We start from the raw sequence: 115343 nt of genomic DNA, 5'->3' as shown, positions 1-115343 counted from the left end.
GCCACGCGAGATCAAGCGACTGGCCGGGCATCGGGGTTTTTTCCGGGACCCAATAGGCGGCCACGTTGTCATGGGTTTCGTCAGGCGTCGCAAACTGCAACAGCTCGACACGGCCGGCGCCCCAGTCGCCCAGCGGGGTCACCCAGGCGCTGGGCCGCAGCTCGTAGCGGGCTTCGGTGTCCTCGTAGTTGCTGAAGGCGCGGTCACGCTGCATCAAGCCAAAACCCTTGAGGTTTTTCATGCTGAAAGAGGTCACCAGCGGGGACGTCGGGTTCTGCAGCGGGCGCCACAGCCACTCGCCTTCGCCGGTGGCGACCATCAGGCCGTCCGAGTCGTGCACTTCAGGCCGGAAGTCGCCCGCGCGGGGCTGATTTTCACCGAAGAAAAACATGCTGGTCAGCGGCGCCACACCCAAGGTGGCCACGCGCGGACCAGCGCCTGCGCGCATGAAGATGCGGGCGTGCACTTCGGTGACCGTTTCTTCCCCTGGGCGGATGTCAAAGCGGTAGGCGCCCGTCATGCGCGCCGAATCCAGCAGGGCATACACCGTGACCTGCTTTGCACCGGGCGCTGGTTTTTCCAGCCAGAAATCGGTGAAGCGCGGAAACTCTTCCTGCTTTGCGCCGGTGGGGTCCACCGCCAGGCCGCGGGCCGACAGGCCATAACGCTGGCCGGCACCCAGGGCGCGGAAGTAGCTGGCGCCCAGAAAGGCAATCAGCTCATCCTTGTAGGCGGGCGAATTGAGCGAGGTGTGGATGCGAAATCCGGCATGGCCGATATCACCCCAGCGCGCCGGGTCCAGCTGGTTCTTGCCGTAGGTGAAGTCGTCGGCGCTGTAGCGCAGGAGCTTGTTGCCCTGGGCAGACAACTCGTGAATGTGAACCGCGTCGGTCTGCCGGCCGACATGGAAAAACTTCGCTTCGTAGGGCAACTGGTCAGCCCGCCACAAGGCCTTGTCGTCCTTGAAACGGATGTCACGCAGGCCGTCGTAGTCCAGGGCCGCCAGTTCGGCGGGAACAGCGGCACGTGGTTGCTGGTAGGGGGTTTGCGCACGTTGTTGCGCCAAGGCACCCACATCGTCCAGAGTCCAGGCATGGGCACTGGTGAGCGCCACACACAGGCCCAGCAGGGCAAAAAAGCGTGCTGGCCGCAGGTGCAGGAAAGGCGCGGTGAAGCGGGGCAAAACAGCGTGCATGGATTGACTAGGGCAAACCCTGTGCCAACCTGAAAAAGCTGTTTTAAATCAAAGGCTTGAATGGATTCCACGTGTGGATCGTGGAATCAGGCCGTGAAAGAGGCTGCTTGAACCCTGTTTTTGTCGCCTCCGGACGACAACTATCAGCCGCGTGAGGAGTTTAGTGTTTGGAATCAGGGACTTGGCCCTGTCGCTCTTCGGCGACAGGGTCAGCGGGGGAACTCACCGGGTCGGTTTTGAAGTGGCCCGGCGTGAGGCTGTGTTTTTGCAGCAGGCGGTAAAACTCGGTGCGGTTGCGGTCTGCCAGCCGCGCGGCGTCGGCCACGTTGCCGTCGGTCAGTTTGAGCAGGCCGGCCAGGTACTCGCGCTCGAAGCGCTGGCGTGCTTCGGCCAGGGTGAGCACCTGCACACTGGGCGAGCGCAGCGCGCGCTGAATCAGGGTCAGGGGGATCAAAGGTGTGCTGGCCAGCGCACACACCTGTTCGACCACGTTGTAGAGCTGGCGCACATTGCCTGGCCAGGCGGCGGTGTTCAGGGCCTTGATGGCTTCCGGTGCAAAGCCGCTCAGGCGTTTGCCGTATTTTCCGGCCAGCTTGACGAGAAAGTGATTGGCCAGCAGCGCAATGTCTTCGCGCCGTTCGGACAGGGGGGGCAGGGTCAGCGTGACCACATTGAGCCGGTAATACAGGTCGGTGCGGAACTGGCCTTCGGCCATGGCCGCATCGAGGTCCCGGTGGGTTGCCGAGAGGATGCGCACATCGACCGGGATGGACTGGCTGGACCCGAGCGGGCGGACGGTGCGCTCCTGCAGCACCCGCAGCAGCTTGACCTGCAGGGCCAGCGGCATGTCACCGATTTCATCGAGCAGCAGGGTGCCGCCTTCTGCGGCCTGGAACAGTCCTTTGTGGTTGGCCGAGGCGTCGGTGAAGGCGCCCTTGACGTGGCCAAAAAGCTCGGACTCGAGCAGGGCTTCGGGAATGGCGCCGCAATTCACCGCGATGAAGGGGCGGGCAGCCCGCGGGCTGGCCTGGTGAATCGCCTGGGCCAGCAGTTCCTTGCCGGTGCCGCTTTCGCCGCGCAACATCACGCTGGCGTCCGACTGGGCCACCATGCGCGCCTCCGCCAGGGTTTCCGCCATGCGGCTGGAGCGGCTGATGAAACCGCTTTGCCAGGCCGGCGACTCGCCGGCCGGTGCGGAGGGCACCGGGGCGCTCAGTGCCAGGGCCTGCGCGATCTTGCCCTCCAGGCCCTTGCCGTCAAATGGCTTCGTCAGGTAGGTGAACACGCCGCGTTCGGTGGCTTCCACCGCGTCGGGAATGGTGCCGTGGGCTGTCAGCAGGATCACCGGCAGCGAAGGGTGCTGGCTGCGGATCTCGTCAAACAGCGCCAGACCGTCTTTGCCGGGCAGGCGTACGTCGCTGAGTACCAGCTGCGGGCGTTCGATCTCGAGTTGGGTCAGGGCGGCTTCGGCCGAACCCACCGCGCTGACGCGGTAACCGGCCGCTGTCAGCCGCATGGTCAGCAGGCGCAACATGTCGGCGTCGTCGTCGACGACCAGCAGGTGAGACTTGGGGGCGGTCATGGTCCCGGTGGCCGGGTGCGGCCGCGTGGCGACGATGCCGGGGCCGCCGGGGGGCGGCTGCTCAGGCTGCGTTCGATTTCCTTGAGCGCGTCGAGCTTGTCCTGCGTCTGTTCGAGGCGGCGCTGCAGGTCACGCAGCTGCTGGTTCTGCCGGTCAAGCTGGTCTTCGACCCGCCGCTGTTCGGCAAAACGCGCGGCCAGCAGGCGCGCCAGGCCGTGCAGCGGCCGGGCTTCCTCGCTGTTGTTGGCCAGGGCGCGCTGCAGCAGTTCCTGGGCGCGCACCAGATCGTGGAGCTGCCGGGTCTGGCTCAGCGCGAGGGCCAGGCGCAGCTGGTCGCCCGTTGATGCGGCGTTGCCCAGCCGGGCGATTTCCTGTGCGAGTTCGGGGCCGGGCAGGCTGCGCAGCCGGTCGGCGTAGGCCAGCAGGGGCGTGACGAGGTCTGCCTCGAAAAACACGGCGTTTCCCGGTGCTGGTGGCGTTGCAGGGGGGGCCGCCGTCGTGGGCGCCGTGTCCGGCCTGGCCGGAGCTGGGGCAGGCACGGTGCAGCCGGCAGCCAGGCTGAGGGCCAGCGCCCAGGGCAGGGGGCGGCGGAAAACGGGGCCGAAGGCCTCAAGACGTGAAAGCATGGGGAAGTTCTATCCTGAAATGTGCACCCGGGCCGTCCGGCAGCAACTGCACCCGGCCCCCATGGGCAGCAATGTACTCGTGGACGATGGACAGGCCAATGCCGCTGCCACGTACCACTTGCGGCGGTTGTCGCTCGCCGCGGTAAAAGGGTTCAAAAATGCGTGCGTGGTCGTCGTAGGCGATCCCCGGACCTTCGTCGTCCATGTCGATGTGCACGACCTCGGCGAACGGGCTCAGCCGGATGCGTATCCTGCCCCCGACCGGAGAAAAGCGGATGGCGTTGGACAGCAGGTTGGCGATGGCGGTTCCCAGCTTGTCGCGGTCCACCTCGGCCTGCAGCGCCGGACCCTCGACCTGGACCTGCAGATCGCGCGCGCGCCACTGCAGGCGCTGGCCTTCCACCTGTTCTTCAATCAGCTGCAGCAGGTCGGTTTTTTCCCGGCGCAGCTGGCGGGCCTCAAACGCCGCGGCGTTGAAGCGCAGCAGGTCCTCGATCTGGCCTTGCAGCAGGCCGGTGTTGTGGCGCAGGATTTTGGCCACTTCCCGCTGGTTGGCGCTGAGTTCTCCGGCCACGCCGTCCTCCAGCAACGACACGCCCTCGCGCAGCGAAGCCAGCGGGGTTTTGAGTTCGTGCGAGACGTGACGCAAAAACCGCGACTTGTCGGCGTCCAGCTCCACCAGCCGCAGCCGCAGCCATTCCAGCCTTTGCCCGACCAGCTGCAAGTCGGCCGGACCGTCGATGCGGATGGCCTCGTCCAGGCGATTCTCGCCGAGGCCGATGATGGCTTTTTCCAGGCGGTTGAGTGGCCGTGTGAGCCAGATGCCGAACGCCAGCGCCATCAGGACCGCCAGCCCGATCGCGCCCAGCACCTGCTGTGTCAATTGCCGGCGGCGGTCTTCCAGCGTGTCGAGCAGGCTGCGGTTTTGCCTGGCAATGGTCTGCCGGACCTGCTGCGCAATCGCCGCATTGATGCGGTCCAGCTCGCGGAATTCCTGCGCGACCTGCCGGTCCCTGTCGAGCGCGGTATCGGGCGAGCCGGACAGCAGCGCGGTGACAGCGTGCAAGTGGTTCTTCCAGTCGCTGACCAGGGCAGCGGGCACATTCTGCAGGCCCAGCCGCGCCAGCACGGTTCTGGCATCGGCCGCGGCTTCGTCGAAGCGCTCGCGAAGCACACGGTCGGACAACACCAGCGACTGGCGCGCCGTGCGTTCCATTGTCACGCTGCGCTCGTTCAGGGACTGGGCGGCCGCACTGAGGTCGAGCGCGCGCACCGCGCCGTCGCGGCTTTGCATCGTGAGTTGCTCCAGCGTGAACACGGCGCGCAGCGAGGCGGCGGCCAGCAGGCCGGCAATCAGCAAGAAGGCGGCCACCAGCAGCTGGCGGAAGGAAACGCGCTCAAGCATGGGGAGGCCTTGCCGGCGGGGGCACTGCGTATGACTTCAAGCGCTCAGCGCGGGTTCTTCGTTGTGCAGCACTTCGCCGCGCAGGGAGCGTTGCGAGGCTTCGGTGATGGTCACGTCCACCATCTGGCCGATCAGGCGGGGCTGGCCCCTGAAGTTGACGACGCGGTTGCACTCGGTGCGGCCCATCAGCTCGGTGGGGTCTTTGCGCGAAGCCCCTTCGACCAGGATGCGCTGCGTCGTGCCCTGGCGGCTGGCGCTGATGGCGCGCACGCTGTCGTCGATCGCCGCTTGCAGGCGCTGCAACCGCGCGAGTTTGACCGCGTGCGGCGTCTCGTCGGGCAGGTTGGCCGCCGGCGTGCCGGGCCGCGGGCTGAAGATGAAACTGAACGAGGTGTCGTAGCCGATGTCATCGATCAGTTTCATCATCTTGCTGAAGTCGTCGTCGGTTTCGCCGGGAAAACCGACGATGAAGTCGCTGCTCATGGCCAGGTCGGGGCGGATCGCGCGCAGTTTGCGGATGGTGGATTTGTATTCCATCGCCGTGTAGCCGCGTTTCATCGCCATCAGGATGCGGTCGGAACCGTGTTGCACCGGCAGGTGCAGGTGATTGACCAGCTTGGGCAGCTTGCCATAGGCATCGATCAGGCGCTGCGTGAATTCGTTGGGGTGGCTGGTGACATAGCGGATGCGCTCGATGCCGGGAATGTCGGAGACGTATTCGAGCAGGGTCGCGAAATCGGCGATGTCGGCGGTGCCGCCCATCGGTCCGCGGTAGGCGTTGACGTTCTGTCCCAACAGCGTCACCTCTCGCACGCCCTGGTCGGCCAGCCCCGCCACTTCCACCAGCACGTCCTCGAACGGGCGCGAGACTTCCTCGCCGCGCGTGTAGGGCACGACGCAGTAGCTGCAGTATTTGGAACAGCCTTCCATGATGCTGACAAAGGCGCTGGGACCTTCCACGCGGGCCGGCGGCAGGTGGTCGAATTTTTCAATCTCGGGAAAGCTGATGTCCACTTGCGATTTGCCCAGGCTGACTCGCCGGGCCAGCAGATCGGGCAGGCGGTGCAGGGTCTGCGGCCCGAACACCACATCGACATAGGGCGCGCGTTCGATGATGGCGTCACCCTCCTGGCTGGCCACGCAGCCGCCGACACCGATCAGCACGCCCTTCTTCTTCAGGTGCTTGACGCGCCCGAGGTCGCTGAACACCTTTTCCTGCGCTTTCTCGCGCACCGAGCAGGTGTTGAACAGGATCAGGTCGGCCTCGTCCACATTGCTGGTGGGCTCGTATCCCTGGGCGGCGTGCAGCACGTCGGACATCTTGTCCGAGTCGTACTCGTTCATCTGGCAGCCGAAGGTTTTGATGAAGACTTTTTTGCTCATGAATTTGCTATCGAATTGGGAGCTACTGGCGCACGCCAGTAAAGGGCTGGAGGCCTGTTTTGTTCAAAACGGCGGGCGGGAAGGCGCGGGACCGGCTATTTGTAGCGGGGCAGCTGGTTATAGGGGGTCTTGCCGTCGTCCTGCGGTGCGGCTTCGCCCTCGAAGCTGAAGATGAAATTGCGCGTGGACAGGCCGGCGCGTTTTTCCTTGGCTTCCTCGGTGGTCAGCACCCAGACCTCGTACACCAGACCGGCACTGTCGCGGGTGTAGTTGACCAGCAACTCCTGGCCCAGCAGGGTGCCCGACAACACAAAGTTGTTGTTGGCGTTGCGTATGCGGGCACCGGGAGACAGGCGGTCGGCCTTGCCATTGAGGCTGATGTCGGGCGGTGCCCGGACCACCAGCAGGCCGCGCAGGGCAGCCTTGGGGAAATTGCGGACGCTGGGGACTTCGTCGGTCTGGGCCAGCGCCGCCGTGGCGAACAGGCTTGCCAGCGTCATCAGGACGGCGATCACAGCGGCGGGCAGGGCCAGGGACAGGGACAGGAAGTGCAGGCAGCGTTTCATGGTTTATGTCCAGAGGCTGTGAAGTAACAAAGCCCCAGAAGTTCAGACCTCTGGGGCTCCGCGAAACCGTGGTGGTGATAGGTGGACTTGAACCACCGACATCAGCATTATGAATGCTGCGCTCTAACCAACTGAGCTATATCACCGCGCGACCGATATTATAGCGGCTCTTTCACAGGCCCAATGAAAGCGCCGGTCGTCCCATTGCGCTATCGATTTTTAAAGGCGGCCTTGCGCTTGCCCACAAAAGCGTCCATGCCTTCCTTCTGGTCCTCGGTGGCAAAGGTCGCGTGGAACAGGCGCCGTTCGAACATGATGCCGTCCGCCAAGGTGCCTTCGTAGGCGCGGTTCACGGCCTCCTTGGCGGCCATCACGGCGATCTGTCCGTAGTCGCAGATCTGCAGCGCGGCGCCCAGGGCTTCCTCCATGAGCTTGTCCAGCGGTACCACACGGCTAACGAGCCCGCTGCGTTCGGCTTCCACGGCATCCATCATGCGACCTGTCAGGACCAGGTCCATGGCCTTGGCCTTGCCGACGGCGCGCGGCAGGCGCTGCGTGCCGCCCGAGCCGGGGATGATGCCCAGCTTGATCTCGGGCTGGCCGAAGCGGGCGTTGTCGGCGGCAATGATGAAGTCGCACATCATGGCCAGCTCGCAGCCGCCGCCGAGCGCAAAGCCGCTGACGGCGGCGATCACCGGCTTGCGGATGCTGCGGATCTGCTCCCAGTTGCGCGTGATGTAGTCGCCCTTGTAGACGTCGGAAAAGCTGTAGCTTGCCATCGCGCCGATGTCGGCGCCGGCCGCAAAGGCTTTTTCGCTGCCGGTCAGGATCATGCAGCCGATGTTGTCGTCCGCGTCGAAGGCCTTGAGCGCGGCGCCCAGCTCGTCCATCAGCTGGTCGTTGAGTGCATTGAGCTGTTTGGGCCGGTTCAGGGTGACGATGGCGACGCGGCCTTCGGTGCGGGTCTGGATCAATTCGTAAGTCATGGCGGGTTCCTTGTGAGGCTGAATCATGCCACGATCCTTTGGCCTGGCCGGTGCGCCACACGGTGGAAAAGCAAGGGAAAACATTAACCGACCTGACGGTCGGTTAATGCTAGATTCGAAGCAGGAGATGCTTATGACCGATGTCCCTTCCGAACCTGCCGTGCTGCTGTCCACACGGGGCGCCGTGGCGCTCGTGACGCTGAACCGGCCGCAGGCCCTGAACAGCTTTACCCGCCAGATGCACCAGCAGCTCTGGACCGCGCTGGACGCCGTGGAGGCCGATCCGTCGCTGCGTGCCCTCGTGATCACTGGCGCCGGCCGAGGTTTCTGTGCGGGTGCCGATCTGGCCGAGTTCGACTTCGAACCCGGCCCCAACCTCGTCGAACGTGCGGACCCCGGGCCCATCATCGACCAGGCCTTCAACCCGACGGTGCGGCGCCTGCAGAAGCTGCGCGTGCCGACGATTGCCGCGGTGAACGGCGTGGCCGCCGGCGCGGGCGCCTCGCTGGCCATGACCTGCGACCTGGCAATTGCCGCGCAGGGTGCCAGCTTCATCCAGGCCTTCAGCAAGATCGGCCTGGTGCCTGATGCCGGCGGCTCCTGGTTTCTGGTCAAGCGCCTGGGCCTGGCGCGGGCGCTGGGGCTGGCCATGCTGGGCGACAAGCTCAGCGCGAAGGACGCGAAAGAGTGGGGAATGATCTGGGACGTGGCGGCCGAGGGCGAAGACTGCCTGGACAAGGCCATGGCGCTGGCCGCACGCCTGGCCGTCATGCCGACCCGCGCCCTGGTGGAGACGCGGCGTCTGCTCAGCGAAGGCGCCAGCCGGGGCCTGGATGCCCAGCTGGACCAGGAGCGCGACACCCAGTCGGCGCTGGGCCGCACCCACGATTACATCGAAGGCGTGATGGCCTTCCTTGAGAAGCGCCCAGCAGCGTTCAGGGGCAACTAGATGGATGCCCAGCAACTGGCCCAGGCTGTGGGCGAATCCATGTTTGCCGCCGACCGTGCCTCACGCGACTTCATGCAGATGGAACTGGTGTCCTGCGCACCCGGCCGTGCGGTGATGCGCATGGCTGTGCGTGAGCCCATGCTCAACGGCCACAAGATCTGCCATGGCGGACTGATTTTCACGCTGGCCGACTCGACCTTTGCCTTTGCCTGCAACAGCTACAACAAGGTCGCGGTGGCGGCGGGCTGCAGCATCGAGTTTCTCAAGCCCGGCCAGCTCGGTGACGTGCTGACCTGTGAAGGGGTGGAGCAGACGCTGCAGGGCCGGCACGGCATTTATGACATGAAGGTCAGCAACCAGCGCGGTGAGATCATTGCGATGTTCCGCGGGAAAAGTGCGCAGATTGCAGGTGCTGTCATCCCGGTGGCCGGTGTGGAGGCCGCATGAAAAATTTTCCGCTCGAACCGATTGAAAAGGCCAGTCTCGACGAACTGCGCGCCCTGCAGCTCAAGCGCCTGCAGTCCACGTTGCAGCATGCGTACCGGCATTCGCCGGTCTACAAGGCCAAGTTCGTTGCCGCTGGTGTGCATCCGGACGATTGCAAGTCGCTGGCTGACCTGGCGAAGTTTCCCTTCACCACCAAACACGACCTGCGCGCCAGTTATCCCTTCGGCATGTTCGCGGTGCCGCGCGAGCAGTGTGTGCGCATCCATGCCTCCAGCGGCACCACCGGCAAACCGACGGTGGTGGCCTATACAAAAAATGACGTGGACATGTGGGCCGGCTGTGTCGCCCGCAGCATACGCGCGGCAGGGGCCCGTCCGGGCGATCTGGTGCACATCAGCTACGGCTATGGCCTGTTCACGGGCGGGCTGGGCGCGCATTATGGCGCTGAAAAGCTGGGTCTGACCGTCGTTCCCTTCGGCGGCGGGCAGACCGAGCGCCAGGTGCAGCTGATCACCGATTTCAAGCCCGACATCATCATGGTGACGCCCAGCTACATGCTGGCAATTGCCGACGAGTTTGAAAAGCAGGGGCTGTCCCCCACCGACGCCAGCCTGCGTACCGGCATCTTCGGTGCCGAACCCTGGACCAACGACATGCGCCTTGCGATTGAGCAACGCATGGGCATCGATGCGGTGGACATCTATGGCCTGAGCGAGGTCATCGGCCCGGGCGTGGCCAGCGAGTGTGTAGAAACCAAGGACGGCCCGACCATCTGGGAAGACCATTTTTACCCCGAGATCATCGACCCCGTCAGCGGCGAGCTGTTGCCCGACGGCGAGATCGGCGAGCTGGTGTTTACCAGCCTGAGCAAGGAAGCGCTGCCCATCATCCGTTACCGCACACGCGACCTCACGCGCCTGCTGCCGGGCACGGCCCGCAGCATGCGCCGCATGGAAAAAATCACCGGCCGCAGCGACGACATGATGATCGTGCGCGGCGTCAACGTGTTTCCGACGCAGATCGAGGAGCTAATTCTCAAACGCCATGAGCTTGCACCGCATTACCAGTGCATTCTGACCCGTGAAGGCAATATGGACTGCCTGCGCGTGGCGGTGGAGACCCGTCCCGGACTGGCCCCCGACAGCGCGTCTGCGCAGGCCGCCGCCCGTATGCTGCAGCATGAGATCAAGGCCTACATTGGCACCAGTGTGGATATCGAGTTGCGCGCGGAGGGCGGCGTGGAGCGTAGTCTGGGCAAGGCCAAACGGGTGCTGGATCGCCGGCACTGAACTTTGCTGCTTCCCTTTTTCGGGGTAAGCACCCACTCGACGTTGCGCTTTTTTGGTTTTAGACTGGCCCGCCAAAAGGTTTCAGGAGGTTGCCATGCCGGACAAGCAAGTGATCTATCACAAGACGCAGAAGGGGACGGAAGCGATTGCGAACCGGCAATCAGGCCTGCCCCCCCGGTTGCGTTCCCTGTTGATCATGGTTGACGGCAAAAGAACCCATGCCGAACTGGCCACCATGGCGTCGGCGCTGGGTGATCCCGGGCGGCTTTCAGAACTCGAAGCCGAGGGTCTGGTAGCGCCGGCGGGGATCGAAGAAAAAACCATGCCGGCCGCGCTGGAGTCGGCAGGTGTCCCGCAGCAGCCCGCTGCGACGGCATCCGCGCAGCGCGCGGCCAACCTGGCGCAGGCGCAGCGTTTTTCCTCGCATTTGCTGGAGCACCTGCTGGGCCCGTTGGCCGAGCCGCTGTGCATCAAGATCGAGAGCGCGCGCGACCTGGCCGATTTTGTCGCCTTGATCAAGCGAGCCCGTGAGGTTGTTCGCGAGATCAAGGGCAGCGCCGAAGCCGAGCGTTTTGTGGCCCAGATTGAGGCGCAGATGCCTGAAGGCTGAGTCCCGGGCTCAGGTTCCGCTGGCGGACACCAGCCACTTTTTCACCAACGCAGCATCCTTGGCCTGCAGCCGCCAGGTGCTTGTCTCTGGCGGTATCGTCAATTCCAGACGGAGCAGGCGTTTGTCGCGCGCCACCAGCGCCGTGATCTTTTTGCTGGCCCCGGCGTAAAACGGCAACTCATCGAGCTTGCCCAGGCGCCAGCCGGGGTGAGGCAGCTGGGCCGTTTTGCGGCTCTTTCCGGTCACCGGTGTTTCAAGGCCAATCCACTCGTCGCCGGCGGCAAAGCCGGCCCGCTCGGCCGCACCGCCGCGCAGGACCGTCTTGACATGGATACTGCCGCCCGTTTCCTGCACCCGCAGGCCCAGCGCCTGCGCAAGCTGCGCCGGCTCCTCAAGCACGGCAACGCCGTGGCGTTGCAGCAGGTCTTTCAACGGCAGCTCGCTCTTCCCATGCACCCAGCGGGCGATTTCTGCCGCGTAGGAGCGGCCGCCCACACCCTGCAGTGCGGCGGCGACATCCGCTTCGCACATCACACCGCCGCGGCACCGCAGCCACAGGCTGCGCATCACGTCGTCCAGGGTGGCCAGGACCGTGTCCTTGCTTTCAGCACGCAGGCTCAGATCAAGGCACAAGGCGACCAAAGCGCCCTTGGTGTAATAACTGACTGTGGCATTCGGCGTGTTTTCATCCTGGCGGTAGTACTTGACCCAGGCGTCAAAACTGGCCTGGGCCACCGACTGCACCAAGCGTCCCGGGGTCTGCATGACCTGATTGATGGTCTTGTTCAGAAGTCGCAAATAGGCCGCTTCGTCGATCAGGCCCGCGCGGCACAGGATCAGTTCGTCGTAGTAACTGGTGAAGCCTTCAAAAAACCAGAGCAGCTGCGTGTAATTTTCACCGCTGTAGTTGTAACTGCCGAACTCCGCGGGGCGCAGGCGCTTGACGTTCCAAGTGTGGAAATATTCATGACTGATCAGCCCGCGCAGCGTGGTGTATCCCTCGGGAAGCTTGCTGCTGCCCAGGCGCGGCAAGTCCTGGCGTTTGCAGATCAGTGCGGTGGAATTGCGGTGCTCCAGCCCGCCATAGCCGTCGTCCACGGCGTGGAGCATGAACACGTAGTCTTTGTGTGGCGGTTTTTTGTTGCCATGCCACAGGCGGATTTGCGCTTCGCAGATTTTGCGGGTGTCGGCGAGCAGCCGGGCCCCGTCAAAGCTGGCCGTGGCGCCCGCCACCACAAAGCGGTGCGGCACACCGCAGGCCACAAAAGAGCCGCTCCAGAAATTCCCCATTTCCACCGGGCAATCCACCAGTTCGTCGTAGTTGGCGGCCAGGTAGCTGCCAAAACCCTGCTTGTCGACCTTCACCGCGTCCAGTCCGGTGGCCACGGACCAGCCGCTGATGGCCGGAGCGGCCATGACTTCAAGCCGGTGCGGCGCCTGGTCGTGGCCTTCGACCCGCAGGCACAGGGAACTGCCGTTGAAGAAGCCGCGTCCCGCGTCCAGCGAGGCGGTGCGTACCGAGCTGTCGTTGGCATAAACCTCGTAGACCAGCACCAAGGGCCTGTCCGCGTTGCAACGGATCTGCCAACTGCATTTGTCGAGTTGCGCGATCTGGCCGGCAGGCAGCGCCCGGGCGCCTTGCCGCGCCCGCAGGCCCTGCAGGTTCTTCGAGAACTCGCGCACCAGGTAACTTCCGGGAATCCACACCGGCAGCGCCACCCGCTGCAGCGCGGCTGGCTGGGCAATGGTCAGGGTGACACGGAACAGATGGGCGTGGAGGTCAGCGACCTCGACGCGGTAGTCGACGCCGACGGGAGGTATTGCGGAGGGCTTGGCGGAAGGTTTGGGCATAGGTTCAAAGAATACCGCATCGGCCCTGCCTCGGCCGGGGCAAGCCGAGCCTTTCCCGAACTGACGTCCTGCTACAGAAAAAAGAGCGGCTGCCGCCCGCCCGAAAAGGGCGGAAGCCCGGTTTGCCTATGAACTCCGGCCGCGCGTCGCGCTTTTACTGGACCTTCGCGTCGGCCAGGTATTTCTCGACCTGCTGGGCGCTGATGGCGCCGGGTACACGCGAGCCGTCGGCAAAAATCAGCGTCGGTGTTCCGGTGATACGGTGTTTTTTGCCGAACTCGATATTGCGCGCCAGCGCACCAGCGTCGCAGCTGGCGGTGGCCACCGGCTGGTCACGCACCATCAGGTCCTGCCAGGCCTTGGCTTTGTCCTTGGCGCACCAGATGTTTTTGGATTTTTCCGTCGAATCGGCGCTCAGGATGGGATACAGGAACATGTAGATGGTGACGTCACTGACCTTCTGCATGTCACGTTCGAAACGTTTGCAATAGCCGCAGTTCGGGTCTTCGAACACCGCCATCTTGCGCTTGCCGTTGCCGCGCACAATGGTGAAGGCGTCTTTCAGCGGGAGCGCATCAAAAGACACCGCGTTGAGCTTGTCGACGCGTTCTTCCGTCAGGTTGCGCCTGACCTTGGTGTCAATCAGGTTGCCCTGGATCAGGTAGTTGCCTTCGGCATCGGTGTAGAAAATATCGCTGCCGTTGACGCGCACCTCATACAGGCCGGCCATAGGGGTCTTGTTGATTTCGTCGATGTTGGGCAGGTTCGGCAGGCGTTCGGCCAGGTTCTTGCGGATGGCCGCTTCCTGCGCAAACGCGCTCAGGCTCAGGGCCAGCAGTGTGCCGGTCATGATGGTCTTGAACAGTGTCATTGTTTTCCAGTCTGTGTGATGAATTCTGATGCTCTTTACCGCGTGTCCGGTCGTTTCTTGTGCCGCTCCCGCCCAGGGGCTAGTCATCCCGGACGATGATGCGATGAACCCATGGCCTGGCGCGTGACCCATTCTTTCAGGGGTCCACTGCGTGCAAAGCCCTTCATGCCCCAATTGCGCAATGCCTGCCAGCGCGCGTCGTTTTGCGCGAACAGGCTGTGCAGTCCATCCGTCACCGCGCCCATGGCGGCTACATCGGCCTTGCGGGAGCGTTCGTAACGCCGCAACAGCTTTTCGTCGCCCAGACCGCGCCAGTATTCGCGCCCATGGATCACGGTCGCAAGTCCGGCCGCATCGGCCAAGCCGAGGTTCAGGCCCTGCCCCGCCAGCGGATGCACGGCATGGGCAGCGTCCCCGGCCAGCGCCCAGCCCGGACCGACCCAGCGTTCGGCCCGCGACAGCGCCAGTGGCCAGCTCGACAGGCTGCTCGCCAGCTGCAGGCAACCTGCCTCGGCGCCGCAGACGGTTTGCACCGCCGCGGAAAATTCTGCCGGGGTCAACTTCTCCAGCGCGGCTGCGCGTTCCACAGAGACAGACCAGACCAGCGCCACAGAGTTCCCGTCGACGCCGCCAATCGGCAAAAGAGCCAGAATTTCGCCGGTATGGAACCACTGGCGGGCCACACCCCGGTGCACCAAGTCGCTTTGCAGGCGGGCGGCCATGGCTTTTTGCGGGTAGGGCTTGACGATCCATTGCACGCCGAACTCGTTGCGGCTGGTGCTTTTCTGGCCCTCGCAGATCACCGTGAGCGCGGCCTTGACCGGCGTCTCCACAGTTTCGATCTGCGGCTGGTAACGCACGGCTTCGGCCAGCTGTCGCTCCAGCGCCGGTACATCAACGATCCAGGCCAGGGCCGCGTCGCTGGCGCCTTGGGGGGCTGCAAAATCAAGCTGGCCCCCGTCGTCGCCCCAGACGCGCATCTCCAGCACCGGCGTGGCTGCAGGCGCATCGGGCCAGGCCCTCAGCGAGGTCAGCAGTTGCCGCGAGGCGCTGTTCAGGGCGTAGGCCCGCACATCCTGCGGGGCGGCGGCTTCTGCCGGGTTGCCTGCCGGCGCAGGCCGGGCGACCAGCGCCACGTGCAAGCGCTCGCGCGCCAGCAGCAGCGCCAGGGTGCGGCCGACCACACCGTCACCGCGGATACACACATCAAAAGGCTTGGACATGGCTCATTTTAGAAGGCAGGGCAAAATCGTTCCCGTCCAGTGCATCTTGAACTGAATTTTTGAAGGATTTGACACGTGCGTGAATCAACGAGCGAAACATCGGGCCCCGCCTCGGGCGACGTCAGGGCGGTCATCACCGGGCTGTGGGTTTATCCCGTCAAGTCCTGCGCCGGGGTGCAGGTGCAGGAAGCGATATTGACCGAAACAGGGCTCGAATTTGACCGGGCCTGGATGGTGGTTGATGGGGATGGTTCCTTTCTGACGCAGCGCGAACTGCCGCGCATGGCGCTGATCCAGCCCCAGCTCAAGTACCACGACATGGTCCTGCGGGCACCGGGCATGCTGGCGCTGCATATTGCGCTCGACCAGGTGCAGGAACCGGTGCGCGTGCGGATCTGGGACGACGAGGTCAAGGCTTATGACATGGGGCCCATCGCGGCCCAGTGGTTCAGTGATTTCCTTGGCGTGAAGGCGCGGTTGGTACGTTTTGATCCCGAGGAAAAGCGCGCTTCCAGTCGGCAATGGACCGGCGGCGTGGAGGCTCTCAACCAGTTCAGCGACGGCTACCCGGTGCTGGTGCTCAGCGAAGCCTCGCTGGCGGGGCTGAATGACAAACTGCAGGTCGGCGGCCATGGCGCCGCTGGCCTGGCTCGTTTCCGGCCGAATATCGTGATCGGCGATGCGCCGGGCGACAGTGAACTGGCGCCGCATGACGAAGACCGGCTCGACCTGCTGAAAATTGCCACGGAGCAGGGCGTGGTGCAGCTCAAGCCGGTCAAGCCCTGTGCGCGTTGCCCGATTCCCAACATCGACCCGGCCACAGCCTTGAGCAGCCCCGAGGTCGGCGACACCCTGCAGACCTACCGGCAGGACCCGCGCCTCAAGGGGGCGGTGAGTTTTGGCATGAATGCCATCGTGCTGCGGGGCATCGACCACCTGCTCCAGGTGGGTCAAAGCGTCTCGTCCAGCTACCGCTTCGAGTGAGCCACGACAGGTAGCGGTGCCGGCTGGCTGTGGCCTTCGGCCTCATCGAAGCCGGAGTCCACGGCCAGCGGCATGGGCCGGGTCAACTCCGGTTCCAGAAAGCGGATCGGCCGGCGTGTACGCGCCGCCATGCCTGCTAGCATGGCTTCCAGCGCTTTGGAGAGTTCGGGACCTTCCATCACCTTCTCGCTGAGCAGCACGCCCGCAATGTGAAACTGCAGGATGACTTCGGGCTTGAGGCCCTTGAGCGGCATCAGGCCGGCGGCGATCAGCCTCGCGGCCATGGCGGTGACTACCTCGCGTGAGGTAACGCCCTCCATGATGAGGCCAAAACGTGCTTCATCGACCCGGCCCACGGTGTCGACGTCGCGCAGGATGCGGCGCAGCTTGATCACGCTGCGCAGCAGGCTTTGCTCGGCCACGGCGATGCCGTAGTTGCGCTTGACGTAAGCGTAATTCACCAGTTCGATGTACACCACGGCAGCCGGTTCTCTTTGGCGTTTGGCGCGCGCCACCACCTGCCTGAGCCGGTCTTCAAAGAGATGCCTGGCCAGCAGGCCGGTGAGTGCATCCTGGCTGGCCATGGCCTGCTCGCGTGCCTCGACGCCATGCCGTTCCCGCGAACGGATGTTCAGGGCCACCAGCAGCAAGGGCACCTCGATAGCGAGCGACAGCATGAAGGCATATTGCGACAGCCAGGAGGTGGACACCCAGCCGAAAAGCCGGGCCGCTGCCAGTGCGGTGCTCATTGCCAGGGGGGTGAAGGCCGCCAGCACCCACGCGCCCACCACGTCGTGGCGGCGCCACGTTGTATAGGCGGCCGCCAGTCCCAGCACCACGGCCACCAGCAGGTATGCACCGATCAGGTGGACGCCCCATTGCCGGCCCAGCCCGAGGTAGGCAACCGCCAGTACCGGACCGGCCAGCCCGACGGCGAAAACCGCGTGGTCAAACCACCGGTGGCGGCCAGCGATGCCGCACAGCTGGCGGACCACCAGCAAGGCGGCGCTGCCCCCCAGCAGGCCAAGCACGCCCTGGAGGGCATTGTTCCAGGCGGCAAAGTTGCTCCAAAGGAGGTGACCGGCCATGCCACTGGTGGTGGCGACCACCAGGGCCATGATGGTGGCGTAAATGGCATACCAGCCGTAGGCCCAGTCGCGGTAGACCCAGCTTTGCCCGGCGCCCGCCACAATCAGCAGAAGCAGGGTACCGAACACCAGACCGATGACCATGTAGTCGAACTGCAGATAGTGGCTGCGGGACTGGCCGGAGATGGCATTGACCGGGAAATGGGCTGGCGTGACATGCGCGATGCGGACATACACGTCATGCGCCATCCCGTCGTCGAGTGCCAGATGAAATTGCGCATAGCGGCCCGGCTCGGGCCAGCTGGAGACGGCCACGGTGTCGCCTGCTGCCTGGCTGGTCCAGCGCCCCGCCCGGTCCTGCTGAAACACGGTCACCAGATCGAGCATGGGAAAGGGAAACTCCAGCAGCCAGTCCTGGGTGGAGTTGGCTGACCTTTTGAAGCGGAAGTGCTGCCACAGCGCAGCGTCCGGTCCCAGGGTGTAGTGGACATCGGTCCGGGCCGGGTTCATGAAACGCCGGAAGTCGCCGGCAGCCATCTGCTCGATCGTTGCACCGGCATCGGCATCTACCCACACCAGGCTGCTGGCCTGCAGGTCGGCCACGGGGGTTTTGTCGTCCAGCACGACCAGCGGCTGGGCCTGGCTGGAGGTGCCCGACAGGCTGAGGAATGCAGTCAGAAGCACGGCTGCCAGAAAGCCGATTCCCCGGCTGCCTGCGTATCGCATACACTTCTCAGCCTGTTTTTGAAGGTTTTTCATGAGTCTGAAGTGCGGTATTGTAGGCTTGCCCAACGTCGGCAAATCCACCCTTTTTAACGCCCTGACCAAGGCGGGCATTGCAGCGGAGAACTACCCGTTCTGCACCATTGAGCCCAACGTCGGCATTGTGGAGGTGCCTGATCCGCGGCTGGCTGCGCTGGCAGTCATCGTCAAGCCGGAGAAGATCCAGTCCGCCATTGTCGAGTTTGTCGACATCGCCGGCTTGGTGGCGGGTGCCAGCACCGGCGAGGGCCTGGGCAACAAGTTTCTGGCACATATCCGCGAGACCGATGCGATTGTGAACGTCGTGCGCTGCTTCGAGGACGACAACGTGATCCACGTGGCCGGCAAGGTGGACCCGATTTCCGACATCGAGGTGATCCAGACCGAGCTGTGCCTGGCCGACCTGACGGCGGTTGAAAAAGCCCTGCACCGCGTGACCAAAACGGCGCGCTCGGGTGACAAGGAGTCGATCAAACTCGTGGCCATTCTGGAAAAATGCCAGGCGGCGCTCAATGAAGCCAAACCTGTGCGCACGCTGGAGTTCAGCAAGGAAGAGCTGCCGCTGCTCAAGCAGTTTTTCCTGATCACCGCCAAGCCGGCCATGTTCGTCGGTAATGTGGCCGAGGACGGTTTCGAAAACAATCCTTTCCTGGACAAGCTGCGTGCCTACGCAGCCAGCCAGAATGCGCCTGTTGTGGCCATCTGCGCCAAGATGGAGGCCGAGATGGCCGACATGGAGGAAGAGGACAAGAAAATGTTCCTCGCCGAGATCGGTCAGGAAGAGCCCGGGCTGAACCGCCTGATCCGCGCCGCCTACAAGCTGCTGGGCCTGCAGACTTATTTCACGGCCGGTGTGAAGGAGGTGCGCGCCTGGACCATCCATGTCGGCGACACCGGTCCGCAGGCGGCCGGCGTGATCCACACCGATTTCGAGAAGGGCTACATCCGCGCCCAGACGATTGCCTTTGACGACTACATCACCTACCAGGGCGAGCAGGGCGCCAAGGACGCGGGCAAGATGCGCAGCGAAGGCAAGGAATACATCGTCAAGGATGGCGACGTGATGAATTTCCTGTTCAGCAGCTAGGGCCTGTTCACCCTATTTATGCACGATGCGTTGCGAGTCAAAAAGATCATGCGCGAGGCGCAAAATGCAGCCGGGCTGGCGCCCGGCAAGGCTTTGCAACGCTGCGCATGGCCTTTTTGGCCGCAACCCGGAGGGAACGTGGTTAAAACAACGCCACTCGTCGTTGCACTCCTAGCCCAGCCGCCCAGGCTGAGCGTCGTCGCGCGCCTGGATTGGCGCTGTTTTAGCCACGTTCGCACTTGTATAAATAGGGTGAACAGGCCCTCGATGAGTACACCCCTGCCTGGGCTCATTGCGTGTAGCCCATCCTCCCCTTGCAGGGGACACCTCCTGTCGCCCGGCGGAGCCGGTTCGACGGTGGCGCTTGAAAGGACCGAGCAGATCGCATGACCGAACCCGTCCGCCTCGCCAAACACCTGGCCCAGATGCTCAACTGCTCGCGTCGCGAAGCCGAGCAGTACATCGAAGGCGGATGGGTGCGCGTCGATGGCGTGGTTGTGGAAGAGCCGCAGCACCGCGTGCTGGACCAGAAAGTCGAACTCGACCCGGACGCCAGCCTGCTGGCGCTGACGCCAGTGACGCTGCTGCTGAACAAGCCACCGGCTTACGAGGCTGGCCTGGAAGCGGGGAGCAAGCGCCCTGCCAACCCCGCTGCGCAGTTGCTGGTTCCGTCCAACCGCGTGAAAGACGACCGATCGGGCATCCGGCCCCTGAAAAAACATGTCAGCGCGCTGACCCTGGCGACTCCGCTTGCCACCCCGGCCAGCGGCCTGGTGGTTTTCACCCAGGACTGGCGCGTGGCGCGCAAGCTCAGCGAGGACGCTGCGGTCATGGAGCACGAGGTCATTGTGGACGTGACCGGTACCATCGTACCGGGCGGCCTGCAGCGGCTCAACCGGCTCGACCATGGCTTCACCTTCAACGGGGTGTTGTTGCCGCCTGCGAAGGTGAGCTGGCAGAACGAAACCCGTTTGCGTTTTGCACTCAAGGGCGAACGCCCCGGGCAGATAGCCTTCATGTGTGAGAGTGTCGGGCTCACGGTGCAGGCGATGAAACGCATCCGTGTCGGGCGGGTGTCCATGAGCAGCCTCCCCGTGGGACAGTGGCGCTATCTGCAGTCACACGAACGGTTTTAGAGCCGCCGGGTGGTACAGGCGTAAAAATACAAGCAGGAGCCGCGGATCTGGCTTTGCCAGTCCGCAGGCGCAGCCCCCCCCCAGGGGGGGCAGGAGCTACACAAAGTGAGCGACCGTGGGGGCCATGTCCTATCCGCCCCAAAACCGGATGCTGCCCGGAAAGGCCCAGACCAGTGCGCCTGTCATCGTCACGTAACGCGCAAATTTTCCGGCGGCCATGTAGGCCACACAGGGCCAGAACGGAAACTTGAGCCAGCCCGCCACCGCGCAAAGCGGGTCGCCGACCCCGGGCAGCCAGGCCAGCAGACAGGCTTTGGGCCCGAGCTTTTCCAGCCAGCGGATGGCGCGGCTGTGGTGCGAGGAGTGCGAATACTTGTCCACCACCTTGTGGGCGCCATAACCGAACCACCAGTCGAGCGCGCCACCCAGCGTATTGCCCGCCGTGGCCACCAGCACGGTCGGCCAGAACAGGTGCGGGTTGAGCTTGACCAGGCCGAAGACAACGGGTTCGGAGCCGAGCGGCAACAGGGTGGCAGAGATGAACGAGACCACGAACACCGTGCTCAAGCCGTATTCGGGCAGGGCCAGGGCTTCAAGCAGGTGTTGTATCCAGAGTTCCATCTGGAGCGAGTATAGGCAGTACGCCCGCATTCTGGCCCTGGCGCCGGCTTGCACGCCCCTTCCGCAGATTTCAATTGCTGAAATTTTGGGCAGTTACAATCGTGCCTCGTTTTTGCGCACCCACACCTGCCTCCCATTCCCATGAACATCGGCCCCTACGTTTTGGCGAACAACCTGTTTGCCGCGCCGATGGCGGGTGTCACCGACCGGCCGTTCCGGCGTCTGTGCAAGGCCGGGGGGGCGGGTTATGCGGTCAGTGAAATGGTCACCTCGCGGCGTGACCTGTGGGACACCCTGAAGACCTCGCGCCGCGCCAACCACGACGGTGAGGTCGCGCCGATCGCCGTGCAGATTGCCGGCACCGACGCGCAGATGATGGCCGAGGCCGCCGCCTACAACATCGACCGTGGCGCGCAGATCATCGACATCAACATGGGCTGCCCGGCCAAGAAGGTCTGCAACAAGTGGGCCGGCTCGGCCCTGATGCAGGATGAGCCACTGGCTCTGGCCATCGTCGAGGCCGTGGTGGCCGCCTGTGCGCCGCGCGGCGTCCCGGTCACCCTGAAGATGCGCACCGGCTGGGACGAATCGCATAAAAACGCCGTCGCGCTGGCACGTGTTTTTGAAGGCGCGGGTGTGCAGATGCTCACCGTGCATGGCCGCACACGCGAGCAGGGCTACAAGGGGCGCGCCGAGTACGACACGATTGCGGCGGTCAAGGCCGCGGTGGCCGTTCCGGTGGTCGCCAACGGCGACATCGATACCCCTGAAAAAGCCCGCGATGTGCTGGCCTGCACAGGCGCCGATGCGGTGATGGTGGGCCGGGCCGCCCAGGGCCGCCCCTGGATTTTCCGGGAAATTGCGCATTTCCTGGAGACCGGCACACATCTTGCGCCGCCGCTGGTGGCCGAGGTCAAACGCCTGCTGCTCGATCACCTGCTGGACCACTATGCGCTGTATGGCGACTTTAGCGGGGTGCGCTCCGCGCGCAAGCACATCGGCTGGTACGTCAGGACGCTGCCCGGTGGCGAGGCGTTCCGCAGCCGCATGAACCTGCTGGAAGATAGTGAGGCACAGTGGCAGGCGGTGGCGGCCTTTTTTGACGGGCTGGGCAAGTGCATGGACCGCATGCCCGTGGTGGGGAGCGGCATGGCGCAGCCGGCCGTCGGCGACAATGCAGGACAGAAAAAGAAGGAGGGAGAGCTCGCATGAGCAAGAAACACATCGAAGAGTGCGTACGCACCAGCCTGGAAGGTTATTTCAGGGACCTGCGCGGCACCGAACCTGACGGCATGTACGACATGATGGTGCGCGTGGTCGAAAAGCCGTTGCTGGAGGTGGTGATGCAGTATGCCGACCACAACCAGTCACGAGCGGCCGAATGGCTGGGCCTGAACCGCAACACCCTGCGCAAAAAACTTCTTGAACACAAACTGATCAAGTGACCCGGCCGTCGCATCCCTTCCCCCCAAAAGAACCAAAGATACGCATGAACGCCCTGATCTCCGTCTCCGACAAAACCGGCATTGTTGACTTTGCACGCGCGTTGCACGCCCTCGGCATCAAGCTGATCTCCACCGGCGGCACGGCCCGGCTGCTGGCCGAAGAGAAGCTGCCCGTGACCGAAGTCGCCGAACTGACGGGTTTTCCCGAGATGCTCGACGGCCGTGTCAAGACCCTGCACCCCATGGTGCACGGCGGGCTGCTGGCGCGTCGCGATGTGCCGGAACACATGGCCGCGCTGAAAGCCCACGGCATAGACACCATCGACCTGCTGGTCGTCAACCTCTACCCGTTTGAAGCGACCGTCGCCAAGACCGGCTGCACGCTGGAAGACGCGATCGAGAACATCGACATTGGCGGTCCGGCCATGGTGCGTTCGGCCGCCAAGAACTGGAAGGATGTCGGGGTGCTGACCGACGCCTCGCAGTACGACGGCGTGCTGCAGGAGCTCAAGACGGCCGGCAAGCTGGCCGATGCCACCAAATTCGCCTTGTCGGTGGCCGCCTTCAACCGCATCAGCCAGTACGACGGCGCCATCAGCGACTACCTCTCGGGCATCCAGCCCGATGGCTCGCACAGCCTGTTTCCCGCTCAGGCCAACGGCCGCTTCGTCAAGGTGCAGGACCTGCGCTACGGTGAAAACGCGCACCAGCAGGCCGCGCTTTACCGCGACCTGTACCCGGCACCGGGCTCGCTGGTCACGGCCCGGCAGTTGCAGGGCAAGGAGCTGTCGTACAACAACATCGCCGACGCCGATGCCGCCTGGGAATGCGTCAAGAGTTTCAGCGGGCCGGCCTGCGTCATCGTCAAACACGCCAACCCCTGCGGCGTGGCAGTGGGCAAGGACGCGCTGGAGGCCTACAGCAAGGCCTTCAAGACCGACCCGACCTCGGCCTTCGGCGGCATCATCGCGCTGAACTGCACGCTCGATGTAGCGGCGGCGCAGCAGATCTCCAAACAGTTTGTCGAGGTGTTGATGGCGCCGGGCTTCACGCCCGAAGCACTCGAGGTCTTCAAGACAAAGGTCAACGTGCGGATTTTGCAGATCGACCTGCCCCCGGGCGGCAACACGGCGTGGCAACAGGGCCGCAACCTGATGGACATCAAGCGCGTCGGCTCCGGCCTCCTGATGCAGACCGCCGACAACCACGAGCTGGCACTGGCCGACATCAAGGTGGTCAGCAAGCTGCAGCCGACGCCGGCCCAGCTGCAGGACCTGATGTTCTCCTGGAAGGTCGCCAAATACGTGAAGTCCAACGCCATCGTGTTCTGTGCCGATGGCATGACCATGGGTGTGGGCGCCGGGCAGATGAGCCGCCTGGACTCAGCGCGTATTGCCAGCATCAAGGCCGGGCATGCCGGCCTGTCGCTCAAGGGCACGGCGGTCGCGAGCGACGCCTTCTTTCCTTTCCGCGACGGTCTCGACGTGGTCGTCGATGCGGGCGCGAACTGCGTGATCCAGCCGGGCGGCAGCATGCGCGACCAGGAAGTGATCGACGCGGCCGACGAACGTGGCGTGGTGATGGTGCTCAGCGGGGTGCGGCACTTCCGGCATTGATCCCCGGTTTTTAATAAAAAGTGCCTGCAGCCCTTGCGCCACGTGCGCAGTCAGCTATTTAATTGATAGCAAATCAGGCGCCCGTCGGGGCTGAGCTGGCGACAGCGTTTGTGTTGGCCGGTATGCGCGGCCCTCAGCGTGCAGCGAAAAACCTGGCGGCCGCGTCGACGGTTTCGGCGATGTCGGCCGCCGTGTGGGCCGAGCTGACAAAGCCGGCTTCATACAGTGCCGGCGCGTAATACACGCCCTGATCCAGCATTGCATGGAAAAAGCGGTTGAAGGCGGGGCTGTCGGTCGTCATCACCGTGGCGTAGTTCTGCGGCAGTTTGTCCAGCAGGAAAAAGCCGAACATGCCACCTTCGCTGTCGCCGCAAAAAGCCACACCGGATTGGGCGGCTGCCTGGGTGAGGCCACTGACCAGACTGCGGGTGCGCTCGCCGAGGGCTTCATAAAAACCGGGCTTTTGCAGTTCGCGCAGGGTCGCCAGTCCGCAGGCAGTGGCCACCGGGTTGCCCGACAGCGTGCCCGCTTGGTAGACCGAACCCAGGGGCGCCAGCAGCTCCATCACCGCCCGGGTACCGCCAAAAGCTGCCATGGGCATGCCGCCGCCTATCACCTTGCCCAATGCGGTCATGTCAGGTTGAAAGCCGGGAATGCTCTGGGCATACAGGCTTTGGGCGCCGCCGAGAGCGACGCGAAAGCCGGTCATGACTTCGTCGAACACCAGCAGCGCGCCGTATTGGGTGCAGAGTTCCCGGCAGCGTTTCATGAAGGGAACGCTGGCGCGCACAAAGTTCATGTTGCCGGCGATCGGCTCGATCATCAGGCAGGCAATCTCCTTGCCGTGTATTGAAAAAGCTTCTTCGAGCTGGGCAATGTGGTTGTACTCGAGCACCAGCGTGTGCTGCACGACCTCTGGCGGTACGCCTGCGCTGGTCGGGCTGCCAAAAGTGGCCAGACCCGAGCCGGCTTTCACCAGCAACGCGTCGGAGTGACCGTGGTAGCAGCCCTCGAACTTGATGATCTTGCTGCGACCGGTGGCGCCACGCGCCAGCCGGATCACGCTCATCGTGGCTTCCGTTCCGGAGCTCACCAGTCGCAGCATCTCGATGGACGGCACGAGTTTGACGATCTCCTCGGCCAGCTCCACCTCGCGTTCGGTCGGTGCGCCATAGGAAAAGCCCTCGAGCACGGCCTTTTGCACAGCCTCGACGACGGCGGGGTGCCCATGGCCCAGGATCATCGGGCCCCAGGAGCCGATGTAGTCGATGTAGCGCTGGCCGTCGGCGTCCCAGAAATGGGCGCCCTGGGCGCGTTGCACGAATCGCGGGATACCGCCGACGGCCTTGAAGGCGCGTACCGGGGAATTGACACCACCGGGAATCAGTTTTTTGGCGCGCTCGAACAGCGCAGCATTGCGGGAGGTGTCGGGACTAGTGTTTGGTGCCATTGGTGGGGAGGTCAAAGGGAGGCAGGGGGAGCAGGGGGGTGTCCGGACCGCTGTCATCGTCGCCAGCGTCCATGACGTCTTCTTCGGTCTGGGCCCAGAACAGCCGGTCAGGCACGATATGGCCCATGCCGGGGTGAAAACCGGCGTCCAGGCTGTGATCGAGGTAAGTCAGGGCTTCGGCCGTCGCGGCCTGCAGGTTGTGGCCGTTGGCGAGCAGTGCCGTCAGTGCGGCTGTCAGCGTGTCGCCGGCGCCGGCAAACACCGCCTCGAAACGCTCGAATTTCTCGCTGTAGAGAACGGCCTGCGGTGTGGCCAGCACATTGTCAATGAACTGTTCCGGCAGCGGCACGCCGGTCACCAGCGTGTAGGGAACGCCGAACTCGGAGGCGGCCTTGGCGATATCACGTGCCGACGGGCTCTTGTCGCCGGTCCAGTCTGGCAGCAGCCAGCGCCACAGGCTGCTGTGGTTGCCGACGAGCACGGTGGTTTGCGGCAGCATCAGTTCGCGAAACGCGTCGAGATAGCTGTCGATCGCCTCTTCTTCCCACCACGACAGGTTGGGCATGTAGGCAATCAGCGGCACATCGGCATAGTCCGATGCAATTTCCGCGATCGCGCTGATGGTTTCCGGGCTTCCGACAAAACCGACCTTGATGGCGGCAACGGGCATGTCTTCCAGTGCCGTGCGGGCCTGCTCGGTCACTGCCTCCTCATCAAAGGAAACATGATCGAAAATCTCGGCCGTATCACGCACATAGGCGCCGGTGACAACCGCCAGCGCATGCGCCCCGGCGGAAGTGATGGCGCTGATGTCCGCCGTCAGGCCGCCAGCGCCGCTGGGGTCGTTGGCGTTGAAACTCATCACGCAAGCAGGAGAGGTTTCGCTGTCCTCTGTTTCCATTTGCGGGTCGTCCAGAGGAGTGGGGGTGGGGTTTGCCATAGGGCTGGAATTTTGCCTCGTAAGCGAATAAGCAACGCCGCCTCGATACAATTGTTGCATTCTATTCGAAGGCAACTTAAGCTGTGACTCAATCAATGACCTGGATGTGTTTAATTTGTGGGTGGATTTATGACGAATCAACCGGTGCGCCCGAACACGGCATAGCGGCAGGCACGCCCTGGGCCCAGGTACCGATGAACTGGACCTGTCCCGAATGCGGCGCGCGCAAGGAAGACTTCGAAATGGTTCAAATCTGAATGGTCGCGCCAGGTGTCTAAACAAAACGCGCGGGGGGGCGGTGCCGGGCCGGCGACGCGGTACAAGGAGCACAGTCAGTGAGTAATACCAGTTCAGGTCTCAAGGTCCTGGTCATCGACGACAGCAACACGATCCGGCGTAGCGCGGAGATTTTCCTGAAGCAGGGCGGCCATGAGGTGCTGCTGGCGGAGGACGGCTTTGACGCACTCTCCAAAGTCAACGACTACCTGCCTGACTTGATCTTTTGCGACATCCTGATGCCTCGTCTCGACGGCTATCAGACCTGCGCCATCATCAAGCGCAACCCGAAATTTTCCAATGTGCCGATTGTGATGCTGTCTTCCAAGGACGGGGTTTTCGACAAGGCAAGAGGCAGGATGGTCGGCTCGCAAGACTACCTGACCAAACCATTTACCAAAGACCAGTTGCTGCACACCGTTCAGGAACTGGGCAGCGCAAAACAAGGAGTAGCGTAATGACGATTAAAAAAATACTGATTGTGGACGACTCTAAAACGGAGTTGATGTTCATGACCGACCTGCTGGTCAAAAAAGGTTTCGCCGTGAAAACCGCTGAGAACGCGGAAGACGCCTTTCGTCGGCTGGCCGAGGAAAAGCCTGACCTGATCCTGATGGACGTGGTGATGCCCGGGCAAAATGGTTTTCAACTCACGCGCGCCATTACCCGGGACCCCCTGTACGCAGACGTGCCCATCATCATGTGTACCAGCAAAAATCAGGAAACCGACCGCGTCTGGGGCATGCGCCAGGGCGCCAAGGACTACATAACCAAGCCGGTGGATGCTGACGAACTGATGGCCAAAATCAAGGCGCTGGGCTGATCCCGCACCGAACCCTCTAAAGCATGGCCAACCGACAAGCGCTTAGAGAACTGCAAAGCCGTCTCGCCGACAGGCTGAAGGCGGCCAAGACCCAGGGTGTTTCGGCGTCCTGGCTGGCCGTCGAGGCGGGGGGTGAAAAATACCTCTTCCCCCTGAATCAGTCCGGAGAAATCTTTCCCTGGGTCAGTGCGCAGAATGTGCCCTACACGCAAGCCTGGTTTGCCGGTGTGGCCAATCTGCGTGGCGGCCTGTATGGCGTGGTTGATCTGGCGAGTTTTGTGACTGGGAAAATGCCGCCGGCACGCAGTGAGCTGGCACGTACCGAGTCACGGCTGGTGGCCCTCAACAGTGCGCTGGAGATCAATTGCGCCTTGCAGATCGACAAGCTGGCCGGCCTGCGCAACTCGGAAGCGTTCACGGACTTTGCAGAAAGATCGCCCGACGCGCCGGAGTTTTTCGGCCACAGCTATGTGGATTCGAACGGTACGCATTGGCAGGAAATCAACCTGCAGTTGCTGGCGCAGCAAGCCCATTTCTTGACCATCAGCGCCTAGCGCTATCACGTTTTTCCCGGAAGGCTCACCATGTCTGTTGTCGAAAATATTCAGAAGCTGTTCAAAACAAAGTCTGCGCCACCTGAGGACAGCATGGATGGCGTCTCGCTGGACATGTCGGTGGATCCCCTGGCAACAGGGGCGATGGATGCTTCGAGTGGTTCAGCCGCCACGGCGCGCTTGGGCGGCAGTGACGGTCCTGAAAGCCTGTCCGCCGAGGACGTCCCGGAGAATGTTGAAAAGCTGGCCCTGCCGGTACTGGGCCGCAGGTCCATGGGCGAGCACCAGCGGATCCTGGTGATCCTGCTCGCTTTTGCGGTCGTGGTGCTCGGCTCCGTGACTTTTGTCGCACTGAACCAGGCGGACAGGGTCGCGCAGCAGGTGGCCGCCACCGGGCAATCGCTGATGCAGTCGCAGCGGCTCGCGAAGTCTGTGTCCCAGGCGCTGGTGGGCAGTGCCCAGGCATTCCCCGACGTGCGAGAAAGCTCCGACGTGCTGGCCAAAACCGTGCGTGGCTTGAAGTCTGGCGATGAGTCCCTGCGTCTTGAGCCGGTCGCCGCTCCCCTGCAGCCGGATGTCGAGACGGTGACGCCGCTGATGGAGCGCGCCGAGAAGAATGCATCAACCGTGATGGGTCAGCAGGCTATTTTGACGCAGGTGGGAAACGCACTGCGCACCATCAACCGGCAGTCGTCGGATCTGCTTGAAATTGCCGAGACGGTGTCTTCGCTCAAGCTCCAGCAGAACGCGGCGCCCGCAGAAATTTCAGCGGCCGGCCAGCTGGTGATGTTGACCCAGCGTATCGGTAAATCCGCCAACGAATTTCTGACGATGGAGGGCGTGAGCCCCGAAGCCGTGTTCCTGTTGGGTAAGGACCTGAACTCGTTCAAGGAAATTGCACAGGGCTTGCAGGAGGGCAGTCCTGAACTTCGTCTGGCGGGCTCCAAGGACCCGCAGACGCGCGAACGGCTCGAGGCGCTGATGGCGCTGTATGAGCAGACCCGGGTGCAGGCCGGCGCGATTCTCGGCAACTTGCAGGGTCTGGTCTCGGCTCGTGAGGCGCAGGCTTCGATCATTGCCGACAGTGAGCCTTTGCGCCGGGGCCTGGAGGACATTCAGGGCAAGTTGTCGTCGCAGACCGGCCTCGGTGTCGGGGCGTTGGCGACGCTGGCCGCTGCTGCTGCCTTTGCATTGCTCTGCGCGGCTGGCTTGGCCCGTTTGCAGGTGCTGGACAGCCGGCAGCGCCAGGGTGTCGCTGAAAATCAGCGGCTGGAAGCCAAAGGCATGGAGCAGGACGCCAAGCGCGTCAATGACGCCAACCAGGCCGCCATTTTGCGATTGATGAACGAGTTGCAGACGGTGGCTGAAGGTGACCTGACCCAGGAAGCGACCGTGACGGAAGACATTACCGGTGCCATTGCCGACTCGGTCAATTACACGGTGGAAGAGCTGCGCCAGCTGGTAGGCAACGTGCAGAACACGGCGACACGAGTGGCGCAAACCACGGCCCAGGTGGAAAGCACCTCGACCGAGCTGCTGGCAGCCTCCACGGAACAGCTGCGGGAAATTCGCGAAACCGGCCAGTCGGTGCTTGACATGGCTACCCGAATCAACCAGGTGTCCACCCAGGCGCAGGAATCTTCCCAGGTGGCGCGCCAATCGCTGACCGCCGCCGAATCAGGTTTGCAGGCGGTGCAAAACGCCATCGGCGGCATGAACTCCATCCGCGACCAGATCCAGGAAACCTCCAAGCGAATCAAGCGGCTCGGTGAGTCGTCTCAGGAGATTGGCGAGATCACCGAACTGATTTCGGACATTACCGAACAGACCAACGTGCTGGCGCTCAATGCGGCCATTCAGGCCGCCTCCGCGGGTGAAGCCGGTCGCGGATTCTCGGTGGTTGCCGAAGAGGTGCAGCGGCTGGCTGAGCGTTCTGCCGATGCGACCCGCCAGATTTCTGCGCTGGTGAAAGCCATTCAGACCGACACGCAGGATGCGGTGGCCGCCATGGAGCGCTCCACGCAGGGTGTGGTCGAAGGAGCCAAGCTGTCGGACAGCGCCGGTACCGCACTGTCGGAGATTGACCTGGTGTCACGCCGGCTTGCTGACCTGATTGAGCAGATTTCCGACTCTGCATCCCGGGAGGCCGAATCTGCCAACGTGGTGGCCGGCAACATCCAGCACATTTTTGCGGTGACCGAGCAAACCGGAGAAGGTACGCGATCCACCGCGCAGCAGGTGCGTGATTTGTCCCGCATGGCCGAAGAACTCAGGCAGTCCGTCTCGCGATTCAAGATCGCCTGACGTATCGCTGATTTTTCCTGTCCGTGACCTACGATTTCTGAACCGGCCTGCTATCTATGCAATTGAACGCTCCGAATTCATCTCCTGCCGACCTCGACTTGGCCGTGAATGATCTGGGTCCCTTGGCGTGGGTGCTGGACGAACTTCGAAAATCCCTGGATGGTGCTGCAAAGGCCCTGAAGCGGTTTGTGCGAGACGCCGAATTGGCACGTGGCTCCGATCTAGCGGCCCTTGATGCGAGCCAGTTGCGCATCGCGCGCCAGCAGTTGCACCAGGCTGTCGGCGCGCTGGAGATGGTCGGTCTGGGTGCGCCCGCGCTGGTACTGCGCGCGATGGAATCAGCTGTGCAGCGGTTTGTGCAGCGGCCAGAGCAATGCAATCAGGAGGCTGCGGCGAAGGTTGAGCAAGCCAGTTTTGCCTTGACCGAATACCTCGAAGGGGTGCTGGCTGACAAGCCGGTTTCAGCCGTTTCGCTGTTTCCCCAGTACCGTGACGTGCAGGGGCTGGTCGGTGCGGATCGCATCCATCCGGCAGACCTCTGGATGTACGAATGGCGCTGGATGGACCCGGCGCTGGCGGTCACGGTTAACGCGGGCGCTTACGATGATGCGTCGAGGCAGTCGCTGGACCAGCTGGTCCTGAAAATCATGCGTACGGGCGACCCGCAGGCAGCCCAGAACTTCAGGGATATGTGCCTGGGATTTGCCCAGGCCGAGCCCGCGGGCGAACCCAGGGCATTCTGGAAAATCGCAGCGGGCTATTTCGAAGCGCTGGCTCATGGTCTGCTCAAGGTGGATCTCTACGTCAAACGCGCTGCTTCGCGCGTGCTTCTGCAATATGCGTCCTTTGCCAAGGGCGGCACCGATGCGTCGGACAGGCTTGCCCAGGACCTGCTGTTTTTTTGCTCGCAAGCCGTGGCAGCCCGTGCCGCCGATACTCCTGTCCTGTCAGCCATTCGCTCCAGCTATGGACTGACCCGGTTCAAGCCGGTTGACTACGAAGCGGTGCAGTTTGGCCGCTTCGACCCGGCGCTGCTGGCCCAGGCCCGCAAACGGATTGTTTCGGCCAAGGAGACCTGGTCGTCTCTGACGGCGGGGGATGTGAGCAAGTTCAAGACAGTGGCTGACCAGTTCAGTCTGGTGACCGATTCGCTGGTCAAGCTGCATCCGCCCAGTGAGCCCTTGGCCACTGCGCTGACACAGGTGATTGAAGTGACGGTTCGTTCCGGGTTGGCGCCTCCCATCGAGCTGGCTCTTGAGGTGGCCACGGCCGTGCTCTACCTGGAAGCTGCTTTTGATGATCTCGATCCCGCCGACCCGCAACTGGCGATCCGGACCGCCCGACTGGCCCAGCGGCTCGACAGCGCGCGAAGCGGTGGCCAGGCGCAGCCGCTTGAGTCGTGGATGGAAGAGTTGTATCGCCGCGTCAGCGACAAACAAACGATGGGCAGTGTGGTCGGCGAACTGCGCATTTCCCTGAGCGAACTCGAAAAATCGTTGGATGTGTTTTTCCGCAACCCGCAGGAAAAAGCGCCGCTGGCAGCGGTTCCCGGCCAGCTCTCGCAAATGCGTGGTGTGTTGTCCGTGCTGGGGTTGGATCAGGCCTCCCAGGCGGTACTGCGCATGCGCGAGAGCGTGGAGCAGATGCTGGTGACACCGGCGGACGATCAGCTGGCGCGATCTTCCGGAGCCTTCGAGCAATTGGGCAACAATCTGGGGGCATTGAGCTTCCTGATTGACATGCTCAATTACCAGCCGGCGCTCGCGAAAAAGCTTTTTGTGTACGACGACGTCAAGGGTGAGCTCAAACCCCTGATGGGTCGTATTCATACCGCGCAGGACGCAGCCGCGGCGGTAACGGTCAACAGCGAGTTGTCCCAGGAAGTGCTGTCCGTCGTTCAGGATGCCCAGGCTGGCGATTCTGCCGAAAGTCTGAGCGTCAAACTCGATGTTCTGGCAACCCATGCGGCGCTGGCCGACCAGCCGGCCCTTGCCCAGACGGCCCGTGATGCCGCTCTGGCCGTTGCCGCGCAGGGCCCACAGTCCGGGGCGGGTTCTCTCACCAGTCTGGTGGCGGCTACCGCCCCGGCTGCTGCCCCTGAGGCGGCGCCTCGGGGCTCGGCCACCGGCGCTGACGATTTCGAGGAAGACGACCTGCGCGATATCTTTCTGGAGGAGGCGCGCGAAGTCGCTGGCCATGCGCAGTCGGCGCTTGCCGCCCTCGCCACTGAGCCGGGAGATATTGGCGAACTGACGATATTGCGGCGCGCTTTCCACACGCTCAAAGGCAGCTCCCGTATGGTCGGGCTCAACGAGTTTGGCGAAGCTGCCTGGGCCATGGAGCAAATGCTCAATGGCTGGCTGGCCGAGCAAAAGCCTTCCAATGAAGAATTCCGCGCGCTGTGTGTGCAGGCCATGGACGGGTTTGCGGCATGGATCGAGGACATTGCCTCGGGCCGTGAGACGACCTGGACGTCCTCCGCATTTCGAGCCAGTGCAGATGCGATGCGGGAGGAGGGGCGTTTCATTCCGATCCAGCAGCCAGCCGCGCCGCAGGCGCCGGCTGCGGAGAGTGTCGTCTCCCCTGTTGAGCAAGGGCAGGACGCAGCCCCGTTGCCAGTGGTCGAGGGCACGGATCTGGATTTCGACCTGGTGATGGATGCGGAGCCTGGGACGCCTGCTGTCGAGACGCCTGCCGCACCCGGGGTGTCAGCGCTGGCAGATATTCAAGGCATTGACTTTGACAGCCTCGCGGCCTTGTCGGGACCGGTCGGCGCCGAGCCGCCCGCAGCGCCGAATACGCCTTCGGAGATCGTGTTCGATTTGGATTTTGCAGATCCGTCGCCGGCTGAACAGGCCGAGCCGCTGGAATTGTCGGCCAGCGATTTTGACGTGCATTTTCTGGGTCAGCCTGCCGTTGAGGAAAAGTCTGCCCAAGCTCCGGCGGCCTTGCCCCCATTGGAGGCGACGCGGGACGGGCAAGATTTTGACTTTGCCTTCCCGGGGGACAGTGAGATCCAGTCTCCAGCCCTTGCGACGAAAGATGTGTCGACTGCATCTTTCGAGAATCCTTCCGATGAACCGGTATCCGGCGAAACGGCTGCTGACGAGCAGGTCAAGGTGATCGGTTCGTTGCGTATTGGCATTCCGCTTTACAACGTCTATCTCAATGAAGCTGACGAGTGGTCGCGCCGGCTGGTCACCGAAGTCACGGAATGGACGATGGAACGCGACCGCCCCATCGGCGACTCCGCGCTCGCGCTCACCCATTCGCTGGCGGGCAGTTCGGCGACGGTTGGATTCGAAGCCCTGTCTGAAATGGCGCGCGCGCTCGAAAACGCCTTGCAGCAGACGCAAATCCAGCATGGGCAAAGCAGCGGCAGGCACAACAAGTTGTTGATCGACGCTGCCGAAGATATCCGGCGCCTGCTGCATCAGTTTGCAGCTGGCTTTCTCAAGCAGCCCGATCCCGGAATTCTTCAGGCTTTGCGGGAAATCGACTTTAGCGACGACGCCGCTCAAACTTCCATGGATATCTCCATCCCGGAGGCTGCTGAGACCCCCGTTGCATTGCAGGAACCAGTTTCTGCCGCGACCCCTCCGGCAGCCCCGGAAGCGCCTGCCGGCGTTCCGATGAAGGGCACGGTACTCCCGGCGCGGGAACGGCCACTCTCGGTGACCGTCAAGGTTTTGCCCGTTGCACCTGTTGCCACTGCGCCTGTCGCGGTGCCGGCGTCGCCCGCCATGCCAACGACTGCAGTAGCACCTGCTGCGCCTGTGGCAACGGCTGCATCGTTTGCGTCCGCGGCATTCAGTGAAGACATGGATGACGAGATTGACGCGGTCGACGTAATCGATCCGGACCTGTTTCCGATTTTTGAGGAAGAGGGCGCTGAATTGATGCCCCAGCTGGGCGGCGCCCTGCGGCAATGGTCGGCTCGTCCAGACAACCATGGCGCGCGCAACGAAGTGTTGCGGGCCTTGCACACGCTCAAGGGCAGTGCGCGTCTGGCGGGCGCCATGCGACTCGGCGAGATGGCGCACCGGATCGAGTCGGATATCGAGCACATGGGCTCCGATGCTGCTGCCTCGCAGGATTTTGATTCGCTGCTGACAACTTTTGACGCGATGCAGGCCAACTTTGAAGCCCTGCGTCACCCCGGCGACGCGGCCCAGGCGCTGGAACCCTTGCCGCCGCTTTCCCCGGCCGCCGTTGAGGTAACTGGTGCCCCGGCACCGGATGCTGTGGAGACGGATGCCGATTCGCAGGCCGTGCCGGCAGTTACCGCCGCGTCGGGCTCACGCAAAGTCATGATGTCCGTGGCCCAGTCCACCGCACTGCAACCCTTGCGACCGGCGTCGTCGGGGTCGATACGCGTGCGTTCGCAGCTGCTGGACCGCATGGTCAACCAGGCCGGTGAGGTGATGATCACGCGGTCGCGCCTGGAAGCCGAACTGAACCAGTTGCGCGGCTCACTCAACGACCTGAGCGGCAACTTGAACCGTTTGCGTGCGCAGCTGCGTGACGTGGAAATGCACTCTGAAACGCAGATGCAGTCGCGCTTGCAGCAGGCCAAGGAAGCGCAGCTCGGCTTTGACCCGCTGGAATTCGACCGTTTTACGCGCGTGCAGGAACTGACCCGCATGATGGCCGAGTCGGTCAACGACGTGGCGACCGTGCAGCGTACCTTGCAGCGGACGGTGGAAGCGACCGAGGACGATCTGATCGCCCAGGCACGTCAGACGCGTGAACTGCAGCGCGATCTGCTGCGCACCCGCATGGTGGAATTTGAAGGTATTTCCGAGCGGCTTTACCGCGTGGTTCGCCAGGCCTCGAAGGAAACCGGCAAACAGGTCCGTCTGGACCTGCAGGGCGGCACGATCGAGATGGACCGCGGCATGCTCGATCGCATGACACCTGCGTTCGAACACCTGTTGCGCAATTGCGTGGCCCACGGCATCGAAGATATGCAGACCCGCACCAACGCGGGCAAGGACCCCAGTGGCCTCATTACCGTGAGCTTGCAGCAGTCGGGCAATGACGTGTCGGTCGAATTCCGCGATGACGGCGCCGGTCTCAATCTGGAGCGTATCCGCGAGAAGGCCGTGGCTTCTGGCCTGCTGGCTCCGGGGCAGCAGATCGGCGACGACGAAGCGGCCAACATGATTTTCATGCCAGGCTTCAGTACGGCGTCGCACGTGACCGAGCTTTCCGGCCGGGGTATCGGCATGGACGTGGTGCGCTCCGAGGTCAACGCCTTGGGCGGACGCATTGAAACCAGCACTGTCGCCGGCGAGGGGACCAACTTCAAGCTGGTGTTGCCGCTGACCACGGCGGTGACGCAGGTGGTGATGTTGCGCGCCGGTGGTTCTTTGGTCGGCGTGCCCGCGAACGTGGTCGAAACCGTGCGCCGGATTTCGGCGAAGGATTTGCAGCAGGCCTACAACAGCGGCGTGCTCGATGTTGCCGGCGAAGCGGTGCCGTTTTTCTGGTCGGGCGCCTTGCTGCAGGTCTCCCGCATGAGCAGCGAGCCCCAGGGGAAAACCGCTCCGGTGGTCATTTTCCGAAGCGCCGCCCAGCGGCTGGCCCTGCATGTTGACGAGGTGCTGGGCAACCAGGAGGTGGTGGTCAAAAACCTGGGCCCGCAGCTTTCCCGCCTGCCGGGTCTGGCGGGTATGTCGGTACTGGCCTCGGGCGCCGTTGTCCTGATTTACAACCCCGTCGCACTCGCCTCGGTTTACGGGCAGCAGGCGCGCGCCTGGAGTTCCGACAGTGCCGAGCCGCACATGCTCGAGCAATCGGGCGCTGACGAGGGGCGCGGTTTATCCGTCGCTTCGCCCGTGCCGGTGACACCTCAGATTCCGCTGATTCTGGTGGTCGACGATTCGATCACGGTGCGGCGCGTGACCCAGCGCCTGCTGCAGCGCGAGGGTTATCGCGTTTCCATGGCCGCTGACGGCTTGCAGGCGCTGGAACGTCTGCAGGAGGAGCGTCCCACTGTGGTTCTGTCCGACATTGAAATGCCGCGCATGGACGGATTCGACCTGGCGCGCAACATCCGCGGTGATGCCCGCCTGAGCGACTTGCCGATCATCATGATCACCTCGCGCATTGCCGAGAAACATCGCGAACATGCCAAGGAACTGGGCGTTGACCATTACCTCGGCAAACCTTATGCCGAGGACGAATTGCTCAGCCTGATTCGTCACTATTGCAGCGCAGAAGCCGCCGTTTCATAAATAAATGAGCGTCCAGCCCTTGCTGGACAAGCGCCTCAAGCTATGAAAACGGGAGCGGTCATTCGGTGCCTGTTTTCTTGACAGGCGCGTAGCGTTGCAGGGTCCGTGCCCGCGCCGCGTCATGCTGCACGACCGGAAGCGGGTAGTTTTCTCCCAGCCGGACGCCGGCGGCCGCCAGCGCCACGGGCTTGGCCAGCCAGGGGCTGTGCAGGTCGGCACCATTCAGCCCGGCCAGCTGCGGCAGGTACTTGCGGATGAACTTCCCGTCAGCGTCGAATTTTTCGCTCTGGCTCGTCGGGTTGAAGATGCGGAAGTAGGGTTGCGCGTCACAGCCGCTGCTGGCGGCCCATTGCCAGCCGCCGTTGTTGGCCGACAAGTCGAAGTCGTTGAGTTTTTCGGCAAAATACCTTTCGCCCCAGCGCCAGTCCAGCCCCAGGTCTTTCACCAGGAAGCTGGCGGTCACCATGCGCAGACGGTTGTGCATGTACCCGGTCTGGTTGATCTGGGCCATGGCTGCATCGACCAGCGGGTAGCCGGTCCGGCCTTCACACCAGGCCTGAAACAATGCCTCGGCAAGGGGCCCCTGTTCCCAGGCGATGGCATCGTAGGCGGGCTTGAAGGAGCGCTCGGCCACATGCGGGAAATTGCCCAGGATCTGCGCATAAAAATCGCGCCAGATCAGCTCGCTGAGCCAGACTGCGGCACCCGCACTGCCTTCGCTTTGCAGGCGCAGCGCGGTAGCCGCCAGGCGGCGGATGGAGACCGTGCCAAAGCGCAGGTGCACTCCCAGATAACTCGGCCCTTTGATCGCAGGAAAGTCACGCGTTGCGTGGTACTGGTCGATACGCGCCATGAAATCGTCAAACAGGTGCGTGCCGCCGAGGCTGCCTGTGGGAATTTTCAGTTCAGCGAGGTTGGTCGGTGCAAAACCGATGTCACCCAGCGTGGGCACGCCGGTGCGGCTGTCCGCAGGCAGGGCGGCCAGAGCGGCGCCGTAGTTGTGCACCGGGTAGGGCCGGAGGTAGAACTCGTCCACCTTCCTGAGCCAGGCATTCTTGTAGGGCGTGAAAACGCTGTACGGCGTGCCGCCCAGTGTCAGCACCTCCCTGCGTTCGAAAATCACGTGGTCCTTGAAGCTATGAAACGCCCTGCCGTTCCCTGCCAGCGCTCCGCTGACCCGCGCGTCGCGTGCCAGCGACCCGGGCTCGTCGTCGTGGCCGGCAAAAACGGCCTCGGCAGACAGCTTCTGCGCCAGCGCCGGCAGGACCTCGTCCGCTTGACCATGCTGCACGATCAGTCCGGCATGAAGCACGCCATGGTGGCGGCCCAACTCCGCCAACTGCCTGTCCAGATCGACCAAGGACTCGCGTATGAACTCCACGCGGCGGTCGGCACGCGGCAGGGCGTCCAGAATGGCCCGGTCAAGGACGAAAACGCAGAAAACCTGGCGGCAGGCCTTGAGGGCGTGGTACAGCGACGCATTGTCGTCAATACGCAAGTCGCGTCGGAACCACATCAGGCCCGTGGCGTATGTCTTGTTCATGTTCCGGGAGCAGTCATGGGTGTGGCGCGGGTTAGGGGAGGGGCGCAGGGATATGGCGCAACAGGCGGGCGGCTATTTCTTCCAGCACGCAGCAGCAGCGCGTAAAATTGCGACATGGCACTGGATTCTGCACCGATCAACCTGACCCATCACTTCCTGATTGCCATGCCCGGGCTGGACGATGAGGCTTTCGCAAGAAGCGTCGTCTACATGTGCGAGCACAGCGAACGGGGCGCGCTGGGCCTGGTGATCAACAAACCCAGCGACATCAACCTCCAGGGCCTGTTCGACAAGGTGGCCTTGCCCCTGAGGCGCGACGACCTGACCGAGTCCCTCGTGTTCCAGGGCGGGCCGGTGCAGATCGAGCGTGGTTTTGTGCTCCATGAATGCATGCTCGAAGGCAGCGAAACGGTATACGCGTCGACCATGACCATCCCCGGTGGGCTGGAAATGACCACTTCCAAGGATGTGCTGGAAGCCCTTTCCACGGGCGCCGGGCCCCGCAGGGTGTTTGTCTCCCTGGGCTATTCGGCCTGGGGCGAAGGGCAGCTGGAATCCGAAATTTCCGACAACAGCTGGCTCACCGTGGAGGCGGACCTCTCGCTGATTTTCGACACGCCGGTCGAGCAGCGTTACGACAAGGCATTAATGCTGCTGGGCCTGCAGAGCTGGATGTTGTCGCCCGAGGCAGGGCACGCATGAGTGCAGCGGCTCCGCCTGCCATGGCCGCCAACCTGCAAACATTTCTGGCTTTCGATTTTGGCGTCAAACGCACCGGTGTTGCCACCGGCAACCGGCTGACGCGTACGGCGACGCCGCAAGGCAGCATCGCCGCCGAGGGCGACGCCCGTTTCGCGGCGATCGCCCTGAAAATCCGGGAGTGGCAACCCGACGCCCTGGTGGTGGGCATTCCTTTCCATCCCGACGGCGCCAGCCACGACAACACCGCACGCGCCCGGAAATTCGCCCGCCAGTTGCGCGGGCGTTTCGGTCTGCAGGTGTTCGAGGTTGACGAGCGCTACAGCACCACCGAAGCGCTGTCGCAGGGCGCGCCTGACGCGGACGCGGTGTCTGCCTGCATAATCCTCGAGCAGTTTTTAAGGAGTTTTTCATGACCAGCCTGACCCTGGACGCCGAGGCCTTGTACCGCGAAGTCCTGCGCGGCATGCAGCAGCTGCTGGCGACCTATGACCGCCCGCCGCGGCTGGTAGGTGTGGCTTCAGGCGGCGTCTGGCTGGCCGAGCGCCTGCGCACCGATCTGGGGCTGGCTGACGACATCGGTACGCTGTCCTCCGCGATGCACCGTGACGATTTTTCCCAGCGCGGACTGTCGGCCAGCGGTCAGACCGTGCTGCCTTTTGATGTCAACGGCGCCCACCTCATCGTGCTCGACGACGTGCTCTACACCGGGCGCACCATTCGCGCCATTCTCAACGAGTTGTTTGACTACGGCCGGCCGGCCAGCGTCAAGCTGGTGGTGCTGGTGGATCGGGGTGACCGGGAACTGCCGATACAGGCCGACTTTGCGGCTGCGCGGGTGGCCCTGCCTGCGTCGCAGTCGCTGGCCCTGGCGCGCAGTGACGATGGCCAGTTCAGCTTCCAGGTGCAGGGGGCGACAGCATGACCGCCGGCACCGGCGGTAGTTCCGCCTGCATTTCTGCCGTCCTGCGAAAGGTCTGATTGTGTTGTACCGACGAAACCCGCAACTCAACAAGAACGGTGAGCTGATTCACCTCCTGTCCATTGAAGGGCTGCCCAAAGCCACGCTGACCCACATTCTCGATACCGCTGCCAGCTTTGTCAGTGTCAGCGACCGCGAGGTCAAAAAGGTCCCGCTGCTGCGCGGCAAGAGTGTCTTCAACCTCTTCTTCGAGAACTCCACCCGCACCCGCACGACCTTCGAAATCGCGGCAACGCGGCTGTCGGCCGATGTGATCAACCTCGACATTGCGCGCTCGTCGGCCTCCAAGGGCGAGTCGCTGCTCGATACGATCTCCAACCTGAGCGCGATGGCGGCCGACCTGTTTGTGGTGCGCCACAGCGAATCTGGCGCACCTTACCTGATCGCGCAGCACGTGGCGCCGCATGTGCATGTGATCAATGCCGGTGATGGCCGCCATGCGCACCCGACACAGGGGCTGCTGGACATGTACACCATCCGCCACTACAAGAAGGACTTCAGCAACCTCACCGTGGCGATTGTCGGCGACGTGCTGCACTCGCGCGTGGCCCGCTCTGACATCCATGCGCTGACCACGCTGGGTTGTCCGGAGGTGAGGGTGGTAGGCCCGAAAACGCTGGTGCCAGCCGACATGGCGCAAATGGGTGTGCGCGTCTGCCACACCCTGGAAGAGGGCATCAAGGGGGCCGACGTGATCATCATGCTCAGGCTGCAGAATGAACGCATGTCCGGTGCCCTGTTGCCCAGCAGCCATGAATTTTTCAAAAGTTTCGGTCTGACCAACGACAAGCTCAAGCTTGCCAAGCCCGACGCCATCGTCATGCACCCCGGTCCGATCAACCGCGGCGTCGAAATCGACTCCGCCGTGGTTGATGGCGCACAAAGCGTGATCCTGCCCCAGGTCACTTTCGGCATCGCCGTGCGCATGGCGGTGATGAGTATTGTTGCCGGGAACGAAGCATGAAGATCCTCATTAAGAATGGCCGTGTCATTGATCCGGCTTCGGGCCTTGACGAAGTGGGCGACGTGGCGATTGCCGCCGGGCGCATCCTCTCGCTGAAAACCACGGTTGCAGATTTCACGCCGAACCGCACGATTGACGCCACGGGTTGCATCGTGGCGCCGGGCCTGGTGGACCTGTCGGCGCGCCTGCGCGAACCGGGCTACGAGCACGAGGGCATGCTCGAGAGCGAGCTGGCAGCGGCCGTCGCCGGCGGCGTCACCAGCCTGGTCTGCCCGCCCGACACTGATCCGGTGCTTGACGAGCCCGGCCTGGTCGAGATGCTCAAGTTCCGTGCGGAGAAGCTGCACCAGTCGCGTGTGTTTCCGCTGGGCGCGCTCACGCGGGCCCTGCAGGGGGAGGCATTGACTGAAATGGTGGAGCTGACAGAGGCTGGCTGTGTCGGTTTCAGCCAGGCCGAGGTGCCTCTGGCCAACACCCAGGTACTGCTGCGCGCCCTGCAATACGCCGCCAGCTTTGGCTACACCGTCTGGCTGCGTCCGCAGGACAGCTGGCTGGGTGGGGGCGTGGCGGCCAGCGGTGCGCTGGCGACCCGGCTGGGCCTGAGCGGTGTGCCGGTGGCTGCCGAGACCATTGCGTTGCACACGCTGTTCGAGCTGATGCGCGTCACCGGCGCGCGGGTGCACGTCTGCCGCATCAGCAGCGCGGCCGGCGTGGCCTTGCTGGCCAGGGCCAAGGCCGACGGTCTGGCTGTGACGGCGGACGTCAGCATCAACAGCCTGCACCTGACGGACACTGATATTGGCTATTTCGACAGCCGTATGCGCCTGAACCCGCCGCTGCGCCAGCAGCGTGACCGCGATGCGCTGCGTCAGGGGCTGCTCGACGGCACCATCGACGCGCTGGTGTCGGACCACACCCCGGTCGAGGCCGATGCGAAGACCCTGCCTTTTGCCGAGGCCGAGCCGGGCGCCACGGGGCTGGAACTGTTGCTGGGCCTGGCCTGCAAATGGGGCACCGACGGCGGTGGGGGCCTGTCCCGCGCGCTGGCTGTGCTCACCAGTGAGCCGGCTCGCATCCTGGGCGGCGCTCTGGGGACATTTCAGGCCAGCGCCGGGCAGCTGGTCAAGGGCGGCGTGGCCGACATCTGTGTTTTCAACCCGCAGGCTGAATGGACAGTGCAGCCCGACACCTTGCGCAGCCAGGGCAAACACACGCCGTTTTCCGGCTACCAGTTGCCGGCCCGCGTATGCTGGACGCTGGTAGGCGGGCAAGTCGCGTACGAGGTCTGAAAGCCATGCTAGCCGTCTGGCGCCTGTTGCGCGCCCTGGCGCATATAGCGGTCGGCATCTGGACCATCCTGACGCTGTTTCCCCGGCTCGGGCAGCCGGCGAAAGAAGCCCGTGTCCAGGTCTGGGCCATGGCCATGTTGAAGATGGTCGGCATCGAGCTGCTGGTCAGGGGTTCCCCCGTGGCAGAGGGGCCGGCCCTGCTGGTGGCCAACCACCTTTCCTGGCTGGATATCGTGGTGCTGCATGCCTCGCGTTACTGCCGCTTTGTTTCCAAGTCGGATATCAGGCACTGGCCACTGGTCGGCACGCTCGCCGGCGGTGCCGGTACCCTGTACATAGAGCGGGAGTCCAGGCGCGATGCCCACCGCGTGGTGCACCACATGACCCGGCAGCTTCAGCTCGGGGACGTGCTTGCCGTGTTCCCCGAGGGAACGACGGGCGACGGCACCCGCCTCAAGCCCTTTCACGCCAACTTGCTGCAGGCGGCAATTTCGGCGGACGCACCGGTGCAGCCCGTGGCCCTGCGTTTTGTCGATGCCGATACCGGGCAGACCTGTTTTGCGCCGCGTTACATCGACGATGATTCGATTTTCGTGTCGATCTGGGAAACCCTGAACGTGCGGCATCTCCGCGCCGAGGTCACTTTCGGGAACCTCCAGCCCTGCGACGGCCGGGACCGGCGCACCTGGGCGGCCGATCTGCAGCGGGAAGTGGAGCGCATGCTGCGCGAGGGCGCTTAAGGTTCCTGGGCAGCGACGGACGAGTGGTCGTCGCGCTGGAAGGTCACCACGTGGTCGACTTCAGCCCGAATGCCTATCCATTCACCGAGCGCATGGTCGTGGTGTGAGGGCACATGCGCCATCACGGTTTCGCCGCTTTGCAGCTGCAATGTGTAGAGAAACTCCGAACCGCGAAAAGCCTTGCGCAGGATTTTCGCCTTCACCGGGGCCGCATCGTCATGCACGATGTCGTCGGCGCGCAGCAACACGTCGCAGATGCCGTCGGGGTAGGCGCTCGGCAAGGGACACTCCAGCACATCGCTGAGGTCTCCCAGTGCCGTGTGGAGCACCACGTTGTGATCCTGCTGTGTCAACTGGGCGTGGGTGAACACGCCGTGGCCGATGAACTCGGCCACGAAACGTGTCGCGGGCCGGTGGTACAGCTCGTAGGCCTCATCCCACTGGTGCAGCTGGCCCTCGTGCATGACGCCGATACGGTCGCCGATGGCGAAGGCTTCGAGCTGGTCGTGGGTGACAAACAGCGCCGTGGCGCCGGCCAGCTTCAGGATGCCGCGCACCTCATGCGCGAGGCGCTCGCGCAGATCCACATCCAGATTGGAAAAGGGCTCGTCCAGCAACAGCAGGCGCGGCCGGGGGGCCAGTGCGCGCGCCAGGGCCACACGTTGCTGCTGCCCGCCCGACAATTCATGCGGGTAACGTTTCTGGGCCTTGTCCAGACCGACCATCTCCAGCACCTCGCTGACGCGCTGCTGGCGTTCTGCCGGTTTCAGGTGTGTCAACCCAAAGGCCACGTTGTGGCCCACGTCGAGGTGGGGAAACAGGGCATAGTCCTGAAACACCATGCCGATGCGCCGCTCTTCTGCCGGCACATGATGCTTGCCGCTGCTGACGATTTCCTGTGCCAGCGAAATGCTGCCGGCCTGGGCCCGCTCCAGGCCGGCAACGGCCCGCAGCAAGGTGGTTTTTCCGCAGCCGGAGGGCCCGATCAGCACGCCAATTTCCCCGGTGCGCAGTCCCAGCGACACGCCGCCGACGGCTGGGCGGGAGCGGCCTGCGTAATGCACCACCAGATTGGAAAGTTCCAGGAACATGGGTTCAATTGTAGATGCTTACAATTCTCATTTGCACTCGCCTGATGTGTGGCCCCTGTCGGCATCAGATATCCGCCATGAGGCCTGGGCAGATGTTTTTTTCGGGAATCCATGCTGCGTCGTTTTTTTTCCTCCCTGCCCCTGTTTCTGCTGATGGCGGTGCTCACGCTGCCGGTGCTGTCGGTGATGCTGTCGTGGTTTGAACTCGACAGCCAGTCCTTGCCCATCCTGCGGGAGATGCTGCAAACCGTCCTGCCGGAATACGCCTTTACATCCGTGCTGCTGTGCCTTTCTGTCGCCATCGGCGTTGCGCTGATCGGCATGGGCACGGCCTGTGCGGTGACGCTGTTCGAGTTTCCGGGGCGGCGGTTTTTTGCCTGGGCGCTGCTTCTGCCACTGGCCATGCCGGCCTACGTGGTGGCCTACGCCTACACCGACTTCCTGCAATACGCCGGGCCCCTGCAAAGCTGGCTGCGCGCGAGTTTTGGCTGGCAGGGGCGTCTGCTGCCTGAAATTCGCAGCCTGGGCGGTGCGGTGCTGGTCTTTACCGTCACGCTGTATCCCTATGTTTATCTGTTGGCCCGCACCGCCCTGTCCGAGAGGGCTGTGCATCTGATGGAAGCTGCCCGCCTGCTCGGCGCGCCGCTTCAGCGCCGCATTCGGGAGGTGGCCCTGCCGCTGGCCCGTCCTGCCGTGGCAGCCGGTGTGGCGCTGGCGCTGATGGAGACGATGGCGGACTTCGGCGTGTCCAGCTATTTCGGCATCCAGACTTTCACCGCCGGCATCTACAAGGCCTGGCTGGCCATGGACAACCGGCTGGCGGCGGCGCAACTGGCCACGGTTTTGTTGCTGGTGGTGGCTGTGCTGCTGGGCATCGAGCGCCATGCGCAAAAACGCATGCGTTTTGCGGGCAGCCGCGGTGGCCGCGCCGGTGCTGCCGACGCTGCGCCCACCCCCTTGTTCGGCCTGCGGGCCGGTTTGGCGTGGGCCTTGTGCGCGTTGCCCATCACGCTGGGGTTTGTCCTGCCCGTCGTGTTCATGCTGCGGCCCCTGGTGGCCGGCTGGAGCGAGTTGCCGTGGACGCAGTTTGTGCGCTGGTCCCTCAACAGCGTGAGCCTTGCCGGCCTGAGCGCCTTGCTGGCCACCGCTGTGGCGCTGGGTCTGAGCTTCGCGCTGCGCCGCCGGCCACATTGGCTGACACGCGTCGCGGCGCAACTGGCGAGCCTGGGTTACGCCGTGCCGGGTGCGGTGATCGTGGTCGGCCTGCTGCTTCCAGTGGGTTGGCTGCAGGCCGTGGCCCCGCAAACCTCCGCGGGTTACTGGATCACGGGGACGGCGCTGGGCATTGTCTGGGCCTACCTGGTGCGCTTCACCGCCGTCGCGCTGCAATCCGTGCAGAGCGGCTACTCGCGCATACCGGGCAGTTTCGACGACAGTGCGCGCATGCTCGGCACCACAGGTGCTTCCCTCATGGCCAGGGTGCACTGGCCGCTGCTCAAACGGTCCATCGGGGCGGCAGCCCTGCTGGTGTTTGTTGATGTGATGAAAGAGTTGCCGGCCACACTGGTGCTGCGCCCCTTCAACAGCGACACGCTGGCGGTGGTGACCTACCAGCTGGCCCGCGACGAACGTCTGGGCGAGGCAGCGCTGCCGGCCCTGGTCCTGGTGCTGGTCGGTCTGTTTCCGGTACTGCTGCTGGGCCGCTCATTGCGCGCGCGTTAGGCCGCGGGCGACGGGCACGAATCCCTGCCCGGGCTGTCTTGCTTTAAGCACGGTATGGTGCGCTCGGGGTGTAGGCAGGCACCTACGCCCATCGCCCCCGTGTGCCTACCCGACGCTGCCGGCGGCACTTTTACAGTGAATTTCCCTGCCGCATGGCTGTCCAGCCGCGTGGCACCTATCCACTACAAGGAGTCACCATGAATGAGGATCGCATTGAAGGGAACTGGACGCAGTTCAAGGGCAAGGTCAAGGAACAGTGGGGCAAGCTCACCGATGACGACCTCGACATCATTGCCGGCAAGCGCGACCAGTTGCTGGGCCGGATCCAGGAGCGCCACGGCATTGCCAAGGACGAGGCTGAAAAGCAGCTCGATGCCTTTCAGGAACGCAATCCAACCGGGTTTTTTGAGCGCTATTGAGTGCTGGCCGGACGTCGTTCCGGTAGTGCCGTGAAAGACATCCCAATTCATCGAAAAGGAAATCACCCATGAAATCGAAACTGGTCATGCTCACGTTCGCCCTGTCCTGTGCCTTTGCCGGAAACGCCATGGCGCTGAGCAAGGACGAATACAAAGCGCAGAAAGACCGCGTGACGGCTGACTACAAAGCCGGGCGCGACAAATGCAAGACCCTGACGGCGAACGCCAGGGATATTTGCCAGGCGGAAGCGAAGGGCGCGGAGAAAATCGCCAACGCTGAACTGGAAGCCCAGTACAAGCCCAGCCCCCGCCACAATCAGCAAGCGGCAGAGGCCAGGGCCGATGCCGCCTACGCTATCGCCAAGGAAAAATGTGATGACCTCAATGGCAATCCGAAGGATGTCTGCGTGAAAGACGCCAAAGCCGCTCGCACAAAGGCGAAGGCCGATGCCAAGGTGAGCAAGGTCAGCGCCGACGCCAACAAGGACAGGGCCGAGGCCATGGCAGATGCCAAAAAAGACGCAAGCGCTGACAAAAATGATGCCCTGTACAAGGCTGCGAAGGAACGTTGTGATGCCCTCACAGGCAATGCCAAGGATGCCTGCCAGAACGATGCCAAGGCAAAATTCGGCATGAAATAAGCCAGAAGCGCAGGATTTTTTTGACCCCTGACGCCCGGTCTGCCCCGCAGGATCGGGCATCTGCTTTTCGGGATTTATAACAATTTTGCTTCCAGCCCTTGTCTGCCAAGCGCCGGCAGCTATCAATATAGTAGCAATTGGGCGATCTCCAGGGGTGCAGCGGATGTGTGGTGTGGCAGGCAGGTGCCAGCGCAGGAAGTGCTTAAAATCAGCGCATCCAAGGACAAACGCATGCACATCGACAAAGAGCTAGACACCCGCGGGCTGAATTGCCCCCTGCCTATCCTGAAGGCCAAAAAGGCCCTGGCCGAGATGAGCAGCGGTCAGTTGCTCCGGGTGGTATCGACAGACCCCGGCTCAACGCGCGACTTCATGGCGTTTGCCAAGCAGACCGGCAACGAACTGGTTGAGCAGCAAGCCGAAGGCGGCGACTTCACTCACGTGCTCAAACGTCGCTGACGTTCCGTCAATCGCAGTTACCCGCTCACTGCGGCTTTCTGCGTTCCTGACCGGACCAGCCGATCTGCAGGTTTTCCAGGTAGTTTCTGAAATGGGCTCCCACGTCGGGGTGCTGCAGGGCCAGCTCGACGGTGGCCTCCAGAAAGCCTTCCTTGCTGCCGCAGTCATACCGTTTGCCGGCGTACTGAAAAGCGTAGACGCTTTCTTCACCCATCAGGCCTGCAATGCCGTCGGTCAGCTGAATTTCGCCACCGACGCCGGTCGGCTGGCCGCGTATGTGCCGGAACACGGCTGGCGTCAGGATGTAGCGCCCTGCCACCCCCATGCGTGAGGGTGCCTCTTCCGGCGCCGGCTTTTCCACCATCTTGATGACTTTCATCAGGCCATCGACCACTGGCTCTGTGGCGACGATGCCGTAGCGCCGGGTGTGCTCCAGCGGCACCTCCTGTACCGCGAGAATCGATTGCTGCACCTTCTCGAATTGGGCGGCCATCTGCGCCAGCACCGGGGGATCGCCAACCATCAGGTCATCGGCCAGCAGCACCGCAAAAGGTTCGTCTCCGACGAGGTGTTCTGCACACAGCACCGCATGGCCCAGACCCAGCGAGCGCGGCTGGCGCACATAGGAAAAATCCATGTCGCCAGGGTTCATCGCGCGGACAATTTCCAGCAAATGGTGCTTCTTGGCGGCTTCAAGTTCCGTCTCGAGCTCATAGGCGGTATCGAAGTGGTCTTCGATGGCCCGCTTATTGCGTCCGGTCACAAAAATCATGTGGCGTATGCCGGCCGCGTAGGCTTCTTCGACCGCGTACTGGATCAGCGGCTTGTCTACAACCGGGAGCATTTCCTTGGGCTGGGCCTTGGTAGCGGGCAAAAACCGCGTTCCGAGGCCTGCGACGGGGAAAACCGCCTTTTTCAAAGTTGTGACTTTTTTCATTTACTTGGCTTGGGAATGGAACTAGAGTGTTGCGTTACTGACACAAGTCAGAAACATGACGAAAAAAGAATAACAGCAAACAGGACGCCTACGTGGACATCTTACTTCTTGATGCATTGGTTCCCGAGGCCATGGCCTGGCTCGAAACGCGGCATCGCGTGGAATACCGTCCCGAGCTCGCAGAGGACATGGTGGTCCTGCGCAAGGCGGCTTACAAGAGCCGTGGCATCGTGTTTCCGCGCCAAACGGTGGTGACCCGCGAGTTTCTCGATTTCATGCCCAGGCTCAAGGCCGTCGGCCGCCTGCATGTGGGCACCGACAACACCGACCTGGAGGCTTGCAAGGAGCGCGGCATCAAGGTCATTCACGCCAGCAGCGCCAACGTGCGCTCCAATGCCGAGTACCTGCTGAGCAGCCTGCTGCTGCTGTACCGGCGTGGTGTGGTGTCGGCCTTGATGGGGCGGCGCCACCCCAGCACCCAGATGGGTCGCGAGTTGCACGGCAGCACCGTCGGTATCCTCGGACTGGCCCCGACCGCGCACACGCTGGCCGGCATGCTGACGAGTCTTGGCGTGCGCCTGATCGGTTACGACCCGGCGGTGCACCATACCGCGCCGATCTGGGAGCGCCTGCGCATCCAGCCGGTGACCCTGACAGAGCTGGTGAGCCAGGCGGATGCGGTGTCGGTCCAGATGCTTTATGCCGAGCGTTTCCGCAGCTTTGTCAACGAGAAACTGTTGGCCGCCTGCAAGCACGGCCAGTTGTGGGTGGGCATCAGCCGAAGCGCGCTGTTCGACGAAAACGCGCTGGCTGCCGCCTTGTGTGATGGCCGCATCGAAGCCTGCATTCTGGACGGCGCCGAGAGTAATTTCACGGCCGCCGGCTCACCGGTTCTGGGTCTGAAGAACCTGTTTATCACGCCACGCCTGGGGTCCCACACCCGGGAGGCGCGGCTGCGCTCAAGCTGGTATGTGGCGCACCGCATGCATGAAGCGATCACCGCCGGACAACACCGGGGCCTGGATTCCGTGCCCAGCGCCCCGATGGACTTCGGACTGCCCGGCACGGTGTCGTCTTCGCAATGGCCAGAACCGGAGTTCGAGGCCCGTTAGAACGGCCATCGCCTGGCGCGTTGCCGCACCCGTGAGTTCAGCCGAGGCGCACCCGCTGCTCGCGAAGTTTTTCCAGCGTCGCGGTGAAGTCCGCCAGGCGCTTGCGCTCCTGCTCCAGCACGGCCGGCGGTACCTTGGCCACAAAAGCCTCGTTCGCGAGTTTGGTCTGGACCTTGACCAGCTCTCCTTCAAGGCGGGCAATCTCCTTGCCTATGCGTGCCTTCTCGGCGGCGACATCCACCTCCATGTGCAGGCAGACTCTCGCCTCACCCACCACTGCCACCGGTGCAGCCTGCGCCGCCGCAGCCCATTCGGTTTCGCTTTCAAACACCCTGACCTCGCTGAGCTTGGCCAGCGCCTTGATCACAGGCGCGGACTGGCGCATGAAAGCGTGGTCGCCGACTACGAAAAGCGGCAGTCGCGCGGCGGGCGACACCTTCATCTCGCCGCGCAGGTTGCGGCAGGCGTCGACCAGGGTCTTGAGTTTGGTCACATGCGCTTCGGCCTGCGCATCGATCTTGCCGGGCTGGCTTTGCGGGTAGGCGGCCTGGCCGATGTACTCGCCTTTTTTCAGCCCGGCGACCGGTGCGACTTTTTGCCAGAGCTCCTCGGTGATGAAAGGAATCACCGGATGCGCCAGGCGCAGGATGGCCTCGAGTGTACGGATCAGCGTGCGGCGCGTCGCGCGTTGCTCGGCGGGGCTGCCGTTCTGGATCTGAACCTTCGCGATTTCCAGGTACCAGTCGCAGAACTCGTCCCAGACAAACTGGTAAATGCTGCCGGCGACATTGTCGAGGCGGTACTCGGCAAAACCTTTGGCGACATCGGCTTCCACGCGCTGCAGGGTTGACGAGATCCAGCGGTCAGCCTGTGAAAAGCTCATGTAGTTGTGGAACTCGCCCCCGGGCTGGCATTGCTCCTTGGTGTGTTCCGCCAGGCCGCAGTCCTGGCCCTCGCAGTTCATCAGCGTGAAACGTGTGGCGTTCCAGAGCTTGTTGCAGAAGTTGCGGTAGCCCTCGCAGCGCTTGCTGTCGAAGTTGATGCTGCGGCCCAGGCTGGCCAGCGAGGCAAAGGTGAAACGCAGTGCGTCGGCACCGTAGGCCGGAATGCCCGCCGGGAATTCTTTCTCGGTGTTCTTGCGCACAGCCGGTGCGGTTTCGGGCTTGCGCAGGCCTTGTGAACGTTTGTCCAGCAGTGGTGCCAGCTCGATGCCGTCGATCAGGTCCACCGGGTCCAGCACATTGCCCTCGGACTTGCTCATCTTCCTGCCCTGCGCGTCTTTCACCAGGCCGTGGATGTAGACGTGGTGGAAGGGCACCTGGCCGGTGAAATGCGTGGTCATCATGATCATCCGGGCGACCCAGAAGAAGATGATGTCGTAGCCGGTCACCAGCACGCTGGACGGCAAAAAGAGATCCAGCTCCTTGGTCTTTTCAGGCCAGCCCAGCGAGGAGAAGGGCACCAGCGCCGACGAGTACCAGGTGTCCAGCACGTCAGGGTCACGCACCAGGGTTTTGCCCGGTGCCTGGGCCTGCGCAGCAGCTTCGCTTTCGGCCACATACACCTTGCCGTCCTCGTCGTACCAGGCGGGAATCTGGTGGCCCCACCAGAGCTGGCGCGAGATACACCAGTCCTGGATGTTGCCCATCCACTGGTTGTAGGTATTGACCCATTGCTCGGGCACAAATTTCACCGCGCCGCTGTCCACCGCATCAATGGCTTTTTGCGCAATCGACTTGCCGGTCGGGTCCTTGTCGCTGACCTGGGTCATGGCGACGAACCACTGGTCGGTCAGCATGGGCTCGATCACCTGGCCGGTACGGGCGCAACGCGGCACCATGAGTTTGTGTTTTTTCACTTCTACCAGGAAGCCCTGGGCTTCGAGGTCGGCCACCACGGCCTTGCGCGCCACAAAGCGGTCCATGCCGCGAAATTTTTCAGGCGCATTGTCATTGATCGTCGCGTCCAGTGTCAGCACGCCAATGATGGGCAACTGGTGGCGCTGGCCGACCGCGTAGTCGTTGCTATCGTGCGCCGGCGTGACCTTGACGACCCCGGTGCCGAAGGCCTTGTCCACGTAGTCGTCGGCGATGACCGGAATGTCACGGTTGCACAGCGGCAATTTCACGAGCTGGCCGATCAGGTGCCTGTAACGTTCATCGTCCGGGTGCACCATCACCGCCACGTCGCCCAACATCGTTTCCGGCCGGGTGGTGGCCACCGTCAGCGAACCGCTTCCATCGGCCAGCGGGTAGCGGATGTGCCACATGAAACCGTCTTCTTCCTCGCTTTCGACTTCCAGATCCGACACCGCCGACTTCAGGATCGGGTCCCAGTTGACCAGCCGTTTGCCGCGGTAGATCAGGCCCTGCTCATAAAGCTGCACAAAGGTCGAAGTGACGACCTTGGACATCTTCGGGTCCATCGTGAAGTACTCGTGTTTCCAGGCCACCGAGTCGCCCATGCGTCGCATCTGGCGCGTGATGGTGGTGCCAGACTCTTCCTTCCATTCCCACACTTTTTCGGCGAATTTTTCGCGGCCCAGGTCGTGGCGGCTCTTGCCCTCGCCCTGCAGCTTGCGCTCCACAACGATCTGCGTGGCAATGCCTGCATGGTCGGTGCCCGGCACCCACAGCGTGTTGTCGCCCTTCATGCGGTGGTACCGCGTGAGCGAGTCCATGATGGTCTGGTTGAAGGCATGACCCATGTGCAGGGTGCCGGTCACATTGGGCGGCGGCAGCTGGATGGAAAACGAGGGCCTGGCCGTATCCAGCGTCGGTTCGTACATGCCGCTGCCTTCCCAGAGCGGGCCCCACTGGCTTTCGATGGCGGCCGGCTCGAAGGACTTGGCCAGGCTGTCCAGGCCTGGCGTGGGTACGGTCAGCCTCGCATTCGGGGTATCGGCTGCGGGGGCTGCGGGCGTGGGCTTGGCGGAGTCAGTCATGGGGCAATGAAAAACGGCATCGCTCGGATGCCGCCTTGGGTTGGAGGTACTGCCCCGATTTTATTCGACTCGCTGCACCGGCGGGGCCGGGGCCCTCATTGAGCCCGTGCCGCGTCAGGCGGTGTCGGCCGGCCTGGCCGCGGCGATGCAGGCTTGCAGCAGCGGCGTGTCACCCAGCTGGTTGGCCAGGATCAGGATCAGCCGGGCGTTGAGCAGCTCGGACTGCTCGCGGCTCAGGCCCTGGTGGGCGTCGAGCAGGGATTCATAAAACGCATCCGCATCCTGAAAGTTGGGGGTGGTCTTCATGGCGGTTTCGGTTTTCATGGGAGGTTTTTCCGGATTCAGCGCAGGCCGAGGGTTTTTTCGACAGCGGCGACCAGGTGGCCGTCCACCGCCTCGCCGGTGGCGGCCAGGTAGCCGTCGGGCCGCACCAGGGCCCAGGCGTGACCAAACACATGGCAGGCGCCCTGCAAGTGGCCGGTGCCCCGCTGGTTGATGTCGCGCACATGTTCACGCGCCTGTGCGCGCTCGTCCGGGCCCAGCACCTGAACGCTGCGCACCGGGGCGTGTTGGGCAAGTTGCCGCAGGCGCTGCAGGCCGGCGGCCGGGAGTTCGCCGAATACCAGTACCAGCAGGTCGCCGTCGGCCCACTGCAGCAACTCGTTGACCGCTCCTGGCGAACCGTCTGCCCAGCGGAAAGCCACGTTCTGCACCGACTGGCCGCCGGTGTTGTCGCAGATGGATGAGCGCGTGTAGGTGTTGGCCACCGCCATGCGGCCGGTGTTGACCAGCGAGCGCGCGAACGGGTATTGCTTGGCCAGGCTGATGGCGGCGGTGCGAAAGCAGCGCTCCATGCCGTCGGCCGGACGCAGGAAACGCGCGGTGCGGTTGGTCACCTGCACGTTCTGCTGGGCTGCTTCGAGGCGTTCCGCGTTGTAGCTGTCCAGCAGCGTGACGCTGGCACGGCCGCGCAGCACGGCGGCCAGCTTCCAGGCCAGGTTGTCGGCATCGGCCACGCCGGTGTTGCCGCCGCGTGCGCCGAAGGGGCTGACTATTTTTGCGGTGTCGCCCATGAAAAACACGCGTCCCACACGCAGCTTGTCCAGGCAGCGGCTGCGGTAGGCGTAGGGGCCCACCCAGACGATCTCGACCTCGACGTCCTTGCCGAACTGGCGCTGCAGGCGTTCGCGCACCACGTCCTCGCGGCTCACGGCGTCGGGATCGGCGTTGGGCGCCATCTGGTAGTCGATGCGCCAGACGTCATCGGCCATCAGGTGCTGCCAGACCGCGCGGTTGTCGTTGAAGGGTGCCTCGATCCAGGTGTGGCGCTCGACCGGCGGATGTTTCGAAAAACGCACGTCGGCGATGCACCAGCGGTCATCGCCGCGTTTGTTCTGCATGGAGGCGCCCACCCAGTCGTGGAAGGGCGTGTGTGATCCGGAAGCGTCGATCACATGCTCGGCCTCGATCTGGTAGCTGCCGGCAGGTGTTTCCACGGTCAGCGTGGCGACATCGGCGTTCTGCGTGAAGGCGGTGACGCGCGACTTCCAGCGCAGGTCCACATGGCCGAGTTCGTAGATGCGTTCGACCAGGTAGCCCTCGATATAGAACTGCTGGATGTTGATGAAGGGCGGCTGGGTCGAGAGATTGAAGTTGCTCTGCTGGCGCAGGTCGAAGGAATAGACCTCGTCGTCGCCGGCGAAGGTGCGGCCCACGCTCCACTGCACGCCCTTGGCGGCAATACGCTCATAGATGCCGAGGCGGTGGAAGACCTCCAGCGACTTCTGCGTGTAGCAGATGCCGCGCGACGAGGCGCCCTTGACGCCCACGCTGTTGTCTTCATCCAGCAGCACAGCCTCGACCCCGTAACGCGCCAGCGCGCAGGCCAGGCTCAGGCCGGTGATGCCGCCGCCGACGATGACGATGGGATGGCGTCTGAGCTGTTTCGCGCCGAGTTCGGGCGGGGCCACGAAAGGGTATTCAGGCAGGGCGTAGCCCGTGCCCTGGGTGAACTCATAACCGTTGGTGAACGCCGCCCGGGCGTAGGCAGATGGTCTCTCCAGCATGGCGTTTCTCGCTCCCGGCGTTGATTTGTTTTCAGTGTTTTTCGGGCCTGGCCCTCGTCGGTCGGGCGCAAGCAGCTATCAAAATAATAGTAAACGGGGCGCCTCAGGCGGCGGGTTTACCACCGAACTCCGGTCTGTCGTTTTGCTGCGGTTTCAGGGCTTCGGCGGCCTGGCCGGCCGCCTTGTCCTTGCGCCATTGCTGCTTGCGTGCTGTCCATTCGGCCAGGCGGGCGTGGGCGGTCTTGCTTTCCTCCAGCATCTGGAACTCGTCGGCCAGCTGCGCCGTCAGTTCCAGGCGCACGCCGTTGGGGTCGAAGAAGTAAATGCTCTTGAAGATGTGGTGGTCGGTCACGCCCAGCACCTCGACGCCGTCGGCTTCCAGGCGCGCCTTCATGGCTTCCAGGTCGTTCACGGTATCGACGCGAAACGAGATGTGGTTGACCCACAGCGGCGTGTTGGGCGAGGGCAGGGCCGCCTCGTCATTGCCGAGGTCGAAAAAAGCGATGAAGGAGCCGTCCTGCAGGCGGAAGAAGAAGTGCGTGTAGGGGCAGTACTCGCCGGTGCTTGGAACGTAGTCGCTCTGGATGATGTGGTACAGCGGCAGGCCGAGGATGTCCTCGTAAAAATGCCGGGTTTCCTCGGCGTCTTTGGCGCGGTAGGCGTAGTGGTGCAGTTGCTGCACCGCTGCGGGCGCCGGCAGCGGCGTGTTGGCAGGGCGCAGGGTGGGGGCGGTCATCTGGGCGGCCATGGCGATCTCCGGATTGGGTGGGTTCGGGTGTTTGAGTGCCCTGGAGTGAGCAGGGTTCAAATTCACCTATTCATAATGCATTTACTATAACGTAACTACTTTGCCCTGCCAAGTGCAGATCAGCTGGTGGTGGGTGCGATTTATTGAGAATAATTATCAATTGCACTTGATTTATAGCTTTTCTCTTTTTTTCAGATTGATGCCGGCAATTAGACGCAGTGCCTGAATGGGGCTATCGTGTTCTGGCACTTGACGATGGCGTTCAAGGCAAGCCCCTTTTTTTACAACCACGAAGGAGATTTCCATGGCTGCTCTCAAAGGCTCCAGGACGGAAGAAAACCTGAAGGCCGCATTTGCCGGTGAATCACAGGCCAACCGCCGTTACCTGTATTTTGCAAACAAGGCTGACGTTGAAGGCCAGCCTGATGTCGCGGCGCTGTTCCGCTCCACCGCGGAAGGCGAAACCGGCCACGCGCACGGCCACCTCGAATGGCTGGAGCAGTGCGGTGACCCGGCCACCGGCATGCCTTTCGGCGCCACGCGCGAGAACCTCGCCTCTGCCGTCGCAGGCGAGACCCACGAGTACACCGACATGTACCCCGGCATGGCCAAAACCGCACGTGACGAAGGTCACGACGAAGTGGCCGACTGGTTCGAGACGCTGGCCAAGGCCGAGCGTTCGCATGCGAACCGCTACACCAAGGCGCTCGCTGAACTGGTGGATTGATTCACTCTCTCGCTACCCCGCCCGGGCGTAGCGATTTACGAAAGGGTTTTCCGCGAACCCTTTCCTAAATCCCACGACAAGTAGAGACAACACCATGGCTACAGAAGGCAATCTGCAGGCACCCACGCGTCACGCGATCGACTGGAAGAACCCGGACTATTACAACGAGGAGGCGACCTTTCACGAGATGGAGCGCATCTTCGATATCTGCCATGGCTGCCGGCGCTGCGTGAGTCTGTGTGGGGCCTTCCCCACGCTGTTTGACCTGGTTGACGGGAGCAAGACGGGTGAGGTCGATGGGGTGGACAAAAAGGACTACATGAAGGTGGTCGACCAGTGCTACATGTGCGACCTTTGCTACATGACCAAGTGCCCCTATGTGCCGCCGCACCAGTTCAACCTCGACTTTCCGCACACCATGCTGCGCGCCAAGGCGATCAAGTTCAAGAAGGGCGAGGTGGGTCTGGGCGAAAGGTTTCTGTCGTCCACCGACGTGCATGGCCAGTTTGCCGGCATTCCCATCGTGGTCCAGGTCGCCAATGCGGTCAACAGGACCAAGCCGGCCCGCGTGGTGATGGAAAAAGTGCTGGGCGTGGACAAAAACGCCTGGTTGCCCGAACTGGCGACGAAGAAATTCCGCTCCGGCGCACCCGAGTCGCCACCGCATCCGGTCAAAGACGGTGCGAAGACACCCGGCAAGGTGGTGATTTATTCCACCTGCTACATCAACTACAACGAGCCCGGCATCGGCCACGACCTGCTCAAGGTGCTGGACCACAACGAGGTGCCCTATGTGCTGGTCGAGAAGGAAAAATGTTGTGGCATGCCCAAGCTGGAGCTTGGCGACCTCGATTCGGTCAATGAAAGCAAGGAAGCCAACATCCCGGTGCTGGTCAAATACGCGCGGGACGGCTTTGCCATCCTGAGCGCTGTGCCGAGCTGCACGCTGATGTTCAAGCAGGAGATCCCGCTGATGTATCCCGACGACGCTGAGGTGCAACTGGTCAAGGAACACATGTGGGACCCGTTCGAATACCTGATGGCGCGCAAGCGCGACGGCCTGCTCAAGACCGAATTTCCGGTGCCACTCGGCAAGATCAGTTACCAGATTCCCTGCCACGGCCGGGTGCAGAACATCGGCAAGAAAACCGAGGAAATGCTCAAGATGGTGCCGGGCACCAGCGTGCACACCCACGAGCGCTGCTCGGGCCACGCCGGCACCTTCGGCGTGAAAGTGCCTTACCACCAGCAGGCCATGAAAATCGGCAAGCCGCTGTTCAAGGCCATGGCCAGCCACAAGGATGGCGGCCTGCCCGATGTGATCAGCAGCGACTGTCCCCTGGGCGGCCATCACATTGCCCAGGGTTTTGACGTCAACCAGCTTGGCGCGCCTTTGCTAAAACACCCGCTGACCCTGGTCCGCACCGCCTACGGACTGAAGTAGCCACGAAGGAGTCGTTTATGCAAGTCACCGGAAAAATCACCGCCGACAGCCTCATGACCCTGGAGGCCTACAGCAGGTACCGCAAGGACAACAAGGCCGCCATCATGGCGCACCGCCGCCTGCGCAGCGTGCGCCTGGGGGAGCACATCAACGTGCAGTTCGAAAGCGAGACCAGCATCCGTTACCAGATCCAGGAAATGCTGCGCATCGAGAAAATTTTCGAGGAAGAAGGCATCAACCAGGAGATCGAGGCTTATGCGCCCCTGGTGCCCGACGGCAGCAACTGGAAGGCCACCGTGATGCTGGAGTACCCCGACATCAACGAGCGCAAGCGCGAGCTGGCCCGGTTGATCGGCGTGGAAGACCGGCTGTTTGTCGAAGTCGAAGGCCACCCGCGCGTGTACGCGATTGCCGACGAAGACATGGCCAGGGAAAACGACGAGAAAACCTCGGCCGTGCATTTTGTGCGTTTTGAGCTCAGCCCGGCCATGTGCGCGGCGGTCAAGGCCGGCGCCGGCGTGAAGCTGGGCTGCGACCATACCCACTACCCGGCGCATGTGACGATTCCCGCCGAGTCTCTGGCCTCGTTGGCCAGCGACCTGCGCTGAGCCGGGCTTATTCTGCGTCGCGGCGTCCGGCCGCGGCCGGCTGTCGTAAAGTCGGGTCTGGCTTTACTTCACCCCCAGGGACCATGCTGTTTTTACTCTCGCCGGCGAAATCGCTGGATTTCGCCACGCCGCCGCAGGTCGCCACGCACACCGCACCGCTGTTCGTCAAACAGTCTGCCGAGCTGATCAAGGTGCTCAGGGAGAAAACCCCGGCCCAGGTCAGCGAGCTGATGTCGCTGTCGGACACGCTGGCTGGTCTCAATGTGGCGCGTTACCAGGCCTGGTCGCCGAAGGCCAGTGTCAACAATGCCAAGCAGGCGGTGCTGGCCTTCAACGGTGATGTCTACGAGGGCCTGGACGCCAGAAGCCTGAAGGCAGCGGATCTCGACTGGGCACAGGCGCACCTGTGCATCCTGAGCGGTCTGTACGGTGTGTTGCGTCCGCTGGACCTGATGCAGCCCTACCGCCTGGAGATGGGCACGCGGCTGGCCACGGCGCAGGGCAACAATCTCTATCAGTTCTGGGGCGCGCAGATTGCCGACTACCTCAATGCGCGTGCGGCCGCCGACACCTCGCCGGTCATCGTCAACCTGGCCAGTGAAGAGTATTTCAAGGCGGTGGACCGCCGGGCCCTGAAAGCCCGCGTGGTCAGCTGTGTCTTTGAGGAGTTCAAGGGCGGCAAGTACAAGATCATCAGCTTCCATGCCAAACGCGCGCGCGGCCTGATGGTGCGTTACGCGATCGAGAGGAAGCTCGTCACCGTCAAGAAGCTCGAAGGCTTTGACGCCGAAGGTTACCGGTTTGCACCGGCGGTGTCCGGGCCGGACCGGCTGGTGTTCCGCCGCCAGCAGGCCGGCTGAGGCCTGTGTTCCCCATGCGCGACTACCAGGTCCAGCCCCAGCATGTGACGCCCGAGGTGCAGGCCTGGGTGCGTGCCCAGGCCGCCCTGGGTCACACGGTGCCCACCATCCTCAAGGCCCTGCGCACTGCGGGTTGGCTGGCCGACGTGGCCCGCGAAGTACTCGCCGCGACGCTGCAGATGCCGCCCGGTGTGCCGGTGCCGCGGCCTGCCATCGGTGCGGCATTGCGGCTCGATGCCGGCGACCGGCAGGTCGATGTGCTGATGCGGATGCGCCAGCCGCACATCGTGGTGTTCGGCAACCTGCTCAGTGAGGACGAATGTGACGCGCTGATGGCGGCCGCCAGGCCGCGCATGTCGCGTTCGCTGACGGTGGCGGTCAAGACCGGCGGCGAAGAACTGAACGACGACCGCACCAGTCGTGGCATGTTTTTCACGCGCGGCGAGAACGAGCTTGTCAAACGCATCGAGGCGCGTATCGCCCGGCTGCTGGACTGGCCGCTTGAAAACGGCGAAGGCCTGCAGGTGCTGCAGTACCTGCCTGGCGCCGAGTACAAGCCGCATCACGATTATTTCGATCCCGCCGAACCCGGCACGGCGTCCATCCTGGCGCGCGGCGGACAGCGGGTGGGCACGCTGATTCTTTACCTCGGCGAACCCGAAGCAGGCGGCGCCACGGTGTTTCCGGACATCGGGCTGGAAGTGCTGCCGCAGCGCGGCCACGCGGTTTTTTTCAGCTACGACCAGCCGGATGCGTCCACGCTCAGCCTGCATGGCGGCGCGCCGGTCCTGGCCGGAGAAAAGTGGGTGGCCACCAAGTGGCTTCGTGAGCATGAATTTGTTTAACACCCCTGTTGAGGCTCACTTCGTGTAGCCTCCTCTCCCCTTGCAGGGGACGGCCCCTGCGGCCTGGCAAAGCCAGTTCCGCGGCCCCTGCTGGGGGCATCCGTCTACCGCGTTCCGGCAGAGGTGGACATAATCACCAGATGAAAATAAAAGCAAACGGCATAAACATCGAAGTCGAGGATTCGGGTCCCGGTACCGGCGCGCAGCCGCGTCCGGCGGTGCTGCTCATCATGGGCCTGGGCATGCAGCTGGTGGCCTGGCCGCCGGCCATGGTGCAGGCGCTGGTGGACGCCGGCTACCGCGTGATCCGCCTGGACAACCGCGACATCGGGCTGTCGCAGAAATTCGACCACCTGGGCCAGCCCAATCTGGTGTGGGCGAGCATCAAGTACAAGCTGGGCCTCGCGGTGAAGGCACCTTATGCGCTGCACGACATGGCGACCGATGCGCTGGCCGTGCTTGACGCGCTGGGCGTCCAAAAGGCGCATGTGGTGGGTGTCAGCATGGGCGGCATGATTGCGCAGCGGGTGGCGCTGGCGGCGCCGGAGCGTGTGTTGAGCCTGACCAGTGTCATGAGTTCCAGTGGTGCGCGTGGTTTGCCGCAGGCCCACCCACGCGTCATGCGTGTGCTGCTGAGTCGCCCCGCGGGCAAAGATATTTCCTCGGTGACCGACCACTACGTCAGGCTTTTCAAGGCGATTGGCAGCCCGGGCTTTCCGGTGGATGACGCCGAATTGCGAGAGCGCATCACCGTTGCGGCGCAGCGCAGTTTTCATCCGGCAGGTGTCCTGCGCCAGATGGTGGCCATCGTTGCCGACAAGCGCCGCGCCGCCGAACTGGCAGACCTGCGTGTGCCCACCCTGGTGGTGCACGGCAAGGCCGACCCGCTGGTGCCGTTTGCCTGCGGTGAAGACACCGCGCGGCGCATCCACGGCGCCCGCCTGGTCGGCATTGAGGGCATGGGCCACGACCTGCCCAAGGGCGTGGTTGAACGCCTGCTCGAGCCGCTGATTCCCCATCTCAAGGCTGCGGAGGCCGCATCATGAACACCCCCGACCAATCCCAGCTGGGCAAACCCACGCCCTACATCGACCAGTACGACGCTTCGCTGCTGTTTCCCATCCCTCGCGCGGTCAAGCGCGAGGAACTGGGCCTGGGCGAGAACCCGCCCTTTTTTGGCGCCGACATGTGGACCGTGTTCGAGCTGAGCTGGCTGAACCTGCGCGGCAAGCCACAGGTGGCGCTGGCGCACATCACCGTGCCCTGCGAGTCGCCCAACATCGTCGAGAGCAAGTCCTTCAAGCTTTACCTCAACAGTTTCAACAACACGCGCTTTGCGGACGCACGTGAAGTGCGCGAGCGCATCCGCGCCGACCTCAATGCTGCCGTGGGTGCGGGCGTGGGGGTCAAGACCTTGGGGCCGGAGCTGTTCGACCAGGAGCCGGTGCACGAGCTCGATGGCCTGAACCTGGACCGGCTCGACGTCGAATGCCAGCACTACACGCCGGCGCCCGAGCTGCTGTTTGCGGACCACGAAGAACCCCCGGTCAGCGAGACCCTGGTGTCAAACCTGCTCAAGAGCAACTGCCTGGTGACCGGCCAGCCCGACTGGGGCAGCGTGCAGATCAGGTATGAAGGCGCGCCCATTGACCAGGAGGGTCTGCTGCAATACATCGTGAGTTTTCGCAACCACAACGAGTTCCACGAGCAGTGTGTCGAGCGCATCTTCATGGACATCTGGACGCGCTGCCGGCCGCTCAAGCTGTCGGTCTACGCGCGTTACACGCGGCGCGGCGGGCTGGACATCAACCCGTTTCGCACGAGTTACCCGCAGGCGCTGCCGCCGAATATCCGCACGGCGCGGCAGTAGGCTTGGTATCTGTCATTGCGGACCTGATCCGCAATCCATGCCGCGATGGGTCCTGGATCGACGCCGGGATGACGGGCTTCGTCACCTTTGCTATCTAATCAGTAGCTGTCTGCGCTCGCCCCATAAGGGCTAGAGACCGATTTCCTTGAAACTCTGGAGCGGGGACAGGCCTGCGAACTCGCCGGCGCGCTTTTCCTTCATGGCCGTCACTGCTTCGCGCACATGCTGGTTGCTCCAGATCGCGCCCTGCAGCCAGCCCATTTGTTTCAGCGCGTCATCCACCGAGTGGTCACGGGTGTAGTGGATGGCCTGCTTGGTGCCCCAGATGGCGACCGGCGGCTTGCTGGCAATTTCTTTGGCGCACAACAAGGCACCGGCCAGCATGGCGTCGGATGACTCAAATACCTCGTTGACCAGGCCGTAACCCAGCGCTTTGGCGGCACTGAGCCGGCGGCCGGTGTAGGCCAGCTCCTTGACCACGGCCAGCGGCACCAGCTTGGGCAGGCGCTGCAGGGTGCCGACGTCGGCCACCATGCCAATGTTGATTTCCTGGATGCAGAAAAAGGCATCAGCCGTCGCGTAGCGCAGGCAACAGGCCGTCACCATGTCCACGGCGCCACCTATGCAGCCGCCCTGGATCGCGGCGATCACCGGAATGCGCAGGGTTTCGAGTTTGGTGAAGGTGGCCTGCATGTCACCGAGCATGTCGAAGATGGCCGCACGGCCTTCGGGGCTCTGGTCGTCCATCGCAATGGCGCCCGAAAATGTTTCGAGCGCCATGCCGGCGCTGAAATGTTTGCCGGTGCTGGAGATCACCAGCACGCGCGCGTCACCTGCCTTTTGGATCTGGGTGAGCACTTCATCGAGCTCGCGCCAGAAGGTCGGGTGCATGGTGTTCATGACCTCGGGGCGGTTCAGCACCAGGTGGGCGATGTGGTCGGTGATCGACAGGGAAAAGCAGGTCAGTGGGTTCATGCCTGCCAATGTAAATCAGCGCGCCGGTTCCAGCCAGTCACACCTGAGACGGCACCGGTCATGGGCGCGGGCGCGCCAGCGCACGTACAGCTGCGGCGTGGCCATGCCCAACACACAGAATGGATAGGCCAGCGGCACCTCCAGTGCAAAGGCCGGCAGCCACCCGACCCAGCCCATGATCCACAGTGTCAATACTGCGTCCCACACCTGGTATTCCAGTGGGCGCGTGTCCTTGTGCGCCAGATGCCACTGCTTGATGCGCTGCAACTCCAGCAAGGTGAGGGCGGGTTGCTGCGCGGATGTCGTGGGGAGCGCCATAAAGCCTCCTGCAGAGTGCAGAGGCTTCAATGTAAGTTTCAAGCAAGCTTGTGTCAACGGCAGGCCTGCGGCGGCCCGGCGCGGTGGCCAGGCCGTTTCACCCGCGGCTATTTGGCGGCCGCGATGGCTTTGGCCAGGTCGGCGGTTTCCTCGCAGCTGGCGCAGATGGCCTGCAGCCTGGCGAGCTGGGCTTCTGCCTGGGCTTTCTGGCCGGTCTTCAGGTAGGCAATGCCCGAGTATTCCAGCGCGCCGCGGTGTTTCGGATCCAGCGTCAGCGCATTGTTGTAGGCGGCAAAGGCCTCGTCGTATTTGCCCAGCCAGCGGTTCGAATAACCGAGGTAGTTGTAGGCGTCGGCATTCTTCGGGTTTTGCGCGACCACCTTGCTGAAGCTGCTGGCAGCTTCGGCCCATTTCTTGGCGTCCATGGCTTTTTTGCCTGCGGCAAAGTCGTCAAGGCGTGCGTTTTCCACAGGGGTGGCCTGGAAGTCGGCGGCCAGTGCAGCGCCGGCCACGACGAAGCCCAGGATGGGCAGGGCGATGAATTGGCGAAGGGTCAGTGTGTTCATGTCGGGCTCCATTGAAATATCGGTTGTTGACGTGCGCTGTGATTCAGCACCTAGGACAAACGGGGGAAACCGCGAAACGGATGCAAGGCGAATTGAAATTATTTGTCATCGGGCCACAGCAATCTGCAAACGAGGCAACGGTCACAAACGTTCCAGGCTTCGAATCCCTACTTTTCAGTTCACCACAATTTCGCGCAATTGCCGCTGAACACCACCGCGCCACTCGGGGCGGCCGGCGCTGCATCTGTTTCCAGCGTCACCACCAGCTTGCCGACCTTGGACAGCAGTTTCTCGGAGGTGTCGGGAAGCATGGATACCGCCGAGCCGCTGGTCGGCACGGGTCCCAGCGCAAAGGCCGGACCGCTGGCCGGCACCGCCCACAGCACCAGCGTGCCCCCGGCCGGCGGCGTGATCGGTCCGATGACCTTGACCGTCATGGTTCTGCCGTGGCGCAGCGAGCTGACCAGCAGCTTGCCGTTGCCCTGGGCATCCGTTAGGAGGCCCACATAACTTTGCGGCAGTTTTTCGCCGGTGCGCATGGCGATCTGGTCGCTGGACATGAAGAGGCCCGGTGCCGTCACAAACAAAACGCTGGCAGCCATCACACCGGCGGCGAGGCCACCGAAACCAAAGCCCGCGGGTCTGAGCCAGCCCAGCCAGCCGGCTTTGGCCTGCGCTGCGTGTGGCGGCCTGGCTGGTTGCGTGCGCGCCGCGATCGCGGCCCACACCCTGGGTGAGGGTTTGTGTACCGGCACCGACACGGCGAGCTGGCCCAGCCGCGACTCCCACTGCGTGACGCGCACGCACACATCGGCACGCTCGCGCTGCAGGCGTTCAAAGCGGCGGCGCGCGCCACCGCTCAAGGTGCCCAGCACGTAGGCCGACGCCAGGTGCTCGAGCAGGTCGGGGCTGGTATATCTCATGCCACCACCCCCTGCGCGGCCAGGCAGCCCTTGAGCTTTTCTAGCCCGCGCCGTATCCAGGCTTTCACCGAACCCAGCGGTGCGCCCATTTGCGCAGCCACTTCGGTATGGCTCAAGCCCTGGTAATACGCCAGGGCCAGGCTTTGCCGGTAGCTGCCGTCGAGCGTATTCATGCAGCCGTCGATGTGAAGGGCCTGGCTGGCCTGTTCGAGCAAGTGCATGGCGCCGGACGCGGGGGTGCCGGTGGACTGGACGTCGTCCTCATCGACGTCGCCCGAATCGGGCAGTTCGCTTTCGCGCCGGCGCGTGCGGGCACGCAGGGCGTCCAGCGCCTTGTTGCGGACGATGGCGATCAGCCATGTCATGGGTTGAATGGTTTGCCCGCCTACCTCGCTGCGGTAGCTGCCGGCACTTTTCCAGATACTCACATACGCCTCTTGCAGCACATCTTCGGCCGCCTGTCCTTGACCCAATATACGAACGGCCACGCCAAACAGATGCAGGTGGGTGCGCTGGTAGACCTGGGCGAAGCAGGCGTGGTCGCCCCGCGCGGCGCCCTGGATCAGTGCTTCCAGGCTGCGGGTGTCTGCCTTGGTGTCCGGTTTCATGCGGTCGAGTATATGAAGTTCCGCCTGCGCGGCAAACCCCATGCGGCTCCGGTGTTTTTTTGCCGGAAGCTGCATCCGATTTCCGGATGGCGGCGTTTGTACTGTGCCGGCGGGGCGCAAGCCAGGCCGTATTTCCACCCCACTCAACCCAAGGACACCCATGAGCACCCGTTCCCCTGTCTGCCTGCCTGTACCCGGTTTCACCCTCGCCGTTCTTTGCGCCAGCCTGCTCAGCGCCTGCGCCGTCGCCGCGCCTGCAGGGCCGGCAGACACCGCCAAACCGGTACCCGCCGAGCTCAAGCCGGCTGATAGCGAACGCGCCGCTTTCACCTGGCACGCCGTGGGTTCGCAGATTTACGAATGCCGCGCCGATGGCAAGGGTGGATGGGCCTGGGGGTTTGTGGCGCCTGAAGCCGATCTTTTCAACCGCAAAGGCGAAAAAGTGGGAACGCACGGCGCAGGTCCGCACTGGGCGGCGCTGGACGGCAGCAAGACCCTGGGTACCGTCAAAGCCCGTGCCAATGGGGCAGGTGCCGCCGACATTCCGCTGCTGCTGCTGTCCGCCCGATCTGCTGGCGGCAGCGGTACGATGGCCAGCGTCACCAGCGTGCAGCGCCTCAACACGGTAGGCGGCAATGCACCCGCCAGAGGCTGCGAGGCCCAGGCCGACTCGGGCAGGCGCATCCAGCAAGGGTATGCGGCGGACTATGTTTTCTTCACTGCCACTTTCCCCTGATACCGGTATGTCTGCACTCAGAAATCTGTTCACCACGGGGAAGCGTTCGAAGTCCGCACCCGCCGGGCCCGAGACTGCGCCCGTCAAGATGAACCTTGAGGAGCGCATGGAGTTTCGGCGCGAGATGTTGTATGAAGCCATCAGGATCACCATGCAGGCCCACGGCATCCTGTCGGCAAGCTACCGCTTTCGTGTGGTACGCAACGACAGGCGCGGCCACATGTACTCCGTGATGATGGATCTGTCCACCGACTTCATGCACAACCGCGAGGGCCGTCCCGCGCAACTGGTCGCCCTGGGCATGGTCATCGGCAAAAATGCAGCCGCGCGTTACGGCATCCTGGTGAGCGGCGTGTACTGGCGGGTCAACGACCAGATACAGGGGTTCGAGCCCAGCCGGCCGGGCGCGGAGTCCGGCGCCGAGGTGTCGGCGCCCGACGTGCCACAGCCTGAGCGCAGCCAAGAACGTGCAAGGGCAGAGGAGTTGGCGGCCTTTGAAGCCGCCTGGCACACAGGCGGGGAACTGCGGTTTCGCGACCGGGTGTATACCTCCGACCTGGCGCCGCTGGATCGTTGATCTGGCCGGCGTCCAAGGCCGGCCCGGACTAGATGCGCCGGCGGCGCGGGACCACCGTCAGCTGCATGGTGGCCTTGCCCGGTGTGGCGCTGACGGTGGTCTGCTGTGGCGCGATGTCGAGCAGCTGGTCCGCATGCCAGACCTTGATCTGTGCCCCGCCATCGGGAATCTGCTCGACATTGGCGATGCCGTCCGCACCGGTCAGCAGGGTCCACGGCGACTCGCTGACATACACATGGCCGCGCATGGAACCGTGAATGTGGCAGCCCAGCAGAACGGCACCGGCTTTTTCGAATACCGCCTCGGCCGACTTGCCGGGCTTGCCGTCGGCCTTGCCGTCCAGGCGCAACTCGAAGCCGCTGCCCGCGGCGGCGTTGAATTGCGCAAACCCTGCGGCCGAGCCGCGGACATGGTGTTCCCACGGGTCGTTGTTGACGAATTTCGCCCGGGCTCCTACCCCGACCACGCTGACGGCCGGTACGAAGCGCATCTTTTCCTGGTCGATGGTCACCTGAAGCGGCAGCGGCGCCTTCGGCTCGCCCTTGTTGGAAGGCAGGACCACCACCACGGCGTCGGCCACGGGTTTGCCTTCCTTGTCCACTACCAGGACTTGCAGGTTGCCGGCGGCGGCCCAGCCCGAGAGGGCGGCCAGGGCGAGGGTGAGTATGGGTTTTTTCATGGCAGCGGGTCCTTGAGGTGGTGGCGCCGGCGTTCAGCGCACGGTGATGGTGTCGCGGTGCATGGGCGCCAGCAGCGCGAGCATCTGGTTCTGGGTGCGAAAGGGAATGCCCCGGGCGTCCATGCTTTGCTGCAGCACCTCGACCAGCGCGTGGAAGTCCGATTTCTTGATGTCCAGGTTGGCATGGGCGCTTTTCATGTCGGCGCCCTTGTAGACGCAGGGGCCGCCAGCCAGCGCGCACAGCTGGTCCACCAGTTGCTCCTTGACGCGCTGCTGGTTGGCCGGCTGGAAGTGCGGGCCGGTGCGCGGGTCAGCCAGCAGGCGCACCATGAAGTCGTCCATCAGCGTGACCAGCCCGGCTTTTTCGCCGAAGGCCTTGTAGAGCTGGTCGCCCTGCGGCGCGGTTTGGGCGAACGAGGTGCCGGCCGCCAGGAGGCTGGCGGCTGCGAGGGCGATAGAGATCAGGGTCTTGTTCATGGCAGTTCCTTATAAGCAGGTGGGCGGGTGGGGCGGGTTCAGAAAGCCAGCTGGGCCGACAGGTAGTAGCCGGTTTGTTTGCGGCTGGCGGTGGTGGCCGGCACGATCACGCCCAGGTCCACATAGGCCAGCGTGACCGAGACGTTCTTGTTCGGTGCCCAGGCGATGAAGATGTCCTTCCAGTCTTCCGAGCGCAGGCCGTTGCCCAGGCCGGCGGCGCGTCCGGCTGTCTCCAGCTTGTTGCGCATGAAACGGTATTCGGCGCCGACCGCGATGTTTTTGCTGATCAGGTAGGCCACCGAAAACTCCGGCTGCAGGCTGTAGCTGTTGTTGCTGCCGCCGCCCAGGGTCGCGCCGTAGCCGAGCAGTCCGTTCTGGTTGGCCTTGGTCGCGCGCAACGTGCCGTTGACCAGCAGGCTCTGGCCCAGGAACAGCTTGGTGGCGCTGACATAAATGTCCACCCCTTCACGTTTGGCGCCCAATGCCTTGAGCGTGCCATCGAGGCCGGTGGAGCCCAGCGTTTTGTACTGCACGCCGACCGCCACTTGCGGCATCAGGGTGTCGGCGTCAAGCACCGCGTCGCCTAGCACGCGCACCTTCGCCCCCACGATCGTCTGTTTCAGGTGCAGGCCGGGCAGGCCCAGCGCGGTGCCGGTGTTGCGGGTGTTGAAGTCCTGCTGGGCGACCGACAGCTCATAACGGTCCTGGATGCCGATGGCCGCGCCGACGATGTTCAGGCCGTAGTCTTTGGTGCCGGCCGTGGTGAGAAAGGCCGAGCCGCCGATTTCGCCCTCGGTGGCGTTACTGCCAATCACGGCCCAGGGGGTGATGCCGCCGCCGGCCGCGCCGTCCACACTGCTGACGCCGCCGGTCAGCAACAGCTTGCCGGTGTCGGCGTGGGCACTCAGGCTTGCGCCGGCGCAGCACATGGCAGCGCAGGCGGCCAGCAGGGAGGGGGCGAATGTCATGGTCAGGTCTCCTGGGTTGGCACATGGCCGTGGGTGAAAAAGATGTAAATAGTTGTACGCAGCTTGGATACGGCGCCGCTCGCGCGCTGGATTCAACTATTTCCGGCTTCGTTGGACGGGGTGCCGAATCCGGCCGGCCGTCTCTTGCGTAATCCCGCCATGAACCTCACGCATGCGCGCCTGTTGATGTGGCCGGGCCGGCTTCTGACCTGCCTGGCGGGCGTGGCCATTGCCTTGTTGCTGGCCGGCCCGGCGCTGGCGCAAGGCAGCGCCGGGCCGCGTGAATGGCGCACGCCGCCACCCGGCGACGTGTTGCGTGGCCAGGCGCTGTACGAGTCACGTTGCACCGCCTGCCATGCGGTCGACAGCAACAGGGTGGGTCCGGCGCACCGCGGCGTGATGGGGCGGCGGGTGGGCAGCCTGCCGGGTTACAAGTACTCCGAGGAGCTGGCGCGCTCCCGCCTGCGCTGGACGCCGCAGACACTCAACACCTGGCTGCAGGACCCGGAAGACCTGGTGGCCGGCCAGCGCATGGGTTTTCAGGTGGACGACGCGCAGGAGCGCGCTGACCTGATTGCTTACCTGGCCACACTCCGATAGGCTGCGCGGGCGTTCCGCCCGGCGCCGTGTTCTGGCGGCCGGATGCGGCGTCCATCGCCCGGGCTACCGGGCCGCCCCTGGAGGACAATCGGCAGCAAGGGTCGTCATGCGATGGCTGACGACGTGTGCGGCCCGGTGGTGGCCTGCCGTGGCTTGCGCCGGTGTGGTCTGTGATGTCTGTGATGTGATGGAGAAGAATCATGTTTCCTCGTTGCTGGAAAGCGGCCCGCTGGGTGGTTTTTTGTGGTCTGGTGGCCGTGGTCGCGGGTTGTGCCTCGGCGTCCGGGGCCCGTGTGGCCCCGCCGATTCAGGTCAAGGTCTTCGTGGCGGCGATGTTCGAGATCGGGCAAAACACCGGCGACCGTGCCGGCGAGTTTCAGCACTGGTATGAGCGTTACTGGATGGGCGCCGCGCCTGTCGCGGTGACGGGTGCGCTCAATCCCGTCTATTGCAACACCGACGGTGTCTGCGGCTCGGTGCTGGGCATGGGCAAGGTCAACTCGTCAGCGTCGATGCAGGCGATTTTATTGAACCCGGCCTTTGATTTTTCCAAGGCCTACTACGTGCTGTCCGGCGTCGCCGGAACGCCGCCATCGCGCGGCACCATCGGCGACGTGAGCTGGGCCACCTGGCTGGTGGACTATGACCTCGGCCACCGCTGGGCACCCGAGGAAAACAAGGCGGGTGAGCCGACCTTCATGCCGCGCAAGGGGTATGAGGCTTACCGCCGCTTCCAGCTCAACCCGGCGCTGCTCAGCTGGGCCATGAATCTGACGGCCGACATGCCGCTCAAGGACTCGGAAGGCGCCCGCAAGTACCGCCAGCGTTATCCCGACAAGGCGGCCCGCAGTGCGCCTGCCGTGAGCACCGGCACGCACATGACGGGAGACACTTTTTTCCACGGACCCGGCATGTCGAAACAGGCGCAGTACATCGCCAGACTTTACGGCGCCGACGACTACACCATCACCGAGATGGAAGCCGCCGCGCTGGCGCTGGTGATCAAGCGCACGCACGGCACGGATCGCGTGATGAGTTTGCGCGGTGCGGTCAACTTCGACCAGGGCAGCCCTGGTGAGACGACGCTGCAGCATCTGGACCCGGCGCCGGGCGAAACCGCCGGTGGGTTTGCCGAGACCGTGGACAACATCGCCGCGGTGGGCTCCCGGGTGGTCGATCACATCGTGCGCAACTGGCCGCAGTGGCAAGGTGGCGTGCCTGGCGGCAAGTAGACGGGAGCGGTGGCTCTCAGAACAGCGAGGCCGTGCTGTTTGCTATCGAATCAGGAGCTGCTTTCGCCCGTTCTTCAAGGGCTGGGGCCTTATTTGATGCTAAAACTTCGGGGCTGCCGAGCCTGGCCAGGGCGCCGGCTCGTACCCCCAGCAGGCGCAGCGGGCGAACCAGGGGGACGCGTTTCAGGCATTGGCCGCCGACCCGGCGCAGGGTCTGGGGGTCGGCCGTGAAGTAGGCAATGGTCTGGTCGCGCGTCGCAATCCGGAAGTCGTCGTAACGAAGCTTGATGCCTATGGTTTTGGCGACGTAACCCTTGCGCTGCAAGTCGTCGGCCAGCTTCTCGCACAGGCTGGTGAAGATGGCGCCCAGCGCTGCGCGGTCCCGCACCGCATGCAGGTCGCGCTCGAAGGTGGTTTCGCGGCTGATGGACACCGGCTCGCTTTCGGTGACCACCGGGCGCTCGTCGCGGCCCCAGGCGGCTTCGTGCATCCAGGCGCCAGTGGCCTTGCCGAAATGCCGGATCAGGAAGGCCGGTTCCCGGGCCGCCAGCTCGCCGATGGTGTGGATGGCCAGGGCCGCCAGTTTTTCACCGGACTTGGGGCCGATGCCGTTGATCTTGCGCACATGGAGCGGCCAGATTTTTTCCTGCAGGTCGGTCTCGTAAACAATCGAGATGCCCTTGGGCTTGTTGAACTCGCTGGCCATCTTGGCGAGCAGCTTGTTGGGCGCCACGCCGACCGAGCAGGTCAGGCCGGTTTTTTCGAAAATCTCTTTCTGGATCAGGCGCGCCAGCACGCGGCCGCCTTCACGCTGGCCACCGGGCACGTCTGTGAAGTCAATGTAGACCTCATCGACGCCGCGGTCCTCCATCAGCGGCGCGATCTCGGTGATGGTGCTCTTGAACAGCCGCGAGTACTTGCGCACCTCGTCAAAATCCACCGGCAGCACGATCGCCTGCGGGCAGAGTTTGGCGGCCTTCATCATGCCCATGGCCGAGCCCACCCCGAACTGGCGCGCGGCATAGGTTGCGGTGGTGATGACCCCGCGGCCCACATAGTCCTTGAGCCGCGGAAAATCGGCGACCGGGATGAAGCGCAATGCCCGTTCGCCCTGCGCTGCCATCAGTGCCTCGTCCACCTTGCGCCGGCCCCCGCCGATGACCACCGGCAGGCCCTTGAGCTGCGGGTAACGCAGCAGCTCGATGGACGCAAAAAAAGCATCCATGTCGAGGTGCGCAATGCGGCGGATTTTCGACGGGCTGGAAGGGTTGGACGGGAGGGAGGCGCTCACCCGGCAAGCATAGCGTTGAACGGGGCTCTCCGTGGGTTAGGCCGGTCCGGGCGCTTGTCCTGCTGTTCCCGGCCCCCGGATGTAAATAGTTGCCTTCGCCGGCAGGGGCCGCTGTGACTTATTTCCCGGCCGTACGCGTGACAAGGCGGCGCCTGTTTTCTAGAATTCTGCCTTTGTCTCGCAGGGTGCGGACAGGGATCAAGCCACGGAGGAGAACAATGAAGCGGTGGGTCAAGTGGGTAGGAGGCGCGGGAGTCGCCCTGGTGGTGCTGGCTGCCGGTGCGACGCTGGTAGGGACGAGGCTGGCCGATCAAAAAGCGCAGCGGCTCGTCAAGGTGGCTGTGCGGCCGGTGGCTGTCGCTGCCGATGCGCAGTCGCTGGAGCGCGGCAAATACCTGTTCAATTCGCGCGGTTGTGTGGACTGCCATGGCGCCAACGGCGCTGGCCGCGAGTTTGTCAACGACGGCCATGGCCTGCGCCTGGCGGGCCCGAACATCACACCGGGCGAGGGCAAGGTGGTGGCGCGCTACACCCCCGAAGACTGGGTGCGCACCGTGCGCCACGGCGTCAAGCCCGATGGCCGTCCGCTGTTTGTCATGCCCAGTGAGGATTACAACCGCCTCACCGATGCCGACCTCGGCGCGCTGGTGGCGTATGTGCGCAGCCTGCCGCCGCAGCCGGGCGGTGCAGCCGTGCTGGAGTTGTCGCTGCCGGTCAAGCTGCTGTACGGCTTCGGCGCGATCGAAGACGCGGCGCAGAAGATTGACCATTCCCTGCCGCCGGCAACGGCCGTGGCCGAAGGCGTGACGGCGGCGCACGGGGCCTATGTGGCCAACATGTGTATCAGCTGTCACGGCCCGGGGCTTTCCGGCGGCAAGATCCCCGGTGCTCCCCCCGACTGGGCGGCGGCCGCCAATCTCACGCCGGGCGAGGGCAGCAGCATGACGCGTTACCGGGACGCCGGCCAGTTTGTCGCCATGCTGCGCAGCGGCAAGCGACCCGACGGCACGGCCGTCACCGTCATGCCCTTCGAGTCACTGCGTGAACTCAACGAGGTGGATGCCCAGGCGCTGTACGCCTACCTGAAAACAGTGCCGGCCCGGCCGTTTGGACAGCGCTAGGTCCTAAAGCTGTTCGGTAGCGGCTGCAAAAGCCAGGGCCGCACGCAGCAACTGCAGCGCCTGCGGGCTCGACAGCATGGAGTCCGGGCGAAACAACAGGCAGACCAGGCGACGGCCGGCGTGGGCCAGGGCGACGGGCTGCCCCTGCTCGTCCAGTGCCCAGGCCTGCCAGCCTGCAAGCAGCTCTCCGGTCTGAAGCGCGGCGCTGGCATAACGCGTCGCAGCAAAAGGACTGTCGCTGTGCCACGGCGCTTCGGCGGTGGTGGTGCACAGCAGTGTGCGGCCATGCGCTGGCCGGTCGTGCAACACGGTCCAGCCGGATTTTCCAAGCAGGCGCAGTGCTGCATCGCCGACAGCGACCAGGTGCTGCTCCGGACAAGCCGCCGGTTCACCTGGTCCGACGAGCAGGCCACAGGGCGCCTGCGGCGTGAGATCCAGGCCCAGGCCCAGCAGGCAGTCGCGCATGGCATGGCCAAAGGGGTCGCCAGCATTCATCAGGTGAACAGCGGCGGGCAGGGCGATGCCCGGCTGCCCAGTGCTGCGCGTGGCGGCAGGTTCCAGCCCGAACGCGCGCCAGAGCGAGAGTGTCTTGAGGCGGGACTCCTGCTCTTCGCGTTCCGGCGACGAGTCGGCCATCAGGTCGCCGCCGGTGCGCACTTCAGCCACGTTGCCCCGGACCGCGGCGGCGCGCAGGATGGTGCCGGCGAGCGCGTCGCCGTTGGATGCCACCTGCACCATCAGGCCGCCGTACCAGCCGCGCGGGCTGGCCTCGAGCTCCGCGATGGCCCGCAGCGCTTCGGCCCGCGGGGTGCCGGTGACCATCACCGGCGCTGCCGTGGCCACGATGGCGTCCCACGCATCGACGCCGTCGCGCAGCCGTCCTTCGAGCCGGTCCACCGCATGCACCACGGTCGCCAGCGACATCGGTCGGCGCCGGTCCAGCAGGCGCAGCGAACCGGGCTCGCACAAGGGTGCCAGGTCATTGCGCAGCGCGTCGGTGCAGACGGCCAGCGACGCAGCGTCCACCTCTTCATTGAGCAGCTCGCGCAGCGATTCGGCTTCACCCGTCGCGCCGGGCCGGCGTGCCACGGTGCCGCACACGGGCAGGGTCTGGATGCTGCGGCCGGTCACGACGAGTTGCAGGTCGGGCGAGGCGCCGAACAGGCGCAGCCCCGAACCGTCGTTGACAAAAAAGCTGGCAGGTGCGGGATTGGCTTCGCGCAGGCGCGCGAACGCCGTCACGGCCGGCAACTGCACACGGCGGCGGTAGCTCTGGCTCAGGGTCAGGGAGACCAGCGGGCGCTCCCGCAGGCAGTCCAGCGCGCCGCGCACCATGTCGGCGTATGCGCCCACCGGAAAATCGTCACGGGGTTCGTCGGCGACAGGGCGGGGGGTGGCCTGGATGGCGACGGGTGCCGCAGGCGAGCCGGTTGGTGTGGAGGCTGGCAACACGGTCCCGGGAAGGCTCAAGGCGACGTGATGCCAGGCGCCGGCACCGTCCCGCCGGAGCAGGTGCTGGCCGAAAAAGAGCACGCCCAGCGCGCCAGCATCGTTGCCCGGCTCGACCAGACGGTGGGCCGCAAACGGCAGCGCGCCCAGAAGCAGAACATCGGGCGAGGGATCAAAACAGGCCAGAAAAGCGCGCAGTGCCGTGATGCCCGATGCCCGCGGACCTCGCACGGCCAGGGTTCGCCAGCTCGCCAGGGCGGGCTGCGCCAGCAGGGCCTGGCCAAAGCCATTGAGGACCTCGACGTCCAGCCCGTTGCCGTAAAGACGCAGGGCCAGCGCGGGTTCGACCAGCAAGGTGGCCTGCAGCGGATGCAAGGCGGGAATGCCGGCATCCACGCCGAGATACATGCCGGGCTGTGTTTCCAGCCCCGCAAGAGCTTCCTCGACCTGCGCCAGACTGGCTGCGCTGCGCCTGACGCGCAGATCGATCATGGGGGCGCTTATTCGACGGAGATGCCGGTGCGCTTGATGATGGGGGTCATCACGCGCAATTCCTGCTGCATGAACTTCTGCAGGTCCTGCTCGGAGCCGCCAATCGGTTCCATGTACTGAGCGTGGAGTTTTTCCTTGACCTCCGGCATGGCGAGTACGGCGTTGATTTCCTGGTTCATGCGCCGGACGATGTCGGTTGGCGTACTGGCCGGGGCCATCACGGCCATCCAGGCGAGGTTTTCAATCTCGGGCAGGCCGGCTTCCTTCATGGTCGGGATGTCAGGCATGAGCTGGCTGCGTTTGGCGGTGGAGACTGCCAGTGCGCGCATCTTGCCCGCCTTGACCTGGGGGATCACCGCCACCGCGGGCACGCAGGCAAACTGCACATCGCCCTGGAGGATGGCCAGGATGGACAGCGGCGAGGAGGCGTACGGAATGTGGACAGCGAAGGTGTCGGTCTTGACCTTGAGCAGTTCCACGCCGAGCTGCGACAGGCTGCCGACGCCGGTCGAAGAGAAGTTGAACTTGCCCGGGTTTTTCTTCATGGCATCGACCAGCTCCATGAGCGTGGTGATGCCCGAGTCGGAACGCACCGCACACACATTGGCCTGGCCGCCGGCCAGCACCACCGGGCGCAGCTCGGTGAACGGGTCATAGGGCAGCTTCTTGTAAAGCACGGTGTTGTACACCAGCGGGCCGTTGGTGCTGATGACGAAGGTGTAGCCATCGCCTGCCGACTTGGCAACCGCGCCGGTGCCGTTGTTGCCGCCGGCGCCGGCGCGGTTGTCGATGATCACCGGCTGACCCAGGCGAGGCGAGAGTTTGTCGGCCACGATGCGCGCGATCACATCCGGTGACGAGCCTGCGCCGTAGGGCACCACGATGCGAATCGGCTTGTTGGGCCAGGCCTGGGCCATGGCGCCTGCCGTGGCAAGCGCCACAGTGGCAACCACGGCGCAGCGGGCCAGCAGGCGGGTCAGCGGAAAACGGGGGGTTGTGCGGGTGTTCATGCGGTGATCAGTTCCGTGTCGTGAAAAAAATTGCCCTCGCCGGCGATGTAGCCGGCGACGAGGGTGCGGTAGGCGGACTCAATGATATCGGGCAGTCCGGGGAAGGCGGCTTCATGCTGCGCGGCCAGGGCCCGCACACGCGCGAAGACTTCGGCCTGGCGCGCCGGTGCGGCCACCTGGAACGCGTCGCGCTTGAAGCGGGTGGCGTCACGCACACACAGCGCGCGCTGCGCGAGCAGCCCGATGATCTGCTCGTCAAGCGTGTCGATGCGCTGGCGCAGCGCGGCCAGTGTCGGGGCGACCTCGACGTAGTCCGGGTCCTTGAAGCGTCGCACCGGGGGGGTGTGGATGGCGGGTTCCTGCGGGGGATTCATGGGAGACGGGTGGCAGAGCACGGGAGTAATTGGTAAGTGAGCTTATTTGTTTTGAGGCGCACTGTCATGGGGGCAATCCCCAAGAAGGCCCTCTGTCGCGTTGGTCGCGTCGGTCGCGCGCTTCATCGGACGCTTTCCGCCCAGCCTTGCAAACGACCGATTCGGGGGATTGAGCGAACAAATGTAACAAACTGTACAATGATCTCCGTCCGGCGCGGCCTCCTCCAGATCGGCGGTGGACCGCCGCCGGCAAGGTAAGCCGTCCAGACCCGACAAAAGGAAGGGGCAACACCTCGTGAATCCTGTGACGCCGTCGGAGCTCGCCCTCTGGTCAGCCATGGCCGGAGCCCTCCTGCTGCTGTCCCTTGTGGCGGCGGCCGACCTGGTCGCGAGCCGATCTGTCTCGGCGGCGCGTGGACTCGCCTTCATCCTGCTGACAGGTGGTTTGTCGATCCTGCTGTCCGGCCTGCCTGAAATGCTGGTGCCGGCATTGCGCGGCCCGGTATTGCTGCCGCTCAAGGCCTCGTTCGGACCCCTGAGCGGTGCCCTGGCGCTGACCTATCTGGGGGTCTGGGTCGGTGCCGCGCGCGATGATCGCCTCATACGCTGGACGGTGGCCGGCGGAAGTTTTGCGCTGGTGCTGGCGGCCGTGGTGCTGGCCATCATCGCCCTGCAGGAAGATGTCTGGACACCGGCGCAGGTGATTGCGGCTGCAGCTGTGGTGAACGCCCTCTCGGTGCTCTGCGCGGCCATGGTGTCGGCCCGCGGTGTCACCCTGGGGGACGCGCTGGCACGCTGGATGGTGGTGGCCTGTCTTTGCCTGGCCGGCATGGCGGGCGGCCTGTATTCGAAGGCTCTTGAGGCGACCGGCCTGGGCATGGCGGTGTTGACCGTGGCCTGCACCATCGGCTACTTTCTGATCGTGATTGCGCTGACATTGCTGCGCAATCGGGAACAGCGCAAGCTCAAACGTCTGGCGCGGAGCCTGGCAGACCCCGCCTGGGGGGTTGACATGACACTGGGCTCCCGACTGCTACCCCATGTGGAAGATGCGTTGTGGCGCAGCGCGCGTGTTGGCCGGGACTGCGTGGTGGCGGCCATCAGCATCGCCAATCTCTACCAGCTTGGCGGGGTGGCAGGGCATGGTGTCGACCAGCAGATCCTGGTGGTGCTGCTCGCGCGCATCCGGCGCATCGTCGGGTTTCGCAATGTGGTGGGGCTGTACCACCCCCGCTGTTTTGTACTCGTGGTTTCTGCGGTGCAGGACCCGCGGCGCAGCCAGCTGCTGGCGACACGTTTGCGCCGCGAGTTGCGCGAGCCCGTGTCGGTGGGCGCTGGGCAGAACCTGCACGTTTTCAAACCCTCCATCGGGGTGGGCCTGATCCGCATCGCCGGAAGCTGCACCGACGCCCTGGGTGTGATCAACCGGGCCGAGCAGCTGGCCCTGGAAGCCACGCAACTTTCCGCCGGCGTGATCGGCGAGGACTTTATCGCCGCTTCCTACGGCGCCGCCACGGGATAGGTTCCGGGCAGCAAGATGCCCTTGTCCACCGTCTCGATGTTGGTGTGGCCGCAAAACGCCATCGTCAAATCGAGCTCGCGGTGGATGATCTGCAGCGCCTTGGTCACGCCTTCTTCACCCATGGCGCCCAGGCCGTACAGGAAGGAGCGGCCGATGTAGGTGCCTTTGGCGCCGAGTGCCCGCGCCTTGAGTACGTCCTGGCCGCTGCGGATGCCACCGTCCATGTGGACCTCGATCCGGCTGCCGACGGCGTCCACGATCTGCGGCAGTGCGCGTATGGACGACTCGGCGCCATCGAGCTGGCGCCCGCCGTGGTTGGACACGATGAGTGCGTCGGCGCCGGAGTTGACCGCGAGTTTCGCGTCCTCCACGTCCTGGATGCCTTTGAGGATCAGCTTGCCGCCCCAGCGCTTCTTGATCCATTCCACGTCGCCCCAGTTCAGGCCCGGGTCGAACTGCTTGGCGGTCCACTCGGAAAGTGAACCCATGTTCTCGACACCCTTGACATGGCCGACGATGTTGCCGAAACCGTGGCGTCTGGTGCCCAGCATGCCCAGGCCCCAGCGCGGCTTGGTCATCAGGTTCAGGATGGTGGCCAGTGTCGGTTTGGGCGGCGCGCTCAGGCCGTTCTTGAGGTCCTTGTGGCGCTGGCCGAGGATCTGCAGGTCCAGCGTCAGCACCAGCGCCGAGCAATTGGCAGCCTTGGCGCGGTCGATCAGGCGCTCGATGAAGTCGCGGTCCTTCATCACATAAAGCTGGAACCAGAAGGGGTGCCCGCCGGTGCCGGCCGACACGTCCTCGATCGAGCAGATGCTCATGGTCGAGAGAGTGAACGGAATGCCGAATTTTTTCGCCGCACGCGCGCCCAGGATCTCGCCGTCGGCGTGTTGCATACCGGTCAGGCCGGTAGGCGCAATCGCCACCGGCATGGCCACGTGCTGGCCGATCATCTGCGTGGCCGTGCTGCGGTTTTCCATGTTGACGGCGACGCGCTGGCGCAGCTTGATGGACTGGAAGTCGCTTTCATTGGCGCGGTAGGTGCTTTCGGTCCACGAGCCGGAGTCGGCATAGTCGTAGAACATGCGGGGAACGCGTTTTTTCGCCAGAACGCGCAGGTCTTCAATGGTGGTGATCACGGGCATACGGTCTCCTGTTATGTCCTGCATGGTAGCGGGCTGCCTGTTTTTCGGCGTGAATTACGCTTGCGCCGGGATGAAATTATTTTGATGCGCCGCTGCCGGGCTGGGCATCGCGCACGCCGGCGCCGCGTACCTCCAGCCGGATCTCATCGAGCACCTTGCCGCCGGCATCGGCCAGCTGCACCACATGCTGTCCCGGCCAGGGCAACCACTGCACCTGTGCGCCGCGGGCGAGCGGCTTGCCGTCCATCAGCCAGCGCAGGTCGCGGCCCTGGGCGCTGAAGCTCACGCGCTGACGGTTGGGCGGAATGTCCGGGTCCAGCGCGATGATGGTGCCGTGGGTGGGCGCGGTGATGCGGCTTGCGGCAGACGCCCTGTTGTCCGCTGCTTTCGAGTCATTTTTGCCTTCAGCCCTTTTCCTGTATGCGCTGGCAGCTCCTGAATCAATAGCAAAGAGGGTCTGCTCCGTGCCCCGCAGAAACCATTCGCCGCGCGCCGCCTCGACAGGCGCGCCCGCTGCATCGGCAAAGGTCACCTGGCGTTGCACCACGCCGGCCGGCGGCGCCGGGGCGCGGCTGGGCTCGGTGCGATGCAGGTAATTCATCAGCGCTGCCCAGACCGGTGCCGCGCCGCTGGTGCCGCTGACGTCCCACATGGGGGCCCCGCTGGCATTGCCCACCCAGACGCCGACGGTGTAGCGTTGCGAGTAGCCGATGGCCCAGTTGTCGCGCATGTCCTTGCTGGTGCCGGTTTTCACCGCGGTCCAGAAACGTGTGGCCAGCACGCTGTCGGTGCCGAAGGTTCGCGCGCGCGCCACCGGGTCACTGAGAATGTCGCCGACGACGAAGGCGGCGCCGGGGTCCAGGGCCTGGACAGAACCCGTTCGGGCTGAGCCTGTCGAAGCCTTTTTCTTCATGGCAGACCCTTCCACAAGCCTGTCCTGAGCTGAGTCGAAGGGCCCAGGGCGAACGGAAAAAGAAGGGGTGCTGTAACGCCCGCCATTGGCCAGCGCGCGGTAGGCGTTGGCCAGCGCCAGCAGGGAGACCTCGCTGCTGCCCAGCGCCAGGCTGTAGCCGTAGTAGTCGCCGGTTTCCCTCAATGGCAGGCCCACGGCCCTGAGCTGCTTGTGAAAGGCATCGGGCGAGACCATCACGAGTGTGCGCACGGCGGGCACGTTGAGCGAGGCGCCCAGCGCGGTGCGTGCCGAGACCAGACCCTTGAACTGGCGGTCGTAATTCTGCGGGATGTAGAGGCCACCGGCCGTGGGGATCTGCGAGGACGAATCCTCCAGCAGCGATGCGGCGGTGATGCGTTTTTCGGCCAACGCCTGCGCATACAGAAAGGGCTTGAGCGTGGAGCCGGGCTGGCGCAGCGCCAGCACCCCGTCCACCTCGGCCGCGCCGCTGAGTTCGCCGGATGAACCGACCCAGGCCAGCACCTCGCCGGTCGCGTTGTCCAGCACGACGATGGCACCGTCTTCCACGTGACGGCCGCGCAGTTCGCGCAGGTGCTGGGTCAGGGTAGACACGGCGAAGCGTTGCAGGGGGGCGCGTGCGGTAGAAACTACCGTTCGCACTGAGCTTGTCGAAGTGAGCGTCTTCCCGCGCATGGCTTCGACAGGCTCAGCCCGAACGGACAGGAGACGGCGCGCCAGGTGCGGCGCCACACCTTCGGATGGGTCAAACGATTTGCGCTGCAACGCCGCGGTGGCAAACAGATCCAGACCCTCGCAATCGGCTTTCGCGGGCGCCTGCATGATTTTCAGGACGCCGCAGGCGCGCTGCGTGACCTGCACCGCTTTCGCATTCGGTGCCCGCACCAGCGCCGCCGCCAGCGCCGCCTCGCGTTCGTCCAGTCCGTGCGCCGCCTTGCCGAACAAAGTGCGGCTCAACGCATCGATGCCGACGATCTCGCCGCGAAAGGGCACGAGGTTGAGGTAGGCCTCGAGAATCTGGTCCTTGCGCCAGCTGCGCTCCAGTAACTGTGCCGACACCGTCTGGCCGATCTTCTGCGTGATGCTGCGCCCGCCCGCTGCCGCACGCCAGTCCTCGTCGAGCAGGCCGGCCAGCTGCATGCTGAGCGTGGAGGCACCACGCGTTCTGGTGGCCCACAAATTGCCCCAGGCGGCGGCAGAGACGGCGCGCCAGTCCACGCCGCTGTGTTCGTAAAAACGTTTGTCCTCGCTGAGCACCAGCGCCGTGCGCAGGGCGGGTGAGATGTCCGGCAGCGCCACCCACTGGCCGCGCCGCACCGTGTTGTCGGTGCGCAGGCGCTGGAGTACTTCGCCGCTGCGGTCCAGGATCAGCGTGTCGGACGGGTGGAATTCGTTTTTTACTTCGTCAAAAGTGGCTGTAGCCCATGAAGGACGGGCGCAAGCAGCTATCAAAAAAAGAGCGAGCGAAGCACAGCGTGCGATACGCAGAGGAACTGGCCAAGGATGCGTGCGATTTTCCGTCGGGCCGCCCCAGGGAAAATCAGCCCCCTCGGGGGGCAGCGCAGCATGCGAAGCAACAAGCGTGGGGGGCATATTTATTTGACGCCTTCCACCTTGACGCGCGCATTCGGCGTCTCGCCAAACATCTCAGGCGCATACATGGCTTCGACGCGGCTGGGCGGCAGCGCGAAATCGCCGACGTTGTTCAGGCGCACGGTGTATTCCATCTTCACCACGCCTTTGGGCAGGTACTCGTAATAACTGCGGAAGGCCTCGAAGCTGCGTTCCTCGAACGCCGGCCAGCCTCCACCCGATGAAGCCGATTTTTTCTCGCCGCTGGTGGCGATCTGCGAGTCGCGGCCCAGGCCGCTGCCGAGAATGGTGGCGCCGCCGGGCACCGGGTCGCTGATCACCACCCAGGTCATGTCGGCGCTGGCGTTGACTTCAAGCGAAATGCGCACCACGTCGCCGCGGGTGTAGAGGCCCTTGACGGCCTGCTCCACCGGCGTGATGGTTTTCCTGATCTGGTAGCCGGCGTTGAAAGGCGCTTTCAGGGGGATGGCCGCCAGCGATTGCAAGGTCAGCCAGGGCTTGCCCGTGCCTTGCTGCGTCACGGTCAGCGTGTCCTTGCCGCCTGGTGTTGTTGTGCTCCAGGGCAGGAACATGCTGTTGCCCCGCAGATTCCCGGACGAGGCGGGCGCGCCGAAGAAAGTCGTCTGGTTCGGCGCGCCAAGCGTATCGGTGGGCTTGATGCGTTCGACTTTTGCCCAGTCCACACTCGCTGTCGCTGCGGCCAAGGCGGCTTTGGTGACGCCGGCCACCGGCGCCGCCTCAAACTTCGCCGAGAACCTGTCCAGCGCCAGCCCGCCCCAGAGGTTGGCGGTGGTGGTGTGCCAGGCGCCTTTTTGCTGGCGGGCTATGAAGCCGTTGGCCAGCTTGCCCATGTCGTCCTTCCAGGCCGGGTCGTCCATCACCGCCAGCATCAGGCGCGCGGTGTTGACGTCGCCGTTGACCATCAGCCACCACCAGTAGTCGTCCTTCTCGGTGCTGAAGGTGAGCTTGGTGCCTTGCCACGACAGGCGCGATTTCAGCACCTGGGTCGCCTCAAGCAGGCGCTGCTCGCGCTGCGGCACATCGGCCACACGTTTGAGAATGTTCAGCCAGTCGATCACCGCATGGGTGGGCCACTGGTTGGGCGCGATGGTGATGCTGCCCAGCATGCGGCCCTGCGCCTTGCCGTAACGCGACAGGGCTTCGATGGCAGCGAGCTTGCGCACGTCCAGGTCCTTGCGGGGACTCCAGAACTCGCGCTGGATGCGGCCTTCCACAAACGCAATCAGGCCGCGCTCCATGGGGGCGCGCGCGTCGTCGGGCATCGCGAACGCTGGATTCAGTGCGGCCGCTTCATGCGTGGCCGCCAGAAGGTAGGCCGTCAGCGTATCGCTGCCGCGCGAGGCCTCGCCGTCGCGCGGCGGGAAGTAACTGGCCAGGCCGTCGCTGTCGAGGTAGCCGGGCAGCTGCGCCAGCACGGTTTGCCAGAGCTTCGCATCGCGCAGGCCGACGGCCTTGCTGGTTTTTTGCTCGAGGCAGGCGAACGGGTAGTTGGCCCACCAGTCGCGCACGCCGTCCATGCCCTCTGCGAGTTTCGGTTGCAGCGACATTTTTAAACCCCCGCGGCCGGGCAGCGCATCGGCCGGCGGGGCCACGTCCAGCGTGAAGGAGCCATCGACCTGCACCAGCGTCGCCTGCTGCACCGTCAGCGGCACGGCGGGGATGATGCGCTGGCGCGCTTTCAGGCCGTCGCGTGCACCGCTCACCGTGTCTTTGGCCTCAATCTCCCAGAGGATGGCTTCGGTGCGTGTGAGCGCGAGCTGCGCCGGCGCCGTCACCATCCAGGCCACCTCGCGGGCCTCGCCGGCGGGAATGTCCACTGTCTGCGTGTACAGGCCCCCACGCTCCCCCGCTGCGCGTGGGTTGCTGCCCCCCGAGGGGGCGCTCGCTTGCTTGGGGCGGCCCGGCGCGTCGCTCGGATCCAGCAGGGTGGCGCGCGGGCTGACCTCGACCTTCATCGCCGCCTTGGTCGTGTTTCTCAGCGTGATCTGCGCGCGGAACTGGTCGTCCTCGCGCACCAGCGGCGGCAGGCCGCTGATGATCTGCAAATCCTGCGTCGCCTTGATGGCGGTCTGGCCGGTGCCGAACAGGCCGGTGCCGCTGTCGGCGACCGCGACGATCCTGAAGGTGGTCAGCGCATCGTTGAGCGGTACGGCGACCACGGCCTGGCCGTTCGCATCAAGCTGCAGTGTCGGGTTCCACAGCAGCAGGGTGTCCAGCAGCTCGCGCGTGTTGCTGCGCCCGCCGCCGCCGCCGGCCGGCACGGCCTTGCGCCCATAGTGCCGGCGGCCGATGATTTCCATTTGCGCGGTGGAGGTTTCCACGCCCCAGGCGCGGCGCTGCAGCATCGCGCCCAGCAGGTCCCAGCTGGTGTTGGGCATCAGCTCCAGCAGCGCCTGGTCGACCGCGGCCAGCGCGACTTCGGCATGGGCGGCCGGCTGGCCGTTGGGCAGTTTCGCCGTGATGGTGAGCTGGGCCTGGCCGCGCACCGGGTAAGTGTCCCTGTCGGCCTTGACCGTCACGGCCAGCTGATGCGCCTGCGTGCCGACGCGGATTTCCGCCAGGCCGAGGCGGAAGGCCGGTTTGCTCAGGTCCACCAGCGCGGTAGGCGCCACATACTCACGGCCTTCGTACCAGAAGGAGGTCCACCATTCACGCGGCGCCTTGTAGCCCCAGGTGAAAAAGCTGTACCAGGGCACCTCGCGCAGGCGGCCGCGCAGGGCCAGCACGCTGACATACACATTCGGGCCCCAGCCCTCCTTGACCTTGAGCTGGACGGTCGGATCCTGGCCATTGAGCTGCACCACCTGCGTCTCGATGATGCCTTCGCGCTCGATCGCGACCAGTGCGGTGGCAAAACGGAAGGGCATACGCACCTGGAATTTGGCGGTCTCGCCCGGCTGGTAGCTCTTTTTCTCTGGCAACACGTCCATGCGGTCATGGTCCTCACCGCCGAACCACAACTCGCCCTGTTTGGTGACATAGACCGAGCTGGCGGCCTGGATGCTGTTGCCGCTGCCGTCTTTGGCGGTCACGACCAGTTCCACCTCGCCCGGCTCGCCAAGTTTGGCCTCGCACAGCAGCAGGCCGCGGCTGTCGCTTTTGCCGCTGCAGACGCTGCCCAGTTCCTTGATGTCGGTCTTGTTGTCATAGGTGTAAAAGCCCCCGACCATGCGTTTGCGGCTGGTGGTGACGATGCGCGCCACGGCCTTGACCTCCAGCGGCACATCGGCCGCCGGTTTGCCGCCCAGGTCCAGGGCCAGTGCCTGGAACTTGATCTTCTGGCTCGCGGAGACCCAGCCTTCCGTCTTGATGCCGGCCACCACGGCGGCCGGCCACAGCGTGGTGACGCTGCGAATCGTCTGCACCTCGCCATTCGGGTCGGCGTAGCTGGCTTCCAGCAGCAGCTCCTGCGGTTGTTTGCTGGCGGGCAGGTCGGTGATGCTGGTTTTGCCGCCGCCGTTGCGGTCCAGGGTCAGGGCCAGCTTGTCGGCGACCACGCGCTGGTCCTGCGAGGCCGTGGCCTCTTCCTCACCGCCTTCACTGGCGGCGCGCTGCACGCGCGGCGGTGCGAAATTGAAGGCCTCATAGTCGCTGTAGCTCAGGGTCTTTCCGCGCAGCAAGGCCGACACCCGCACCGGCAGGTTGGCTGCGCCGCCACCCGAGACATAGTTGATCTGTACGTCGGTGGGCACGGCCTTGACATTGACCAGGGCTTTTTTCTCGCTGGGCTGGATGCGGCCCTCCAGCACCGGAAGGCGGAACTCCTCCACGCGGAAGGCGCCAGTGGGCGTTGCGCGGCTTCCCTGGCGCAGCTCCACCTGGTACTCGCCGAGTTTGGCGGCCGGCGGGATCGCAAAGGTGCTCTCGGCGCTGTGGCCGCCGGTGGCGGTTTTGCGCCAGTTCAGCGGCTGCGCGTACTGTTGTCCGCTGCCGGTGTGCGTCACCACCAGCTTGTCCGGCATGACATCGGCCAGGCCAAAACCCTGGCTGGTTTCGGTGCGCAGCAGGTGTTTCATGGACACGGTTTCCCCGGCGCGCAGCAGGGTGCGGTCGAAAATCGTGTGGGCACGCTGATCCGGGCGGGCCTCGCTGCTGGTCGGCACGTTGAAGCGCCAGGGCTCGATGCCCTTGTGCCAGTCGCTCCAGGTGAAGCTGATGTCTTCGACACTGTCAACGGTGCTCCGTGCGCTGACGAAATAGGCATTGCGGTAATCGTCCCCGCCGCAGCGCGGCGCCTCGGACGCCAGGCCCTTGAAGTTCGCAATGCCCTGTGCGTTGGTCACGGCCTTGGCGAGTTCTTCGCCCTTGCAGCTGGAAACCCGCACCGTGGCGCCGGCCACCGGCGCGCCCTTGTCCAGTGTCGTGACCCAGGCCAGCGCGTTTTCACGGCCCAGCTTGAAATGCACGCCCAGGTTGGTGACCAGGGCCGAGGTGCGCACAACCATGGTCCGGCTGGCACCGTGCCGCTCATCGAGCAGCGAGCTGCCGAGTTTCTGCGAAGCGATTTCGACCACGTGAAAGCCGGGCGAGAGCGGGATGCCGATCACCTCGAAGGGACGCGGGTCGCCGCTCGCCGCTTTGGGCAGGTCCAGCGTTTTCACGCCGGGCTGGCCATGGAGCAAGGAGAGCATGCGCGACTGCACGTACTCCTTGCTTTGCGCGTCAAGCGCCTGGGGCAGCGCTCCCTTCACGTCCCGGCCGGCCTGGTCGCGGTCCACCTGGTAGTTGTTGTAATACGCCACCTTGCGGAACCAGGCAATGATGTCGGCATCGGTTTTGGGTTGCAGGTCGCTGACCTTGCCGGGCGTCAGGCCTTTGACTTGCAGCGCGGCTTCGACGTTGCGCAGCGTCACCGGCAGCAGCGCCGGCTCGCCCGCTTTGGCGCCGGGTTCGGCAAAAAGCTCGACGATGCCGAATGGTGCGGCGGCGAACTTGGCCAGCGGCGGCATGGTGCCGGTCGCCACCTTCAGCGGGAAGTTGTCGTTATTGCGCAGGGGGCGGCCGGAAGCGTCCTTGAAGTCCTTGGGAAGCTCGAGCGTGAAGGTGGTCTGCTCTGCAAAAGGCGGCTTGAAGCTGACACGGTTGACGACGTTGTCGCCGTCGCCGCTTTCCGTGTCGAACTCTGGCTTGAGCGCGCCTGCGGCTGACTGCAGGCGAATCGCCTCGGCCAGCTTGCGTGGCACCGGCGCGTTGAAGTTCAGGCTCATGGAGCGAATCGGCAAACAGGCCGACTGCGCGTTTTCGCGTTCGCAGCTGAAGCTGGCCGTGAACGGCTCGCGCACCTGGAAGTTGTAGCGCCGCTCCACCGAGTTGGCCACACCGCTCGGGGTGGCCACGCCTTTTCCGTACACCAGCTGGATTTTGCTCGCGGGTGTGAGGCGCCGGTTGCAGGCCAGTGTCACCACGCTCAAGGGGTCTTTCCCGGCGGCCTTGTCCAGGCTCTGCGACTTGATCAGTGCCTGCCGTTCCTTGCCTTCGATCAGTTTCACCGGAACCCGCTCACCCAGGCCTTCGACCGAACACCAGACGTTCTCCCGGACGCTGGCCAGCGTGGCCGGTCCGTTGAGCTGCAGCACGAAGTACTGTTCTTCGTCGATGCGCTGGTAGGTGCCGGGGCGCAGGTTCTGCACAAAAGGGCCGCCGGTGTTGAACTTCCAGGACAGCTTGCCGCTGAGGGCCTGGTCTTTGGGCGAGCGGAAGGTGGGGATGCCCTGCAGGGTGCAGCTGACGCCCGGCGGCAGATCGCTGTCGAATTCAAAAGCCCATTGGCGGTCGCTGATCCAGCGGCCCGAGCCCCCGGTGGCCTGCGCGTCGCTGCAGCTCAGGCTGACAGGGGCGGGCGCCTTGGGGTCGCCGAAGTTGACGGCGCTGTCATCGAACTTGACGGCAATCTGCCGCACCCGTGCAACTTCCCCCTGGGGCGAGACACTGGTGACCTGCAGCGCCTGGGCCTGCAAGACGCCTGCGGCAAGCAGGGCTGTGATTGTTTTTGCGATGGATAAGGCCACGTTTTCCCCTGTGAGGAGGCAAAGCGTAGCCGATTCACGTGTAACCAGACGAAGCAGGCGGCGAAACGGGGCGCAAAAAAACGGGCCGCAGCCCGCATCGGCTCCCCCGCGTGTCATCCCGGACTTTGATCCGGGATCCATGGTTGATGACTCATGCTGTGAGGTATGCCCACAAGCCGGGTCTCGCCCCGGCGAGGCGACTCACTTTCTCTTGCTTCGCCAAGAGAAAGTAAGCAAAGAGAAGGCGACCCGATGGTCTGGGTCCCTTCGCTTCGCTACGGGCAACCTGCGGTGCTCACCGAAAATGGGGCCGAGCTCGAACTCGCCTTCGGCTCAGACAATCGCTCGTCCTGATCCATTTTCGGCTGCGCTCCTCGGCCCAGCCCGACGGGTGGAGGAAGAAGACGAACATCCAAACCCCAAGACCGAATTCAATCCGGAGTGTAGGAAGCGCAGAGCGCTTCCTACACGGGAATCCCAACAGGCCGTCATGTTTGCACGCGAGCGCAGCGCACGCGGCCAAATGAGGCTCCCTTCTCTCGCCCAGCGGGGCGAGGGAAGGGCGGGGGGTTGGGAGTGGGGAGTTAAAGCCTCGCCAGCCACAGTGAACCCGCGACGCAGCGCGATGCCACCGATGCAGGCTTGACCCATTCTGCTTCGCCCGCTATCAGCCGAGATTCAGCGGCACAAATATCTTGCTGTCGCCGCGCTGTATCAGCAGCGCGACCGACTTGCCGGACTTCGCCACCATGGCGCGCACCTGCTCGACGTTGCGCACCGGTGTGCCGTTGACGGACACCAGCACGTCACCGGGCTGAACCCCGGCCAACGCAGCGGGACCGCTGGCCTGTTGCACCAGCAGGCCGCTCTCGACACCGGCTTCCTGCTGCTCGTCGGGCCGCAGCGGCCGAAGCGCCAGGCCCAGCTTGCCCTGCGCGGCGCTGGTTTTCGGGTCATCGGCCTGTGCGACCTTCTGGTCGGCGCTGCCCAGCCGCGCCGTCAGCTCCCTGGCCGCGCCCTGGCGCCAGATCTCCAGCCTGGCGCTGTCGCCGGGCGCCGCCAGGCCGATCACCGCCGGCAGGTCACCCGACGACACGATGGGCTGGCCGTTGACCTTGCGGATCACGTCGCCCGACTGCAGGCCTGCCTTGTCGGCCGGCCCGCCCTTTTCAACACTGGAGACCAGCGCGCCTTCGGGCTTGTCGAGCTTGAAGGAGTCGGCAAAGGCCTGGTTGATCTCCTGCACCGCCACACCGAGACGCGCGTGTTCGACCTTGCCGGTGGCCACGATCTGGTTCTTGATGCGTCCCGCCACGTCAATGGGAATGGCAAAGGACACGCCCTGGTAGCCGCCGCTGCGGCTGTAGATCTGCGAGTTGATGCCCACCACCTCGCCGCGCGCATTGAACAGCGGGCCGCCCGAGTTGCCTGGGTTGATGGCCACGTCTGTCTGGATGAAGGGGACGCTGCTGTCGTCGGGCAGCGAGCGGCCCTTGGCGCTGACGACGCCCGCGGTCACGGTGTTTTCAAAGCCGAAGGGAGAACCGATCGCCAGCACCCATTCGCCGACTTTCAGCTCGCTGGTTTTGCCCAGCGCCACCACCGGCAGGTTGGCTGCGTCGATCTTCAGCACGGCCACGTCGGTCTTGGGGTCGGCGCCCAGCACCCTGGCGCGGAACTCACGCCGGTCGGTCAGCTTGACGGTGACTTCCTTCGCGCCGCGCACCACGTGGGCATTGGTCAGGATGATGCCGTCGGCGCTGACGATGAAGCCCGAGCCCTGGCCGCGCGTGGGCATTTCCTGCTGCGGGCCGCCGGGCCGGCCCTGGCCTTGCTGGAAGCGCCGGAAGAACTCGAAGAACGGGTCGCCCGATGCGCCGTCCTCGTCATCGCCCTGTGCCAGCGGGGAATCATTGCTGACCTTGGTGGTGCCGGTCACGCTGATGTTGACCACGGCCGGGCCGTAACGCTCCGTGATCTGCGAGAAGTCGGGCGGCGCGACGGCCTGGATGGGGGCCGCAGCGGCGATGGCCGGCGGCGCCGCCGCAAAGGAAGCCGTGTGAACAGCGTTGAAGGCGCTGACGCCGGCGCCGCCCATGGCGCCGGCGGCCAGCAGGGCAACGACGAGGCGGGTGTTTTTCAGTGCTGCAGTTGTCATGACGCGTTTCCTTGGAGTGAGGCACACCGCGGTGCCGACAGGACAACTATGGGGAGGCAGGCTTAGGTGAGGCTTAAGGAAGCGCTGAACAAGCCCCCTGCGGCGCGCGATCAGCCGGGCTTGGGCGGTCTGCTGCGTTGAATTTCTTGCCAATAGCTGGCTATTGGCTGCGAAATCCGCCTTGCATCCCATCCCAATCCGCCTGCCCCGCATCCGCAAGGACTTATTCAGCGCTTCCTTGAATGGTGCCCCACGGTTGCTCACTGCGTGGAGCGCGCTACCCACCAGAGTGCGCTGCGCCTGCAGGCCGGCAACGCCGGACCCGCGGCCCCTGCCTGAAGGGAATGGTGTCCATGGTCGCTCGCTGCGAGTCCGAAACCGGCAATTAAAATGGCCTCCAGCCCTTATGGGGTGGGCGCAAGCAGCTATTAAATATATAGCGTCGGTTCAGGCGGATGAAGGTGGCTTCGGAAAAGTCACGCTCACCTGCAAGCCGCCGAGGCGTTCCGAGCGGTCCAGCTGCAAGGTCGCGCCATGGCGCTCGGTGATCGCCTGGACGATGGCCAGGCCCAGGCCGCTGCCGGTTTCGGACGCTGCACCACTGGCGCGGTAGAAGCGGTCGAAGACACGCTCGCGCTCTGCTGCCGCAATGCCCGGGCCGCTGTCTTCCACCCGCAGCAGCGGCCGGCCCTGTGCCAGCTCGAGCGACACATCGACGCGGCCCGCGGCAGGCGTGTACTTGACGGCGTTGTCCAGCAGGTTGCGCAGCAGCACACGCAGCGCTTCGGGCTCGCCCAGGACCTGCGCGCTGGCCAGATGCTCATCCGTCAGGCCCAGATCGATCTGCTTGAGCCGGGCATGCGGCAGCACGTCGGCCACCGCGAGCTTGACCACGTCCTGCAGATCAACCAGGACATTCGCCCCCGGCGTTGCCGGGCCCGAACCGGCCTCTTCGCGCGCCAGCACCAGCAGTTGCTCGACCAGCCGGATGGCGCGGTCTATGCCCTGGTTCAGGCGGGCGATGCCGGCTTCGCGCTCGGCCGGGGTCTGGTCCGACCGGCCGTTCGGGCGCAGCGCCTGCGCCTGCAGCTTGAGCGCGGTCAGCGGCGAGCGCAGTTCATGCGCAGCATCGGCCACAAAGTTCTTCTGCGCGTCAAAGGCCTTGCGCACCCGGCCGAACAGCAGGTTGAGTTCATCGACCAGCGGCCGCACTTCGTCGGGCAGGCCCGCATCGGCCAGCGGCGAAAAATCGTCGGCTCCGCGCTGCGCAACCTGGCGCCGCGTCCGTTCGATGGGCGCCAGCGACCGGTTGATGACCCACCAGACCGCCAGCATCAGCAGTGGCGTCAGCAGCGCAAAAGGCAGCACGGCGCGCAGCGCCAGCGCGCGGGCGCGGGCGGTGCGGGCGTCCAGGTCCTGCGCGATCTGCACCGTCTGGAAAGGCGTCTGCAGCGAATACACGCGGTAGTGCTTGCCATGGGCCTCCACGTCGGAAAACCCCAGCACCGCGCGGGGCGGCAGCGCTGACCGCGTGGAGCGGAAGATCTGCGTGCCGTCCTGGCCCCAGATCTGTACATAGAGGTCAAAGCCCGCATCGTCCTCGATCTCCGGCAGGGCGGCGCCCAGCGGGATGCCGCCGCGCAGCGTACGCGCCACCTGCCGCAAATGGTCGTCGAACAGGGCATCGGCCTGCTGCAGCGCGCTGCGGTAAGCGGTGGTTGCCTGCGCCACGGCGGCCAGCAAAATGGCGGCAAGCACGAACCAGAGCAGGCGCTTCCTCAGCGAATGGCCTCCCACGCTTTTCGCTTCGCCGGATGCGTTGCCCTGGCGGGTGGGGGTCATTGTCTGGGCACCAGGTAGCCGAGGCCGCGCACGGTCTGGATGATGTCGTTGCCGAGTTTTTTGCGCACGCCGTGGATATAGACCTCGACCGCGTTGCTGCTGACGTCGTCCTTCCAGCTGAACAGCTTTTCCTCGAGCTGGACGCGCGACAGCACCGTGCCTGGGCGTGCCAGCAGCGGTTCCAGCACCGCCCATTCACGCGCCGACAACGACACCGGCTGGCCGTTCAGGCTGGCTTCATGGGTGGCAGGGTTCAGGCTCACGCCGCGGTGTTCAAAAGCCGGCTCGGCCCGGCCCGCGCTGCGGCGTATCAGCGCACGTATGCGCGCCAGCAGCTCGTCGGTGTCATAGGGTTTGACCACATAGTCGTCAGCGCCGGCATCCAGGCCGGCGATGCGGTCGCCGACGGCGTCACGCGCGGTGGCCACCAGCACCGGGGTGGTGTTGCGCCGCGCGCGCAGGGAACGCAAGACCTCGAGCCCGTCGCGTTTGGGCAGGCCCAGGTCCAGCAGCACCAGGTCGTACTGCTCACTGCGCAGGGCGGTGTCGGCCATGGCGCCGTCGCGCACCCAGTCCACGGCGTAGTGGGCGGACCGCAGCACCGCCAGCACGGCCTCGCCGATCATGGCGTCGTCTTCAACCAGCAACAGGCGCATTGTTTGTCCTCACAGCCCGCCAGTATGCGGCGCTGCGCTTAGGACAGGCTTAAATCCCGATGCGCAGGAATCAGCCCAGCCGCGCGCGGTGCCGCGCGATCTGCGCGCGCACCTGCACCGGCGCCGTGCCGCCCAGGGTGTTGCGCGCATTCAGTGAGCCGCGCAGGCTCAGCACGTCGTAGACGTCTTTTTCGATCTTCGGGTTGAACTGCTGCAGCACCGCCAGCGGCAGCTCCGACAAATCCACCGCGTGCGAGATGGCGGCTTTCACCGCATGGGCCACGGCCTCGTGCGCGTCGCGGAAGGGCAGGCCCTTCTTGACCATGTAGTCGGCCAGGTCGGTGGCAGTGGCGTAACCCTTGAGCGCGGCGCGCTCCATGGCTTCGGGTTTGACGGTGATGCCGCCCACCATCTCGGCAAAGATGCGCAGCGTGTCCTTCAGGGTGTCCACCGTGTCAAACAGCGGCTCCTTGTCTTCCTGGTTGTCCTTGTTGTAGGCCAGTGGCTGGCCCTTCATCAGCGTGATCAGGCCCATCAGGTGGCCGACCACGCGGCCGGTCTTGCCGCGCGCCAGTTCCGGCACGTCGGGGTTTTTCTTCTGCGGCATGATGGATGAGCCGGTGGTGAAACGGTCGGCAATCTCGATGAAACCAAAGTTCTGGCTCATCCACAAGATCAGCTCTTCACTCATGCGGCTGATGTGCACCATCGCCAGCGAGGCGGCGGCGGTGAACTCAATCGCGAAGTCGCGGTCACTGACGGCGTCCAGGCTGTTCTGGCAGACCTGGGGCTGGCCCTGCGCATCGACCATGCCCAGGGTGGTGGCGACACGTTCGCGGTCCAGCGGGTAGCTGGTGCCGGCCAGTGCGGCGGCGCCCAGCGGCAGGCGGTTGACGCGTTTGCGCACGTCCTGCAGGCGCTCGGCGTCGCGTGCGAACATTTCCACATAGGCCAGCATGTGGTGGCCAAAACTGACGGGCTGGGCCACCTGCAGGTGGGTGAACCCGGGCAGGATGACCTCGACATTCTTCTCGGCGATGTCCACCAGCGCTTTTTGCAGGTCGGTGAGAAGCGCGGCGATCAGGTCGATCTCGCCGCGCAGCCACAGGCGCACGTCGGTGGCGACCTGGTCGTTGCGCGAGCGGCCGGTGTGCAGGCGTTTGCCGGCGTCGCCGACCAGTTGCGTCAGGCGCGCCTCGATGTTGAGGTGCACGTCTTCCAGGTCCAGTTTCCATTCAAAGGCGCCGGCTTCGATTTCAGAGCGGATCTGCGCCATGCCTTGCTGGATGGCCGCATGGTCGTCGGCGCCCAGGATTTTCTGCGCCGCCAGCATCTCGGCATGCGCCAGCGAGCCGGTGATGTCGGCGTCAGCCAGCCGCTTGTCAAAAAAAACGCTGGCGGTGTAGCGCTTGACCAGGTCGCTCATGGGTTCGGAGAACAGGGCGGACCAGGCTTGGGATTTTTTGTCGAGTTGGCTCACGGGAGGCTTTCTGTGGAGGACCGTCTGGCGGCCGCGCTGGCGTGTCGCGGCGGCAACATTATTGGGGGAAGTACGGGTTTGACGCCGGTTTCAAGCGGGCTGCCGGTGCAATACTCATGAACCTGATTTTATCTGCGTGCAGGAAGTCCCCGTAAAGGGGGCGCGCCTGGGACCTCCGGCCTAGCCCCGGCGCAGAAACCGGATACCTGCCGAGCGACCTTTTCATGCATTTCAAGCCCGACCTTTCTTCCTTTGGGGAGTCCACCGTGCTGGGCGGCCTCAGCCAGCCCGGGGACGCGCCTGCGCCCCTGCCGGCCCGTGTCAATGTGTTTGACGCCTGCAATGTCGGCGTGGTGCTGCGCGCCGTGTTGTTCGTCGAAGCGGTGGTGGGCGTCGGCGCGATGTTCGGTGGCGGCATGTTTGTCGACTGGCTGCTGCGGTTTTCGCTGCTCACCGGCGGCGTGCTGCCCGCCACGCTGGCCTGGCTGATTGCCGCCTGCGTGCTCAAGGGGCGGCTGGCCCGGCTCGGCACCTCCCAGCAGTGGGTGGCTGGCGTCGCCCTGGGTGCGCTGGCGGGCCTGTATGGCTGCGGGCTGCTGGTGCTGCTCAACCTGCTCAATCCGGCGCCCTGGTGGGCCAGCGCTGCGGCCGGTGCCCTGCTCTCGGCGGTGCTGGTGGCCGGGCTGGTCTGGCGCGCCAAGGCGCGCACACCGGCGGCCACGGCGGCGCGCCTGGCCGAACTGCAGTCGCGCATCCGGCCCCACTTCCTGTTCAACACGCTCAACAGCGCCATTGCGCTGGTGCGCGCCGAACCGGCCAAGGCCGAAGCCGTGCTGGAAGACCTCAGCGAGCTGTTTCGCCATGCGCTGGCCGACCAGACCGAGTCGGTCACGCTGGGGCAGGAAATTGCCCTGGCGCAGCGTTACATGGCCATCGAGCAGATCCGTTTTGGCGAGCGTCTGCAGGTGCAATGGAGCCTGGACCCCGCGGCCGACCCGGCCAAATTGCCGCCGCTGTTGCTGCAGCCGCTGGTGGAAAATGCGGTGCGCCATGGCGTGGAGCCCAGCGCCCAGGGCGCGCAGATCAAGATCACCACCGAACGGCGTGGCGGGGTGGTGGTGGTCAAAGTGACCAACTCCACGCCCGCCGGCGTCGGTGAGCGGGGACACGGGCTGGCGCTGGCCAATGTGCGCGAGCGCCTGGCGTTGCTGCACGATGTGCAGGCGCAGTTCAAGACCGTGTTCAAGGACGGTGTTTTTCAAGTGAGGCTGGAGATCCCGCTATGACAGGCAAGCTGAGGGCGCTGATTGTGGATGACGAGGCGCTGGCGCGTTCGCGCCTGCGCACGCTGCTGGGCGACTGCACCGCGCCGCCGGCCTGCGTGGCTGGCGAGGCCGCGCATGCGGCGCAGGCCATGGACGCCCTGGGCCGCGAAACCTTTGATGTGGTCCTGCTGGACATCCGCATGCCCGGCGCCGACGGCATCGCGCTGGCGCAGACCATTGCCCGCCTGCCGCAGCCGCCGGCGGTGGTGTTTGTCACCGCCCATTCCGAACACGCGGTGCAGGCCTTCGATCTCGAGGCGGTGGACTACCTCACCAAGCCCGTACGGCTCGAGCGGCTGCAGCAGGCGCTACAAAAAGTGGAGCGGCTTGCGCAGGCAGGCAAAGGGCTGGAGGCCGATTCGAGTGCTGATTTCCTGATCATCCAGGACCGCGGCCGGACCGAGCGTGTGCCGCTGGCCGAGGTGCTGTACCTCAAGGCCGAGCTCAAGTACATCACCGTGCGCACTGCAGGCAAAAGCTACATCCTTGACGGCAGCCTCAACGAACTGGAGGAAAAATACGCCCAGCAATTCATGCGCATCCACCGCAACGCGCTGGTGGCCCGTCGTGCGGTGCGCGCGCTGGAAAAACACTTTGATCCCGAAGAAGGCGAAGGCTGGGCCGTGCGGCTCAACGGCATCGACGAGTTGCTGGCGGTCTCGCGGCGCCAGCTCAGCGCGGTGCGCGAGGCCATCGCCGCGTGAACCCGCCGCCTGGTCGAAGCCGCCTACCTGTTCTGGCGACGCCGTCCTGCACCGGCCGGCTGCCTGTGGCGGTGAAATGGGGCCGGTACAGGAATGGAGACTTCGCCCCAAGGCGGTTTTGCCAGTGACACCCCGCGGAGCGCCCCACAAGGAACACCAATGAGCGAAGAACACGTGCCCGAAATACTGCCGGCAGAACCTGCCGCGCCTGCCGATCCCGAGGTGACGACGTTCCCCGAGCCGGAGCGCCTGCTTCTGCACATGCCGGTGGACATTCGCAACATGTCGCTGATGGTGCTGGCCGGCCTGGCCATTTTGTTCGTCCTGCACTGGGCCAAGGCGGTGTTCATCCCGGTGATGGTTGGCGTGTTGTTCAGTTATGCGCTCTCGCCGGTGGTCAACTGGCTGGAACTCAAACGCGTGCCGCGCTGGCTCAGCTCTGCGGTGCTGCTGCTGGCAATTCTGGGCACCATCGGATCGACGACCTGGTCGCTGCGGAACAACGCGGTGCAGCTGGTGGAGTCGCTGCCCGTGGCGGCACAGAAATTCCGCAACGCGACCAAGGTCAGGACCGGACAGTCGGACAGCACGCTGGACACGGTGCAGAAAGCCGCCTCGCAGATCGAGCAGGCCACCCAGGACGGCGCCAAACCGGGCAACAACCGGGGCGCCATGCGGGTGGTGGTCGAGCGCGCAAGTTTCAACGTCAAGGACTATCTCTGGACCGGCACCATCGGCCTGGTCGCGCTGATCGGGCAAGCCGTCGCTGTCATTTTCCTGACCTACTTCCTGCTGCTCTCGGGTGACAGCTTCCGGCGCAAGCTGCTCAAGCTGGCCGGCCCCAGCCTGAGCAAGAAAAAAGTGACGTTGCAGGCCCTGCATGAAATCACCGGCCAGATCCAGCGCTACCTGCAGGTGCAGCTGCTCACCAGCGCGCTGGTCGGGGTGCTGACCTGGCTGGCCCTGCTGTCCCTCGGCCTGGAGAATGCGGCGGTCTGGGGCATTGTTGCCTTCGTACTCAACTTCGTGCCTTATGTGGGCTCACTCATCACCGCGGCCGCCACGGCGCTGGTCGGCTTCCTGCAGTTCGGCACGCTGAACATGGCGCTGATCGTCGGGGGCGCCTCGCTGCTCATCCACACCATCGTCGGCAACCTGATCACGCCCTGGCTCACCAGCCGCGCCAGCCGCCTGAGCCCGGTGGCGGTGTTTGTCGGGCTGCTGGCCTGGGGCTGGCTCTGGGGCGTGTGGGGGCTGCTGCTGGGTGTTCCCATCATGATGATGGTCAAGTCGGTCTGCGACCGGGTAGACGACCTCAAGCCCCTGGGCGAGTTTCTGGGGTCCTGAGCCGGCCGGTTGTATTTGATCATTTTGGCCTCCAGCCCTTTTGTGGCCTGCGCAAGCAGCTATTGATTTGATAGTGAATGCAGCGCCGCCCCGCCGCCCGCATTGTCCGCGTTGCCTGCGTCCGCAGAACGTCTGCATCTGCGCCTGGGTCACGCCGGTGTTGCATGAGGTCGAGGTGCTCATCCTGCAGCACCCGCTGGAGGTGGATCACCCCAAAGGCAGCGCGCGGCTGCTGCACCTGAGCCTGCCGCGCAGCCGCATGGTGACGGGCGAGGTGTTTGCCGACGCTGCCCTGCTGGCGGCGCCCTTTGAGGTTTCCGGGGCGGCCGGGGCCGTGGCCCACGCTCCCCGCCACAACATTCTGCTGTACCCGGACATCCGGCAAGACCAGGCGCCGGGGTTTCCACCCCCGCCCGCCTTGCCGGCCGGGTGGCTGCGCGAGCCCTCCCGGCTGCGGTTGATCGTGCTTGACGGCACCTGGCGCAAGAGCCGCAAGATGCTTCATCTCAGCCCGCCGCTGCAGGCCCTGCCGCGCCTGTCACTGTGGGAGCCCACCGCCTCCAGCTACCGCATCCGCAAAGCGCACCGGCCCGGCCAGCTGTCGACGCTGGAAGCCACCTGTGCGGCGCTGATGCAGCTTGAAGGCGATCGCGGGAAGTTTGAACCGCTGCTGACGGCCTTTGACGCCTTTGTGGCGCAGCAACTCGGCTACCTCTCTAGTCGCCCAGGTCCATGACCCCTGCCACCGGCACCCCGGCCGGTGCCGCGTAATCGGCGACCACGAAGGCCCGTGTCGGATCGGCAGCGGCATCGTGCAGCAGCGCCAGAACAAAACCCGCCGATGCCTTGTCCAGCGCGGCAAGGGGCATGTCCAGCAGCGTCAGCGGCGCACCCGAGGCAAACGCCGCCGCCAGCCAGACCTTGCGCTTCGAGCCGGTGGACAGCATGAACAGCTGCTTGGCCAGCTCCGGCGCCAGCGCCAGGCCATCCACACATTGAGCCAGCACGCCGTCGTCAAAACCGGCATACGCCTGGCGCTGCATGTCGAAGTAGTGCGCGGGCGTCATCTGGTCAAACGCCTCTGTGCGCGGCTCCGTCCAGAACACCTGCTGGCGGTAGTCCTTCGCCTGGTCCCGCAGCGAGCGTCCCCGGATGCTGAGCTCGCCCGCATCGGGCGGTAGCGCCCCTGCCAGCAGGCGCAGCAGCGTGCTCTTGCCGCGTCCGTCGCCGCCACGCACCAAGGTGACGCCCGGCGAAATGGCGGCCGACAGGCCGGCGAACAGTTCACGCTCGGGATAACGAAAGCGCAGGTCCCGCACTTCGAGCACCACAGCCGAGGCCGCTGCAAGCGGGGAGGGCCGGCGTGCGGCGTCCGTCTGGTCAGGGAGTGTCATGCCTGTATTGGACCCGATCTGCCAGGGTCCGTACGCCGGCGCGTGTCGGGGGCCTGCGGGGCCGGGAAGGCGGGCTGCCAAAAAAACGGTTTCCGGCCCTTCACTATTTCCTGCACGCTGCCGTTATGCATGAAGGCGCGCGTTGATGCGCTGCCTGCTGCGAATCGCTGTCATTCACCCAGGGCCTTGCCGGGACCCGGTCGCGTTTGAGCGCCTGGGGGCGGTGTGTGCGGAACAAGGGTTCACAAGTCATCCGGCAATCCGGATTTTCAGGAAACAAAGGAACAGTCATCATGAAAAAATTTCTCCAGGTACTCGTGGTCGGTCTGGCCGCCCTGAGCTTCAACATGTCTGCCACGGCGGCTGGCGAACAGGGGTCGGCCGCGGAAGCCACCGCGCTCGTCAAGAAAGCCATTGCCTACATCAAAGCCAACGGCAGGGAAAAGGCCTTCGCGGAATTCGCCAATCCGAACGGCCCGTTCAGGGATCGCGACCTCTACATGACCACCGTTGACACGGACGGAAAGATGCTGGCGCATGGCGTCAATCCCAAGCTGGTCGGCAAGTCGCTCATCGAACTCAAGGACATCGACGGCAAATATTTCGTCAAGGAATACATCGACCTGGCCAAAGCCAAGGGCACGGGCTGGGTCGACTTCAAATGGCCCAACCCGATCACCAAGGTCGTCCAGCAAAAATCCATGTACGTCGAGAAAATGGACGACCTGGTCCTGGGTTGCGGCATTTACAAATAATGCGGCTCCGGCGTGGACTGCGTGACAAGTCCGTCTCGCGCCGGCACTGCAAATGAAAACGGCCGTTTGCCCTTATCCGGCAAGCGCAACATGCTCCCAAAAAAGTAGCATCTTGGCTGCCGGTCGCCTCAGGGGCCGGCCTGCACCAGCAGGCTGGCCTGCATCGGAAGGTCGGCCAGCCGCACCACCTCACCCGGCGCCAACACGCGGTCCGGCTGGAAGCCTTCCTCGCCCGGCGCAGCGCCACGCTGCCAGCGCAACGTCACCACACGACCGTCCAGGCGCAGCGTGATCCCGAACGCAGGCCAGTGCGCGGGCACGCGCGGCGTCAGCGACAGCTCGCCCTGGCGAACCGACAGGCCGAGCAGCGTTTCCATGGCCGCGCGGTGCAGCCAGGCCGCCGAGCCGGTGTACCAGCTCCAGCCGCCGCGCCCCACATAGGGCGCTGCGCTGTAGATGTCGCCGGCCAGCACATAGGGTTCAATTTCGTAGGCGGGGCCGCGTACCGGGTGGGCGCTGCGGTGCGCCGGGCTCAGGGCTTCGAAGCTGCGCCAAGCGGCTTCGACGTCCCCGCTCAGGGCCTGCGCCATCATGGCCCAGACGCCGGCGTGGGAGTACTGGCCGCCGTTTTCACGCACGCCGGGCGGGTAGGCCTGGATATACCCCGGGTTGTTGGCGGCATGCTGAAGCGGTGGGTCCAGCAGGCGCAGCAGACCGGCGTCGTGGTCGATCAGCTGCTGCTTGACGGCCAGCATGGCCGGCGCGGTGAAGGGCTCGGTGGAGGCACCCGACAGCACCGACCAGGCCTGCGCAATCAGGTCGATGCGGCATTCGCTGTTGGCGCTGGAGCCGAGCGGCGCGCCGTTGTCAAAAAACGCACGCCGGAACCAGGCACCGTCCCAGCCGGCGTCGTGCAGCGCGGCGATCCAGCCTTGCCGTGCCTGCAGCCATTGTTCGGCGCGCGCGGTGTCGCCCCGGGCCTGGGCCAGCGGGGCAAAGTCCTGCACCACGCGGCACAGGAACCAGCCCAGCCAGACGGACTCGCCCTTGCCCTCATGGCCGACACGGTTCATGCCGTCGTTCCAGTCACCGGTACCCATCAGCGGCAGGCCGTGCATGCCCACGGCCAGGCTGCGGTCAATGGTGCGCGCGCAGTGTTCGTAGACGCTGGCCGACTGCGTGCTGGTCTGCGGCGGGAAGTAGGCGTCTTCAGCGCCCTCGGGAATGGCCGGTCCGTCGATGAAGGCCACCGATTCGTCGAGCAGGGCAATGTCGCCGGTGATGTCGACGTAGTGCGCGCAGGCATGGGGCAGCCAGAGCAGGTCGTCGGAAAAATGCGTGCGCACGCCTTCGCCGCCCGGTGCGTGCCACCAGTGCTGCACATCGCCTTCGGGGAACTGGCGCGAGGCATTGAGAACGATCTGCGCGCGCAGGCGCGCCGGGTCGGCCAGGCCGAGCGCCATGGCGTCCTGCAGCTGGTCGCGAAAGCCGAAGGCGCCGCCGGCCTGGTAGAACCCGGCCTTGGACCACAGCCGGCAGACCACGGTCTGGTAGATCAGCCAGCGGTTGACCAGCGCGTCGAACAGGGGGTCGGGTGTTCGGACCTGCACCGTGCCCAGCAGTTGCGACCACCAGGACTGCACCTGCTGCAGGGCCTGGCTGGTGTCCCGCTGTGCCCACTGCGCAGCCATCCGCTCGGCGCCGGCCCCGTCGGCCGCATGGCCGAGGATGAAGCTGAACCTCAGGTCTGCGCTGCCCGCCAGCGCGAACTCGCTGCTGAGGGCGGCGCACGGGTCGATGGCGCCGCCGCTGCGCCGCCCCAGGGTGTCGGGCAGCACCAGCTGGCCCAGCGTGTCAAAAAACTCCGCGCGGTCGCAGGTCCATTGCGTGCCCCCCGCCGCGCCCGACAGGGCCAGGAAGGCCGTGCTGCCGCCAAAACCGTCGCGGCTTTCGCGCTGCTGGGCAAACACGGCCACCCGTTCGGCGCCGTTCCAGGTGTGCAGCGTGCGCCGGTTGCCCCTGGCTTCACCCATCTGCCACTCGACCATGGCGATGGCGCGCAGCCGCCGCCGGGCGCCGCCCCGCTCGAGCCGCACGCGCACCTGCACCACCTTGATCGCGTCATGCAGGTCGGCAAAAAACGTGGTCTCCAGCTGCAGGCCGGCGTGCCGCCCCTCAAACACCGAATAGCCCTGACCATGGCTGATGCGCCAGCTGCTGGCCGGTGCGGCCAGCAGCGAGGGCGCCAGCGGAAAAACCTCGCCGCTGTCCAGATCCTGCAGCAGCCAGTGTTCAAACGCCGGATCGCGCACCGGGTCGTTCGACCAGGGGGTCACCTGGTGCATGCGGCTGTTGCCGGCCCAGGTGTAGCCACTGCCGGTCTCCGACACCTGAAAACCAAACGACGGGTTGCCGATGACGTTGACCCAGGGCCGGGGCAAGCGCTGACCGCCTGTCAGCTCGAACCGGTATTCACCGCTGGCGGCATCGAAGCCGCCCGTTGCCACCCCGGCTGCCGCGACCGGCGCGTGACCGGCCAGCGCGGTCTGCGCCACCGCGTCGCCCCGCTTGGGCAGCCAGCTTTCGCGCAGGGCCGCAACCTGCACTTCCAGCGGCCGCCCGTCGGCGTTGAGCACCACGCGGGCCAGCCCGGTCAGCGCGCTTTTTTCGCCAATGGACATTTCCTGCTCGCGCAGCAGGAAAAAACCCGCTGCCGTCGATGCGGCCTGATCGCGCGGAAAGCTGTGCTGCACCGCCTGCGTCAGGCGGTCGCGCAGCGCGAGGATGTCGCGCTGCAGCGGCATGAGGTAGGAGTTGACCTCGCTGTTGACCACCACCACATCGACCGCCATTCCGCCAAAGGCCCACCAGGGCTGGGCGCGGAGCAGGGCGTGCACCAGCGGCAGGCCGCTGGGGGAATGGATGCGCAGCAGCACGATGGGCTTGTCGCCGGACAGGCCGAAGCGCCAGAGCTGGCGCTGGTCCAGCGGCGTGCGTTCTGCCGGCCGGCCTACGCTGTACATCAGCGCCGTGCTCATGTCCTGCAGCGCCAGGTTTTCCTCAGGCGTGAGCGCCAGGTCGCGCAGCCGCACCTGGGCCAGCGTGGCGGCCATGCGGGTGGCACGCTCCACATGCATGGGCTGCAGGTATTTGTCGATGCGGGGCACCAGCTCGTCCGCCGTTTCGGCGGCCGTCGTGGCAAAACTCAGGCGCGCCAGCGCGCCCGGTGCCAGCCGCAGGGTCACGCGCAGGCTGGCCACCGGGTCCAGGCCGTTGACTGGCTGGTCCTGCGTATCAAAGGGTTGCTCGCCCAGGGCGGGCTGGTGCGCCGGGTGGTGGCGTCCGGCGAACACGCGGCGGTCGGCAATACACGCCACCGAGATCAGGTCAGCATCGGCCTCGGCCAGAAAATGCGCCACCGTCATCTGCGGGTCGCCATGCAGGCGCGGCCGGCGCGTCAGCATGAGGGCGCGCCACTGCGGCTCCCAGCGGGTCTGCACAAACAGGCTGGAAAACGCCGGGTGGGCCTCGTCGGCGCGCGGGTCGGCCAGCACCGCCTCGAAGCAGGACACCAGCTCCAGCACCCGCTCCGTGCGTCCGGTGTTGAGCAGCGTCACGGTGCGCAGCTCGGTGTCGTCTTCGGGGCTGACCAGCACGGTCAGCGTGGTGCTCAGGTCCTCGCCCTGCGCGTCGTACTGCACCCGGTCGGCCATGAAACGGGCCTGGTAGTGCCAGCCCGGGCCCGGCGCCGGCCGGGCCGTGAGCGAGCTGATAGCGGGGAGGCCGTCCGCATCGCCATGGACCAGGTAGAAAAAACTGCCGTAGCTGTCACGCAGCAGGTCATCGCGCCAGCGCGTGATGTTGCGGCCGCGCCAGCGGCTCAGCCCGGCGCCGTTGGCGCGCAGGGCGACGTTGTAATGACCGTTGGACAGCAGGTGGGTGGGTTTCCAGCCGCTGCCCAGCGGGTTCAGCTCGCGTGACTGGAACACCGGCTCGGGCGTGTAGCCGCCGGGCTCGGGCGGCGGGCGCGGGTCGGCACTGCGGACAATCTGGCGCGGGGTGTTTTCATGCAGCAGGGCCTCATGCGCACGAACCAGCGGGTCGGCGCAGAACCAGCGCCGCGGTGCATGCCTGCAAAGCACGTTGCACAGCGCCGCCAGCGCCATGCCCTGGTGGTGTGCCATGTACGCCTCAACCAGGCTGGACGCCTGGGCGTCCGACCTTTCCGGCTGGCGTGCGACGGTGAAGTCCAGGGCTTCATAAAACCCCAGCTCGCCGCGCGCGCCCAGTTTTTCCAGGCGCTGCAGATTGCGCACGGCGCCGCGCGCATCGAACAGCGTGGCCAGCAGGGTGGCGTAGGGCGCGATCACGCGGTCGGTGGGCGGGGTGCGTCGCAGCGCCAGGCGCGGCACGCCGAAAGGCGAGTACTGGAAGGCCAGCGAATGGTCCTGGGCGAAATAGCCGGACTCCGACACGCCCCACGGGAGTTGGTGCGCAACGCCCCAGGCTTGCTGCTCGGCCACCGCCGCGCGGGCCGCCGTGTGCAGCAGACCATAACCGGGCTCGGACATCAGCAGCGAGGGCATCAGGTATTCGAACATCGAGCCCGACCAGGACTTCAGGCCCGGCACCACGCCCACCGACAGGAAGGGGCGGCCGAGGGCGGCCCAGTGGCGCCGCGGAACGTCGCCCTTGGCAACCGCCAGAAAACTGGTCAGCCGGGACTCGGAGGCCAGCAGGTCGTAATAACTCGCGTCGAGCGCATGTTCCTGCACGCGCAGGCCGATATGAAACAGGTGGCGCTTGGCGTCGTACAGGCCGCGAAAGTCCATGGCCGCGTACAGGGCCTGGCAGCGCGCGGCCAATTGCAGCAGGCTGGCCTGCGCCGGCTTGCCGTCGGCACCGCTTTTCGCCAGGCCGGTACAGGCCTGCGCGACGGCCAGCAGCAGGCCGGCCAGGTTGCCGCTGTCGACGACCGACACATAGGCCGGTTGCAGCACCTCCAGCGTTCGTGTGTCGTACCAGTTGAGCAGGTGGCCGTCGTGCCGGGGCAGGCGGTCCACGCTGTCCAGCGAGGCTTGCAGCCGGCTGATGACTTCGTTCGTGCTGATCCAGCCGAACTCGCGGGCGCAGCAGATGGCCAGCAGGTACAGGCCGATGTTGGTCGGCGAGGTGCGATGCGCCAGCGTCGGCTCGGGCACCAATTGCAGGTTGTCCGGCGGCAGGTGGTTGTCCTCGGCACCGACCGAATGCTCGAAAAAGCGCCAGGTGTCGCGCGCCAGCGTGTGCAGGTAGGCCCGGTCCTCGTCGCGCAGGTGATGCGCGGGGTTAGGCGCACGCGGCCGGCTGGCCCACCAGGCGGCCAGCGGCGACACCGTCCACAGCAGGAACAGCGCTGTGCCGGCGACGGGGTGGGGGCTCCACAGTGCGGCGACCGCCAGCGCCGCGCAAAGCAGTGACACCGGTGCCTGCTGGCGCACGAAGGCGGAAAGCTCATGGCGTGCGGCGGCCTGGGCCTGGGCGGCGGTGCTCCACTCCAGCAGTCCGCGCCGGCTTACGCTCATGCGCCAGACGGAGCGCACGATGGCGTCGAGCAGCAGGGCGGCCTGCACCGGCAACTGGCTGAACTGCCAGACGGCGGCGCCCAGGGCGCGCAGCACCTCGCTGCGGCCCACATGGAAAAAATGACCCCAGGCGATGCCGCGGCGCGTCGGAACCAGGCCAGCCAGCGCGCCGAGCAGGGGACCGGCCAGCAGGGCCGCGAAGGTGACCGACAGTGCCGTGGCCAGCGGCAGGGCCGCCGTGAAAACAACGCAGGCGAGCAGGCCGACGGTGGCGGGAATGACGACCGAACGACGCAGGTTGTCGGTCATTTTCCATAACCCCAACGCGTCGATGCCGTAGTGGCTGGCGCGAGCCATGAAGGGCAGCAGTTGCCAGTCGCCGCGCGTCCAGCGGTGAATGCGCGAGGCGGCCACACCGGCGTGGTGGGGTTGCTCTTCGACCAGCGCAACGTCGCTGACAAAGCCGCAGCGCGCGATGCTGCCTTCAAGCAGGTCGTGACTGAGAATGGACCCGGTGGGCAAGCGCTCGTCGAGGACGGCATGCACCGCAGCGACATGCAGCAGGCCCTTGCCGCTGAAACTGCCGCTGCCGAACAGATCCTGGTACACCTCGGAGACGCCATTGCTGTACGGGTCGATGCCGCACTGCCCGGCAAACAGGCGGTGAAAAGGGGTGCGTTCGGCGGGTCCCGGCAACGGCGTGACCACGCGCGGCTGCAGTATGCCGTAGCCGGCCACCACGCGGCGCGAGGCGGCGTCGACCCGCGGCATGTTCAGCGGGTGGGCCGCCACGGCAACGAGGTCGCGCAGGGCGCCGGGCGGCAGGCCGGTGTCGCTGTCCAGCGTCACGATGTAGGGGATGGGGTCGGCCAGCCGCTGGCCTTCCGCCAGCGGCAGGAAGCCGTCCATGCTGCCGGTGACCAGCGAGCGCAGCAACTGTTCGAGTTTGCCCCGCTTGCGCTCCCAGCCCAGCCATTTCTGCTGGGTGTCGCACCACTGGCGCGGGCGATGGATCAGCAGAAAGCGCGTCGGCGCCCCGGCCGGCGCGGGGTGGCGTGCATTGAGTGCGTTCACTTGCGCGAGGGCTGCATCCAGCAGGTCTTTGTCACCAGGCATGGTTTCCCGCGGGGCATCCACCCAGTCGGTCAGCAGGGCAAACTGGGCCTCGCGTTCGCGGTTGGCCAGCCAGTGCAGCTCAAGCCGTTCTGCCAGTTCGCCAATCGTCGCGCTGGAGCTCAGCAGCGTCGGCAGCACCACCAGCACGCGGTGTTCGGGCGGAATGCCGGCCGCGAAATCGAGCCGCGGCAGGAAGCGGATCTTGAGCGATTCGGCGATCAGGCGGTGCATGAAGGCCGCAGCGGCTTCGGACGCCGGCCAGGCCAGCAGGAACAGCGCCGCAAGTGCCGGCCAGCTGTGCATGTCCATGCGGTGGGCTGCGGCCAGCACGATGAGGGCGGTGCCGATGACGATCGTGGTGATGTACAGCGGCAGGCGCCAGAGACGCCAGTGGCGCAAGGCGGCCGCAGGCGCGCCGCTTGCCGCCATGCCCAGGCTCGCCTCGAGGGCGGCCCGGCCGTTGCCCAGCAGGTAATGGCCGGCGGTGCGCTCCACGGCGCTTGCAGGCTGCGCATTCGGCACCGCGCGCGCGGCGGCGACGACGGCTTTGGCCACCTCACGTTCGGAATGGCGGCTCAGGCGTGCCAGCCGCTCCATGGACTGGGTGATCTGCTGGCGCGTCAGTTCGCTTTCCCGGGCAAAGCTGGGCAGCCGGTGCAGCATGCGCAGCGAGCGGCTCACCGGCTCGATCAGCTCGACCCAGTCAACCTGTCCGATCAGGCGCAGGGTGGTGATGATGTTGCCGACGGTGAGGTTGGCGGCCACCTGCGCGGTCTGGCTTTCCACCATCAGCGCCGGTCCGTCCGGGCAGTGCCGTTCGGTCCAGAGCACGAGTGAGGGCGAAATGTCCAGCTTGACCGTCGGCATGCGTTGCCACAGCTGCGTGAGGTAGTTGCGCTGCAGCCCCCGACGCTGCATCAGGTCGCTGATCGCGTCGAGGTCGGCGTCGCCGAGCCGGTCCACGCAGTCCCAGACCGCATGGGCGACTTCCCGGGCCACCTTGCTTTGTGCAATGTTGTCGGCCATGCGGCGCAGGTTCTCAAGCAGCACCACGCGCAGGGTGGTCGGCAGGGCCCAGAGCTCGCTCAGCCGCAGTTCGCTTTTCTCCTGGTAGGCGTTGAGAAAGGCGGTGAACAGTTCCGGGTTGAGCACGCTGTCGGTATGGGCGACGTAGGCCCAGGCAATGCCGTAGACGCGCGGCAGGCCTTCCAGCGGTGCGTCCGCCAGTTTGGGCAGGCTCGCGTAGTAACGCCGCGGCACGCCTTCACGGATCTGCTGCAGCTGGGCTTCGACAAGGTGAAAGTTGTCGAGCAGCCATTCGGCGGCGGGTGTCACATAGTGGCCGGTGCTCGAGGTCAGCGCCACATAGTCGTAGGCGTGGCGCAGCGCGACCAGGTTTTCCTCGACGCGCGGGAAAAAGGAAGCGCCGCGCCGCGACGGTCCGTCGGCCTGCACCGTCTGGGCCGCCGCCAGGCTGCGGCCGTGTTGTTCGAAGCGGTGGATGCCGAACAGTTCGGCGCGTATGGGCGGGTCGGCCTCCGACCGCTGGGTCAGGAGGATCTGGCGTGCGTGCGGGGTGAGGGATTCCAGCCGGTCAAGAACAGCGGCGTCCACCCCCTCAAACCACGGCCAGCAGGGCCACGCCGCAGCAGACGAAGAGGGCGCCCGTGGTCACGATGCGCGGCGACGCCGTGGCGTGCAGGGACTCCAGCGCGGCGCGCAGTGCAAAAAAGCGGCCACGCGAACGCTGGCAATCGTTCATGTGGGCGGCCAGTGCCATGAAGTCACTGCTCACGTGCTGGTTGCTCATGGAGTCATGATGGGCGGAAAGGCGGCTGACCGCCTCGGCGTGTGGCGTGGACATGGTTCAGGCTCCAATGGGGGTGATCGCCGGCACTGCCGGGGGCAATGCCGAGTGGCGTTAAAACCTATCCTAGGGTTCACCCGGGGTTGGCGCCATCGGATTTCACTGGAACACCTGTAGGAGCAGTCCGACAGTGTCGTCTGCGGGCGGATGGCCGCCGGATCTGCCGCCCGGCCTGGGCCGGTGAGAAAAAAAGAACTGTAGTCCGTGCTGTCGTTGCCGGGCAGGAAATCGCCTGGCTGCAAGCCGGAGCGAACGGGCCCGCTCCCAGGCGGGGCGGCGCTCTGATGACCCCGGCTCAGTGACCCAGGTTTGCAACCAGCGTGTCTGCCGCCTGAACGGCCTCCTCGCGGGTGGGCCAAGTCCTTTTGCTGTCGTGCAAAGGCGGCAGTGATTCCACATGAATGACCGCTATGGACCAGGGACCGTCAGGGACATGACACAGCCGGGCCATGTAGTGCCGGCCGCCCGCGATGCCAGGGACGTATTCCTCTACCGGCTCCGGTTCTTCCAGGTCTTCCGGTTCTTGTGGTTCTTCGATTCCCATCGGTGTTCTTTCCAAATCCCGATTATCCGCAACCCGACCCGCGCTTCGGCGTCCGCTGCTCAATCCTTGAGGACCACCCCCAGAAGGGCCAGTTTTTTTGCATACGAATCCCGCCGTTTTGCTGCCTTGGCGGCTGTTTCGACGGCTGCCTGAATCGCCTTGGGTCCTTTGGTTGCAGCAGCCTTGATCAATCCGGACTTATGGGCAGCCTCTGCCTGCGCCCTCCGGTACGTGGCGATGAGTTCGGCATGGGCAGCGGACGGATTCACAGGGACCTCATTGGCTAAAGCGCCATTTTTTGCGTTGTTTGCGCCCATCACCTTTGAAGGCAATCTGGATAAAAAAGGCTGCCAGCCCTTATCTGGAAAGAGCCGGCAGCTACCGAATCAATAGCAATCACAGCCCGGGGAAGACCTCAGCCGGTGTTGCGCAAGCCCGCCGCGATGCCGTTGATCGAGATGTGGATGCCGCGCTGCACACGGTCGTCGGCCTTGCCCTCGCGGTAGCGGCGCACCAGCTCGACCTGCAGGTGATGCAGCGGGTCGATGTAGGGAAAGCGGTGGCGGATGGAGCGCTGCAGGGCCGCGTTGTTGGCCAGGCGCTGCCTGTCGCCGGTGATCAGGGTCAGCGCTTCGGCCGTGCGGTGCCACTCGGCCTCGATCGCGCTGAATATTTTTTTGCGCAGGCGTGTGTCGCCGACGAGTTCGGCATACCGCGAGGCCAGCGCCAGGTCGCTTTTGGCCAGCACCATGTCCATGTTGCTCAGCAGGGTGCGGAAAAACGGCCACTGCCTGTACATCTTCTGCAGCAGGGCGAGCGCTTCCTTGCGGCTGGCCGGCGTGCCGCCCTGCTCGAGAAACTGCGCGATCGCCGCGCCAAAGCCATACCAGCCCGGCAGGGTCAGGCGGCACTGGCCCCAGCTGAAGCCCCAGGGGATGGCGCGCAGGTCCTCGATCTTCTGGGTGGCTTTTCTGGAAGCCGGCCGGGAGCCGATGTTGAGCTCGGCAATCTCGCGGATCGGCGTGGCGCTGAAAAAATACTCGGTGAAGCCAGGTGTTTCATAAACCAGCGCGCGGTAGGCAGCCATGCTGGCCTGCGACAGCTGGTCGGCGGCCTGCAGAAAGGCCTTGGTGGCCGGCTTGGTGGGCTGCAGCAGCGTGGCTTCCAGCGTGGCGGCGACCAGGGTCTCCAGGTTGCGCCTGCCGATTTCCGGGTTGGCGTATTTGGAGCCGATGACTTCGCCCTGCTCGGTCAGGCGGATCTGCCCGCGCACCGTGCCCGGGGGTTGCGCCAGGATGGCCTGGTAGCTGGGCCCGCCGCCACGCCCGACGGTGCCGCCGCGGCCGTGGAACATGCGCAGTTGAATATTGTGCGAGTTGGCGAGCTGGTCGAACAGCTCGACCAGCGCGATCTCGGCGCGGTACAGCTCCCAGTTGCTGGTGAAGATGCCGCCATCCTTGTTGCTGTCCGAGTAGCCGAGCATGATGTCCTGCTCGGCGCCGCTGCGCTGCACGAGTCCGGCGACGCCGGGCAGGTCATAAAACTCCCGCATGATGGGGGCGGCATTGCGCAGGTCTTCAATCGTCTCGAAGAGGGGCACAACGATCAGGTCGCTGGTGGCACCGCTGTCCGCCGCGCCGCCGGCCCGCCCCGAGGCGCGGCCACCCGCCCTGGGGGCCGCGACGGACCCGGAGGTCTGGGCGTGGGAGTCGTTGAGGATGCCGTGCATCAGGCCCACTTCCTTTTGCAGCAGCAGCACTTCAAGCAGGTCGCTCACCGTTTCAGTGTGGCTGATGATGTAGTGGCGGATGGCTTCCTTGCCAAAACGGGCACGCGCCGTGCGGGCGGCCTCGAAGATTGCCAGCTCGCCGGTGGCGTGCGCCGAGTAGGTGGTGCCGACCACACGCAGCGGCCGGGCGTCGTTGAGCAACTGCATCAGCAGGTCCCGCTTGGCCATTTCGTCCAGGCCCTCGTAGTGGGGTTCGATACGCGCGACGGCGAGCAGCTCGGCAACCACTTCCTCGTGTTTGTCGGAACTCTGGCGCAGGTCCACCGTGGCCAGGTGAAAGCCGAACACCTCGACCGCACGGATCAGCGGGTGCAGGCGCTGCGCGACCAGCGCGCCGCCGTGGTTGGCTTGCAGCGAGCCTTCAATGGTGCGCAGGTCGGCCAGGAAGTCCCCGGACGTGAGGTAGGCGTTTTGCGGCGCCACCGCATGGCGCGCGGCCTCGGTGCCGGTGAGGTCTTTCAGGGTGGCGGCCAGCCGTGCATAAACACCGGTCAGTGCGCGGCGGTAGGGCTCGTCCTGGCGGTGTTCGTTGGTGTCGGGCGAGCTTTCGGCCAGCGCCCGCATCTGCGGCGTGAAGTCCACCAGCATGGCCGACAGCGAGAGTTCGCCGCCCAGGTAATGCACCTCGGTCAGGTAGTGGCGCAGCGCCACTTCGGCCTGGCGGCGCAGGGCGTAGTTGAGGGTGTCCGCGCTGACATGGGGGTTGCCGTCCCGGTCACCGCCTATCCACTGGCCCATGCGCAGAAAGCTGTGCACCGGCTGGTTGCCCAGTGCGCGTTCGAGGTCGGCGTAGATTTTGGGGATTTCGCGCAGGAAGGTCGATTCGTAATAGGTGAGCGCGTTTTCGATCTCGTCGGCCACCGTGAGTTTGGTGAAACGCAGCAGCCGGGTCTGCCACAGCTGCATCACGCGTGCGCGCAGCTGCGCCTCGTTGGCGGCGAGTTCGCGCGGCGTCAGCGCGTCGCGCGCCGCATGGACGGCCAGGGCCAGCGCCTTGATTTCGTCGCGCGCCGTCAGCAGCTGCGCGATGGCACGCTCCGCGTCCAGGATGCTTTTGCGTTGCACCTCGGTCGGGTGTGCGGTGAGAACCGGCGAGACAAAACTGTGGGCCAGCATGTTTGCTATTGTTTTGGGAGCTATTCCCGCCCAGCGCAGGCGGGCCAGCGCCACTTCGATGCTGCCTTCCTGGGTGTCGCCGGCACGTTCGTGGACGGCGCGCCGGCGGATATGGTGCCGGTCCTCGGCCAGGTTGGCCAGGTGGCTGAAGTAGGTGAAGGCGCGGATCACACTGACGGTCTGGTCGCCGGACAGGCCCTTGAGCAGCTTCTTGAGGGCCTTGTCGGCCTCGTGGTCGGCGTCGCGGCGAAAGGCGACGGACAGCTTGCGCACTTCCTCGATCAGTTCATAGGCGGCCACCCCTTCCTGCTCGCGGATCACGTCACCGAGGATGCGGCCCAGCAGGCGGATGTCCTCGACCAGCGGGCGCTCGTTGTCCCTGCTTCGGGCGCGCGTTCGTTCACCTTCTCTGGCAGTTCCCCCGGCTTGTTCCTTGGGGGGGGTCGCACGCGCCGTCGTTACCATGGTTCACCTCGTGTTGGCTCTTGTTTTGCAGTGCAGCATGCTAGCATCCGGGCACCCCCCAAGATTACAAACAGGTTACGAGTGAGCGCAGCTTCTTCCCCTTCTCCCCGCGTTGTCATTGCCACGCGCGAAAGCCGGCTCGCCCTGTGGCAGGCGGAACACGTCAAGGCCTTGCTGGAGACCCGCCTGGGCTGGCAGGTCGGGCTGCTGGGCATGACCACGCTGGGCGACCAGATCCTGGATCGCTCGCTGAGCAAGGTCGGCGGCAAGGGGCTGTTCGTCAAGGAACTGGAAACCGCGCTGCTCGACGGACGCGCCGACCTCGCCGTGCATTCGCTCAAGGACGTGCCCATGGACCTGCCCGCCGGCTTCGCCCTGGCCTGCGTGCTCGAGCGCGAGGACCCGCGCGATGCGCTGGTGTCGAATCACTTTGCGTCGCTGGACGCGTTGCCGCCCGGCGCCGTCGTCGGCACCTCCAGCCTGCGCCGCCTGGTGCTGCTCAAGGCCTTGCGGCCGGACCTGAAAATTGAACCGCTGCGCGGCAACCTCGACACCCGACTGCGCAAGCTCGACGAAGGCCAGTACCAGGCCATCGTGCTGGCGGCCGCCGGCCTGAAGCGTCTGGGGCTGGCGTCCCGCATCCGCTGCGCCTTCGATCCGGCGGAGATGCTGCCGGCCGCCGGGCAGGGCGCGCTGGGCATCGAGGTGCGGGCTGACCGGCAGGATCTGCTGGACGCGCTGGCCACGCTGGCGCACCAGCCGACCTGGCTGGCCGTGACGGCCGAGCGCACCGTCTCGCGCGCCATGGGCGGCAGTTGTTCGATGCCGCTGGCCGCCTTCATCCGCGAACCGCAACAAGGCGACGAGATGACCCTGCAAGCCGCCTGGGGTGAGCCCGGCGCGGACGGACAGGGGGTGGCCGGCCAGCCGCTGGTGCGTGCCGAACACCGTGCGCCGGTTCGCAGCTTCGCCGACGCCGAGGCCCTGGGTGAACGCGTGGCCGCTTCCCTGCGTGCCGGCGGCGCCGTCTGGGCCGCCAATGCGCCACAGCCTTGAACGCTGTGCGTGTCATCGTCACCCGGCCTGAGCGCGAGGCTGCCGGCTGGGTGCAGGCACTGCAAACGCACGGCCTGCAGGCCGAAGCGCTGCCCCTGATCGAAATCGTCGCGCTGGCCGAAACACCGGCCCTGCAGCAGGCCTGGCGCGAGATCAACGCTTATGCGGCCTTGATGTTTGTCAGCGGCAACGCCGTGGACGGATTGTTTACGTCAAATCAGGCTGCAGCCCTTTTGCACAGGGCGCAAGCAGCTCCTGATTCAGTAGCAAGCACAGGGCCACGCTGGCTGGCGCCCGGCCCGGGCACGGTGGCTGCGCTGCGCCGGGCCGGCGTGCCCGACGCGTTGATCGACGCCCCTGCGGCAGACGCCGGGCAATTTGATTCCGAAGCCTTGTGGGCGGTGGTTGGCCGGCGCCACTGGCAGGGCCAGCGTGTGTTGATCGTGCGCGGTCAGGGTGCAGGCCAGGACGGGGCGGGCGGTGCCGGGCGCGACTGGCTGGCGCAGAAATTTGTCGCAGCAGGCGCCCGTGTCGATGTGGTGGCGGTGTACCAACGCCGCGCGCCGGAGTTCACCGAAGCGCAGCGCCGGCGCATCGACGCCGCGACGCACGACGGCTCGGTCTGGCTGCTCAGCAGCTCCGAGGCGCTGGCCCACCTGCCGGCAGGCGACTGGTCGCGTGCCCGCGCTGTCGCCACCCACCCGCGCATTGCCGAAGCGGCGCGTGCCGCCGGTTGGGGTGTTGTTGTTCAGTCACGGCCGGAGATAACAGACATCGTGGGCTCGATAGAATCAATGTCACCATGAGCGACAGCGAACCCGTCCCCCCTCCCTTGCCGGTGCCAGCCGCGGAGCGCGTGTCGGCGGCAGAACGCAGCGAAGGGCCGCCCCGAGCAAGTTCAGCCCCATTCTCAAGTGAAAGGGGCAGCGAGTCGCCGGAGGCTCACGCAGTGGGGAGCGTGGGGTCCAACCGTCGCTGGTTGCTGGTGACCGGGTGGGTGGCTGTCGCCGGCCTCGTTCTCGGCATCCTGCTGTGGCAAAAGCTGGGCACCATCCAGGAAGAACTGGCGCGGCGCAGCACTGATTCGGGCGCGCAGGCCATCGAGGCCCGCACGCTGGCGCGCCAGGCGCAGGAAGGCACGCGTGAAATGACGGCACGGTTGGCGCTGCTCGAGACGCGGCTCAGCGAAGTGAGCCTGCAGCGCACTCAGCTGGAAGAACTGATGCAGAGCCTGTCGCGGTCGCGCGATGAAAACCTGGTGGTCGATGTGGAGTCCGCGTTGCGGCTGGCCCAGCAGCAGGCCCAACTGACGGGCAGCGCCGAGCCACTGCTGGCGGCGCTCAGATCAGCTGACCAGCGGCTGGCGCGCGCCGCGCAGCCGCGCCTCAATCCGCTGCAGCGCGCCATTGCCCGGGACGTGGAGCGCATCAAGGCCACCACCGTGACCGATGTGCCCGGCCTGCTGCTCAAACTCGACGAGCTGGCACGTGCGGTGGACGAGCTGCCGCTGGCCAACGCCATGGTGACCGGCGCAGCCGCCGCCCGCCTGGTGGCGCCCGCGGCTGCACCCGCGCCGGTCCGCCCCGCCTCCGCAGCCGGCACTTCCATGGCCTGGCTGGACAGCCTGGCGCTCCGGGCCTGGTGGCAGCGCACGCTGCAGGGCACGCTGGACGAAGCCCGCGGCCTGCTGCGGGTGAGCCGCATCGACCAGCCCGACGCCGCCCTGCTGGCGCCCGAGCAGGCGTTTTTCCTGCGTGAGAACCTCAAGCTCAAACTGCTCAATGCACGGCTGGGCCTGCTTTCGCGCCAGACGGCCAGCGCCCGTTCCGACCTGGCCGCTGCCGGCGCCTCGATGGCGAAGTACTTTGACCCCGCGTCGCGCAGGACCCAGGCGGCAACCCAGCTGCTGCAGCAGGTGCAAAACCAGATGAAGTCCAGCGAGCTGCCGCGCCTGGACGAAACCCTGGCCGCGCTGGCCACGGCGGCCGCAGGCCGCTAGCAGGGGAGCAGGTCATGCGCAGCGCTCTCTGGCTCCTGGCCCTGTTCGGCATTGCGGTGGCGGTGGCGCTGGTGGCCGGCAACAACCAGGCGGTGGTCACGCTGTTCTGGCCGCCGCACCGTGTCGACATTTCCTTCAACCTGCTGGTGCTGCTGCTGGCCGGCCTGTTCACCCTGCTGTACCTGGCGTTGCGTGCCGCGGTGGCGGTGTTTTCGCTGCCGGCCGAGGCCAGGCGCTGGCGTGCCCAGCAAAAAGAGCGCGCCATGTACGCCGCCTTCATGGACGCGTTGTCGCACCTGATGGCCGGGCGCTTTATCCGCGCGGCCAAGCTTGCGCAGAACGCCATCACCCAGGAAAAAAGCCTCAGCCTGCTGGCCCAGGCCTCCGGCCATGTCGGCGGCTACAGTCCGGCGCGCGCGACCCAGCTCCGTTTGCTGGCTCACCTGCTGGCCGCCGAAAGTGCGCAGGCCCTGCAGAACAAGGCCGAGCGTGAAGAGCAGCTGCAACAGGCGCTGGAAGTCAGCAGCCACCGGATTGCCCAGGAGACCCGTGAAGGTGTGCAGTTGCGCGCCGCGCGCTGGGCACTCGATGACCGCGACCCGGTCGGCGCGCTGGAGCTGCTCAACCAGTTGCCGCAGGGCGCATCGCGCCGCACCCTGGCGCTGCGCACCAAACTGCGTGCCACGCGCCAGGCCGGGCAGATTTCACAGGCTCTGGAAACCGCGCGCCTGCTGGCCAAACACCGGGCTTTTTCACCCTCTGCGGCGCAGAGCATTGTCCGCGGGCTGGCGCTCGAGCTGCTCGGCGGCGCCCATGATCCGGCGCAACTGCAAACCGCCTGGCAGTCCCTCGACGCCGTTGAGCGCGCCATGCCCGAGCTGGTGATCCATGCCGCCGCGCGGCTGATGGCCCTGCACGGCGACGCCGACCTGGCCCGCAGCTGGCTGCTGCAGGTCTGGGAGCCGGTGATGCGGCCGCACTCCGAGGTCAGCGACTCCCAGCGCATCAAGTTGATCCGGGTGCTCGAGCAGGGGCTGGACTCCATCGACGCCGCCTGGCTGGCGCGCATCGAGACCGCGCAGCAGCTGCGGCCGCGTGATGCCAATGTCCAGTACCTCGCTGGCATGGCTTTCCTGAAGCGCCAGCTCTGGGGCAAGGCCCAGCAGCTGCTGTCCCAGGCCGTGCTGGCCCTGCAGGACGGCACCCTGCACCGCAATGCCTGGCGCGCGCTGGCACTGCTGGCCGAGCAGCGCGGTGATGCGGCGGCTGCGGCGCAGGCTTACAAGCGGGCGGCCGAGGTTTAGTTTTTCTGCCCGTTCGGGCTGAGCCTTTCGAAACCGTTTCCCTCATGCGTTGGGGGTTTGCCAGCAAGCCGGGGGTTGCCCGGCGGCAACTCACTTTTCTTTTGCGTCGCCAAAAGAAAAGTAAGCAAAAGAAAAGGCGACCCTGCTGTCTGCGTCCCTCCGCTTCGCTACGGGCGACCTGCGGTGCTCGGTCCAGCCGGGGCCGGGCTCGAACTCGCTGCGCTCAGACAA

General features: G+C 65.0%; 96 protein-coding genes and 1 tRNA gene (1 of these 97 running past the window's edge). 49 read left to right on the top strand and 48 right to left on the bottom strand.

The annotated features are described in order from the left end of the window. The 8 genes from PSV26_RS10000 to PSV26_RS09965 form a co-directional block, all read right to left on the bottom strand. Positions 1–1195, bottom strand: partial view of a glucan biosynthesis protein G gene (locus PSV26_RS10000; protein WP_300570256.1) — the 5' portion only. It extends 383 nt beyond the left edge of the window; 1195 of the gene's 1578 nt are visible here — the first part of the coding sequence; it begins with the start codon at positions 1193–1195; its stop codon lies beyond the left edge, outside the window. Between the two features lie 160 nt (positions 1196–1355). Beyond that, a complete protein-coding gene (locus PSV26_RS09995) occupies positions 1356–2777 on the bottom strand; it encodes a sigma 54-interacting transcriptional regulator (RefSeq protein ID WP_300518097.1) in 1422 nt (473 codons plus the stop codon). Beyond that, complete coding sequence (locus tag PSV26_RS09990) at positions 2774–3403, bottom strand: hypothetical protein (protein ID WP_300518099.1); 630 nt, start codon at positions 3401–3403, stop codon at positions 2774–2776. Before PSV26_RS09990 ends, PSV26_RS09995 begins: the two co-directional genes overlap by 4 nt. Further along, a complete protein-coding gene (locus PSV26_RS09985) occupies positions 3387–4808 on the bottom strand; it encodes an ATP-binding protein (RefSeq protein WP_300518101.1) in 1422 nt (473 codons plus the stop codon). The genes PSV26_RS09990 and PSV26_RS09985 overlap by 17 nt, the downstream gene beginning before the upstream one ends. A 36-nt stretch (positions 4809–4844) precedes the next feature. After that, complete coding sequence (gene miaB, locus PSV26_RS09980) at positions 4845–6191, bottom strand: tRNA (N6-isopentenyl adenosine(37)-C2)-methylthiotransferase MiaB (protein WP_300570253.1); 1347 nt, start codon at positions 6189–6191, stop codon at positions 4845–4847. Positions 6192–6286: 95 nt separating this feature from the next. Beyond that, positions 6287–6757: a hypothetical protein gene (locus PSV26_RS09975; protein WP_300518105.1), complete on the bottom strand. Its 471-nt coding sequence runs from the start codon at positions 6755–6757 to the stop codon at positions 6287–6289. Between the two features lie 69 nt (positions 6758–6826). Then, a tRNA-Met gene (locus PSV26_RS09970) sits at positions 6827–6903 on the bottom strand. A gap of 63 nt (positions 6904–6966) precedes the next feature. After that, positions 6967–7743, bottom strand: a complete 777-nt coding sequence (locus PSV26_RS09965; RefSeq protein ID WP_300570250.1) for an enoyl-CoA hydratase — start codon at positions 7741–7743, stop codon at positions 6967–6969. 133 nt (positions 7744–7876) lie between these two features. Here PSV26_RS09965 and PSV26_RS09960 point away from each other — a divergent pair, with 133 nt between their 5' ends. From PSV26_RS09960 to PSV26_RS09945, 4 genes are all read left to right on the top strand, one after another. Beyond that, complete coding sequence (locus PSV26_RS09960; RefSeq protein ID WP_300570247.1) at positions 7877–8692, top strand: enoyl-CoA hydratase-related protein; 816 nt, start codon at positions 7877–7879, stop codon at positions 8690–8692. After that, positions 8693–9139 (top strand): hydroxyphenylacetyl-CoA thioesterase PaaI, encoded by a 447-nt coding sequence (paaI, locus tag PSV26_RS09955; protein ID WP_300570244.1) that lies wholly within the window; start codon positions 8693–8695, stop codon positions 9137–9139. Continuing rightward, positions 9136–10428 carry a phenylacetate--CoA ligase PaaK gene (gene paaK / locus PSV26_RS09950; protein WP_300570241.1) on the top strand — a complete coding sequence of 431 codons (1293 nt, stop codon included), beginning with the start codon at positions 9136–9138 and terminating at the stop codon, positions 10426–10428. The genes paaI and paaK overlap by 4 nt, the downstream gene beginning before the upstream one ends. A gap of 94 nt (positions 10429–10522) precedes the next feature. Then, positions 10523–11038 carry a hypothetical protein gene (locus PSV26_RS09945; protein ID WP_300570238.1) on the top strand — a complete coding sequence of 172 codons (516 nt, stop codon included), beginning with the start codon at positions 10523–10525 and terminating at the stop codon, positions 11036–11038. Positions 11039–11047: 9 nt separating this feature from the next. On the opposite strand, the gene PSV26_RS09940 is transcribed toward PSV26_RS09945, so the two are convergent. From PSV26_RS09940 to PSV26_RS09930, 3 genes are all read right to left on the bottom strand, one after another. Next, on the bottom strand, positions 11048–12889 hold the full coding sequence (locus PSV26_RS09940) for a peptidase M61 (RefSeq protein WP_300570235.1): 1842 nt from the start codon (positions 12887–12889) through the stop codon (positions 11048–11050). Between the two features lie 154 nt (positions 12890–13043). Beyond that, positions 13044–13760 carry a DsbC family protein gene (locus PSV26_RS09935; RefSeq protein WP_300570232.1) on the bottom strand — a complete coding sequence of 239 codons (717 nt, stop codon included), beginning with the start codon at positions 13758–13760 and terminating at the stop codon, positions 13044–13046. Between the two features lie 83 nt (positions 13761–13843). Continuing rightward, positions 13844–14983 (bottom strand): FAD-dependent monooxygenase, encoded by a 1140-nt coding sequence (locus tag PSV26_RS09930; protein WP_300570229.1) that lies wholly within the window; start codon positions 14981–14983, stop codon positions 13844–13846. A gap of 75 nt (positions 14984–15058) precedes the next feature. On the opposite strand from PSV26_RS09930, the gene PSV26_RS09925 reads away from it, so the two are divergent. Further along, the gene (locus PSV26_RS09925) at positions 15059–15967 is read left to right on the top strand and encodes an MOSC N-terminal beta barrel domain-containing protein (RefSeq protein WP_300570226.1); all 909 of its coding nucleotides are present in this window, start codon (positions 15059–15061) and stop codon (positions 15965–15967) included. On the opposite strand, the gene PSV26_RS09920 is transcribed toward PSV26_RS09925, so the two are convergent. Then, positions 15952–17739, bottom strand: a complete 1788-nt coding sequence (locus tag PSV26_RS09920) for a 7TM diverse intracellular signaling domain-containing protein (RefSeq protein WP_300570224.1) — start codon at positions 17737–17739, stop codon at positions 15952–15954. The two genes, PSV26_RS09925 and PSV26_RS09920, sit on opposite strands and share 16 nt — an antisense overlap. Before the next feature lie 73 nt (positions 17740–17812). Here PSV26_RS09920 and ychF point away from each other — a divergent pair, with 73 nt between their 5' ends. Then, the gene (gene ychF / locus PSV26_RS09915) at positions 17813–18904 is read left to right on the top strand and encodes a redox-regulated ATPase YchF (protein WP_300570221.1); all 1092 of its coding nucleotides are present in this window, start codon (positions 17813–17815) and stop codon (positions 18902–18904) included. A 386-nt stretch (positions 18905–19290) separates the two neighbouring features. Then, on the top strand, positions 19291–20040 hold the full coding sequence (locus tag PSV26_RS09910; protein ID WP_300570218.1) for an rRNA pseudouridine synthase: 750 nt from the start codon (positions 19291–19293) through the stop codon (positions 20038–20040). 129 nt (positions 20041–20169) lie between these two features. Here the strand turns inward: PSV26_RS09910 and PSV26_RS09905 are convergent, their stop codons facing one another. Further along, complete coding sequence (locus PSV26_RS09905) at positions 20170–20661, bottom strand: YqaA family protein (protein ID WP_300518137.1); 492 nt, start codon at positions 20659–20661, stop codon at positions 20170–20172. 141 nt (positions 20662–20802) lie between these two features. Between PSV26_RS09905 and dusB the strand changes: the two genes are divergently transcribed. The 3 genes from dusB to purH are packed head-to-tail and all read left to right on the top strand — an operon-like array spanning position 20803 to position 23722. Further along, a complete protein-coding gene (gene dusB / locus PSV26_RS09900) occupies positions 20803–21873 on the top strand; it encodes a tRNA dihydrouridine synthase DusB (protein ID WP_300518139.1) in 1071 nt (356 codons plus the stop codon). Next, positions 21870–22106, top strand: a complete 237-nt coding sequence (locus PSV26_RS09895; protein WP_300518142.1) for a Fis family transcriptional regulator — start codon at positions 21870–21872, stop codon at positions 22104–22106. Before dusB ends, PSV26_RS09895 begins: the two co-directional genes overlap by 4 nt. Before the next feature lie 38 nt (positions 22107–22144). Beyond that, complete coding sequence (gene purH / locus PSV26_RS09890) at positions 22145–23722, top strand: bifunctional phosphoribosylaminoimidazolecarboxamide formyltransferase/IMP cyclohydrolase (protein WP_300570308.1); 1578 nt, start codon at positions 22145–22147, stop codon at positions 23720–23722. 133 nt (positions 23723–23855) lie between these two features. On the opposite strand, the gene hemL is transcribed toward purH, so the two are convergent. Further along, on the bottom strand, positions 23856–25172 hold the full coding sequence (hemL, locus tag PSV26_RS09885) for a glutamate-1-semialdehyde 2,1-aminomutase (RefSeq protein ID WP_300570215.1): 1317 nt from the start codon (positions 25170–25172) through the stop codon (positions 23856–23858). Further along, positions 25156–26112: a bifunctional hydroxymethylpyrimidine kinase/phosphomethylpyrimidine kinase gene (locus tag PSV26_RS09880; RefSeq protein WP_300570212.1), complete on the bottom strand. Its 957-nt coding sequence runs from the start codon at positions 26110–26112 to the stop codon at positions 25156–25158. Before PSV26_RS09880 ends, hemL begins: the two co-directional genes overlap by 17 nt. 83 nt (positions 26113–26195) lie before the next feature. Between PSV26_RS09880 and PSV26_RS09875 the strand changes: the two genes are divergently transcribed. The 6 genes from PSV26_RS09875 to PSV26_RS09850 all read left to right on the top strand — a co-directional run bounded on the left by PSV26_RS09875 (position 26196) and on the right by PSV26_RS09850 (position 36308). Continuing rightward, entirely contained in the window at positions 26196–26369 is a 174-nt protein-coding gene (locus PSV26_RS09875; protein ID WP_300518149.1) for a rubredoxin, read from the top strand. A gap of 78 nt (positions 26370–26447) precedes the next feature. Continuing rightward, entirely contained in the window at positions 26448–26846 is a 399-nt protein-coding gene (locus PSV26_RS09870; protein WP_300518151.1) for a response regulator, read from the top strand. After that, a complete protein-coding gene (locus PSV26_RS09865; RefSeq protein WP_300518153.1) occupies positions 26846–27211 on the top strand; it encodes a response regulator in 366 nt (121 codons plus the stop codon). Before PSV26_RS09870 ends, PSV26_RS09865 begins: the two co-directional genes overlap by 1 nt. Positions 27212–27234: 23 nt before the next feature. Then, positions 27235–27765 (top strand): chemotaxis protein CheW, encoded by a 531-nt coding sequence (locus PSV26_RS09860; protein WP_300518156.1) that lies wholly within the window; start codon positions 27235–27237, stop codon positions 27763–27765. Between the two features lie 30 nt (positions 27766–27795). Continuing rightward, complete coding sequence (locus PSV26_RS09855) at positions 27796–30069, top strand: methyl-accepting chemotaxis protein (protein ID WP_300518159.1); 2274 nt, start codon at positions 27796–27798, stop codon at positions 30067–30069. A gap of 56 nt (positions 30070–30125) precedes the next feature. Next, on the top strand, positions 30126–36308 hold the full coding sequence (locus tag PSV26_RS09850; protein ID WP_300570208.1) for an Hpt domain-containing protein: 6183 nt from the start codon (positions 30126–30128) through the stop codon (positions 36306–36308). Positions 36309–36366: 58 nt separating this feature from the next. On the opposite strand, the gene PSV26_RS09845 is transcribed toward PSV26_RS09850, so the two are convergent. Beyond that, positions 36367–37851: a deoxyribodipyrimidine photo-lyase gene (locus PSV26_RS09845; RefSeq protein ID WP_300518165.1), complete on the bottom strand. Its 1485-nt coding sequence runs from the start codon at positions 37849–37851 to the stop codon at positions 36367–36369. Between the two features lie 114 nt (positions 37852–37965). On the opposite strand from PSV26_RS09845, the gene PSV26_RS09840 reads away from it, so the two are divergent. Genes PSV26_RS09840 through PSV26_RS09815 form a run of 6 tightly spaced genes read left to right on the top strand, consistent with a single transcriptional unit; the run spans position 37966 to position 42525 of the window. Continuing rightward, positions 37966–38553 (top strand): YqgE/AlgH family protein, encoded by a 588-nt coding sequence (locus PSV26_RS09840; RefSeq protein WP_300518168.1) that lies wholly within the window; start codon positions 37966–37968, stop codon positions 38551–38553. Beyond that, positions 38550–38966, top strand: coding sequence for a Holliday junction resolvase RuvX (gene ruvX, locus PSV26_RS09835; protein WP_300518171.1), 417 nt, complete (start codon positions 38550–38552; stop codon positions 38964–38966). The genes PSV26_RS09840 and ruvX overlap by 4 nt, the downstream gene beginning before the upstream one ends. Then, positions 38963–39475 carry a bifunctional pyr operon transcriptional regulator/uracil phosphoribosyltransferase PyrR gene (pyrR, locus tag PSV26_RS09830; RefSeq protein WP_300518174.1) on the top strand — a complete coding sequence of 171 codons (513 nt, stop codon included), beginning with the start codon at positions 38963–38965 and terminating at the stop codon, positions 39473–39475. Before ruvX ends, pyrR begins: the two co-directional genes overlap by 4 nt. 58 nt (positions 39476–39533) lie before the next feature. Further along, the gene (locus PSV26_RS09825) at positions 39534–40496 is read left to right on the top strand and encodes an aspartate carbamoyltransferase catalytic subunit (RefSeq protein ID WP_300518177.1); all 963 of its coding nucleotides are present in this window, start codon (positions 39534–39536) and stop codon (positions 40494–40496) included. Beyond that, positions 40493–41785, top strand: coding sequence for a dihydroorotase (locus PSV26_RS09820; RefSeq protein WP_300570205.1), 1293 nt, complete (start codon positions 40493–40495; stop codon positions 41783–41785). The genes PSV26_RS09825 and PSV26_RS09820 overlap by 4 nt, the downstream gene beginning before the upstream one ends. A 5-nt stretch (positions 41786–41790) precedes the next feature. After that, positions 41791–42525, top strand: coding sequence for a 1-acyl-sn-glycerol-3-phosphate acyltransferase (locus PSV26_RS09815; RefSeq protein WP_300518183.1), 735 nt, complete (start codon positions 41791–41793; stop codon positions 42523–42525). Here PSV26_RS09815 and PSV26_RS09810 read toward each other — a convergent pair. After that, positions 42522–43616 (bottom strand): ABC transporter ATP-binding protein, encoded by a 1095-nt coding sequence (locus PSV26_RS09810; RefSeq protein WP_300570202.1) that lies wholly within the window; start codon positions 43614–43616, stop codon positions 42522–42524. The genes PSV26_RS09815 and PSV26_RS09810 overlap by 4 nt on opposite strands. A gap of 111 nt (positions 43617–43727) precedes the next feature. Here PSV26_RS09810 and PSV26_RS09805 point away from each other — a divergent pair, with 111 nt between their 5' ends. The 4 genes from PSV26_RS09805 to PSV26_RS09790 all read left to right on the top strand — a co-directional run bounded on the left by PSV26_RS09805 (position 43728) and on the right by PSV26_RS09790 (position 46857). Then, the gene (locus PSV26_RS09805) at positions 43728–45338 is read left to right on the top strand and encodes an iron ABC transporter permease (protein ID WP_300518189.1); all 1611 of its coding nucleotides are present in this window, start codon (positions 43728–43730) and stop codon (positions 45336–45338) included. A 197-nt stretch (positions 45339–45535) separates the two neighbouring features. Beyond that, positions 45536–45757: a CsbD family protein gene (locus PSV26_RS09800; protein ID WP_300518192.1), complete on the top strand. Its 222-nt coding sequence runs from the start codon at positions 45536–45538 to the stop codon at positions 45755–45757. 68 nt (positions 45758–45825) lie between these two features. Further along, the gene (locus PSV26_RS09795) at positions 45826–46398 is read left to right on the top strand and encodes a hypothetical protein (RefSeq protein WP_300518195.1); all 573 of its coding nucleotides are present in this window, start codon (positions 45826–45828) and stop codon (positions 46396–46398) included. Between the two features lie 231 nt (positions 46399–46629). Beyond that, complete coding sequence (locus tag PSV26_RS09790; RefSeq protein ID WP_096671316.1) at positions 46630–46857, top strand: sulfurtransferase TusA family protein; 228 nt, start codon at positions 46630–46632, stop codon at positions 46855–46857. A gap of 25 nt (positions 46858–46882) precedes the next feature. Here the strand turns inward: PSV26_RS09790 and galU are convergent, their stop codons facing one another. Continuing rightward, positions 46883–47794 carry a UTP--glucose-1-phosphate uridylyltransferase GalU gene (gene galU / locus PSV26_RS09785; protein ID WP_300518197.1) on the bottom strand — a complete coding sequence of 304 codons (912 nt, stop codon included), beginning with the start codon at positions 47792–47794 and terminating at the stop codon, positions 46883–46885. Between the two features lie 92 nt (positions 47795–47886). On the opposite strand from galU, the gene PSV26_RS09780 reads away from it, so the two are divergent. Beyond that, on the top strand, positions 47887–48906 hold the full coding sequence (locus tag PSV26_RS09780) for an NAD(P)-dependent oxidoreductase (protein WP_300570199.1): 1020 nt from the start codon (positions 47887–47889) through the stop codon (positions 48904–48906). A 37-nt stretch (positions 48907–48943) separates the two neighbouring features. Here the strand turns inward: PSV26_RS09780 and PSV26_RS09775 are convergent, their stop codons facing one another. The 5 genes from PSV26_RS09775 to PSV26_RS09755 form a co-directional block, all read right to left on the bottom strand. Beyond that, complete coding sequence (locus PSV26_RS09775) at positions 48944–51850, bottom strand: valine--tRNA ligase (RefSeq protein ID WP_300570196.1); 2907 nt, start codon at positions 51848–51850, stop codon at positions 48944–48946. 114 nt (positions 51851–51964) lie between these two features. Continuing rightward, a complete protein-coding gene (locus PSV26_RS09770) occupies positions 51965–52174 on the bottom strand; it encodes a DUF2783 domain-containing protein (RefSeq protein WP_300570193.1) in 210 nt (69 codons plus the stop codon). 17 nt (positions 52175–52191) lie between these two features. Then, on the bottom strand, positions 52192–53916 hold the full coding sequence (locus PSV26_RS09765) for an FAD-dependent oxidoreductase (RefSeq protein WP_300570190.1): 1725 nt from the start codon (positions 53914–53916) through the stop codon (positions 52192–52194). A gap of 103 nt (positions 53917–54019) precedes the next feature. After that, the gene (locus PSV26_RS09760; RefSeq protein ID WP_300570305.1) at positions 54020–54652 is read right to left on the bottom strand and encodes a VOC family protein; all 633 of its coding nucleotides are present in this window, start codon (positions 54650–54652) and stop codon (positions 54020–54022) included. Between the two features lie 183 nt (positions 54653–54835). Beyond that, entirely contained in the window at positions 54836–54970 is a 135-nt protein-coding gene (locus PSV26_RS09755) for a hypothetical protein (protein ID WP_300570187.1), read from the bottom strand. On the opposite strand from PSV26_RS09755, the gene PSV26_RS09750 reads away from it, so the two are divergent. From PSV26_RS09750 to queF, 7 genes are all read left to right on the top strand, one after another. Beyond that, positions 54969–55391, top strand: coding sequence for a rubrerythrin family protein (locus PSV26_RS09750; protein ID WP_300518213.1), 423 nt, complete (start codon positions 54969–54971; stop codon positions 55389–55391). The two genes, PSV26_RS09755 and PSV26_RS09750, sit on opposite strands and share 2 nt — an antisense overlap. Positions 55392–55485: 94 nt before the next feature. After that, on the top strand, positions 55486–56835 hold the full coding sequence (locus PSV26_RS09745; protein WP_300570185.1) for a heterodisulfide reductase-related iron-sulfur binding cluster: 1350 nt from the start codon (positions 55486–55488) through the stop codon (positions 56833–56835). Positions 56836–56852: 17 nt separating this feature from the next. Next, complete coding sequence (locus PSV26_RS09740) at positions 56853–57443, top strand: DUF3501 family protein (RefSeq protein ID WP_300570182.1); 591 nt, start codon at positions 56853–56855, stop codon at positions 57441–57443. Positions 57444–57526: 83 nt separating this feature from the next. Next, entirely contained in the window at positions 57527–58303 is a 777-nt protein-coding gene (yaaA, locus tag PSV26_RS09735; protein WP_300518219.1) for a peroxide stress protein YaaA, read from the top strand. Between the two features lie 14 nt (positions 58304–58317). After that, complete coding sequence (locus PSV26_RS09730; RefSeq protein ID WP_300518222.1) at positions 58318–59148, top strand: 2OG-Fe(II) oxygenase; 831 nt, start codon at positions 58318–58320, stop codon at positions 59146–59148. Between the two features lie 140 nt (positions 59149–59288). Further along, positions 59289–60194: an alpha/beta hydrolase gene (locus PSV26_RS09725; protein WP_300570178.1), complete on the top strand. Its 906-nt coding sequence runs from the start codon at positions 59289–59291 to the stop codon at positions 60192–60194. Further along, a complete protein-coding gene (queF, locus tag PSV26_RS09720) occupies positions 60191–61018 on the top strand; it encodes an NADPH-dependent 7-cyano-7-deazaguanine reductase QueF (protein WP_300518227.1) in 828 nt (275 codons plus the stop codon). Before PSV26_RS09725 ends, queF begins: the two co-directional genes overlap by 4 nt. 129 nt (positions 61019–61147) lie before the next feature. On the opposite strand, the gene PSV26_RS09715 is transcribed toward queF, so the two are convergent. The 5 genes from PSV26_RS09715 to PSV26_RS09695 all read right to left on the bottom strand — a co-directional run bounded on the left by PSV26_RS09715 (position 61148) and on the right by PSV26_RS09695 (position 64408). Next, entirely contained in the window at positions 61148–61993 is an 846-nt protein-coding gene (locus PSV26_RS09715) for an enoyl-CoA hydratase-related protein (protein WP_300570175.1), read from the bottom strand. A gap of 15 nt (positions 61994–62008) precedes the next feature. Then, positions 62009–62311 (bottom strand): hypothetical protein, encoded by a 303-nt coding sequence (locus PSV26_RS09710; RefSeq protein ID WP_300570172.1) that lies wholly within the window; start codon positions 62309–62311, stop codon positions 62009–62011. 107 nt (positions 62312–62418) lie between these two features. Next, positions 62419–62877, bottom strand: a complete 459-nt coding sequence (locus PSV26_RS09705) for a tetratricopeptide repeat protein (protein ID WP_300570171.1) — start codon at positions 62875–62877, stop codon at positions 62419–62421. A gap of 179 nt (positions 62878–63056) precedes the next feature. Beyond that, positions 63057–63800, bottom strand: coding sequence for an anti-sigma factor (locus PSV26_RS09700; protein ID WP_300570170.1), 744 nt, complete (start codon positions 63798–63800; stop codon positions 63057–63059). Then, positions 63797–64408, bottom strand: coding sequence for a sigma-70 family RNA polymerase sigma factor (locus tag PSV26_RS09695; protein WP_300518236.1), 612 nt, complete (start codon positions 64406–64408; stop codon positions 63797–63799). The genes PSV26_RS09700 and PSV26_RS09695 overlap by 4 nt, the downstream gene beginning before the upstream one ends. A 160-nt stretch (positions 64409–64568) precedes the next feature. Between PSV26_RS09695 and PSV26_RS09690 the strand changes: the two genes are divergently transcribed. Then, positions 64569–65144, top strand: a complete 576-nt coding sequence (locus PSV26_RS09690; RefSeq protein ID WP_300570168.1) for a DUF3455 domain-containing protein — start codon at positions 64569–64571, stop codon at positions 65142–65144. 7 nt (positions 65145–65151) lie between these two features. Next, on the top strand, positions 65152–65721 hold the full coding sequence (locus PSV26_RS09685) for a hypothetical protein (protein ID WP_300518240.1): 570 nt from the start codon (positions 65152–65154) through the stop codon (positions 65719–65721). A 28-nt stretch (positions 65722–65749) separates the two neighbouring features. On the opposite strand, the gene PSV26_RS09680 is transcribed toward PSV26_RS09685, so the two are convergent. From PSV26_RS09680 to PSV26_RS09670, 3 genes are read right to left on the bottom strand one after another with little or no spacing between them, the layout of a single operon-like run. Next, on the bottom strand, positions 65750–66400 hold the full coding sequence (locus PSV26_RS09680; protein WP_300570165.1) for a plastocyanin: 651 nt from the start codon (positions 66398–66400) through the stop codon (positions 65750–65752). A 33-nt stretch (positions 66401–66433) separates the two neighbouring features. Then, positions 66434–66877, bottom strand: coding sequence for a group 1 truncated hemoglobin (locus PSV26_RS09675; protein ID WP_300570163.1), 444 nt, complete (start codon positions 66875–66877; stop codon positions 66434–66436). Between the two features lie 38 nt (positions 66878–66915). After that, on the bottom strand, positions 66916–67806 hold the full coding sequence (locus PSV26_RS09670; RefSeq protein WP_300570302.1) for a DUF3034 family protein: 891 nt from the start codon (positions 67804–67806) through the stop codon (positions 66916–66918). A 198-nt stretch (positions 67807–68004) separates the two neighbouring features. Here PSV26_RS09670 and PSV26_RS09665 point away from each other — a divergent pair, with 198 nt between their 5' ends. Together PSV26_RS09665 and PSV26_RS09660 are read left to right on the top strand one after the other, a co-directional pair. Continuing rightward, a complete protein-coding gene (locus tag PSV26_RS09665) occupies positions 68005–68445 on the top strand; it encodes a c-type cytochrome (protein WP_300570161.1) in 441 nt (146 codons plus the stop codon). A 200-nt stretch (positions 68446–68645) separates the two neighbouring features. Further along, positions 68646–69677, top strand: coding sequence for a purine nucleoside permease (locus tag PSV26_RS09660; RefSeq protein WP_300518250.1), 1032 nt, complete (start codon positions 68646–68648; stop codon positions 69675–69677). Positions 69678–69693: 16 nt separating this feature from the next. On the opposite strand, the gene dinB is transcribed toward PSV26_RS09660, so the two are convergent. Next, the gene (gene dinB, locus PSV26_RS09655) at positions 69694–70968 is read right to left on the bottom strand and encodes a DNA polymerase IV (RefSeq protein ID WP_300570158.1); all 1275 of its coding nucleotides are present in this window, start codon (positions 70966–70968) and stop codon (positions 69694–69696) included. 218 nt (positions 70969–71186) lie between these two features. On the opposite strand from dinB, the gene PSV26_RS09650 reads away from it, so the two are divergent. Then, positions 71187–72089: a c-type cytochrome gene (locus tag PSV26_RS09650; RefSeq protein ID WP_300570156.1), complete on the top strand. Its 903-nt coding sequence runs from the start codon at positions 71187–71189 to the stop codon at positions 72087–72089. 3 nt (positions 72090–72092) lie between these two features. Here the strand turns inward: PSV26_RS09650 and PSV26_RS09645 are convergent, their stop codons facing one another. From PSV26_RS09645 to PSV26_RS09635, 3 genes are read right to left on the bottom strand one after another with little or no spacing between them, the layout of a single operon-like run. Beyond that, the gene (locus tag PSV26_RS09645) at positions 72093–74030 is read right to left on the bottom strand and encodes a chorismate-binding protein (RefSeq protein ID WP_300570153.1); all 1938 of its coding nucleotides are present in this window, start codon (positions 74028–74030) and stop codon (positions 72093–72095) included. 8 nt (positions 74031–74038) lie between these two features. Beyond that, complete coding sequence (locus tag PSV26_RS09640; protein ID WP_300570151.1) at positions 74039–75040, bottom strand: tripartite tricarboxylate transporter substrate-binding protein; 1002 nt, start codon at positions 75038–75040, stop codon at positions 74039–74041. Further along, positions 75037–75414 carry a chorismate mutase gene (locus tag PSV26_RS09635; protein WP_300570149.1) on the bottom strand — a complete coding sequence of 126 codons (378 nt, stop codon included), beginning with the start codon at positions 75412–75414 and terminating at the stop codon, positions 75037–75039. Before PSV26_RS09635 ends, PSV26_RS09640 begins: the two co-directional genes overlap by 4 nt. A 337-nt stretch (positions 75415–75751) precedes the next feature. On the opposite strand from PSV26_RS09635, the gene PSV26_RS09630 reads away from it, so the two are divergent. Next, a complete protein-coding gene (locus PSV26_RS09630) occupies positions 75752–76936 on the top strand; it encodes a GGDEF domain-containing protein (RefSeq protein ID WP_300570146.1) in 1185 nt (394 codons plus the stop codon). Here PSV26_RS09630 and PSV26_RS09625 read toward each other — a convergent pair. The 7 genes from PSV26_RS09625 to argH form a co-directional block, all read right to left on the bottom strand. Beyond that, complete coding sequence (locus PSV26_RS09625; protein WP_300570144.1) at positions 76915–78078, bottom strand: alpha-hydroxy acid oxidase; 1164 nt, start codon at positions 78076–78078, stop codon at positions 76915–76917. The genes PSV26_RS09630 and PSV26_RS09625 overlap by 22 nt on opposite strands. A 76-nt stretch (positions 78079–78154) precedes the next feature. Next, positions 78155–80461, bottom strand: a complete 2307-nt coding sequence (pbpC, locus tag PSV26_RS09620) for a penicillin-binding protein 1C (protein ID WP_300570142.1) — start codon at positions 80459–80461, stop codon at positions 78155–78157. Positions 80462–80604: 143 nt separating this feature from the next. Next, on the bottom strand, positions 80605–86631 hold the full coding sequence (locus PSV26_RS09615) for an MG2 domain-containing protein (RefSeq protein WP_300570139.1): 6027 nt from the start codon (positions 86629–86631) through the stop codon (positions 80605–80607). Between the two features lie 667 nt (positions 86632–87298). Beyond that, positions 87299–88789 carry a DegQ family serine endoprotease gene (locus PSV26_RS09610; protein WP_300570137.1) on the bottom strand — a complete coding sequence of 497 codons (1491 nt, stop codon included), beginning with the start codon at positions 88787–88789 and terminating at the stop codon, positions 87299–87301. A 447-nt stretch (positions 88790–89236) separates the two neighbouring features. Continuing rightward, entirely contained in the window at positions 89237–90631 is a 1395-nt protein-coding gene (locus PSV26_RS09605; RefSeq protein ID WP_300570134.1) for an ATP-binding protein, read from the bottom strand. Next, entirely contained in the window at positions 90628–91287 is a 660-nt protein-coding gene (locus PSV26_RS09600; RefSeq protein ID WP_300570131.1) for a response regulator, read from the bottom strand. Before PSV26_RS09600 ends, PSV26_RS09605 begins: the two co-directional genes overlap by 4 nt. Before the next feature lie 70 nt (positions 91288–91357). Then, positions 91358–92767 carry an argininosuccinate lyase gene (gene argH, locus PSV26_RS09595; RefSeq protein WP_300570128.1) on the bottom strand — a complete coding sequence of 470 codons (1410 nt, stop codon included), beginning with the start codon at positions 92765–92767 and terminating at the stop codon, positions 91358–91360. Between the two features lie 224 nt (positions 92768–92991). Here argH and PSV26_RS09590 point away from each other — a divergent pair, with 224 nt between their 5' ends. The 4 genes from PSV26_RS09590 (at position 92992) to PSV26_RS09575 (ending at position 96879) form a co-directional block, all read left to right on the top strand. Then, a complete protein-coding gene (locus PSV26_RS09590; RefSeq protein WP_300570125.1) occupies positions 92992–94053 on the top strand; it encodes a sensor histidine kinase in 1062 nt (353 codons plus the stop codon). Beyond that, positions 94050–94796: a LytTR family DNA-binding domain-containing protein gene (locus PSV26_RS09585; protein WP_300514688.1), complete on the top strand. Its 747-nt coding sequence runs from the start codon at positions 94050–94052 to the stop codon at positions 94794–94796. Before PSV26_RS09590 ends, PSV26_RS09585 begins: the two co-directional genes overlap by 4 nt. A 159-nt stretch (positions 94797–94955) precedes the next feature. Further along, a complete protein-coding gene (locus PSV26_RS09580) occupies positions 94956–96143 on the top strand; it encodes an AI-2E family transporter (protein ID WP_300570123.1) in 1188 nt (395 codons plus the stop codon). 70 nt (positions 96144–96213) lie between these two features. After that, on the top strand, positions 96214–96879 hold the full coding sequence (locus PSV26_RS09575; protein WP_300570299.1) for a tRNA-uridine aminocarboxypropyltransferase: 666 nt from the start codon (positions 96214–96216) through the stop codon (positions 96877–96879). On the opposite strand, the gene PSV26_RS09570 is transcribed toward PSV26_RS09575, so the two are convergent. Further along, positions 96860–97537 (bottom strand): ABC transporter ATP-binding protein, encoded by a 678-nt coding sequence (locus PSV26_RS09570; protein WP_366945989.1) that lies wholly within the window; start codon positions 97535–97537, stop codon positions 96860–96862. The genes PSV26_RS09575 and PSV26_RS09570 overlap by 20 nt on opposite strands. 293 nt (positions 97538–97830) lie before the next feature. Between PSV26_RS09570 and PSV26_RS09565 the strand changes: the two genes are divergently transcribed. Next, the gene (locus PSV26_RS09565) at positions 97831–98292 is read left to right on the top strand and encodes a cache domain-containing protein (RefSeq protein ID WP_300514685.1); all 462 of its coding nucleotides are present in this window, start codon (positions 97831–97833) and stop codon (positions 98290–98292) included. A 128-nt stretch (positions 98293–98420) separates the two neighbouring features. Here PSV26_RS09565 and PSV26_RS09560 read toward each other — a convergent pair whose 3' ends face one another. From PSV26_RS09560 to ppc, 5 genes are all read right to left on the bottom strand, one after another. Next, the gene (locus tag PSV26_RS09560) at positions 98421–106586 is read right to left on the bottom strand and encodes a glucoamylase family protein (protein WP_300570120.1); all 8166 of its coding nucleotides are present in this window, start codon (positions 106584–106586) and stop codon (positions 98421–98423) included. A gap of 4 nt (positions 106587–106590) precedes the next feature. Then, positions 106591–106836, bottom strand: a complete 246-nt coding sequence (locus tag PSV26_RS09555; protein WP_300514683.1) for a hypothetical protein — start codon at positions 106834–106836, stop codon at positions 106591–106593. 298 nt (positions 106837–107134) lie between these two features. Further along, positions 107135–107383, bottom strand: a complete 249-nt coding sequence (locus tag PSV26_RS09550) for a hypothetical protein (protein ID WP_300570117.1) — start codon at positions 107381–107383, stop codon at positions 107135–107137. A 59-nt stretch (positions 107384–107442) separates the two neighbouring features. Then, positions 107443–107700 carry a hypothetical protein gene (locus tag PSV26_RS09545; RefSeq protein ID WP_366945988.1) on the bottom strand — a complete coding sequence of 86 codons (258 nt, stop codon included), beginning with the start codon at positions 107698–107700 and terminating at the stop codon, positions 107443–107445. A gap of 98 nt (positions 107701–107798) precedes the next feature. Continuing rightward, the gene (gene ppc, locus PSV26_RS09540) at positions 107799–110753 is read right to left on the bottom strand and encodes a phosphoenolpyruvate carboxylase (RefSeq protein WP_300570114.1); all 2955 of its coding nucleotides are present in this window, start codon (positions 110751–110753) and stop codon (positions 107799–107801) included. 81 nt (positions 110754–110834) lie between these two features. On the opposite strand from ppc, the gene hemC reads away from it, so the two are divergent. From hemC to PSV26_RS09520, 4 genes are read left to right on the top strand one after another with little or no spacing between them, the layout of a single operon-like run. Then, positions 110835–111809 carry a hydroxymethylbilane synthase gene (hemC, locus tag PSV26_RS09535; protein WP_300514677.1) on the top strand — a complete coding sequence of 325 codons (975 nt, stop codon included), beginning with the start codon at positions 110835–110837 and terminating at the stop codon, positions 111807–111809. Next, on the top strand, positions 111806–112615 hold the full coding sequence (locus PSV26_RS09530) for a uroporphyrinogen-III synthase (RefSeq protein ID WP_300570111.1): 810 nt from the start codon (positions 111806–111808) through the stop codon (positions 112613–112615). Before hemC ends, PSV26_RS09530 begins: the two co-directional genes overlap by 4 nt. Before the next feature lie 50 nt (positions 112616–112665). Beyond that, positions 112666–113808, top strand: coding sequence for a uroporphyrinogen-III C-methyltransferase (locus PSV26_RS09525; RefSeq protein WP_300570290.1), 1143 nt, complete (start codon positions 112666–112668; stop codon positions 113806–113808). A 14-nt stretch (positions 113809–113822) separates the two neighbouring features. After that, positions 113823–115112 (top strand): heme biosynthesis HemY N-terminal domain-containing protein, encoded by a 1290-nt coding sequence (locus PSV26_RS09520; protein WP_300570109.1) that lies wholly within the window; start codon positions 113823–113825, stop codon positions 115110–115112. Positions 115113–115343 lie beyond the last annotated feature (231 nt).

The organism is Polaromonas sp. (assembly GCF_029945685.1).
GTDB lineage: Bacteria > Pseudomonadota > Gammaproteobacteria > Burkholderiales > Burkholderiaceae_C > Polaromonas.
This window is presented reverse-complemented; position numbering and strand designations above follow the sequence as displayed.

Excerpts from the sequence above, each read along its gene's own strand:
- PSV26_RS09975 (WP_300518105.1), bottom strand. The coding sequence starts at position 6,757 with ATGAAACGCTGCCTGCACTTCCTGTCCCTGTCCCTGGCCCTGCCCGCC.
- PSV26_RS09740 (WP_300570182.1), top strand. The coding sequence starts at position 56,853 with ATGCAAGTCACCGGAAAAATCACCGCCGACAGCCTCATGACCCTGGAG.
- PSV26_RS09725 (WP_300570178.1), top strand. The coding sequence starts at position 59,289 with ATGAAAATAAAAGCAAACGGCATAAACATCGAAGTCGAGGATTCGGGT.
- PSV26_RS09940 (WP_300570235.1), bottom strand. The coding sequence starts at position 12,889 with ATGCCCAAACCTTCCGCCAAGCCCTCCGCAATACCTCCCGTCGGCGTC.
- PSV26_RS09795 (WP_300518195.1), top strand. The coding sequence starts at position 45,826 with ATGAAATCGAAACTGGTCATGCTCACGTTCGCCCTGTCCTGTGCCTTT.
- PSV26_RS09790 (WP_096671316.1), top strand. The coding sequence starts at position 46,630 with ATGCACATCGACAAAGAGCTAGACACCCGCGGGCTGAATTGCCCCCTG.
- PSV26_RS09635 (WP_300570149.1), bottom strand. The coding sequence starts at position 75,414 with ATGAATCCCCCGCAGGAACCCGCCATCCACACCCCCCCGGTGCGACGC.
- PSV26_RS09715 (WP_300570175.1), bottom strand. The coding sequence starts at position 61,993 with ATGAACCCACTGACCTGCTTTTCCCTGTCGATCACCGACCACATCGCC.
- PSV26_RS09640 (WP_300570151.1), bottom strand. The coding sequence starts at position 75,040 with ATGAACACCCGCACAACCCCCCGTTTTCCGCTGACCCGCCTGCTGGCC.
- PSV26_RS09860 (WP_300518156.1), top strand. The coding sequence starts at position 27,235 with ATGGCCAACCGACAAGCGCTTAGAGAACTGCAAAGCCGTCTCGCCGAC.
- PSV26_RS09905 (WP_300518137.1), bottom strand. The coding sequence starts at position 20,661 with ATGGAACTCTGGATACAACACCTGCTTGAAGCCCTGGCCCTGCCCGAA.
- PSV26_RS09755 (WP_300570187.1), bottom strand. The coding sequence starts at position 54,970 with ATGGAAATCTCCTTCGTGGTTGTAAAAAAAGGGGCTTGCCTTGAACGC.
- PSV26_RS09880 (WP_300570212.1), bottom strand. The coding sequence starts at position 26,112 with ATGGCAAACCCCACCCCCACTCCTCTGGACGACCCGCAAATGGAAACA.
- PSV26_RS09645 (WP_300570153.1), bottom strand. The coding sequence starts at position 74,030 with ATGATCGATCTGCGCGTCAGGCGCAGCGCAGCCAGTCTGGCGCAGGTC.
- PSV26_RS09750 (WP_300518213.1), top strand. The coding sequence starts at position 54,969 with ATGGCTGCTCTCAAAGGCTCCAGGACGGAAGAAAACCTGAAGGCCGCA.
- PSV26_RS09810 (WP_300570202.1), bottom strand. The coding sequence starts at position 43,616 with ATGTTCCTGGAACTTTCCAATCTGGTGGTGCATTACGCAGGCCGCTCC.
- queF (WP_300518227.1), top strand. The coding sequence starts at position 60,191 with ATGAACACCCCCGACCAATCCCAGCTGGGCAAACCCACGCCCTACATC.
- PSV26_RS09600 (WP_300570131.1), bottom strand. The coding sequence starts at position 91,287 with ATGCGCCTGTTGCTGGTTGAAGACGACGCCATGATCGGCGAGGCCGTG.
- PSV26_RS09945 (WP_300570238.1), top strand. The coding sequence starts at position 10,523 with ATGCCGGACAAGCAAGTGATCTATCACAAGACGCAGAAGGGGACGGAA.
- PSV26_RS09610 (WP_300570137.1), bottom strand. The coding sequence starts at position 88,789 with ATGACAACTGCAGCACTGAAAAACACCCGCCTCGTCGTTGCCCTGCTG.
- PSV26_RS09760 (WP_300570305.1), bottom strand. The coding sequence starts at position 54,652 with ATGACCGCCCCCACCCTGCGCCCTGCCAACACGCCGCTGCCGGCGCCC.
- PSV26_RS09935 (WP_300570232.1), bottom strand. The coding sequence starts at position 13,760 with ATGACACTGTTCAAGACCATCATGACCGGCACACTGCTGGCCCTGAGC.
- PSV26_RS09775 (WP_300570196.1), bottom strand. The coding sequence starts at position 51,850 with ATGACTGACTCCGCCAAGCCCACGCCCGCAGCCCCCGCAGCCGATACC.
- PSV26_RS09800 (WP_300518192.1), top strand. The coding sequence starts at position 45,536 with ATGAATGAGGATCGCATTGAAGGGAACTGGACGCAGTTCAAGGGCAAG.
- hemL (WP_300570215.1), bottom strand. The coding sequence starts at position 25,172 with ATGGCACCAAACACTAGTCCCGACACCTCCCGCAATGCTGCGCTGTTC.
- PSV26_RS09845 (WP_300518165.1), bottom strand. The coding sequence starts at position 37,851 with ATGAACAAGACATACGCCACGGGCCTGATGTGGTTCCGACGCGACTTG.
- PSV26_RS09630 (WP_300570146.1), top strand. The coding sequence starts at position 75,752 with ATGGCCGGAGCCCTCCTGCTGCTGTCCCTTGTGGCGGCGGCCGACCTG.
- PSV26_RS09580 (WP_300570123.1), top strand. The coding sequence starts at position 94,956 with ATGAGCGAAGAACACGTGCCCGAAATACTGCCGGCAGAACCTGCCGCG.
- miaB (WP_300570253.1), bottom strand. The coding sequence starts at position 6,191 with ATGAGCAAAAAAGTCTTCATCAAAACCTTCGGCTGCCAGATGAACGAG.
- PSV26_RS09555 (WP_300514683.1), bottom strand. The coding sequence starts at position 106,836 with ATGTCCACGCCACACGCCGAGGCGGTCAGCCGCCTTTCCGCCCATCAT.
- PSV26_RS09965 (WP_300570250.1), bottom strand. The coding sequence starts at position 7,743 with ATGACTTACGAATTGATCCAGACCCGCACCGAAGGCCGCGTCGCCATC.
- PSV26_RS09910 (WP_300570218.1), top strand. The coding sequence starts at position 19,291 with ATGACCGAACCCGTCCGCCTCGCCAAACACCTGGCCCAGATGCTCAAC.
- PSV26_RS09680 (WP_300570165.1), bottom strand. The coding sequence starts at position 66,400 with ATGAAAAAACCCATACTCACCCTCGCCCTGGCCGCCCTCTCGGGCTGG.
- PSV26_RS09820 (WP_300570205.1), top strand. The coding sequence starts at position 40,493 with ATGAAGATCCTCATTAAGAATGGCCGTGTCATTGATCCGGCTTCGGGC.
- PSV26_RS09590 (WP_300570125.1), top strand. The coding sequence starts at position 92,992 with ATGCATTTCAAGCCCGACCTTTCTTCCTTTGGGGAGTCCACCGTGCTG.
- PSV26_RS09565 (WP_300514685.1), top strand. The coding sequence starts at position 97,831 with ATGAAAAAATTTCTCCAGGTACTCGTGGTCGGTCTGGCCGCCCTGAGC.
- PSV26_RS09710 (WP_300570172.1), bottom strand. The coding sequence starts at position 62,311 with ATGGCGCTCCCCACGACATCCGCGCAGCAACCCGCCCTCACCTTGCTG.
- PSV26_RS09705 (WP_300570171.1), bottom strand. The coding sequence starts at position 62,877 with ATGAACACACTGACCCTTCGCCAATTCATCGCCCTGCCCATCCTGGGC.
- PSV26_RS09865 (WP_300518153.1), top strand. The coding sequence starts at position 26,846 with ATGACGATTAAAAAAATACTGATTGTGGACGACTCTAAAACGGAGTTG.
- ppc (WP_300570114.1), bottom strand. The coding sequence starts at position 110,753 with ATGGTAACGACGGCGCGTGCGACCCCCCCCAAGGAACAAGCCGGGGGA.
- dusB (WP_300518139.1), top strand. The coding sequence starts at position 20,803 with ATGAACATCGGCCCCTACGTTTTGGCGAACAACCTGTTTGCCGCGCCG.
- PSV26_RS09605 (WP_300570134.1), bottom strand. The coding sequence starts at position 90,631 with ATGACCCCCACCCGCCAGGGCAACGCATCCGGCGAAGCGAAAAGCGTG.
- PSV26_RS09895 (WP_300518142.1), top strand. The coding sequence starts at position 21,870 with ATGAGCAAGAAACACATCGAAGAGTGCGTACGCACCAGCCTGGAAGGT.
- PSV26_RS09700 (WP_300570170.1), bottom strand. The coding sequence starts at position 63,800 with ATGAGATATACCAGCCCCGACCTGCTCGAGCACCTGGCGTCGGCCTAC.
- PSV26_RS09730 (WP_300518222.1), top strand. The coding sequence starts at position 58,318 with ATGCGCGACTACCAGGTCCAGCCCCAGCATGTGACGCCCGAGGTGCAG.
- PSV26_RS09660 (WP_300518250.1), top strand. The coding sequence starts at position 68,646 with ATGTTTCCTCGTTGCTGGAAAGCGGCCCGCTGGGTGGTTTTTTGTGGT.
- PSV26_RS09685 (WP_300518240.1), top strand. The coding sequence starts at position 65,152 with ATGTCTGCACTCAGAAATCTGTTCACCACGGGGAAGCGTTCGAAGTCC.
- PSV26_RS09990 (WP_300518099.1), bottom strand. The coding sequence starts at position 3,403 with ATGCTTTCACGTCTTGAGGCCTTCGGCCCCGTTTTCCGCCGCCCCCTG.
- PSV26_RS09805 (WP_300518189.1), top strand. The coding sequence starts at position 43,728 with ATGCTGCGTCGTTTTTTTTCCTCCCTGCCCCTGTTTCTGCTGATGGCG.
- PSV26_RS09770 (WP_300570193.1), bottom strand. The coding sequence starts at position 52,174 with ATGAAAACCGAAACCGCCATGAAGACCACCCCCAACTTTCAGGATGCG.
- PSV26_RS09545 (WP_366945988.1), bottom strand. The coding sequence starts at position 107,700 with ATGGGCGCAAACAACGCAAAAAATGGCGCTTTAGCCAATGAGGTCCCT.
- ychF (WP_300570221.1), top strand. The coding sequence starts at position 17,813 with ATGAGTCTGAAGTGCGGTATTGTAGGCTTGCCCAACGTCGGCAAATCC.
- ruvX (WP_300518171.1), top strand. The coding sequence starts at position 38,550 with ATGAGTGCAGCGGCTCCGCCTGCCATGGCCGCCAACCTGCAAACATTT.
- yaaA (WP_300518219.1), top strand. The coding sequence starts at position 57,527 with ATGCTGTTTTTACTCTCGCCGGCGAAATCGCTGGATTTCGCCACGCCG.
- PSV26_RS09985 (WP_300518101.1), bottom strand. The coding sequence starts at position 4,808 with ATGCTTGAGCGCGTTTCCTTCCGCCAGCTGCTGGTGGCCGCCTTCTTG.
- PSV26_RS09695 (WP_300518236.1), bottom strand. The coding sequence starts at position 64,408 with ATGAAACCGGACACCAAGGCAGACACCCGCAGCCTGGAAGCACTGATC.
- PSV26_RS09670 (WP_300570302.1), bottom strand. The coding sequence starts at position 67,806 with ATGTGCTGCGCCGGCGCAAGCCTGAGTGCCCACGCCGACACCGGCAAG.
- PSV26_RS09995 (WP_300518097.1), bottom strand. The coding sequence starts at position 2,777 with ATGACCGCCCCCAAGTCTCACCTGCTGGTCGTCGACGACGACGCCGAC.
- PSV26_RS09625 (WP_300570144.1), bottom strand. The coding sequence starts at position 78,078 with ATGCCCGTGATCACCACCATTGAAGACCTGCGCGTTCTGGCGAAAAAA.
- PSV26_RS09815 (WP_300518183.1), top strand. The coding sequence starts at position 41,791 with ATGCTAGCCGTCTGGCGCCTGTTGCGCGCCCTGGCGCATATAGCGGTC.
- PSV26_RS09650 (WP_300570156.1), top strand. The coding sequence starts at position 71,187 with ATGAAGCGGTGGGTCAAGTGGGTAGGAGGCGCGGGAGTCGCCCTGGTG.
- PSV26_RS09665 (WP_300570161.1), top strand. The coding sequence starts at position 68,005 with ATGAACCTCACGCATGCGCGCCTGTTGATGTGGCCGGGCCGGCTTCTG.
- paaI (WP_300570244.1), top strand. The coding sequence starts at position 8,693 with ATGGATGCCCAGCAACTGGCCCAGGCTGTGGGCGAATCCATGTTTGCC.
- PSV26_RS09850 (WP_300570208.1), top strand. The coding sequence starts at position 30,126 with ATGCAATTGAACGCTCCGAATTCATCTCCTGCCGACCTCGACTTGGCC.
- pyrR (WP_300518174.1), top strand. The coding sequence starts at position 38,963 with ATGACCAGCCTGACCCTGGACGCCGAGGCCTTGTACCGCGAAGTCCTG.
- paaK (WP_300570241.1), top strand. The coding sequence starts at position 9,136 with ATGAAAAATTTTCCGCTCGAACCGATTGAAAAGGCCAGTCTCGACGAA.
- PSV26_RS09690 (WP_300570168.1), top strand. The coding sequence starts at position 64,569 with ATGAGCACCCGTTCCCCTGTCTGCCTGCCTGTACCCGGTTTCACCCTC.
- PSV26_RS09570 (WP_366945989.1), bottom strand. The coding sequence starts at position 97,537 with ATGACACTCCCTGACCAGACGGACGCCGCACGCCGGCCCTCCCCGCTT.
- PSV26_RS09840 (WP_300518168.1), top strand. The coding sequence starts at position 37,966 with ATGGCACTGGATTCTGCACCGATCAACCTGACCCATCACTTCCTGATT.
- PSV26_RS09745 (WP_300570185.1), top strand. The coding sequence starts at position 55,486 with ATGGCTACAGAAGGCAATCTGCAGGCACCCACGCGTCACGCGATCGAC.
- PSV26_RS09520 (WP_300570109.1), top strand. The coding sequence starts at position 113,823 with ATGCGCAGCGCTCTCTGGCTCCTGGCCCTGTTCGGCATTGCGGTGGCG.
- PSV26_RS09550 (WP_300570117.1), bottom strand. The coding sequence starts at position 107,383 with ATGGGAATCGAAGAACCACAAGAACCGGAAGACCTGGAAGAACCGGAG.
- PSV26_RS09585 (WP_300514688.1), top strand. The coding sequence starts at position 94,050 with ATGACAGGCAAGCTGAGGGCGCTGATTGTGGATGACGAGGCGCTGGCG.
- PSV26_RS09930 (WP_300570229.1), bottom strand. The coding sequence starts at position 14,983 with ATGTCCAAGCCTTTTGATGTGTGTATCCGCGGTGACGGTGTGGTCGGC.
- PSV26_RS09765 (WP_300570190.1), bottom strand. The coding sequence starts at position 53,916 with ATGCTGGAGAGACCATCTGCCTACGCCCGGGCGGCGTTCACCAACGGT.
- PSV26_RS09675 (WP_300570163.1), bottom strand. The coding sequence starts at position 66,877 with ATGAACAAGACCCTGATCTCTATCGCCCTCGCAGCCGCCAGCCTCCTG.
- galU (WP_300518197.1), bottom strand. The coding sequence starts at position 47,794 with ATGAAAAAAGTCACAACTTTGAAAAAGGCGGTTTTCCCCGTCGCAGGC.
- PSV26_RS09855 (WP_300518159.1), top strand. The coding sequence starts at position 27,796 with ATGTCTGTTGTCGAAAATATTCAGAAGCTGTTCAAAACAAAGTCTGCG.
- PSV26_RS09960 (WP_300570247.1), top strand. The coding sequence starts at position 7,877 with ATGACCGATGTCCCTTCCGAACCTGCCGTGCTGCTGTCCACACGGGGC.